The sequence below is a fragment of the Flavobacterium sp. LMO6 genome, from assembly GCF_009495795.1.
In the GTDB taxonomy this organism is placed as follows: Bacteria; Bacteroidota; Bacteroidia; order Flavobacteriales; family Flavobacteriaceae; genus Flavobacterium.
Genome location: NZ_WIBH01000003.1, coordinates 1 through 115,343 on the forward strand (window position 1 = coordinate 1; position 115,343 = coordinate 115,343).

A 115,343-nucleotide genomic window follows, 5' to 3' on the forward strand; every position below is an offset into this window, starting at 1 on the left:
TTCTACTCCTTAAATTATTGCAATTATTATTTAAAGGAACTTTTTCAGTGCCCTCGTTTTTCAAGGCCTATATTTTTAATTACATTGTTCACGATTACTATTTAAAATGGCTTGATACTCTTCTAATGTTAAAAATTGAGGTGAATAAGTAAATCCTAAATTTTCTATTGCAGAAACAAAACTTCTTAAATGATTTCTAGAACCACATTGTAGGTTTTCATAAGTTAAAATCAAAGATTCATTAGACGATTCATTAATATAATCTTCTAAATCAACAATATCTAAATCTTCTATGGTGGCTCCAATTTGTAATGCGCTTTCACTACTCACTTGTCCATCAATAATAAACTGATTATAAAAGTTTTGTAAATTTTGATTGGAAAATTCACCTTCTGGAAGAATTGTATATTCAATATTATTTTGTTCTAAAATAGTAATAATAGCATCCATATGACTTTGCTCACTATTTTTAATATTATTAAACTGGTTTAATCCCCACAAATTATTCATATAGATATACGTATCTCTTGCTAATTTTTCTTCTTCAAGCATAAATAGTAAACCTGCTTTTTCTTCTTCAGTAATAGATTGCAAATTGGTAGCATTATTAGTATGAGTATCATCATTATTACTACACGAACTGGTAAACAATGCAATTATCATTGCACTTGCTAAAATAAATCTTGTTTTCATAATCTTTTCAATTTTAAGTTATAGTTCAAATTTAAGCGCATCAAAATCAATCTGCAGCTACATTTGTTACAAAAAAAAGTGCCTTAAAAAAGACACTTTTAAATTTAATAACTCGTATCGTCAAGTTTGACTTTTCCGTAAAATGTTTTATAGAGAAAAAGAAAGTAACCTGCAAGTAAGGGTGTTCCTATTAAAACAATAGTAAGCATAATTCCTAAAGATTTTTGAGAAGATGCTGCATTATAAATTGTTACACTATAGCTGGAATCAATAGTAGAAGGAAGTAAAACTGGATACAACTGAAAAGCTACTAACATTAATAAAAATGCCATTGTTAAAGAAGAAAAGACTAATGCAGAAGCATATTTTTTCTTTGAAACCAAACGAGGAATATTAGCAACCGCTAAAAAAGACAAAATAGGAATAATAAAAAATAACGGATTGTTTTTAAAATTATCTGTAACACCCGGAATAAAAATCAAAGTATATAATGACGTAATAGAAAAACTTATGATAAAAAATATCATTCCTTTTTTTAATAAAAATGTTAATCTTGCGTGCAACCTACCTTCTGTTTTTAGCAATAAGAAAATAGCACCTTGCGTCATAAATATAGACAAAGTTGTAAACCCAGTCATTATAGCATAAGGACTTAAAAAGGACAAGAAAATTCCGCCTTTGTAACTAAAGTTTTCGCCGATTTCAAAACCTTGTAATACATTACCTAAAACCACTCCAAGTAAAAAAGCAATTAAAACGTTGGATACAAAGTAAATGATATCCCAAGTTTTTCGCCACCAAAGCATCTCTTCGGCACTTCTAAATTTTATGGCCGATGAACGCAAAACCAATAAAATTAAAAACAACATAAACGGAATATACATAGCAGAAAGCATGGTTGCATACATAACTGGAAAACCAGCAAATAATGCACCACCCCCTATTATTAACCAAACCTGATTTGCATCCCAAATAGGACCGATTGCGTTGATGGCAATTCTTCGGCTTAAATCTTTTTTAAAAAATAAATGCCACGCCCCTGCGCCATAATCAAAACCTTCTAAAATTGCATATCCTGAAAATAATAATCCTACTACTAAATACCAAAGTGTTGGATAATCGATACCTAAAAATGTTTCCATGTTTCTTAAATTAAATAATTTCTAATGCATTTTGAGCTTCATCATACGGACCGTGTTTTATTTTTTTATTTAATGAATATAAAAACAACAATAACAACAAGGTATACACTACTGTAAATAAGACTAATGAAAACACTATTTGATTAGCTGAAACTTCTTGAGAGAAACCTTCACTTGTTCGTAAATGCCCATAAACAATCCAGGGCTGTCTTCCCATTTCTGCAGCAAACCAACCTACTTGATTGGCTATTTGAGGTAAAATAACAGAGAAAGAAAATATCCACATGATCCATTTAGTTTCAAATAATTTACCTTTCCACCATAAGAAACTTGCATATAAAGTAAGTGCAATTAAAAACATTCCTATAGAAATCATGATATGATAAAATTGAAAAACAGCATTAACTTGTCTTGGTCTATCTTCTTCAGGAAAAGCATTCAAGCCAGTAATTGGAGCTTCAAAATCTTGGTGTACTAAAAAAGATAATCCTCCAGGCAAGCCTAAACCCGTTACTTTTTGATTTTCATTATCTACCCAACCCAAAAGATATAAATCAGCTGGAGCCGATTTTTCGTAGTGTCCTTCCATAGCGGCTAATTTTGCAGGTTGATTTTTTGCAACTCCATCTGCAGAACTATGACCAGAAAGCAATTGAGAAAAAGAAACTACTGTAGCAACCACTAAAGCAATTTTAAAAGCTCTTTTAGATAATTCAACATATCTACCTTTTCTGATATAATAAGCATGAACACTCAAAACTAAGAAAGCTCCAGCTAAAAATGCTCCTTGCCAAGTATGTATAATTCTATCCACACTTGAAGGATTAAAAACCATTGCCCAAAAATCAGTTACTTCTGCACGAGCACTTAAACCTTCGCCAACAATATGATAACCTGCTGGTGTTTGTTGCCAACTATTTGCAACTACAATCCAAACGGCAGAAAACATTGAACCAAAAAACACTCCAATTGTAGATATAAAATGCACTTTTGGAGAAACTCTATTCCATCCAAAAATTAAAATTCCTAAGAAAGTACTTTCTAATCCGAAAGCAAATAAACCTTCAGAGGCTAAAGCACTTCCGAAAATATCACCAACATAGCGCGAATAAACAGCCCAATTGGTTCCAAATTCAAATTCCATGATAATTCCGGTTGCAACTCCTATTCCAAAAGTTATAGCAAAAATCTTTAACCAAAAACGGGTTAAAACTTCATACTCTTTATTTCCGGTTTTTAGATACAAACCTTCCATAATTACCATAATTAAACCAATACCAATACTTAAAGGTGGATAGATATAATGAAAGGCAATGGTAAACGCAAACTGAATTCTAGCTAATATTTCGACATCCATAATGATATATATATTTTTCAGTAACAAAATTATTGTTTGAAATTCAATCTAAAAGTAACGCTTGTTACATAGTAATAATTTTAACACTTGTTAAATTGTATTCCATCAAAAAAAAACGCCCCGAAGAAATCGAGGCGTCTTTATAAATATGAGTGTAAAACTATTCAGCTTTTTTCTCAGTAGTTTTTTTAGATGAACAACATCCACCTGATTTAGCTTCTGAACCACAAGATTTTTTATCTGCAGTTGAACAAGATTTTTCAGTTTTTGCTTTCTCTTTTTTTGCTTTTTGCTTAGGCTCTTGAGCGTTAACGTTCATTGATAACATAAAAGCAGCTACTGCCATGATAGAAACTAATTTTTTCATTTTTTTATTTTTTAATTATTATTTAATTCATTTTTAAACTATTGTACTATTACAAATATATATAATTTTAGAAATAGTACTCTTAATTTTGTATTAATTTAACAGCTAATTCTTTCTTATTACTTTTTCAGTTACATAAAACTTATCATCAAATACAAAAGTAATAATCACAAATGTTGTATTTGCAGAAGAAATATCAAAATTCATACCGCTTTTTCCTGCACGAATTCCTTCAATATCTCCTTCTTCTACAATTTTACCATCTGTAGTAGAAATTATGTAATTTACTTTTGTTTCGTAAGGCATCGTAAAATCTACTCTAATTGTATCTGATGGTGTAGGATTAGGGGAAATTACAACCGAAAAAGGATTTTTACCATCGATTTGTTGTACGCTTAAAGGAGTATTTTTAATTAATTTAACCTCATAAACTGTTGGATCTGCAGAAGTTAATCCTGTTTGATTATCTGTAAATGCAGATGCAGAAGAACTCTGAATTCCGCCAAACAAATGTCCAATTACAAATTCATTCGCTGTAATGTTTGACAATTGAATTACTTCATTAGAATAATGAGCTAAATTTTCATTTGGAATAAATTCTGCTCCAGCTCCTTTTAAATTTGGCATTTCAACTGGTAATTGATATTCATATAAATCGCCAGTTGCAGTTCGAGTTGTTCTGCTTATTGTTTTTACAAACGGAACTGTATCATCTTGAATTAAATTTCCAGCTTGATAATAATACTGACTCATTCCTCCAAAAAATAAATTATGCATTTGGTTTAGAGTTGCATCATACAACCCCACTTTTCCACTATGATAATTACTTAAATATTGATTGAATGTAGTCTGTGGAAAATATCCTCCTGCTTTAATATCAACCGGATATAAAAAAGGCAAATCCACCGCAATTTGAAAAACCCCAGATGAAATGGTATAGCCAAGTTCGCCATCAGGAAAAACTTGAGGAACTAAATTATAATCGCGACGGTGTAAATGAACCGCATCTGTAATTTCTTGATAGTTAGCATAACTCAAACCAGCTCCCGAATTATCAATTGTAAATTTACGGATTGAATTAGAATAGGTTTGCGTAAACGTTGGATTGTTCATGGGATTATATCGTCCATCAAATCGATGTCCACCAACTAAATAAAAAGTAGTTCCAATTTTTGCTAATTGTCCGCCTGTAATTGCAAAAACATCGTTAGCTATTTGTTTAAAATAAGCGCCTATTGGAGTGCCAGCAATAATAGCATTAATCAAATTTGGCACATCAACTGAAGTCAAATTATTGAACGTTTTATGATCGGCTGCTGTTGTTGAATAAGCATATCCTCCAATAATAAACAAAGCATCGCCATCTTGATAAAAATTCATATTGGTCGATTGCAATTGTTCTTTAATTCCTGTAGGAAGCGAATTTACCGAAGCCGACCAAACTTGTTGTGTGGCAATATCAACCACATACATATCGGTATTGTTTTGTGCTCCAGGAAAAGCATTAAATGGTTGACGTGCATGAATTCCGTCTTTTCTCCCTCCAATAATTAACCACTTTCCATTATGTTGGGCAAAAGCATACGAATGTAATCCTGGCAATCCAGATACTGTTACAGGAGTTAAAACCACATCATAATCAAATGTAGTTTGTGCTATTGATGATTGTAAAAACATTAACAATAACACGATGAAATATTTTTTCATTGTATAAAATTATATGTTAAGCTCCTGAAAAAACAGGAACCATAAATAAACTTTTTAAATTTTTTAAATGAAAAACTTAGGCGGATGCCAGATAGAATGTTGGTATATAGAAATAAAGATTTTCTCGTAATTCGATTTTTCTTTTTCGAGTTTGAATTCAGAAAAAGTAATTTCAGGTTTAAAATCTAATTCGGCTACAAATTGAACCGGACTAAAATTTAGATTCATAATTATTTTACCCTTCTCACAACCTGAAGATTCAGTATTAGTATTATGACAAGTTTGTTCACAATTTTCACTCGCAAATATTTTCATTGCTCTAACTGAGGGCAATGTCACCAGAAGCAATAAGTAAAAACAAAGGATGTGAACTAAAAATTTCATTTAACAAATATATACAAACTTTAAAAACATTTGGTAACATTTGTTACACAAGAAATTAGGGTTTCTTCTTTTTGAAAAAGTCACCAATCATATTGAATAATAACCCACCTAAAACACCACCATACAAAGTACTATTTAAAGGTTTTGAAGTGATAGAACATGTTCCTGAAACACAACCAATATAATGATAATAAGCGTAGCCAGAAATTAATCCGAATACAACTCCAATAGCAGTAATAATGATTTCTTTTTTATTCATTTAGTTTTAAAAGAACAAAGTTACAATTCGTGTTAAAGTAAAACAGTAACAAAAGTTACTTAAAACTGAAAATAAATAAAAGGTTGTGCTCCCGCAGAAGCCGTAGCATAAACCACCCAATAAATCAATCCTAATAAAACAGCTTTTACAACTAATGGTAAAGTTGAAAATGTTTTTTGCATTACGGCTAAAGTTTTTACTGGGACAAAATGCCAAATCACGCCAATAGCAATTAATAAAAATACATTTTTATAACCTATAATAATGGTTTGCCATTGATTAAAATCGAAAGTTAACTTTCCAATATTTTCAATAACTTGAAAGGCAGTTGAAAAATCTTTAGCTCTAAAAAACAACCAACAAAACACAACAAAATGGAAAGTCAAGATAACTTGAATGGTTCGAACAAACATGTTTTTTGGCAATTTAATAAACTGACCAAAGAACTTTTCAACTACTAATGCTAATCCGTGTAAAACACCCCAAACCACAAATTTCCATGATGCTCCATGCCATAATCCGCCTAAAAACATGGTCATAAACAAATTGAAATACGTTCTTATTTTTCCTTTTCTGTTTCCACCTAACGAAATGTATAAATAATCGCGTAACCAACTCGAAAGTGAAATATGCCATCTTCGCCAAAATTCAGTAATAGAACCTGATTGATAGGGTGTTCTAAAGTTATCGGGTAACCAGAATCCCATCAATAAAGCCAATCCAATTGCAATGTCTGAATATCCTGAAAAGTCACAATAAATCTGAATTGCATAACCATAAGAAGCCATTAAATTTTCGAATGCGGTGTAACTATTTGGTGCATCAAAAACACGGTCTACGAAATTGGATGAAATATAATCTGAAATCACCGCTTTTTTTAACAAACCACCAATAATCAAAAATAAGGCGCGATTAAAATCCTCTTTTGTTAGTTTTAATTTCTCATAAATTTGCGGAATAAAATCGCTCGCTCTTACAATTGGTCCTGCTACTAATTGCGGAAAAAATGAAACGAAAAATAAGAAATCCATGAAACTTTTCGTTGGCTCTAATTCTTTTCGGTAAACATCGATGGTGTAACTTAACGTTTGGAAAGTATAGAATGAAATTCCGACGGGAAGAATAATATCTTCAAACTTCATATTTCCATCAAAAATCGAATTAAAATTATCGATAAAGAAATTGGTATACTTAAAATAAGCTAACATTCCAAGGTTAATCAACAAACTCAAAACCAAATAAAACTTACGATAGAATTGTTGAACTTCTACATAAATTAATCGTGAAAGCGAATAATCTACAACAGATGAAAATAGTAATATCCAAAAGTAAAAACCACTCGACTTATAATAGAAAAATAGTGAAAACAGCACCACATAAGTTATGCGAAAATAATGTGTTTTTCGTGATAAAATATAAATAGCATAAAAGATTAAAAACAAACCTAAAAACAATGCACTGTTAAACAACAAAGGCTGTTTTGGATTGTAAATAAACCAATTTTTTATCGTTTCTAAATCAACACTACCAATAGTGTTATGAAACCAATTTTGTAAACTAAAAAGTGCGCTCACTATTATTTTGATGATTTAAATAATTCATACGATTGCATAAAAGCATTAAAAAACAATTCTGCTTGTTTTTCATATCCTGCTTTAGAATAATGCACTTTATCTCTAGCCATATATCCTTTTGCCGCATTACGGTTTATGGATTTGTTACCACCAAAAACATCTAGAAGATTCCAAACGGCATAGTTATTAACATGTGCATTATCTTCTATAATTTCAGCATATTTTTCAATATATGTATTCTTATATTTTCGATGTAAAACAGAAGGTGGAGATGTCATTACCAATACACATGCTTGCGGATTATGCTCTTTAATCCCTTGAATCATTTGATCTAAATGTGTAAAATATTGCTCATCTGATTGTTTCTCAAAACTTTCATTAGTTCCTAAAGATATAATCACTAAATCAGGATTTAAAGCTGGCAATTGCTCATAAATTAAAGGAAATTTATTAAAATCAGATGCCTTAGCTCCATTTACTCCTATACTATGATACAGTATACCCGAATTTTCGTTTTCTAAAACCAATCCGTTTAAAGCAAAATTATTAATTTCTTGATTGGGAACAATCGCAATTTTATCTAAAGGAGTTTCCGAACTATAATCGTTTGAAAAAGTTGCTGGTTGCAAGTCTATAGGAATATATTCTGTTTTAGTAGTAGTTTTAGACTGGGTTCCTTTTGTTGGAATTGTTAAAATTTTTCCATCACGAATCATATCACTTTTTAAACCATTTGCTTTTTTTAATGCTTTTAGAGAGACACTATATTTGTTAGCAATTCCTCCTAAAACTTCTCCTGACTTTACTTTATGTGTAATTCTTTTTGGAACTTTTCTTTCTATTACAATACTTTTATTAGAAACCGAAACATCAAATAAATTGGTGTTTTTAGGTGTAATTACTTTTAGTTTTGTAAAATTAAATTGTGCATCTTTGACTACTAATTGAATAGCAAAATCATCAGCATTTGTTTCCATAGAAAACCCGCTTAACCCAACAGGCTTAGTTGTATCTGCATATAAATTTCTAAAACTTTGAAAATTTCCTGATGCTGAATAGCGAATGGGAGCACTATTATTAGTTTTTGCTACACTATAAGGAAACGTAAATCCAAAACCTGCATTTCCAAAAACAGATTGCATTTCTTTTCTAATTTTTGCAGTAAATAAATCTGCCTGAATATGCGAATCGCCAATATGAACAATATTAATCTTACCTGATTTACTTTTCTCTAATTGATATACTTTTTCATAGAATGCCAAAAGTGCATTTGAATTATGAAAATCATTTCCTGTAAAAACAACCTCAACAGAATCTACAATCGGAATATCTACATAAACCGAATCCATTGGCACTAATAAAGTGTCTTGAGAAAATCCTAAAAAAGAAAACCCAAGAAATAAGATCAATAATCTACTCTTCATATACCGAATCTTTATTGATGATTACACTATCTTTCTTAATAGGAGTCACCGGTTTTTTACGTTTTTTTCTCAATTCTTTATACATTTCATAGCCTTGATTCAACTGCGAAAAAACTAAATTTGCTGCCTTTTTTGCCCCTCTATGATTAAAATGCGTATAATCTTTATTTGCCCTTGCTGGTTCTTGTTCTACCCATTGAATCATAGAGCCATCACCTCCCATTAAGGTGTACATGTTTACAAAACTCGATTCTGATTTAATAGCATAACGTTTCTGTGCTGTGTTCAAAGGCACTACAGCAGAATCAGTTTTCATTTCTAAATCGTATTTAGTTGATTTATCAGCAGTTGAAACAATTAAGATAGCAACTCCCGGAAAACATTCTTTTAAATGCGCAACCACTTTTGCCATTCTTTTTTCGTACCAACCGTAGTTTAACGAACCGTAATTCAATACATTAGCTCCATATTGCAAAACGATTAAATCATAATCTAATTTGGCATGAAACGCACGCATTGTAGCTATATCAAAACTTCCAATAGGCAAACCAGAATTTCCTCTATTTGAGAAATTATCTACATGAACCCCTTTTCCGTCATCAAAATTGAATCCGTAAATTGGAATAGAATCTGCCTTTTTGAAATTTACTTTTAAAGTTTTAAGATTCGTATCTGAAAGCACTAATGTATTGACAATTGAATTAGGCGTTAATTTTTTAGAAATCGTATCTGTTCCTAAAATATATTTAATTTTTCCTTCTTTATTTTTTGAACTTCCGTAAAACAATGTAGGTTTAGGCAAATCCGAAGCAAATCGTGTTTTGTTTGCTTTATATTTTACCCAAGCTACATTAGAGGTATCATTCGCATAAAATACATGACCGTTTACTCCAAATGGATGTAATGGTCGTTTTACTTTTAAATAAGATTGAGTTTTCCAGTTTGCAGAAAACTCATGTACTAATGAGCTTCTTGAACTTGCAGACTCTGATGTAATATTCACAAAACCAACACCTTGTCCTCCAAATTTTTCTTGTAAATACGTTCTAAAATCTTTTACAATTAAATCGCCATCCGTCATTGAATCACCAAAATAAGCAATTCGAACGTTGCCTTCATTTTTAGTTTCTAATTGGAAAAGTTTTTCGAAAAAAGATAGTAAATACTGATTCCCTTTATAATTCTCAAAAGTTTCATCTGGAAATTTAACTCCGTTAGTAATTTTATAATCAATTCTAATTTTAGACAATGTATCTGCGGCAATTGTATCATTATCTTCGGCAATTGCTTCTAACAACAAACTATCGACAACAATATTTTTTGAAGCAATTGTAGTTTCTGAAAATAACTTTTTAGGTAAAAACGTTTTGAATGTCAAAAAAGACAATGCAGAAAAGATTATCACAAGTAAAGTTTGAAAAAAATATTTTGATGTGTTCATTTATTAAATTTCAATAATAAAATCTAAAATCGTAATCCAATATTTGGGAACGCAGATTGAAGAGTTTTTTAATAATTCTGAAAATTTTATCTCATTTAACCCAATTCATTTATAAAAGAGACGCTTAACAGCGTGACAAACTAAACGTAAAAAAACTCGCAACTCGTAACTTTAAACTCGCAACTCTTCTTACATTCTCTCAGGAACTTCTATTCCTAATAACTGAAAGGCATTTTTAATCGTATTACCAACTGATTTTGATAATTGAACTCGAAACACTTTTTTATCGTGATTTTCTTCTCCTAAAATTGAAACCTGTTGATAGAACGAATTGAATTCTTTTACCAAATCGTAGGTGTAATTCGCAATTAAAGCCGGACTATGATTCTCTGCTGCGTTTTGAATTACTTCAGGGAATAATTGAACTTGTTTGATTAATTCTTTCTCTTTTTCATGCATCTCGACATCGCTCGATGTAACAACATTTTCGAAGTCAAAATCGGCTTTTCTCAAAATCGATTGAATACGCGCATAAGTATATTGAATAAAAGGTCCTGTGTTTCCTGCAAAATCAACTGATTCTTCTGGATTGAACATCATTTGTTTTTTTGGATCTACCTTAAGCATATAATATTTTAATGCGCCCAAACCAATAGTTGTATACAATTTTGACTTTTCTGACTCAGAATAGCCTTCTAATTTTCCTAATTCTTCCGAAATAGTTTGTGCTGTCGTAGTCATTTCTGACATTAAATCATCAGCATCTACAACCGTTCCTTCACGTGATTTCATTTTTCCAGAAGGTAATTCCACCATTCCGTAAGATAAATGATACAAGCTATCTGCCCAATCAAATCCTAATTTTTTCAAGATTAAGAATAACACTTTAAAGTGGTAATCTTGCTCATTTCCTACCGTGTAAACCATTCCTCCAACATCTGGAAAATCTTTTACACGCTGAATAGCGGTTCCAATATCTTGCGTCATGTAAACCGCAGTTCCATCTGAACGAAGCACGATTTTTCTATCTAAACCATCCGCTGTTAAATCAATCCAAACGGAACCATCTGGATCTTTCTCGAAAATACCTTTTTCTAAACCAAACTGCACTACTTCTTTTCCAAGTAAATACGTGTTTGATTCATAATAATTAGGAATGTTGAAATTAACACCCAAATTTTTATACGTTTGCTCAAAACCATCATACACCCATTGGTTCATAGTTTTCCAAAGTTCAATAACTTCAGGTTTCCCATTTTCCCAATCTAAAAGCATTTGTTGTGCTTCCAAAATTGATGGTGCTAGTTTTTTTGCTTCGTCTTCGGTTTTACCTTGAGCAATTAATTCTGCAATTTCTTTTTTATATTGTTTGTCGAATTCTACATAGAAATTCCCAACCAATTTATCACCTTTTAATCCTGTTGATTCTGGTGTTTGTCCGTTTCCGAATTTCTGCCAAGCCAACATTGATTTACAGATGTGAATTCCTCTATCGTTGATGATTTGCGTTTTATATACTTTTTTACCCGAAGCTTTAATGATTTCAGCAACGGAGTAACCCAATAAGTTATTACGAATATGACCTAAATGCAAAGGTTTATTAGTATTTGGCGAAGAATATTCGACCATTACCGCTTTCTCTCCTTCTTTTGGAGCTACAAAACCAAAAGTTTCGTTGTTTTTAATCGAATTAAAAAATTCTATATAATAAGCATCCGAAATCACGATGTTTAAAAATCCTCCAACAACGTTAAATTTAGCGACTTCATGAATATTAGCAACTAAATAATTTCCTATTTGATTTCCTATTTCAACAGGATTCCCTTTTAACGCTTTTACTAAAGGAAAAACTACCATAGTAACATCACCTTCAAACTCTTTCCTAGTAGCTTGAAATTCAACTTTCTCAATAGAAATATTGAACAATTCAAGAACTGCTTTTTGGATATGTACTGTAAGTGTTTGATGTAATGTCATTTTTGCCTTTTTTTAGAACGTGCAAAGGTAATAAATAGTAATTAGTGATTCATAATTAGTGATTAGTTTTTTTGTGTAAAATCAATAAAAAAAGTACTCCTAAAATTTTTAAGAGTACTTTTTTTATTGATTTGACTTTATATTGCTAATTTACAATAGAAACTACCATCTAATAATTACGCTTCCCCAAGTAAATCCAGAACCAAAAGCAGCTAAAACTACTAAATCTCCTGATTTAATTTTTCCTTGTTCCCATGCTTCAGTTAAAGCAATTGGAATAGATGCTGCTGTTGTATTTCCGTATTTTTGAATATTGTTAAAAACTTGGTCGTCTGTTAAACGGAATTTCTGTTGAATAAATTGTGAAATTCTTAAGTTAGCCTGATGAGGCACCAACATATTAATATCTGAAACTTGTAAATTATTGGCTTGCAAACCTTCGTTAATGACTTCGCTAAATCGAACTACCGCATTTTTAAACACAAATTGTCCATTCATATAAGGATAATAGCTTTCGTCATTGGGGTCGTTATCAGCAATGATGTCGGTTACCCAACGTTTTCCCATTCCTGGAGCAATTAATGATAATTCTTCGGCATGTTGCCCTTCAGAATGAAGATGTGTTGACAAAATTCCTTTCGACAAATCTTCTTCTCTTGAAAGAACTGCCGCTCCTGCTCCATCTCCAAAAATTACAGAAACACCTCTACCACGAGTCGTCATGTCTAAACCAGTAGAATGCAATTCAGAACCAATAACTAAAATATTTTTATACATTCCGGTTTTAATATATTGATCTGCTACTGAAATAGCATACACAAAACCCGAACATTGATTACGAACATCTAATGCACCAACAGTTCTTAAACCTAAATCGCGTTGTACTAAAACACCTGGACCTGGAAAATAATAATCGGGACTCAAAGTCGCAAAAACAACAAAATCAATATCTTCCTTGGCCACACCCGATCGCTCAATAGCAATTTCGGCTGCTTTAACACCCATTGATGTAGTCGTATCTTCACCTCTTATAATATGACGACGTTCTTGAATTCCAGTTCTTTCCTGAATCCATTCATCGTTAGTATCCATTAGTTTAGATAAATCATCATTAGTAACAATGTTATCTGGTACATAATAGCCTAACCCTGATATTTTAGAATGGTACATAATTTTTTAATTATTTATTAGCTTACAAAAATACAAATTTTAAAGTGTATTGATCAATGGCATAAAAAAAGTCCAACATACTTTGTAAGTTGGACTTTTTAAAATTGTATTGATTATACGGTTTGATCATCAACTGTTGCGTCTGGCGCATTTTTTTTCACAGATTCGATTCCGTTGTCTCTTGATGCAACACTTTCATACATTTCACTTGTACCAATAATCTGACCATTTGTAGCTTTAAGATTGAAATAAGGCTTTCCATTTTTAGCTTCTAAACGATCGAAACGAGTATCAACTTGTGAGTTTTTTTTAACCGATTCTACACCATTTAAACAAGCTGCTTTAGTTGTATAACCCTCACTACCTAAAATTTCTTGACCGTTTCCTGCTTTTAAGCTAAATTGAAACTCTCCGTTTTTTCTAGTTGAAATTACAAATTTTCCCATGTTATAAAATTTAATATTATGAATTAATGAAATATAAACTTACAAAAAAAAATTAACAAATAAAAATTTGAGTAACATCAAGTGGAGCTTACAACAAAATTTCGCCATTTAATAAGGTAGAAAAAACAAAACATCTTTATTATTAGTTCATGGTAAAGCAGATAACAATCAAAAAAAAAATCAAACATTCAAATACTAGACCTTTGAATTGAAAGATTTGAAGGGCTATTTTATTTTCAAACAAACCACTTCCCCATTTTCAATCAAATTATCATTTTCAAAAAACAGAATTTGATTTCCAAATTTAGCTTCAATTAAATAATGACTTCCTCTAAAATAAGATTTTACAACTTCTACTTTAAAATTAGAATTTAAAGTTACTTTCAGTTGATTTGGATAAACAAATTTCAATTCTCCATTAATTTCAATTTCGTTTACATCTCCAAATAAAGAAGCTATATATCGATTTTTTGGATTATCATAAATAAACTTTGGAATTCCACTTTCTATGATTTCTCCATCTTTAATAATCGCAACCTCATCGGCAAAAGCTAAAACATCGGTGCTGTCATGAGTAGCAACAACACAAGTTATATTTTGTTCTTTTAAATAAGCAAACAACTTTCTTCTGAGACTGTTTTTTCTAAAATTATCGATATGACTAAAAGGTTCATCCAACAATAATACTTCTGGTTCTAGTGCTAATACTCTTGCTAAAGCTACACGTTGCATTTGACCACCACTTAAAAATTTAGCTTTTACATTAGCATATTCTTTCATTTCTACAATCTCTAACAATTCAGAAATACGTGCTTGTTTAGAATCTGGAAAAAAATTAGAAAGATACTTTCCTACGTTTTCAGCAACTGTAATAAATGGCATTAAATCGAAATCTTGCGCCAAATATTTCATAAAAGGCATTCCGGGAATCAAATAAAATTTAGGCCCTAAAACTTCGGTGTTATTCCAAAATATTTGCCCTTCATCTAGATCGTATAAACCATAAATTAATTTTAGTAACGTACTTTTTCCGCAACCACTTTCACCTATAATTGCAAGATTAATTCCTTTTTTTACTGAAAAGGAAATGTTTTGAAGCGTGTTTTCCTCTAAATAAGAAAATGAAATATTTGTTGCTACCAGCATAATTGCTTTTTTTTTACAAATATAAGATTAAATATTATGTCAATTTGTCACCAATTATACTTTGGTATTTCTTTTGAAGGTAGCAATACATCAAAATTGTTTAACTAAAATTTTAAAATATGGCATCAGGAAAAATTAACGTTTCTGTAGAAAACATCTTTCCACTAATTAAAAAATTCTTGTACAGCGATCACGAAATATTTCTTCGTGAATTAGTCTCTAATGCAACAGACGCTACTTTAAAATTAAAACATTTAACCAGTATTGGCGAAGCTAAAGTAGAATATGGCAATCCAATTATCGAAGTAAAAATCGATAAAGAAGGAAAAAAACTGCACATCATTGATCAAGGTTTAGGAATGACAGCTGATGAAGTTGAAAAATACATCAATCAAATTGCTTTTTCTGGAGCTGAAGAGTTTTTAGAAAAATATAAAGATTCTGCCAAAGATTCAGGTGTAATTGGTCATTTTGGATTAGGATTTTATTCTGCCTTCATGGTGGCTTCAAAAGTAGAAATTATTACCAAGTCATATAAAGACGAACCAGCAGCACATTGGACATGTGATGGAAGTCCAGAATTTTCATTAGTTCCTCATGACAAAACCGAAAGAGGTTCAGAAATCATCTTACATATTGCTGAAGATTCTTTGGAGTTTTTAGAAGAGTTTAAAATTCGTGAATTGTTAACGAAGTACAATAAATTCATGCCTATTCCAATTAAATTTGGAACCAAACAAGAAGCGCTTCCAAAACCAGAAGATGCGCCAGAAGATTACAAAACTGAATACAAAGAAGTTGACAACATCATCAACAATCCTAATCCGGCTTGGACTAAACAACCAGTGGATTTAAGTGATGAGGATTACAAAAAATTCTATCACGAATTGTATCCAATGCAGTTTGAAGAGCCTTTATTCAATATTCACTTAAATGTAGATTATCCGTTCAATTTAACAGGGATTTTATATTTCCCAAAAATGTCGGCCGATTTACAAATGCAAAAAGACAAAATTCAATTGTACCAAAATCAGGTATATGTAACTGATAATGTAGAAGGAATTGTTCCTGAATTTTTAGGCATGTTAAAAGGGGTTATTGATTCGCCAGATATTCCGTTAAACGTTTCTCGTTCGTATTTACAAGCGGATGGAAATGTGAAGAAAATTTCAAACTACATCACTAGAAAAGTAGCCGATAAATTAAAATCGTTATTCAACGAAAATCGTGCAGATTTTGAACAAAAATGGAACGACATTAAAATTGTTTTAGAATACGGAATGCTTTCAGAACCAAAATTCTATGAAAAAGCAGGCGATTTTGTATTGTATCCTACCACTAATGGAAAATATTTCACATTAGCCGAATTGAAAGAAGCAATAACTGCAAATCAAACAGATAAGAATGGAAAACTAGTAGTGTTATATGCTTCGAATAAAGACGCACAACACAGTTATATTGACATTGCAACCGCTAAAGGTTATGAAGTTTTATTATTAGATTCGCCAATTGTTTCGCATTTAATTCAAAAATTAGAAGCAGATAACGAAAACCTAACTTTTGCACGAGTTGATGCTGAACATATTGATAAATTAATACAGAAAGAAGAAACAACTATTTCTAAATTATCTGATGATGAGCAAACAAACCTAAAATCAGTTTTAGAAGCCATTGTACCAAAAGAAAACTATACCGTTCAACTAGAGCCTATGGATAGTAGTGCAGCTCCTTTTATGATTACACAACCCGAGTTCATGAGAAGAATGAAAGAAATGAGTGCAACTGGCGGTGGAGGAATGTTTGGAATGGGTAATTTCCCTGATATGTATAATTTGGTAGTAAATTCAAATTCTAGTTTAGCAACAACTATTTTACAAACCGAAGATAAATCGGCTCAAGAAGTATTAGTAAAACAAGCTTTAGACTTAGCCAAAATTTCACAAGGTTTACTTAAAGGTGAAGAATTAACTGCATTTGTAAAAAGAAGTTTTGAAACTTTGAAGTAATCGAATTGAAATTCTGTTACCTTTAAGAATCATTTATCAATCCTGACAGGTTTTTGAAACTTGTCAGGATTTTTTGTTAACTTTGACTATAAAGCCAATGCAAAATGAAAAAACTAACATTCGAAATCGAAATAAACGCTCAAGCCGATAAAGTTTGGAATGCCATGTGGGAAGGAGAAAATTATAAAAAATGGACTTCTGCCTTTTGCGAAGGTTCAACAACTAAATCGAATTGGAAACAAGGAGAACGAATTCATTTTCTTGATCCAAATGGAAATGGAATGTATAGTGAAATAACTATTCTAATTCCAAATGAGAAAATGTTTTTTACGCACATTGGAAATCTAAAAAACTTTACAGAACAACCTTTAGATGACGAATCTAAAACTTGGTCAGGCGCAATTGAAAACTATTCATTAAACGAAGAAAATGGTAAAACAAAAATTTCTGTAGTAATAGATGTTCTAGAAAAATATATCGAATATTACAATAAAACTTTTGGATTAGGCTTAGCGATTATTAGAGAAATTGCCGAAAACTAACAGACATAAAATAATTACAACAAAAAACAATGACGGTATCTTTAGAAACTCCCGCACTTTTATTCTCAGCAACTTCATTAATACTTTTAGCCTATACAAATCGATTTTTAACAATTGCACAAATTGTGAGAGGCCTTAAAAAAAATTATGATGACAATCACAATAAAAACATTTTACTTGAAATTAAAAACTTAAACTTACGATTGACTTTGATTCGTTACATGCAATTATTTGGGGTAATGTGTTTGTTTTTATCGGTTTTTGCAATGCTATTATTGTATGTAAATCAAGCTACTATAGGAATTTATTTATTTGGAGCAAGTTTACTTTCGTTATTAATTTCATTAGGAATCTCATTTTGGGAAATTAGTATTTCGGTAAATGCACTTCGAGTTCATTTAAAAGATTTATCTGAGGATATGGAATAATTCAATAATTAAAATTTAAACCTTTTTGATTCTAAATAGTCTAATCAATAAACTTAAAAAAACAGCTTATGAGAAAAATGAATTTTTATATTATCGGAACATTTTTGTTAACATTAATTTCTTGTAGTAAAGAAGATATTGTAGTAGATAGAGAATTGGTTAATGCTTATGCAGAAATTGAATTTAGCAGTGAAGTTGATTTTAATTCAGGAATTGAAGCTGCAAGTGACAATTCATCATTTGCAAGTAGAAATAATATTAATTCAAATACTTCTTTAGCCTCTTGTGCAACAGTAACGGTTGACAATGCAACAACAGGGGTTTTTCCTAAAACATTTACAATTGATTTTGGAAGTGGTTGTGTTTCAAATGGAATTTTAAGATCTGGAAGTATTACAGTTACAATTACAAATTACATCATGACCGCTGGAAGTGTTACAACTATTGTAAGAGGAAATAATTATTACATTAATGGCAGAAAAGTGGAAGGTACAATTGTATATGAAAACACTACAACTGATGTAAATAATCCTCAATGGAATAGAACGATTACCAACGGAAAAACAACTACTACTTCTGGAGATGTTTATACTCATTCTGGAACTCGAACTGTAAAACAAATTGCAGGTGTTACCACCTTAGCATTGTTAGATAATATTTACGAAATAACAACCGGAAATCATACTATTACAAAAAATAATAACGCTACATTAACTACAACTGTAGTTGAACCATTAATTAAAAAATATGCTTGCGCTCATGTTTCACAAGGACAGTTAGATTTACAAGGTAGTGTTTTAGACGGTATTTTAGATTATGGAGATAATACTTGTGATTATTTTGCAACCTATACCCATTCAAACGGAGTAGTTTATGACATTGTTCTAAATTAAACGATATAAAAAAAACAATATTAATGTTGTACTGATATTTGGAATATCAACATCATACACTCAATAAGATAAAGATTGACTAAGTTTTAGTTGTTATAAAAATCTCGTTTAAATAAATTTAAACGAGATTTTTTATGGCTAAAAACTAATTAACTATTGAGTTTTCTTCTTTTTTATCATTATTTAAGATATTACCATCTTCTTTCGCTAATTTATTTTTGGTCGGAATTTTATAATTTAATGTGATTCCTACTCGTCTTGAATCATTTTTACTTTCATAGACTAAGTTGGTTCCTAAGGCGTTAAAGCCTTGTTTATTGGTATTAAAAATATCATTACAATAAACAGAAACTGACAAATTATTATCTAAGAATTTCTTAGCAAAAGTAACATCAAATTGTTGACTGAAAGGCACTCTATTTTCATAATAGTAGTAATTTCCACCAGTTGATGAAGTGTTGTAATTTGCAGTAAATTTAATTTTACTTGGCAACACAATTTGCGACATTGCATTAAAAAACCACAAACCATTAGCATTAACATCCGGTAAAATGTGTTTTTGATGTCCCACATATAAATACAAGAAATTAATCTCATCTGGATTAAAGTCAAATTTCAACGTTTCTTTTAAACCTTTGGTAAACAACATATATGGAACTGGCAATCCAAAATTAAAATTATGAATGGTTATTTGAGGAATATTTTCTGAAATACTTGCTGCACCATCACCATCAGCTATTATCCTATTCATTACCTGATTATTCGCATCGCTACGAGAATAACTAATGAAAAAGTATTCAAAAGCGCTAATTTTTAACTCATAATTATCAAAAATGGTAGGCTCTAAATTAGGATTCCCAAAAAAGGAAACATTTGGATTTTGATAATTGGTATTGTTCGGATTTAATGCGGAAGTATTGGGTAAGCTAATCTTTTTATTATAATTAGCATTCACAAAAACTTGTGGAATGATATTGTATTGAATGCTTGCATTTGGGAAAAACCGAGTTTGATTAAATGGAATTAACTTGTCTGTATCAGTATTTCCTTCAATAGAGTACGACTCCAATCTTCCTCCTAAAATAAAATCAAACTTTTTATAAGAAGATTGAAATTCAGAATAAGCGGCTAATGTAGTTCGTTGATAATCTAAATTGACAACATCTAAACTTTGCGCTTCAAATTCTAATTTATCAGCTAAAACTCCCGTTGAAAATTTAGTCTTTTCTAAAAAGGAAAAATCTTGCGAATAATCGGTTTTAAATTGATAAAATAGTTGATCATAACCATTATCCAAAACAGAATTTCCAGAAATTCTATTATTCAAATCAAAAGCATTGGCTACAGAATTGACATTAAATCTAAAATCTAATTTCTTGGTTATATCATCAAATCGCTTTTGATAATTTAAAGCAACATCATTTCGGTTGAGTTTATTTTTACTGTGATCGCTGGTTGCAAATCCAAAACCACTTGCATCAATGAGCGCATCATTATTTGAAGTGGTGAAATCATAATTGACCAACAATCGGTCTTTTTTTAAATCAAATTTCAAACCTGTTTTAAAAAAATAAAAACGATTCTCTCTATCGGTTGTATTTTTAGATAACACTGTACTCTCGTTTTGAAAATTGGTACGTTGATACCCTTGATTAAAATTTTGACCTAACTGCACTTGCCAACCAAACCACTTATTTTTAGCATTAACCAATAAACTATTGTTGAATCGATGACGTGATTTATCATATTTTGTATAACTGTATCCGTTTGAATAGGTTGCAGAAAGATATTTTTTTGCGTTTTTTGAAGTAACAATATTTATAATGGCACCGCCCGAAGTAGCAGGAAATTCAGCTCCCGGCTGAGTGATAATCTCCACTTTTTCGATAGAATTAGCAGGAAGACTCTCTAAATAGGAAGTTAGCTCATTAGAGTAAATATTCAAGGGTCTAGCATCCATAAATACTTCTAATTGTTTTCCTTGATACATCATTCCGGCTACATCAGAAACTATTAATCCTGGTAATTTTTTTAATCCTTCCATGACAGAACCTGAATTCAAATGGCTTTGTTCAGAAAAATCAAATATCGTTCTATCTGCTTTTTGCTCTATACTTTTCTTTTTAGATTGCACCACAACTTCATTTAATTCAGTTGTTTTAGTAGTATCTTTTACTGTTTCTTGTTGAGCAAATACAGCTTGAATAGTCAAAAAAGAGAAGCAAATTAAAAAATTTTTCATTGGAATAGTTTATTTGCAATTAGTCCGCATTTTCTAAATTTGTTACAAAACAAACCCATTAATCTATTATCCATAGCAAAACAGGTTTTTCTGAATCTTGTAAACGAATGTCTAATTTTTCCATAAATTCATTAGAAACAGCAGGACAACCCCAACTCAATGGCGCATATCTTGGATACACTTCTTTATTTTTAACAGCATTCCAAGAATGCAAAACCACTACCCTTTTTTCAGCGCTTTTATTGGTTGATTCTAGCCCATGCAACCAGTACTTTACGTTGATTCCCCAAGAACTATAATCGCGATTACCTATTTTATATTTGCCTTTCATGGAGCAATGACTATTTACTCTACTATCGAATTTTACTTTTTCCCATTTAGCTGGATTTTCTTCAAATTGATCGCAGCTTCCGTGGGTTACTAAATTTTTATCAATATTTTTTTTTGCTTTAAAATCATAAATAAAGAATCGATTTTTACCTGAATGAACACTTAAATCAACCAAAAAATAATAGTCTTCATTAAATCCATTATTTTTACAATACGCAAACGATTCATTGTGAAATTTTGAATAATCTTTTAGAGGTTCCGTTGTGTTTTCTGTATTATTACAACATAAAAAACTTAGAAGCGTTAGTAGAAAAAAGTGTTTCATATATTTTATAAATTAACTTGTGATTAAACCTCTTTTTTTAGATTTTAATTAAACCTTCTGTATTAAAAAAAGTCTAAACTTTAAATCAAATACCATACCATCATGAATAAGTCAAATCTTTGGTCATTACGTTTAGGATTTTCTGGAAAACAAGCTCAAGAAATGGAAAGGTTTGGAATTGAAAAATTTCTAAAACAATCATTTACAGCCCCCTTTGAAAATCAAATACCCGAATGTCTGAGAGAAGATCCTAAAACGATAAGCGAACTAAAAGATTTTAGAGCTCGTATAAAAAACACAAGTACAGAAGAAGGAAAAAAAGAACTCAAAAAACAAATTCAGAATAGTATTGAATTACGAAAATGGTGGATTAATGAAATTCAAAAACAAGAATTTCCTTTGCGTGAAAAAATGGTGCTTTTTTGGCACAATCATTTTGTATCAACCTCACAAAAAGTAAAAGTTAATTGGTGGATATATCAACACAATCAAATCTTAAGAGAAAATGCATTTGGAAATTTTAAACAATTAACCAAAAAAATCATTCAAACCAACGCAATGGTTCGGTATTTAGATAATGTTGACAATAGAAAGGGAAATATCAATGAAAATTTAAGTCGCGAGTTATTAGAATTATTCACTTTAGGGATTGGTAACTATACCGAATTAGATATAAAAAATGGCGCAAAAGCATTAGCAGGTTTAGGCATTGGAGAAAACGAGGCTATGTACCGAAAACCTTTTGAAGACAAAGATACCATCACTTATTTGGGAAAAACTGGAAACTTCAAAGCAGATGATTTAGTAGATATCATTTTTGAACAACCTACTATTCCGTATTTAATTACCCGAAAAATTTTGCAATGGTTTATTTATGATGATCCAAAAGAAGAATTAGTAAAATATTACGGCGATTATTTTAAAACCGTTGATTTTGAGATAGAACCTTTACTTTTAAAAATAGTTACCGAAGAATACGCTAAAAACACTGCTGGAAGCAAAATAAAAAACCCATTAGAATATATTTTACAACTTGTAGAAGCATTACAAATCAAAGACATGGATGCTGCGATTATTATGTTTTTCATAAAACAACAAGGCATGGATTTATTCAACCAACCCAATGTTAAAGGTTGGGATGGAGGAAAATCTTGGTTAACTTCTCAACTCTATTTACAGCGCAATAATGTTGCTGATTTATTGTGTATGGGTAGAAATTTGAATCGGAAAATGTTTAAAAATATTCCAGATGAAGGAGAAGTTCCAAAAATTTATTTGGAAAATATTGATATCAAAATTAATTTTAATCCGAGAGAAAATAACAAGCAGATTATCAAAAAAATGAGTGACTCGTATTTATTTCAAGTGGACGAAAATTTACAAAAAGATATGGAAACCCTTTTAAAATATGATTTTGACGCTAGTGCCGAAAATGCTCAAAAAACAGTTATTCGATTATTCAATTTCATGACCAAATTACCAGAATTTCAAATAATCTAATCCATTTGCTATGAACAGACGTAACTTTTTATCACTCACAGGAACCTTTACTGGAGGAATGTTGATCCTACCCGAGTTTCTTCATGCATTTGGAAATCAATCGCAAATAATACAAGGCAATGCATCGGTTGTATTTATTCAATTAAATGGCGGAAATGATGGATTAAATACTTTTATTCCATATGAAAATGAATTGTATTACGATTTTCGTGAAAAAATTGCACTTTCAAAAAATGAAGTCATCGGAAAAAATAAAGGGATGGCTTTTCATCCTGCTTTAAAAGGTTTTAGTACGATACAACAAAACGGACATTTATCTGTTATTCAAAATGTAGGCTATCCTGAACCCAATCGTTCACATTTTCGATCACAAGAAATTTGGCAAACGGCTGCGGCTTCCAATCAATATCTTAACGAAGGCTGGTTAGGGCGGTACTTAGATTTACAGTGTAAAGAACACACACCTACAGCAGGAATTAATATAGATACTATTGATAATTTAGCATTAAAAGGAGTAGAACCAAATTTCATTACCGTTAAAGATCCTAATCGTTTCAAATCTAAATCTGAATTTGACAACAGTAAACTTTCCGATAATCCACAATTAGATTTTGTTAGAAAAATTGCAAATTCAGTTTCAGAAGGTGCCGACGAAATTCAAAATGCTTTAAATCAATCCAAAACTGAAATTAACTATCCAAAAACACAATTGGGTAAAAACTTAGAATGGATTGCCCGATTGATAAAAGGAAACTTGAATTCTAAAGTTTATTATTCTTCTCAAAGTGGGTATGATACCCATGATAACCAACTCGCAATTCATAACAATAAACTAACCGAATTAAACGATGCCATTTTTAGTTTTTATACCGAATTAAAGCGAGCCAATTTATTACAAAATGTAACCATAGTAGTGTTTTCAGAATTTGGAAGAAGAGTAAAAGATAACGGCAACGGAACAGACCACGGAACTGCTGCACCTATGTTTATAATTGGAGGCAATAACAAAGGAACCATCATTGGAAATAATCCAAATTTATCCGATTTAGATAACGGAGATTTAAAATTTGAAATTGATTTTAGAAGTGTTTATGCCTCGGTATTAGAACAAAAACTAGAATTTGATTATACAAAAATCGGCATCCAAAATACAATTTTAAGAGGACTCTTTTAATTTCTGAATTCTAATGTCTGAATTCTAATTTCTAATTCCCTATATTTGCGCCCCTTAAAAAATCAGGAGATGTCAAACAACAATATAATTAAAGGAGTTTTCCTTGTTGCATTAGGTGCTACAAGCTATGGAATGTTAGCTACTTTTGTAAAACTAGCATACAAAGAAGAATTTACTACTGCAGAGGTAACTTCTGCACAATTCATTTACGGAATTATTGGTGTTTTAATTATCAATTTAATTCAAAAAATAAAAAATAAAAACAAGGTAATAAAAGCAAGTTCTAAAAATATTTTGCATTTAATGTTGGCTGGAACTTCGTTAGGAATGACCAGTGTTTTTTACTATTTGGCAGTAAAATATATTCCGGTTTCTATTGGAATCGTTTTGTTAATGCAAACGGTATGGATGGGTGTTTTGCTAGAATGGATTTTAGATAAAAAAGCACCATCATTTCAAAAAATAATATCTGTTATCATTGTTTTAATTGGAACTGCTTTAGCTATAAACATATTTAAAATTGATTTCAACGATACATCAATCGATTGGGCTAGCGGAATATTTTGGGGCATATTAGCAGCAGCATCATTCACTACAACTATGCTAACGGCAAATAAAGTTGGACTCGGAATTTCGTCTGCACAAAGAAGTCTATATATGCTTTTGGGTGGTGCAATAATTGTTTTTGGATTTAGTTTATTTACGCAAATAACGCCTTTTAACTTTGAAATTTTTGCAAAATGGGGTATTGTTTTAGCTCTATTTGGCACTATAATTCCACCAATGTTATTAAACGCTGGATTTCCTCACACCGGAATTGGATTAGGAAGTATTGTTTCATCATTAGAGCTGCCCGTTTCAGTTATGATGGCCTTTTTCCTTTTAAATGAACAAGTTTTACTTATTCAATGGATTGGAATTGTATTAATAATTTTAGCCATAGTCATAATGAACATTCAAATTAAGAAATAGACAAATTGCAATTCATTCCTTTTTTTTTCTTAATTTAGTTGAATAACCATTACAAGAAATTGTAAATAAACTATTTAACTATGAGAAAATTATTAGCTGAATTTTTCGGAACTTTTTGGCTGGTATTTGGCGGATGTGGCGCTGCAGTTTTTGCAGCTGGCGTTCCAAATATCGGAATTGGATTAGTAGGTGTTTCACTCGCTTTTGGTTTAACCGTCTTAACAATGGCTTATGCTGTTGGACATATTTCTGGAGGTCATTTTAATCCTGCAGTAACACTAGGATTATGGGCAGGCGGACGCTTTTCAGAAAAAGAAATCTTACCTTATATTGTTTCACAAGTTTTAGGCGCAACTGCAGCGGCTGGTGTTTTATACATAATTTTAAATGGTGGTGGTGGAACTGATTTCGCCGTCGATTCTGCAGGTGCATTTGCATCAAATTTCTATGAATCTAACTCATTTGATTCAAAAACTTATTATAATGGAATTGGGTTTTCTATGGAAGCTGCTTTTTTAGCTGAATTTATATTAACGATGTTTTTTTTAATTATTATTTTAGGTGCAACCGACCGATTTGCAAACGGAAAATTTGCTGGAATTGCTATTGGCCTAGCTTTAACCTTAATTCACTTAATTAGTATTCCTATTACAAATACTTCTGTAAACCCTGCCCGCTCAACATCACAAGCTTTGTTTGTTGGAGGTGAAGCTTTGAGTCAGTTATGGTTATTTTGGGCAGCTCCAATTGCAGGTGCCATTGCTGCTGGATTCATATATAAAAAATTATTACAAGACAACAAATAAAATTAATTCTAAAATAAGTAAATTAGCGATGAATAAACATCGCTTTTTTTATGCTTGATCTATTTCCAAAAGAAAAAATAATTTTACCATTACCAGATGCTATTTTTGAATTTTATCCCAATTTCTTCTCATCAGAAGAAGCGGATGTATTATTTCAAAAACTGATACATGAAACGCCTTGGCAACTAGATGATATTACTATTTTTGGAAAAAAAATAGCACAACCACGATTAACCTGTTTGTTCGGAAACGAAGGAAAACCCTATTCGTATTCAGGATTAACCATGCAACCTCATGCTTGGAATTCAACTTTAATCTTTATAAAAGAAAAAATAGACCAAATTGCTGAACAAAATTTCACAACTGTGTTAGCCAATTTGTATCGAAACGAAAAAGACAGTAATGGTTGGCATGCCGATAATGAAAAAGAATTAGGTAGAAATCCAATTATTGCTTCCGTAAGTTTTGGGGAAGAACGTAAATTTCAAATCAAACACAACACCCTTTCTGATGTTAAAATGACTCTAAATTTAAATCACGGAAGTTTATTACTCATGAAAGAAGGCAGTCAAATTCACTACAAACACCAAATACCAAAAGCAAATCAGCCTAAAAAAGCGAGAATAAATCTAACATTTAGAACCATTTTGTAATAATTTTTCAAAAAAACACTTCAAAATAACTTCATTTTTAAAAATTTCAAAAAAAACAATTCCTTTATTTTTTGAATTTATTTTTTTACTAATATTGAATGATAAACTAATCAAAAAGTTAAAAATAGTAGTCATCTAATGAAATCGCATTAAAAACATTTTAGCAAACATGTACAATTCCTAAAAATGCGGTTCCGTTTGTTACCGATGAAAATATTGTTTAAACAAATGAAAAAGAAGAAAATTTCAGAATTCGACAACGAAACATTAAATAGAGTTGTTGCAATGGCACAAGAGGAAAAAAAACCTTTTGAAGTATTAAAAGTAGAATTTGGAGTATCTGAAAATGAGGTAACCGAATTAATGCGAAATCGATTATCTAAAGACAACTTTGAACTTTGGAAAAAGAAAGTTTCGGCTAGCAAGCCTAAACCTAAACCTATTAAGTACAATGAACTAGAAGATGATGATTTAGATAGTAAATACTATTTTAAAAATAAATTCGACTAAAAATTTAACTCTTGTCCAGCAAGAGTTTTTTATTTACAATAATTTGATACACAAAAACCAGCTAAAAAAAATATAAACGGTAGTTGTAACAAACATCTATTTTTTTCTACTTATAACTAATTCAATTTAAATATAATGAAAAAAATAATTCTATCCCTTGCTTTTGTGGGATTTTTATGGAGTTGTAGTCCAACTCAAACAGCAACTAAACAAAATGATGTTGCCGTAACAATTGACTTAGTTAATGTAAAAGATGATAAAGTAATGGTTACTGTTACACCTCCTACTTTTACAAACGAAACCGCTACATTTCATTTTCCAAAAACAGTACCTGGCACCTATTCTGAAGACGATTACGGTCGTTTTATTGAAAACGTAAAAGCGTATGATGCAAAAGGAAATGCTCTTAAAGTAGCTAAAACTGACGAGAACTCTTATAGCATTTCAGATGCTACAAAATTGGCAAAAATCACTTATTTAGTTAACGATACTTTTGATACAGAAGGTGGCGCTGGATTTGGTGAAAGCGAAGATGTGTTTTCACCAGCTGGAACAAACATAAACGCAGGAGTAAACTTCATGTTAAATACGCACGGATTCATTGGGTATTTTAAAGGAAAAGAAGAAACTCCGTACAAATTAACCGTTACTCACCCAGAAAGCCTATTAGGTGTTTCGGCAATGATAGATACAGATGCAAGTGCAACTTCTGATGTTTTTGTAATGTCAAAATATGCAAGTTTGGTAGAAATGCCAATCATGTATTCAAAACCTGATTTTACTTCTTTCATGGTGGATGATATGGAAATTATCATAAGTGTATATTCTCCAACAGGAAAATATACGGCTAAACAAATTACGCCAAACATGGAAAACATGATGAAGGCTCAAAAACGTTTCTTAGGACCAATTAACTCTACAAAAAAATACGCCATCTTATTATATTTGTCTGACATGGCAGCAAAAGATGCTAAAGGATTTGGGGCGTTAGAACACCCAACTTCAACTGTAGTAGTTATGCCTGAAATGATGGGATTAGAAATGCTACAAGAACAATTAAAAGATGTTGTTTCTCACGAATTCTTTCACATTGTAACGCCGCTTACCATTCATTCTAATGAAATTCAATATTTTGATTTCAACAATCCGCAAATGTCTGAACATTTATGGATGTATGAAGGAGTAACTGAATATTTCGCTAACTTATTCCAAGTAAATCAAGGTTTAATTGACGAAAAAGAATTCTTTGAAAGAATGGCAGGTAAAATTGCACAATCGCGTCAAATGAACGACAATATGAGTTTTACTAAAATGAGTAAAAACGTATTAAATGCACCCTATAAAGATCAATATTTAAATGTTTATCAAAAAGGAGCTTTAATAGCTATGTGCATGGATATTATAATTAGAGAAAACAGCAATGGGCAAAAAGGAATTTTAAACCTAATGCAAGAATTAGCTAAAGAATATGGTACAAAGAAAGCATTTAAAGACGAAGAGTTATTTGCTAAAATTACCGAATTAACATACCCAGCGGTAGGCGAATTCTTAACTCAGCATGTAGCAGGTGAAACGCCTATTCCATACGAACAATTTTTTGCTAAAATGGGAGTTACTGAAGCTTCTCTTGAAGTAGCTGGAAATCCATTCTTAAAAGGACAAAGCCAACCTTACATTACGGTAAATCCAACTACAAAAGAAATCATGATTTTACCAGAAATTGAATTAAATGTTTTCATGACAACACTTGGACTTAAAAACAATGATACACTTTTAGCTTTCAACGGTAAGGATTATAACTTAGACAACATCTACGATTTAATCATGGCCAGTATGAATTGGAAAGATGGTGAAGCTGTTACCGTAAAAATCAAAAGAGACGGTAAAGAACAAACTGTAAAAGGAAAAGTTGTAATGCCAAAAGAAAAACAAGAAGGATACCAAGCAACAGATGATGCTAAAAAAGCAGTTAGAGAAGCTTGGTTAAGAGGTTAAACTTAAGATTGAATAATATTGATTTTAGATTTTAGAAGTATTTAAAATTTGAAATTGAATTTTATAATTGATATTGCGCTTGAAAATCCTCAAAGTACATAGTATTTTGAGGATTTTTTTATTTACTTTGCGAACTCAAAATTATTCAAACAGATGAAAAAGATATTTTTACTCGCTATTGCCACTATTACATTTTTCGCTTGTAACAAAAACGAAGGCGATGCCAATGCAAACCTTCATATTACAGGAGACATAAAAGGGTTAAGCCAAGGAAAATTATATTTACAAAGAATTCAAGATTCAACCTTAGTAATATTAGACAGCATTTCAATTAATGGCGACTCCAAATTTGAAAGTCACTTACAACTAGAAAGCCCTGAAATGTTGTATTTATTTTTAGACAGAGGACAAACAAATTCCATTGACAATAGTCTGCCGTTTTTTGCTGAGCCGGGAACTATTAAAATTGAAACTACTTTAAAACATTTTTTTGCAGATGCCAAAATATCTGGGTCTAAAAATCATGATTTATGGGAAAAATTTGACAGCATTAACAGTAAATTTAGAGATCAAAATTTAGCTTTAATGGCCAAACGTTTAAAAAACGAATTAAAACCCAATTCAACCACCACAGACAGCATTGAGAAGGCGTATAAAAACCTATTGACAAGAAAGTATCGTTATACTGCTCATTTTGCTACCACACACGGAGATGCCGCAATAGCACCGTATTTAGCATTATCAGAAATCGCAAACATCAATATAACCTATTTAGATACCATTCAAAAAAGCATGACTCCTGAAGTTGCCAAATCAAAATACGGAAAAATGCTTACGAAATATTTTAACGAGAGAAAGTCAATGGAACCAAAACAATAATTGAATTAAATTACAAGATTGCGAATTGAATTAAAAAAGAGGAATAAAATTCTAAAGTTTTATCTTTTCTAATTCAATTACAGCAGTCATTAATGCATTTTTAACCACAACAAACAAAAGTTGTATTCTTTCTTTATCATTAGAATTTTCGCAAATACGCTCAAGCTCTCTAACCTCATCATAAATTGAATTGATGCCCATTCCTTCTATATTTGGCTTAATCTTGTGAATTAATCTACTAATTTCTATAAAATTATTTACAGCAATACAATTTTCAATTTCATTACAAACTTCTATGGTTTGTTCAACAAAAATATCTATCATTTTTTGAACAAAATCATTATCACCTCTACTTATTGCTATAATACTAGACAAATCATAACTTAATTTTTCAATTTCTTTTTCTTCAACAATACTATTTTGATGATGAATTACTTTATAAATTGTTTTGTATAAAACATCTTCATCAAATGGCTTGGTAATATAATCATTAATTCCAGCTAGCTTAAATTTCTCAATCTCCGTTTTAAAAGCATTTGCAGTTAAAGCTATTATTGGTATTGAATTTTTTAATTCATTTCTTATGATAGTTGTTGCTTCAATACCATCCATCACTGGCATTTGCACATCCATAAGTATAACATCAAAATGCTGTGTTTTTAAAACTTCTACCGCTTCTAAACCATTGATGGCTTCAATTACTTCACATTTAAAGTATTTTAATGAATTTTGAGCTACAATTCTGTTAAACTCATTATCTTCAACTAATAATACTTTAATGTTTTCTAAAGAAAAATCTGAAGTATTAGATTGTTCACTAGTATTGTTATTCATAAATCCTTTTTCTAAAGTCAATTTAATTTTTATAGTTGTTCCAACATTTTTTTCACTTTCTATACTAATTTCACCCTTCATTAATTCAACCAATTCTTTAGTAATAGTCATTCCTAAACCAGTTCCGCCAAATTTACGTGTAGTATTTTTTTCTTCTTGATAAAATTTAGTAAAAATAGTATTTAAATACGATTGATCCATACCAATACCCGTATCTATTATAGCTATTGATACTATTTGTTTATTTTCAAACTCTTGAATCAAATCGCATTGCACCGTAATTGAGCCAATATTTGTAAACTTTAGGGAATTTCCTACTAAGTTAAATAAAATTTGTTCAATTCTAAAGGCATCTCCTTTTAGAACTTTAGAAATAGTAGGGCTAAAAATTACTTGCATGGCTAATGCTTTTTCTTTAGCCTTTGCTTCTAAAATGCTGGTTACTTTTCTAATTGATTTTTCTAATTCGAAATCGATAGTTTCTAACTCCATTTCTCCTGCTTCTATTTTAGAAATATCTAAAACGTTATTAATAATTGAAAGTAGATGTGAAGAAGCTAATGAACTGTTTTCTATATATTGTTTTTGCTCGTCAGAAAGTGGTTGTTTTTTTAATTCTCTTAAAAATCCAATAATTGCATTTAAAGGCGTTCTTATTTCATGACTCATTGTTGCCAAAAATATTTCTTTTGCTTTTGATGCTTCTAATGCTTTTTCCTTTTCAATTTCTAATTCAATTTCTAATTGTTTCTGTTCTGTGATATCTAAGTAAATTCCAATAGTACCCGTTAACACTCCATTTTCATCATAGTTTGGTGCACCACTTATAGCCCACCATCTAGATTCGCCTTTTTTGTTTACAACCGGAATTTGATATATATCTGATTTCCCTTGACTTCTGAGTTCTTTTTTAGAATCGATAATTTTTTTATTTTCATCATTAACAAAAACACTCGTTGGGTTTTTCCCTATAAGTTCATCTCTATCAAAACCAGAAATTTTGCAAAAGCTTTGATTAGCAAACTGAATCAAATCGTTACTATCAACCTCAATTAATCCCAAGTTCATATTGGCAATAATATTTCGGTATTTTTTTTCCTGATATTTTAACTGATTTTCCGCTTTTTTACGTTCGGAAATATCTTGAATAAAAGAACAAAAAAACAATTCTCCATTTTGTTTAATTGGAATTATTGCAATCTCAACTAGTACTTCAGAACCATCTTTTTTTAGGGCCGGCAATTCTAGTAATTTATTTAAAACAGGTCCTTCACCACTTTCCATATATCGCTTTAATCCAACTGAATGACCTTCTTTATGTTGTTTAGGAATAATATTATCTTGTAATTTTTTGCCTAAGACCTCTTCTTTTTTCCAACCAAAAATTTGTTCCGCTTGTTTGTTCCAAAAATTAATATTACCTCTAGAATCAATACTAATAATTGCATTTAATGCCGATTCCATTATTAATCGATTTCGCTCTTCACTTTGTTCTAATAAATTTTGAGATTTTACTCTTTGAGTAATATCATTATATTTCCATAAATGACCTTTATATTCATTATTAATAACTAAAGGAATGTAATGTCTTTCCAAAAAAGCCCCATTCTTCATTTCAAGAATTTCGCCAGTAACCAAAACTTTTTTATGAATAATTTCAGCAACTCGCTCTGAAAATTTATCAGGTTCTACAAATAAATCTTTTGAAACCTCTATGCATTCTTCACAATTAATTCCAAATAAATTTTCCGGTGCATCAGAAATAGAAAACATATTACAAAATAATCGATTTGCAAATAGTATGGTATTATTTGCATCTTCAAAAACAATCCCAGATTGAATATTAGATAAAAGTGTTTTTTGTAATTCATTATTATATTTTAAATCAAGCTCAATTTTACTCCTTTCATCTACATTGGCTATCATTTGAGCGAAAAAGAAAAGCAAATCTTTTTCTTTATTGGCATAATTATAATGATTTTTAACCGAATCAAACCCTACAAATCCTATACATTCATTTTTACCCATGATAGGTAAAACAAGTAAACTTTTAATATGCTGATCGGATAAAATTTGTTTCAATTCTCCTTCAGGTAAATCTTCAACCACAGGAATGCTCATGGTTTCTCCTTTGGCATTAGAATCTACCCAATCTTTCATTACCTCAAATGGAATATTTTGTAAATTTTCTAACTGAGGCTCTATACCTTCATTACACCATTCAAATGTATTAGAACAAGTTTGGTTTTGGTAATCATATTCAAAAATATAAGCTCTATCTGCGGAAACAAAATGAGCTAATCGTTGTAATGTCTGACTTTTGGTTTCATTTATTTTTTCAGCAGGAATATTAATATAATTGGTAGCAATTTCCATTAATAATTGTTGCATTAATACTAATAAATTTATAGCATTTTCGTTCTTTATTTGTTTTTCAACTTGTTGATTTAAATATTTCGAAATAAAAAGTAAATCATCTGCATCATCATCATCATCATGAATGGCCGCATAATTTTCATCCATCAAATCTAAACTATCATAAAGGTTAGCAATAGATTGTTTTTTTAACTCATATTCAGACTTTAAACTTTTATTAATTGACTGATACTCTTTTTCACTTTCTTGAAAGGCATGATTGATTATTTCTTTATCCCTTTCAAAAGAAAAATAAGAATCGTTAACAGCATTAATAAAATTTTTTAGCAAAGGATTATCTAAACAATCATCTGTTAAAAATTTTTTAATTTGTTTTTGGAGTAGCTTGTGTTGTTCCATAATTAATCCAATTCATCCAAACAAGTAATCGTCATCGTTTGATTGTGCAACTCACAATTTGAAAAAGGTTTTAGTGGTGAAATTTCGCCGTAAGAGTAAAATCCAGCTAATGAAGTTTTACTACCAAATATTTCAGCCACTGCTTCAACTTCTTCTTCAATTCTATTGCTTAATATTATTTTTCTTCCCACGCAACTAATTAACAAAGCCAACTTTGGCTCCATTAACATCATGCCTATACAATTAGTTGCTGCATCACTTGCTGCATCAATTAACCGATCAAAATTAGCTTTCATGAATCTTACCTTACTACCTTCGGGAATATCACCCGCAAAAGTCATAGATTGCTTATTTTCATCAATTGAAAGAATAGTTCTTACGATTGCATCCTGTTTATCTGAAAGTTTTATTGCTAACGGGAATAATAATGCAGAGCCAGGAAGTTCATTTGCGTATTTTCCTAAATAGGTTTTATATAAGTCTAAAGCATTTTTATTATCTATTTCAAATAATTCGTTTCCACTCGCCTTAGTAACCTCACGTTCTAATCCAAAACTTTCCCATCCGCCAAGAGAACCATGAGCAAGTGTTAGTTTTTCTCCATAAAAACCAATAGCTACAATATTTCCAGATTGTGGTAAATTATTTAAACCTACGTAAGTCTTATTGAAATCTGTTCCATCTCCAGCCATACCGCCTGTAATTAATACACCAGCAGTATTTTTAGAGTTCAAACCTTTTACTAATTCACTACCATTTACCAAGCCTCCATCGGAAAGAACAAAAATTAATTTTAAATTTTCCTTTGGCAACTGATCAATTAGTTTTTGACCAGCTTCTAAACTAGAAGAAGTGGATTCTATATTTACAACAGCCGTTTTAATATAAGAAGTTGAAAAATTGAGTGCTAACAAAGAAATCGAATGATCAAACACCTCAACATCAAAAATTTCTCCTGCTGTAGAACAAAGACATAAAGTAGCATTTGGGAATTTAGATTGAATATCTGAATAGACTTTAGGGTCTGTTATTAATTTACCCGAACCAAAACCAAGTAGTAGTTGTACATTTTCATACTGTAGTTCGTCTTTATTAATTTCTTTAATAAATGTGTTGTTTTGATATAATAGTGAGGCAACTTTCATAGCAAGTAATTAATAATTAGAGTTCAAAATAAATTACAAATAGTCGATTTTTCAATGGCTAACTTTGAGCTGTTATAATTACATCTATATTCCTTTTTCAAAAAATAAAATTAACACAGCTATAATTCTTAAATAACTTCTCATCTAAAACAAAACAAAATGCTTTATGCTATTTTATTTAAAAATAGTAATAAAACTACTCCATAAAATAAAAAAAGTAATACTTTTCACAATCTTAAATTCATCTAAAGCAATGATTTACAATAAAAAAAGCAGTCTTTTATTCAAATTTAATGATAATTACTCAATAAAACTAATCATTTTATGAATAAAATAAGAGGAATAATAGTACAGGTTAACAAATTACCAAAATATCAGCAACCAAAAACGGACAAATTTCTTAAGAAAAGTTTGATAAAAGACTAATAAAAAGAGGGAGAAATAAAAAAACCACCACATTACTGTGATGGTTTTTAATTTGAGCCGGCGGAGGGACTCGAACCCACGACCTGCTGATTACAAATCAGCTGCTCTAGCCAGCTGAGCTACGCTGGCAACTCAAATTTCGAGTGCAAATATAAGGGTGAATTTTTAATTTCCAAATATTTTTTGCACTTTTTTTATTGATTTTTTTAATTTAATTCGTTTATTTTCGCAACAAATTGATTAGCAGCTGCTTCGTATTCTTTACGAATTTGTTTAAAATGCGCTTTTTTATTTTCAACGTCTTTTTGATTCGCTTTTGTCATTAAAGCATCGAAAGTTTCGTAGATTTCATCAATTAATTTATCAGATGCTTCAGTTGGTTTTCCTGTAGTAGACATTTCCCAAATGTAAACGATGTTTACAATATCACCTAAAACGTAGTTGATTTCTTTTTTCAAGTTTTTAACGCTTGCCATTTTGTATAAATTTAAAATTTGATGCAAAATTACATAATATATTTTGTTCTCAATACATTATATCGAAATTTCTAGCAAAGTGGCCTTCCCTTTTAAGGTTACATGCTCAATAATTGCTGGAATCAAAATAGTATCTCCCATATTATAACGCAATATTTCTCCATTTACCACCATTTCAAATTGCCCATTGGTACACATAAAAACCGTAAAAGCATCTTTTGTTTTTTTCCAAATAAAACGATCTTGCAAAGCAACAATTTTCGTTTTAAAATAAGGACAATCTACCACCAAAGTACTTTGATTGGCTTCTTCCTTATATTCGATTTTTGAATGAGTAGCGTTATAATTAATCGCATCTAATGCTAATTCGGTATGCAATTCTCTGCCTTGACCGTTAGCATCTACTCTATCCCAATCATAAATGCGATACGTAACATCACTTGTTTGTTGAATTTCTGCCACTACTACTCCTGCTCCAATGGCGTGAATGGTTCCGGTTTCCAAAAAGAAAACATCGCCTTTTTTTACTGGAGATTCATTCAATAAAGCGACTAGATTTTTATTTTCTAAATGTGAAATGTATTCTTCTCGATTAGAATCTTTTTTAAAGCCAACCACCAAACGTGCCGATTCATCTGCTTGCATTACATACCACATTTCGGTTTTCCCGAAAGAGTTATGACGTTCTTTTGCCAATGCATCATTAGGATGCAATTGAATGGACAAATCTTCCTTGGCATCAATGAATTTAAACAATAATGGAAATTGATTCCCAAAACGAGCGATTACATTTTTTCCTAAAATTTCTTCTGGATATAATTCGATAATATCATTAATATTCTTCCCTTTTAAAACACCTGTATTTACCACACTAATATCGCCTGAAACTGTAGAAATCTCCCAACTTTCGCCAGTAGTTTCAGAAACTATAGATTTATTTAGATAGGATTTCAATTTTGATCCGCCCCAAATACGGTCTTTAAAAATTGGTTCAAATGTTAAAGGATAAAATTTCATGTTCAAAATTATGAATTACAAAGATGCGAAAATTCTATCGAATTACTAAAACGGAATGTATATAGTTTACAAATTAATGCTTTTAAATTGACTTTTTAAGTGCTGCTAATGCTTTTGTAATGTGATTTTTAGCACTTAAATTGTCAAAAATATAAATGCATTTTCCCGATGCATTAAAAACATAGGTTACACGACCAGGAAGTAATCCGAAAAGCGCTGTAGGAACACCAAATAGTTGTCTTAATTTTCTTTCGTCATCAGACAATAAAATAAAAGGCAATTTATATTTCTTTTGAAAATTTTGATGAGAATTTGCAGAATCGCCACTCACACCAATAACTTCTGCACCCAAATCTTGAAAATCTTGATAGGCATCTCTAAAACTACATGCTTGTGTAGTACAGCCTGGTGTAAAATCTTTTGGATAAAAATAAATTACAACCGGTTTATTGTGAACTACATGACTGTCAAATGAACTTCCATCTTGTTGCGTTGCAGTAAAATGAGGTAAAGTATCTCCTATTTGAATTGCCATAATTAGTTGCCTTTATAAGTTACAAAATTTCTTGGCGTCTCGTATAAAGTAATTTCTAAATCTATTGTAGTCGCTATTAAAACTCGAAGTTTATTCCAAATAATATAGGCAATATGTTCGGCAGTCGGATTCAAATCTTTAAACTCAGGAACGTCTTCATTTAAATTTTTATGATCAAACGCTTCTTCAATATGCTCTATAATTAAATCAGATAAAATTTTAGTATCCATTACATAACCAGTCTCAGGATCAACCTCTCCAGTTACCGAAACTATTAATTCATAGTTATGCCCATGAAAATTTGGATTGTTACATTTTCCAAACACTTCCTGATTTTTTTCCATAGACCAATCCTTGCGATACAAACGATGCGCAGCATTAAAATGGGCTTTTCTCGAAACAGTTACTCTCATATTCTTGGTTTTAGGCAATAGGTAAAGGCTTGGGGGTTTATAATTTATGATCTTCTAGATAGTGATAAAACTCATCAAATATAATCTTAAACCAAACCGTATAGTCATTAGGATTTACAAACATATCTTCTTTAATATCTTCGATTTTCATCCATTTCCAACTCTCTACTTCTTCTGGATTAATTATCGGATAATCGTTATAATATCCTATCATTACATGATCTAATTCATGCTCCGTTAAACCATTATCAAATGGCGCTTTGTATATAAAATGAAACAACTCTTTTAACTCAGCTTTAAATCCCATTTCTTCAAACAAACGACGCTTTCCAGCATCAATATTTGTTTCTCCAGCTCTTTGATGGCTACAACAAGTGTTTGTCCATAAAAGTGGCGAATGATATTTTTGATGAGCTCTTTGCTGCAACATTACTTCATTTCTTTCGTTTAAAATAAAAACCGAAAATGCTCTGTGTAAAACGGCTTTTTCATGTGCTTCCATTTTATTCATAAGCCCAACAGGCTCATCTAACTCGTTAACCAATATTACTTGTTCTTCTATCATAATACTATAATGCTTGTCAAAAATACGAAAAAAGAAAGGAATGAAGACTAGTTTTTGAGTTTGTGAAAAGTTTAACTTGTGTTGAATAAATTAAAATTACTTTTTTCTAAACTTAAAATTGAAAGGTTTTTACGAAGTAAACATTTTTTTCACTACCTTTGCGGCATTGGTAATGATATAAATTTCTTCTCGCAATACTTTGAATAAAAGTACATTATAAATTTCTTGTTTATTCGCTTGTGTGTTTTTATCCTTTTACTTTAAAACAAATATTAATTTAAATTATTTAAAATTTAATGGCTAGACCGCAGGAAACCTTTAACAAAAAAGAACAAGAAAAACTTCGTGCTAAAAAACGAAAAGAGAAGCAAGAGAAAAAAGAAGCACGTAAATCAAACCCAAAATTATCTGGTGAAGATTTATATGTATATGTAGATGAGAACGGACACTTAACTAGCACACCTCCAGATCCTTCTAAAAAAATTATTGTTGATGTAGAAAGTATTGAAATAGGTACTTCTAGAAGAACAGAAGAAGAAGAAACACCAACAGAACGCAGAGGTACAATTGATTTTTTCAACGATTCCAAAGGTTTTGGCTTTATTAAAGCGGTAGAAACAGGAGAAAAATACTTCGTACACATCAGTGGATTATTAGATGATGTTAAAGAAGGTAATTTAGTAACCTATGATTTAGAAAAAGGCGCTAAAGGCATGAATGCTGTAAACGTAAAAAAAATATAATTCCCCTTTTTATCCCAAATTTCGAAATCACAGTGAAAGCTGTGGTTTTTTTTTATTTTAAACTCTTATATTTTGTAAATTAGACTTTTTAATTCCAAAAAAATCCCATGTATAAATATACTTTGCCTTTTCTTTTTCTGTTTTTAATTACACACGGTCAAGAAAGTAACAAAGACACAACAATTATTATAAAATCGTATTCAGAAAGATGGGAATTAGACAAAACAGAGAAAAAAGGAACTTTTCGATTAATTTCATACAAACCTATTTATTTAACTTTTGGAAGAATATCAAGTAATCCTAATAAACAACCTAAAAGCGAAAACCCTGATTATTCTGCCACTGAAAAATTACCTTATAATAATACCGAAGCCAAATTTCAGCTTAGTTTTAAAACTAAAGTTGCACAAGATTTATTTTGGGGAAAAGGTGATATTTGGTTAGCGTACACACAAAAGGCACATTGGCAAATTTATAATACCAAAATATCTAGAGCATTTAGAGAACTAAATTACGAACCCGAATTAATTTTTAAATATCCTATGCGATTTAATTTCATGGGAGGCCAATTCAAATCTATTGGTTTTACTTTAAATCACCAATCTAATGGCAAAAACCTTCCTTTGTCTAGAAGTTGGAACCGAATTATATTTCATACTGGGTTTGAAATTAATAACTGGATCATAACTGTAAACCCCTGGATACGATTAGCAGATGATGAAGATGAAAATCCAGATATAACGAAATACATTGGAAATGGGGAACTAAATATTGCTTACACATATAACAATCACCAATTTTATACGTTAATTACACATCCTTTTTCAACTTTTAAAGGAGGAAGCATTCAATTAAATTATATTTTTCCAATTAAAGGACATTTGCGTGGCCATATGCAATTATTTGAAGGATATGGGGAAACAATGATAGATTACAACCACAAACAAACCACACTTGGAATAGGAATTTCTTTTACAGATTGGTAATTATAAATCTTATAAACTCTCAGCAATTTTTAAAGCACATTTTTCACCATCTATTGCTGCTGAAATAATTCCTCCTGCAAAACCAGCTCCTTCACCACAAGGATACAATCCTTTAATTTGCGGATGTTCTAACGAATAATTATCTCTTGGAATTCTTACAGGTGATGACGTTCTGCTTTCTGGAGCATGTAAAATGGCTTCATTAGTCATGTAACCTTTCATGGCTTTTCCAAATTGCACAAAACCTTCTCGCATAATTTGCGATAAAAATCCAGGAAAAACTTGTCCCATTTCTACTGAAGTTGTGCCAGGAACATAAGATGTTTTTGGAATAGAAGACGAAATTTTATTTTGTGTAAAATCGACCATTCTTTGAGCTGGAACTTTTTGAGTTGAACCTGCCAAATGCCAGGCTTTTTGTTCTATTGATTTCTGAAATTCCATTCCGGCTAAAGGTCCGAATTTTTCAAACGGTTTAAAATCTTCTAATTTTAATTCCACCACAATACCTGAATTAGCCGTTGCTTGATCTCGTTTTGAAGGCGACCAACCATTGGTTACTACTTCGCCAGGAGCAGTAGCGCAAGGAGCAATCACGCCACCTGGACACATGCAAAACGAATACATCCCTCGACCATTGACTTGTTTTACAATAGAATAAGGAGCCGGAGGTAAATAATCACCTCTGAAATCAAACGAATATTGTATTTGATCTATTAACTCTTGCGGATGTTCTGCGCGAACGCCTAAAGCAAAAGGTTTCGCTTCGATAAGAATGTTTTTTTGGTGCAACAATTCGAAAATATCGCGTGCCGAATGCCCTGTTGCTAAAATCACTTTATTAGAAGAAATTACATCTCCATTTTGTGTCACAACACCTTGCATTTCATTGTTTTTTACAACAAAGTCAGTTACTCTAGTTTCAAATAAAACTTGACCACCACAAGCAATGATTTTTTCTCTAATATCTTGAATAATTTGAGGTAATTTATTGGTTCCAATGTGCGGATGCGCTTCTACCATAATATCTGGTGTAGCACCAAAACCAACTAAAAGTGCTAAAATTCTGTCTACATCACCACGTTTTTTTGAACGCGTGTATAATTTTCCATCAGAATAGGTTCCGGCACCACCTTCGCCAAAACAATAATTGGAATCTTCATTTACAATATGGTCTACATTGATTGCTTTTAAATCGCGTCGACGACCACGAACATCTTTTCCTCTTTCTAAAACAATAGGTTTTAAACCCAACTCTATTAATTGTAAAGCAGCAAATAATCCGGCAGGACCAGCTCCTATAACTAGTACTTCTTGTTTATTAGCAACATTAGGATAATCAGGCAATTCGATTTTTGAATCTATATAAGTTTCTCCAACCAAAAAAACATTGGCCTTAATGTTCATTTTAATGGCTTTCTGACGCGCATCTATAGAACGTTTTACAACCACTACTTTTTGAATTTCTTTTGGACTAACCTGAAATAACTTAGCAACGTGTTGGGCCAACAGACTTTCGTTTGCAGCTACTTCGGGTGAAACTTGAAATTGAAATTCGCGTGGCATAAATGGATTTTATAAATAAATTATTTTGCAAAAGTAAGCATTTGAAATTATTTTTTAGACTCAAATGCACGCAAAGCAAAAGAAGCTAACCAATGCTCACCTTCGTAATTTCCATCAACAATAGAAGGCAACGAAAAAGACAAATGTTCATTTGCTATTGGTTTCAAATGAGAAAACTCTTTTGGATAATGCTGAATCAAATCATATAAATTCCAGGCTCTACTAAAATTAAGCCCATCTAAATGTACTAAATGGCCGTCGGTTCTATCTGATACTTTTGCAACTTCCCATTTCCATTTTTTAGAAAACAGCTGAGGAGCAAACTTTTTTATCCAAATAAGAAATTCTTTTTGCGGAAGAACTCGTTGCATGATTGCCATTTCTTCCATACAAGGCGACAGAAAATCAGTACCACTTGGCTCCCAGTTAAAAGGACAATTTTCATCATTTAGAAACATTCTTTTGGCATTTTCTTTAATACTATTTTGCAAGGGTATATTACCTGAAAAAACAGCATAATCCCACGCATTTGTTAGTCCGAATGCAGTATTAGAATGCGTTCCAACACGAATAGGATATAATAATTTTGGTAAAAAATCAATATAACGAGAAATAATCAAATTAGTTAATGGAAGAAGATTGGAAGCTAACTCTTTTGCATAAAATTCATTAGACATTTCTAATTCATGTTGTAACTTTAACAACCAATTCCATCCGTATGTTCGTTCAAAAGATTTTTCGTGTGTTTTCTGAAAATAAGCTATCTCTTTAGAAATATTTTCACTTGAAAGATTGATTTTTAATTTTTCAATGATTTGATCTCTGTCTTTTAAATCTTTAAAATGATTTAGTAAATACACTAAACTCCAATGGCCATGAACCGAAGAATGCCAATCAAAACAACCATAAAAAGCCGGATGCAACTCTTTTGGAGAGAGTAATTCCGATTCATTTAGCAAAAGTTGGTTGAGTTTGTTTGGATATTCTTGTTGCAAACATTTCACAGGCAAACTCGCTAGATGATTGGCTTGGTCTAGGGTTAAATTTTGTGAGAAAGCAATACTACTAACGAGAAAAAAAAGGACACTTTTCATAACAAATAGTTTTTTCAAATTTAGTAAAAACTTATCTTTGAATAAAATTAGTAACAATAATGTCTAGAAAAATAAAGCTTATTTGGGATTTTAGAGGCGAAGCTTCCGCAAAAACAGCAGAACATCATGATATTCATTTAAAAGAATATTTAGAAAAGGAAAATAGTACTTTAGAAAAAACAGGCTTTGAAGCTATAAACGAGATGCATGCCATTGCTTTTATTGTGGTAGAAGAAAAAGACATGATTAGGTTTAGAGATGTCTTAAAACCACATAGAGGCGAGATATTCGAACCAAAAAATCAATAAAAAAATCCAAACTTTTTTTAATGGAGTTTGGATTTTTATATTTAGAATTTCTCAAATTATTACAATCTGTGTTCCTTATTTAAAAATGTATAATTAATTTGCTACTTCGCTAATAAACTTAATACGCATTAAACGAAGTTCTTCTATATCGTAGTCGCCATCAAATTCTTTTAAAGCATCTTTTATATTATCGGACTCAGAATCCATAAAATAATCATGAATTTCTTCTTGCTGGTCTTCATCTAAAATATCATCTATCCAATAACTAATATTTAATTTAGTTCCAGAATATACAATTTGTTCCATTTCTTTTAGCAAATCATCCATAGATAATCCTTTTGCCTTTGAAATATCATCTAATGCTAATTTTCTATCAACGTTTTGAATGATATACAATTTCAATCCAGAATTAGCTCCGGTAGATTTCACCACCAAATCATCAGGACGAATAATGTCGTTATCTTCTACATATCTATTGATTAAATCGATAAAAGGTTTTCCGTATTTTTTAGCCTTTCCTTCTCCTACTCCATGAACATTACTCAGTTCATCTATAGAAATTGGATATTTCAACGCCATATCTTCTAATGAAGGGTCTTGAAAAATAACAAAAGGAGGGACACCTAATTTTTTAGCTTCTTTTTTACGTAAATCACGCAACATGCTCATTAAAGCCTCGTCAGCAGTACCTGTAGATTTTGCTGCTGTAACTATAGCTTCATCTTCTTCTTCATTATACTCATGATCTTCAGACATCATAAATGACGTTGGTGACTTTATAAAAGCCTCACCTTTATCTGCCATTTTTAAAACACCATAAGTTTCAATATCTTTAGTTAATAATCCATCAACTAAAACCTGACGAATTAATGCCATCCAATATTTCTCATCAAAACTAGCACCACTTCCAAAATAAGGTTGCGTATCTATTTTTTGTGCTTTAATAATAGCATTAACTTTACCTACAAGCGCAAAAACAACTTCTTTAGATTTAAATAATTGTTTCGTATCTCGAACTACTTTTAATAATGTAACTACCTGATCTTGTGCTTCTATCTTTTTCTTTGGATTGCGAACATTATCATCCATATCGGCACCTTCACCGTTTTCTCCGTCAAATTCTTCACCAAAATAATGTAGCAAGAATTTACGACGCGACATAGAAGTTTCGGCATAAGCAACTACTTCTTGTAGCAAAGCAAAACCAATTTCTTGTTCGGCAACCGGTTTACCCGAAAGGAATTTTTCTAACTTTTCAATGTCTTTATATGAATAATACGCCAAACAATGACCTTCTCCTCCATCTCGACCAGCACGACCTGTTTCTTGATAATAACTTTCTAATGATTTTGGAATATCGTGATGAATTACAAAACGAACATCTGGTTTATCGATTCCCATACCAAAAGCAATAGTAGCTACCACCACTTCAACATCTTCCATTAAGAACATATCTTGATGTTTGGCACGAGTTTTAGCATCTAAACCCGCATGATACGGAACAGCACTAATACCATTTACTTGTAATACTTGGGCAATTTCTTCCACTTTTTTACGACTCAAACAGTAAATAACACCCGATTTCCCTTTGTGTTGTTTAATAAATCGAATGATATCCGATTCAATATTTTTTGTTTTTGTACGTACTTCGTAATATAAATTAGGACGATTGAACGATGCTTTAAACGTATTAGCATCGGGCATATCCAAGTTTTTTAAAATATCTTCCTGAACTTTTGGTGTTGCCGTTGCGGTTAAACCAATCATTGGCACATCACCTAACAAACGAACAATATTTCTTAAATTTCGATATTCTGGACGGAAATCATGTCCCCATTCCGAAATACAATGCGCTTCATCAATCGCAACAAAAGATATGGGCACACTGTTTAAAAATTCAATATATTCTTCCTTCGTTAAGGATTCTGGAGCTACATATAATAGCTTTGTAATACCTGAAGTAATATCTTTTTTTACATTTGCAATCTCTGTTTTATTCAGAGAAGAGTTTAAAACATGAGCAATTCCATGCTCAGAACTTAAACTTCTAATAGCATCTACTTGGTTTTTCATCAAAGCAATTAGCGGAGAAACTACAATAGCAGTTCCCTCTAACACCAATGCTGGCAATTGATAACAAAGCGACTTACCGCCACCAGTAGGCATAATTACAAAGGTATTGTTTCCTGTAATAATACTTTTAACTACTTGTTCTTGAAGCCCTTTGAATTGGCTAAAACCAAAATATTTCTTTAATTCTTTATGTAAATCAATTTCGTGTGGATTCATTCTCTATTAATATGATTTTACCTAAATTTGCAAACATAAAGATACGATTTTCTTTAATACATACAAATTTTTTAATATTTCTATTTTGAGCACAACTGAAACTATTTTAGCAACCGCAAAACGAACGCTTTTATCTGAAAGTAAAAGCATTGAAAACCTTGTAAATTACTTGGACGATGATTTTGCCAAAAGTGTAACCGAAATATACAACACTAAAGGAAGATTAGTAGTAACTGGAATAGGAAAAAGCGCTTTAATCGCTCAAAAGATTGTAGCTACTTTAAATTCTACCGGAACTCCTTCTATGTTTTTACATGCTGCTGAAGCTGTTCATGGCGATTTAGGAATGGTACAACCAGAAGATATTATTATTTGTATTTCAAAAAGTGGCAATAGTCCTGAAATAAAAGTATTAGCTCCCTTATTAAAACGATTTGGAAATACTTTAATAGGCATGACAGCCGATAAGAATTCGTTCTTAGGAAAAGAATCGCACTATATTTTACATGCTTATGTAGAAAGTGAAGCTTGTCCGAATAACTTAGCACCTACTAATAGCACAACCGCACAATTGGTTTTAGGAGATGCTTTAGCGGTTTGTTTAATGGAAATGCGCAACTTTAAAAGCGAAGATTTTGCGATTTATCATCCTGGAGGAGCTTTAGGAAAAAAACTATTGCTTCGAGTAAAAGACATGCTAGATACAACCCATAAACCAATGGTTCCGCCAGATGCTTCTATTAAAAGAGTAATTATGGAAATATCTGAAAAACGCTTAGGTGTAACTGCCGTTATCGAAAACAACCAGGTAATTGGAATTGTAACAGATGGAGACATTAGAAGAATGCTAAACAATAGAGATACTTTTGCTGATCTAACAGCGCAAGACATCATGACAAAAAACCCTAAAAACATTAATTCAACTATTCTAGTTTCAGAAGCATTAGATATTTTAGAAAACAATTCGATTACTCAGTTAGTAGTAGTTGACGATAATGAATATAAAGGAATTCTTCACTTACACGATATTTTAAAAGAAGGAATTGTATAATGGCAAATAAAAACATAAAAGAAATGTCGTTTTTAGACCATCTAGAAGAATTAAGATGGTTATTAGTAAGAAGCACAGCGGCTATTTTAATTTGCGCAACTATTGCTTTTTTCTTTAGTGACTTTATTTTTAACGAAATTATTTTCGGACCAAAAAGTCCCGACTTTGTTACTTATAAGTTTTTTTGTGAATTATCACAACAATTTGGTTTAGACAAAAGTTTATGTGTAACTGAAATTAACCTTCCAATTCAAAATAGAGAAATGGGCGGACAGTTTTCAATGCACATGTGGACTTCAATTACAGTTGGATTCATTTTTGCATTCCCTTTTATATTATGGGAAATTTGGAAATTTATTAGTCCGGCTTTGTACGAAAATGAAAAGAAATACGCTGCCTCATTTATCATTATTTCTTCATTCTTATTTTTTGTAGGCGTGTTATTTGGATATTATTTAATTGCTCCGCTGTCTGTACAATTTTTCGCTAGCTATATTGTGAGTCCAGAAATAAACAACTCCATAGATATTGATTCGTACATTAGTTTAATGAAAACATCGGCAATTGCAAGTGGTTTATTATTTGAATTACCAATTATTATTTTCTTTCTAACCAAAATAGGATTAGTAAATCCTGAATTTTTAAGAAAATATAGAAAATATACTTTAATAATTGTACTTATTTTATCGGCCATCATAACACCACCCGATGTAATTAGTCAGGTAATTGTTGCAATACCAATTATGATATTATATGAAGCCAGTATACTTATTAGTGTATTAGTTGTAAAAAATCAAGAAAAAGAAAAATTAAAAGCATAAATTATGTCAGATTTAGTAAAAGAATTTAACGATTATCGTTCTAAAATGAACGAAAAACTATTAGCAGACAACAATAAAGTAATCAAAAGAATTTTTAATGTTGATACTAACGCATACATGGAAGGCGCTTTAGACGTAAAAACTAAAGAATTATTAGGCTTAGTAGCATCTGCCGTTTTACGTTGCGACGATTGTATTAAATATCATTTAGAAACCGCGTACAAAAATGGCGTTACTAAAGAAGAAATGATGGAAAGCATGGGAATTGCCACTTTAGTAGGCGGAACCATTGTAATTCCTCACTTAAGAAGAGCTTACGAATTTTGGGAAGCGCTTGAAGAAAGTGTTCAATAAGCAGTATTTAGTCGGCAGAAAATAAATTATTGTTAATTCGTTTAACTGTTAAATTGTTTATTTGTTTATTTGTACCCTAATGTCTTTTAAACTCATAACCTTTTAAACTCATAACCACACTATGAAGCTTAGAGCAGAAAACTTAGTTAAAACCTATAAAAAAAGAAGTGTAGTAAAAGGAATTTCCGTTGAAGTAAATCAAGGGGAAATTGTTGGTTTATTAGGTCCAAATGGTGCCGGAAAAACCACTTCGTTCTACATGATTGTAGGTTTAGTGAAGCCAAATAGTGGTAATATTTATCTAGATGATATGGATATTACCAACTTTCCTATGTACAAACGTGCACAAAACGGAATTGGTTATTTAGCACAAGAAGCTTCTGTTTTTAGAAAATTAAGTATTGAAGATAATATTTTGAGTGTTTTGCAATTGACCACGCTTTCAAAAGCGGAACAAGAAGCTAAAATGGAAGAATTAATTGCTGAATTTGCATTGGAACATATTCGAACCAATCGTGGCGATTTACTTTCAGGAGGTGAACGTCGTAGAACTGAGATTGCGCGTGCTTTAGCAACCGACCCTAAATTCATTCTTTTAGACGAACCGTTTGCCGGAGTTGACCCAGTTGCAGTGGAAGATATTCAGCGAATTGTTGCTCAATTAAAAAATAAAAACATCGGAATTTTAATTACCGACCACAACGTACAAGAAACATTAGCCATTACCGATAAAACCTACTTAATGTTTGAAGGAGGAATTCTTAAAGCTGGAAAACCAGAAGAATTAGTAGCAGACGAAATGGTTAGACGTGTTTACCTTGGACAAAATTTCGAATTACGTAAAACTAAAATTGATTTTGATGCTCCGAAAACCACCATTATACATGGTAAAGGAGAATTAAATATAGAAAAAGAGTAGTTTTTTTTTATAGCACGAAGTTTAACACGAAGTTCCACTAAGATTTCTTTTTTTTTAATAGTATTCTTTGTCGTTCAAGATATGCTTGGCAGCATGACAAACTAAACGTAAAGCACAATATGAACTATGTCAAGCGAAACGTCCGATACTTCGGACTTAATCAACAGAAAGTAAAACTATTGTACTTATGTTGTAAAAAAATAGTGCTCTTTGTGCCTTCCTTGTGACTTTTGTGGTTAAATCATCGAATACACTTCAACAACAACTTATTTTTATCTCCGTTAAAAACATTAAGATCAACCATTCCTTCAATACCTTCAATTTGAGCCTTTTCTGTAAATTGCCAAAACAACCAATCGTTTTCTAGATGATTTCGCCAAAAATTATAATTGGCAATCCAAAGCGGATAATCTGAAAATTCTTTTTTCAAGAAATCGGTATAATAACTTTCTCCTGAATAAATTATCGGCTTCACTTTATAATGCTTTTCTACTTTTTTCAACCAACGTCGTAATCCTACTTTTAAACTATCTATCGATTGCGATTTTGGTAATTTTTCAATATCCAAAACTGGAGGTAAATCGCCTTTTTCTAATTTTACAATTTTTATAAAATTTTCAGCTTGAGCAATCGAATTTTCATTAGGACGATAATAATGATAAGCCCCACGAATTAATTGACGTTCTTTTGCTGCTTCCCAATTTCTGTTGAATTGTTTATCCTTTTTATTTTTTCCAGCAGTTGCTCTAATAAAAACGAATGATAATTCAAAAGCTTCATCTATATGATAGGTTTGTTCCCAATCGATTTTACTTTGATATTCAGAAACATCGAAACCTATTGCTTTATCATCATGTTTATGAAGTACTTCGTAAATTCTAATATCAGCAAGTTTTCTATCTTCTTTAGATAAAGTAGCTACATTTTTATCGGTTTTAAATCCCAAATAGTATAAGAATCCATCTCGGAATTTATAAACCCCAAACGCAATAAACAGGAATAAAACAAAAGAAATCAGGTAAAAAATCCATTTACTTTTCGGATTGGATTTTCGTACGGTTGGTTTTTTTATATACTTTTTTGAAGTCATTAAACCTTTGCTGCCCATTTATTACTAATTAAAGAAAGGAGCACATAACATAAAATAATTAATGGTATTGCTACAAATCCTAAAACAAAAAACGACAATAACGAACCTATTAAAAACAAAATTTGCATTTTATATTTTGCCCAAGTAAATTCTTTTATTTTAAGAGAAAATAATGGAATTTCGGCATTTAAAATAAAAGCACTTAAAATAACAACAAATAATAAAACATATGGATTATATAAAATAGTTGTTAACCATTCAAAATCATTAGTATATTGAATCATAGGTATGCTCATAATAACTAATGCATTTGCAGGAGTTGGCAACCCTATAAACGAATCGGTTTGGCGTGTATCGATATTAAATTTTGCTAAACGATAACAAGAAGCCAATGTAATTAAAAATCCTAAATAAGGCACAAAGCCCATGTAAAAATAATCTTCAGTTAAATAATAAATTGAAGTCGAATCTTCTTGAATGTTTTGAAATAAAACAAACATCATTAATCCTGGCACCACACCACAAGTTACCATATCTGCCAAAGAATCTAACTGAACACCTAATGGTCCTGAAACCTTGAATTTTCTGGCTAAAAATCCATCCCAAAAATCAAAGAAAATCCCCAAACAAACAAATAAAAAGGCTTCATCATAGTATCCTTTAAAAATAGCTATAATTGCTAATAATCCGGCTGCTAAGTTTAGCAAGGTAATTGCGTTTGGAATGTGTTTTTTAATTTGCATACAAATATTTTTTAAATGCCCTAAATAAGAGCCTCAAATAATTTACAGCAAATGTAATACAATAAGTTAATACTTTTAGAGTTTACTATTTGAGAAATTTATTTCATCTTTGTAAAAAAATTGGCATTGAAAAAGACCACTTTATATTTTCTGATTTGCTTTAGCTGTATGGCTTACGGACAAACTGTACGTAAATATTCAAATGAATTCATGAATATTGGGGTAGATGCAGCGGCTTTAGGTATGTCTAATGCTGTAGTTTCACACACAAGCGACGTAAATTCTGGATATTGGAATCCGGCGGGTTTATTAAATTTAGAAGACAAACAATTTTCTTTAATGCATGCCAATTATTTTGCCAATATTGCACAATATGATTATGCTGGATTTGCTATGCCAATTGATGACAGAAGTGCTGTTGGAATTTCAATTATTCGATTTGGAGTAGATGATATTTTAAACACTACACAGTTAATTGACAATGCGGGAAATATCGATTACAATAGAATTTCACTTTTTTCTACAGCTGATTATGCGCTTACTGCCTCATATGCCAGAAGTTTGCCTATTGAAGGGTTAAATTACGGCGTAAATGCTAAAGTTATTCGAAGAGTTATTGGAGATTTTGCAAATTCATGGGGTTTTGGCTTCGATTTAGGGATTCAGTATATAAGTGATGAAGAAGATTGGAAATTTGGGTTAATGATTCGAGATATTACGACTACATACAACACGTGGACAATTAATGAAGAAAAATTTCAAGAAATTGCTGATGCTATTCCCGGCGAAAATCAAGAATTACCTGAAACTTCAGAAATAACACTTCCAAAAGCACAATTAGGAATGTCTAAAAAGTGGATAATTCGATACGATTATAGTTTATTAGCCGCTACTAATTTAAACATGCAATTTGCCAGAACTAATGACATTATATCTACTAATGCAGTTAGTATTGATCCTGCTTTAGGATTTGAATTTGGTTATATTGATTTGGTATATTTACGAGGAGGTATTGGGAATTTTCAGCAAATTACTCAAATTGATGATTCTAAAAAACTGAGTTTTCAACCTAACATTGGTATTGGATTTAAATACAAAGGAATTCAAGTAGATTATGCATTAACCGATTTAGGTGATCAAAGTGCCGCACTATATTCAAACATATTTTCAATAAAAATAGATTGGGAATTGTTTAGATAATGGATGATAGATGATGGATGACGAAACTTGAAACCTGAAACAAAACTAAACATATACGTTTTTAAAGTGAAATTTGATTACGTTGAAAAAGTTCATAAATAAAACTTGAATAGCATAAAAAAAAATCGTAAATCTAATGTGAATTATGTCAAGTGAAACGCCTAAAAATATAGACAACGTAAATCTTATGTGCCTATGTGTTGAAAAATCAGTAAACACCAGCGTTTCGCCTAAGCGAATTAGTATCATCCGCGTGATAAAAACCTGAAACAACAAAAGAATGACTAAAAAAATACTTTTTACATTTCTATTATTTTTAACAACAATAGCTTTTTCCCAAAATATTTCACTTTCTGAAAAAGCAAAAGTTAGCATCCTTACTTGTGGTTTAGGACCAGAATCTTATGCCATGTATGGTCATACAGGAATAAGAATACAAGACCAACTTCAACATATTGACGTTGTATACAATTATGGCGCTTTTGATTTTAGCACTCCAAACTTTATTGGAAGATTCATAAAAGGTGATTTACAATACTTTGTAACTTATGGCAGTTTTATTGATTTTTATTACAATTATCAAGCAGAAAATCGCGAAATTATAGAACAAGAATTGAATCTTACTCCTTTTCAAATAAACAGTTTGTACCAACAGTTGAATTACGCTGTTTATAGTGACGAACGATTTTATACCTATAAATTTATTGACAGAAATTGTACCACAATGGTAGTGGATAAAATTAATAAAATAATTGGGCAGGAATTCATAAAATCAGACCAGACTAATTTATCTTATAGAGAAATCTTATATCCTTACATGAGTGATTTTTATATGAAATTAGGAATTCAACTTATTTTTGGAGCAAAAGTAGATGAACCAGCAACTCGCTTATTTTTACCTTACGAATTTAAAAATGCGCTATCAAAAACACAAGTAAACGGAAATAATTTAGAAAAAAATAATTCTAAAATCCTTCAAGTAAATCAGGCAAAAATCCCTTTTAATTGGCTGAACTCTATTTATTCCTTGTTACTAGTTGTAGTAATACTAGTACTTTTAAATAAAAAATGGATAAAAATTAGCTACTTTATCTTTGCTGGAGTATTAGGACTTTTCTTCTCTTTAGTGGGATTATATTCATTACACGAAGAAATCTTATGGAATTATAACATCTTATTATTCAATCCACTTTTACTAATTTTTGCGTGGTATTACAAAAAAGAAAACTTCGAAAAAACGTTGCTTTTAGGTAAAATTATATTGGCAATGTTGTTAGTGTATTTAGCTTACATGACTACTAAAATTCACTTACAAATTGTTTGGCCTTTTATGACACTTCATTTTTATTGGATTGGAAAAATTGTGTTACAAATTAAAAGATCAAAACAAAGTACTTCCTTTTAAACTCTTAAACTTTAAACCATCTAAACTATTTTTATTGTCCTCTAAAAAATAAAACAGTACTTACCGTTTTAATAACAATATTAATATCTAAAAACAAACTTCTGTGTTTAATGTAATACAAATCGTACTGTAATTTCATTAAACTATCCTCAAGACTAGCTCCGTATGAATAATTCACTTGAGCCCAACCCGTAAGTCCTGGCTTAATTACATGTCGAGATTGATACAAAGGAATAGTAGCCGAAATTTCATCTACAAATATTTGCCTCTCTGGTCGAGGTCCAATTATCGCCATATCACCTTTTAGAACATTAATAAACTGAGGTAATTCATCTAATCTCGTCTTGCGAAGAAACTTACCAAAAGGAGTAATTCTAACATCATTTACAGTTGCAAAAACAGCCCCATTTTGCTCGGCATTAGGAACCATAGTTCTCATTTTATAAATTGTAAAAGGAACCCCATTTTTTCCAATTCGTTCTTGCGTATAAAAGAAACTTCCTTTATTAAAAAATAAATTTACTAGCCATAAAACTGGAGAAACTAGAAAGAATAAAAACAAACCTACTAAAGAAAAAGAAATATCAAAAATTCTATTAAAATACACATACAACTTATTTTGATTGCTTCTACTAAACGGGAAAAATTTATATATTTCTTTATCTTCGAAATTAATAGGTAATCGATATGTACTGCTTTCGTATACTTGATTGTATTTTCTAATTACAATTCCTTTTTCAAGCAAACTTAATAACTTATTGTAAAGATCAATAGATGTTAATTTGTTTTTTGAACTAATAACAACAATTTCTGATACATAATTTTTATAAACAAATTCATCCAAATCTTCTTCTAAAACTCTTTTTACCTTTGCTTCAAAAGAAGATTCTCCAACAGACAAATAGCCAACAACATGATAATGAGGGTTAAACTTCGAAAGTTCTGCAACCAATGCATCTATATCTTTACTATTTCCAACAAAAAGGACTTTTTTCATGAAGCGATTAGACGCTAAGAAAACAATATAAATATATCGCCATAGTGATAATGAAAATAAAATTGAAAAGAAAAATAAAAGAATTTGTAAACGATTTGAAGGTAATACAGGAGTATAAAATGGCGTAAGCAAATAAAACAAAACCGTGACAGATGATGTTAAAATAATACTTTTTGAAATTTGAAAACGATTACTAGCGGTTTGTAAATTGTACATTTCAAAAATAGTCCCAAAAAAAAGCAAATAGATTGCTAATACAATTGTCCAATAAAAATTAGATTGTGAAACTCTAAAATAATCAAATTGAAAATAATGACCTATTAATGCCAATACAAATATTGTCAAAAATATGTCTATAAAACGCAACAATATTTTGCGTTCAGAAATTTCAAAATGTATTTTTTGTGATGCACTCATTTTTTTAAGATGTATTGCAAAGTAACAAATTTAAAATAGATTAGAAAATATAGATTTGATTTTTGTTAAAAAAGTAAAAAAAATCAACTAAATTGATTTTTTTAAAGCTTATTTTGTTGTTTTACAATAAATTATAAAATTCAATTCAATCCTTTAAGCCATTAACTACTGCAATATAGAAAACCATTTTTGTTTTACAATCTCCCAGTCCATTTGTTCAATTAGCCTTCTTCCATTCTGAGACATAATAAATGACTGTTCCTTATTTGAAATTAAATCTAATATTGCTGTAGTCATTTGTTCCACATCGCTATCATTTACTAAAATTGCATTTTCATTATTCGATACCAAATAAGGAATACCGCCTACGTTAGTACTAACTACAGGCAAACCTAAAGCCATTGCTTCCATCACACTAACTGGAGTATTATCAAAATGGGTTGTGTTGATAAAAATATCATTATCGGACGCTAATTTACACCAATCTTCTTTAGACAACTTACCTGTAAAATTAACCTTTACACCGAGTTGATCTGCAAAGGCTTTTGTTGTTATCAAACTACCATCTTTATCAGGACCAACCATTGTTAATGTAGCATTTGAATATGTTTTTTGTAGTTGACACAATACCTCTACAGCCATTTTAGGATTATAAATAGTTGCGAAAGCTCGAACCCAAAGAAGTCTCGGGCTTAATTCTTTTCTTGGTTTGAACTCGTAATTTTTAATTGCTATAGAATTTGGAATATGAATAACATTTAAATATCCATCTTTCTCAAAAGCTTGTTTTAAATATCCTGAAGGCGCAACGTTTTTATAGGCATTTGCAAAAACCATTCTACATAATTTAGGATTCTTTTTCAAGCGATTCGGTAAATCACCACCATGAAGAATAGGAATGTATCTAATATTAAAAAAACGGGCCAACTGGCTACAAACAAAAGCATACCAAAATGCCTTCGTACTATAGGTATCAATTAAAATATAAGAAACTTGATTTCTAAATTGAAAAACAGCCTTAATCATATCTAGCAATCGAATTGAGAATGATTTTTTATCTGAGGCATAAAAAACCGACAAACCTTCATTCTCGAAATGGAGTCCTAAAGTTTCAATAGTTGTTTTATTTAAACCATGCTTAGACAGTTTGTTCCCTAGGTACAGAATTTTCATCTACAAAACTTACTTTTAAAAGTGTTAAAGCATAAACAAAAGCTGGAGCAGCTAATCGCATTGCGGCATGATTAATGGTTAATAACCAGAAAACAAAGAAAGACAATAAAAATATATGTTCTCGATTATTAAAATACAAAATTAAAGGGGTAAATAACAAAATCAGGAAAGCTATTATACCAAAAACGCCATGTTCTGCTAACAACCTTGTAATTTCATTATGAGAAGCAGCAACTATACCCGTCATTTCTTCACGATATTCTTTATTTTTCCCAACTCCTATTCCCCATACAGGATTTTCCATAAACATTGTCAATTCAGTACCGGCAATTTCTTCTCTACCTCCTAACCTATCTTCTTTTTCTCTTCCGCGAGCATCTTTATTGGCGTATCGATTTTCAATCATACCACCCGTTTGTAAAACACTATACGTCCAAACAAATCCACCAATAATTAGTGCACTAATCGATAAAACAACAATCAAATTCTTTGCTTTTGTATTGGCAAACCAATATAATACAGTTATTAAAACAACCATCATTGCTATAGCTGTAAAAACACCGCCTCTTGAAAAAGTTACAATTCCTCTAAAAGAAGCAGCAATTAACAATACTAAATGAATCATTTGCGCCATTTTAGTTTTAGAAAACAAAACTAACAAAGCAAAAAAACAAAACATTCCTAATCCTAAAATTGTTGAAACCTGGTTAGGACCAAAACCGCCTGAAGTCTCAAAATTTGACTGTGTACCTGTAACCACATCTTTTATAGAAGGGGTATATAAAAACAAATAAGAAATTATTGAAACTAATGGTAATGCTAATGCTTTAATTATATATTCTATTTGGAGTAAAGTAACTTTTCTTTGATAACAATATAGTGCACTAAAAAAAAGACATACTTCACCTAAAATATTAAATAAAATAGCTTTTCTTACATCAACTTCATAACCTAAGACATTTGCGCCAATATAGACTCCAGGAAGTAATAGTAGGATAAAAAATAAGTAAAGAATAGAATTTTTAGAAACCCCTGAGAAAAACATTCCTAAAATTAAAAAATAAATTACTTCATATTTAGCAATTTCATGAGCAATATTTCCACCTGTCATTCGTAATAAAACTTCAGAACCTACAACATATGAAGCTACCAATAATACTTCATTGTTTTTATTTTTAGTATTAATAAGTAAAATTGTTCCAAACAAAGGAATCAATATTCCATAAATTTTAGATACAAAAGGAAAGACATAAATTGCAATAGCAAGAATTACATGAAGTAGTAAAACAAGTAAATATGTAGATCTATTTTTTTTCATCAATACATTTTAAATAAAGTTGTAAAACTGCTTCTTCACTGTAATTATTCATAATTTTATTATGAAGTCGATTTGCAAATGTAGTTTGTAATGTAGTATTGTTTAGTATATTTTTCAAAGCTACAACAAAATCAGGCACACAATTACTTTCTACTAAAATACCTTCCTCTTCATTTATAACCATTGGGATTTCTCCAACATTTGTTGCAACCACAGGTAATTTATAAAACCCATATTCTAAAATAGCAATTGGCAAACCTTCAGATAGAGAAGTTAAAATTCCGAAATTTGCTTGTTTTAAAATATTGGATATATCTTCTTTAGTTCCATAAACAAAAACAGTGTTTGTTAATTCTAAAGATATAATTTCTTCTTTAATTTTTTTCGAATAATCATCTTTAAAATCTTTTCCTATTAAATGGAATGTGTAGTTTGGATGAGAAACCTTTATTTCTTTAGCTACTTGTAACAAAAGAGTATGATTTTTTTGTGGTCTTAAATTAGCCAAACAAACAATTCTTTTACCTTCATCTCCTCTTAAACAAGTAGGATTAGGAACTACATCATTTGAAACACCTATAAAATTGGGTAGATAAATTACGTTACGACAATATAATTTGTCTTTTGCCCATATTTTTAATTTTTGATTAACAGCAATAACTTGGGATATAAACAAACTAGCTATTTTTAAAGCTAAAACAGGGCGTTGATTTAACATTTCACTTTTCCCATAATGATCGTGCCATATGATTTCTATTTGAGGATAAACTAATCTCAGGAAAATGGCAAAAAAAACAGAACTACTATGGGAATGAATATGAGTAATTTTATTATTTACAATAATTTTTCTTAGTAAAAAAAGTGCTTTAAAATCAAACAAACTCTTTCGATTTAAAAAACCATATACCACATCATTATCTAATTGATTTTTTAACTGACCTTCTGCTCTAGTAGTAACTAATGCAGCAAAACCTGTTTGTCTTTTTAAAGCATTAGCATAACTAACTGCCATTCTTTCTGCACCTCCGGCCTCTAAACTATCAATTAATTGGACAATTCTTATGTTGGTAGTTTTATTCAATTGTGGTTGTTTTTATTATTGCAGCAAAAATAAGTAAATTAAAAGTGGTGACTCAATTATTTATTTTAAATCGTATTGTTTATTAATTTCTGAATTTCTGAGTCAAAAGTATCTGTTGTATATTGTCTTGACCATTTTTGTGCTTCTGAAATCATATTTTTATACATGAATTCATTTTTTAATGTCTCTAAGAGTTGGTTGGTATCAAACTCTATATCTTCTTTTAGTACAATTCCTCTTTTTCCATTATCTAACATATAAGGCACACAAGAAACGGAAGTAGCTAAAGGTAGGCAACCCCAAAACATAGCTTCGGCTACTACTTTTGGCCAGCCTTCACTTTTGGAAGGCAATATTAAAAAGTGACTTTTTTGATAAGCTTTTAAAACGGTTTCCTTAGATTGATTTCCTTTGAGAGTAACCACTTTTTCTAATTGTGTATTATGGATATAAGCTTCAATTTCATTACGCATTTCACCTTCTCCAAACACATCAAGTGTTACATTTTTGCCTTTTTTAATTAACTGTTCTATTAATTGAATTGCATACAAAGGCTGCTTACCTTTTGATAAAGTTCCAACAAAAATAAACTGTAAAGGGGCGTTTAATTGAGTTATTGATTTATTTAAAAGTTCTGTATTATTTTCGTTCAGAGTTAAAATTTCTTTTTTGCTATAAGTAGCTGTGAAAAACGGTTTAATATTCTTTGTTTGATGTAACCATTCTCCATAAACTAAAACTTGCATATTTTTAGTTAAAAAAGTAGAACTTAAAATCCAACGTTGTAATTTATAAGTAAATGGTTGGTTTGCATTTGGATCCCAATTACCAGCATATTTAGCTGTTTTTTGCTTTTTAGGGAATAAAATTTGAACAATTGCACCAATTAATCCCATATTACCCGGACATCGCAAATGAATATGATCTGCATCTGCCATTGCTTTATAAGTTGTTGCAATTATTTTAGGCAATTTTAAAATAGCTTTTACAAAATTTTGCAAAGAGGTAATATCAAACTCTTCAACTTGTTTAAAATCAATTTTGCTATGTTTATATGAATTGTGAATAGGATTTGTGTCAAGGTTCACAATTGGTGCTACAATTACTACTTCATCTGCATATTTTATCCAAATATTCATTTCTCGAATATAGGGAGCATAACCAAAATAGTTGCTTTCTTTTTGTATATGCTGAACGTGTGTAATTATTGCAAATTTCATTTTAAAAGGTAAAATGTAAAGATACAATTATGTTTAAACATTACAAGAAAAGGAAAACAAGTTCAATTATTTTATGATACCTTGTAAGAATTCGTTTGTAATTGGCTTACTAGTATACAAAATAGAGGAATTAATTTTAGCTTTGTGAATGTACAAATCATCAACAGTAGTAGAAAGAATACATATTTTAGTATGTGCTTTAATGACATCTGAAAATGTGTTGAATTTTTCTATAAAACCAAACCCATCTAAAACTGGCATATAAATATCTAAAAAAATTAAATTTGGTAATTTTTCAGGAGAATTTTGAAACTCTTCTAAAAATTGAATAGCTGTTAATGATGAATTAAACTCCATAATATCTATCGATTCATCCAAATTATTAATAATTTTAGATGTTATATAACAATCGAACTCATTATCATCTACGATCATTATTTTTTCTATTTTCATATTCATTAAATACGTATTTAATTTATAATTTAAGGAATTTTACAAACTCTTCTTGTCTACGCTTAGCCACAGGAAGAGATATTCCGTTTGCAAACTCACAATACAATCCATCTTTCTTAGTAATCTTAAGAATTTGTTTAATATTTACCACATAGGAATGGTGTATTCTAAAAAATTGATTACTCATTAAAACAGAACTAAACTCTCCTAAATTTTTACTTGAGAGTACTTTTTGTTTGTTAATTAAAACGAATTCCGTGTACTTCCCATCTGCTTTGCAATATACAATTTCTTCTAATTTTAATAATTCTATTTTATCAGAAGAAGAAATAGCAATAAATCCATTTGCACTACTTTCTGTACCAAAGCTATTTATTTGATTCACTTTCTGATTTTGAAAACTAATTTCCATTTCAATCAATTTAATCACCTTATAAATCGAAACTATAAGTTCATTAAAATTGAGTGTCTTTTTTAAAAAATCAACTGCATTGTACTGAAAAGCTTCATAGGCTTTATTTTTATCATCTGAAACAAATATAAATTTAGGAATATTGAAAGCCAATTCTTTTACTAAATCAAACGAAGCTAAATTGTTATCTGTAGGATCTAAAAATATTAAATCGGGTTTATTAGCTTTTATTAATTCAATTCCATCAATAAAATTATCACAAAACCCGCAAATATCTATAATTACAGCATTTTCTTCTGCAAATTTGGAAAGTTGACTAATTACATCTAAATTATTATCTATGATTATGGCTTTTATTAATTTCATATTGGGAAAATAGTTTTTCTTATAACTTATATAAAGATAATTATTTTTTAATAATAAATTTCAATTATTGCTTAGGAATTACAATTTTAAAAGTTGTTCCTTCATTTAAAACAGAATGAACACTTATAGAACCTTCAATTTTTTCAATGATTTTCTTTACTGTTGCTAAACCTAAACCACTCCCAGGGAACTCAGATTTAGTGTGTAAGCGCTTAAAAGGTTTAAAAATTAATTCAAAATGTTCTTCTGAAATACCAATTCCATCATCTATTATTTCAAAAATATGCTGAAAATCGTCTTCAACATAATGAACTTGCAAATTAACCATTTGATTTGGCTTCTTATATTTTAAAGCATTTTCTATCAAATTATTAAAAATAACGCCTAGAGCTAATTTAGAAAAATGTATTGTGGGTAATTTGTTTAATTGCAATTGATTTTCTTCTGGATTTACATTGACATGATTGTAAATATCTGTAATAAATTCATTTAAATCTATATCTTCTTTTTCTCCTATCTTATCATCAGATTTTGCAAATTCTAACAAATCCACAATCAAATCATCCATAGATTTTACATTATCAAAAACAAATTTGAAGTATTTGATATCTTTTTCATCGTGAACGTCTTTATTTTTAGACTCAATTAACTGTAAAAAAGATTTTACTGCTCTTAACGGAGCTCTTAAATCATGTGCAGCGGTATAGGCAAACTCCTCCATTTGAGCAAGATAACTCTGAGTTAATTCTTTACTAATTATTAATTCATTATTTGTTAATCTTAGTTCTAATAAATAGCTTACTTGTTTTGCTAATTTTTTTAAAATGCTTTTTTGTTCATCTGAAATAGATTTTGGATGATGTTGACTAATAACACATAATGTGCCGAATGCAACTCCTTCTTTACTCTCTAGTGTTACTCCAAAATAAGAAACAATATTAGGATCATGTGTAACTAATGGATTATCTTTAAACCTATCATCGGTTCTTAAATCTAAAACTTGAAACAATTCTTCTCCTGATTGTATGGCATGATAACATACCGATTGTTCTATTGGAGTTTGATTAATTGAAATTCCGACTTTTGATTTAAAAAATTGTCGATTTTCGTCGACTAAACTCAATAATGCAATTGGCATTTCACATACAAAAGAGGCAATTTGAATTATGTCATCATACATTTGTTCTGGCAAAGTGTCCAGAATTTTATATTTTTCTAGTGTTTTAAGCCTTAATTGCTCTTCTATTTTTGAATTTATCTTTTTCATTTTCACTAAATTACAAAAAAATTAATTTCCAATAACAATAAATTCACTTCTTCTATTCATTTGATGTTCTTCTTCTGAACATTTTACACCATCGGAACAATGATTAACAAGCCTAGATTCTCCATATCCTTTACTCGAAATTCTACTAGAATCGATTCCGTTCTTAACCAACCAATTAGAGGTTTCTAATGCTCTTTTATTAGATAATTCTAAATTATAAGACTTAGATGCTCTACTATCGGTATGTGATTTAATTTCTAATTTAATGTCTGGATTCTTTTGCATTACATACAATAAAATTGCAATTTGTTTTTCGGCTTTATCATTTATTTCTGATTTATCTAAATCAAAATAAATATTTTGAATAGAGAAAAATTTGGCTAAATCTAACCCGTCTTGTAATTTAACTTCCTTAGGCAAAATAGTAGTTATTAAATCTGAATTAGATTTTAATTTATTTCTATAATAATCTTCTTTTGTTTCATACACTTCATGATCATATCTTACATACCAACCTTTATTTCTATAATTATTTTTAAAGAAAAATTCGCCAGTTGAATTTGTTGTAGTTTTATCAATAATTGTTTTAGCATCATCAAATAAAGTAACAACAACATTTTCTACAGGAAAACCAAACAAGGCATCTACTACTTTACCAACAAATAATTTTTCTGTTTCCTCCATTAATGATTTTTTTTCAAAAAACTTATAAATATCATCACTCCCTTTACCTCCTGGTCTGTTTGAAGAAAAATAACCAATATGACTTTGAGCATTAATAGAATAAGAAAAATCATCAAAAGCAGAATTTATTGGATTTCCAATATTGAATGGTTTCGAAAAAGTATCATCATTATTAATCTTAGAAACAAAAACATCTAATCCACCAAGACCTAAATGACCATTGGAAGCAAAATACAATTCATTATCAGAAGACAAAAAAGGAAAAGTTTCTCTAGCTTCTGTATTAATTTCTGCTCCAAGATTTTCTGGAACACCAAAAGTATTATTTGGCAAAACAGCTACACGAAATAAATCGGATTGTCCTAAAGTACCAGGCATGTTAGAAGAAAAATAGAGAAACTTCTCATCTGAACTTAAAGCCGGATGAGCACAATTATAATCATCACTATTAAAAGGCAATTCTTGAACATCTGTCCAATTTCCATTGTGTAACTTAGCACTATATATTTTTAATGAAACTTCATCTTTACTATTTTTTTTATTTTTCTTTCTATTAAAATTATTTCGTGTAAAATAAAGTGTTTGTCCGTCTTTAGTTATAACAGCTGTAGATTCGTTACTGCTAAAAAAAGAACTATTCAGAAAAAATTCGGGACTTGAAAACCGATTTAATTTTTCCAAAGTACTAACATAAAGACCAGAAAAAGGCTGATTAGTCCAACTATCAATTTTTACGCGATTATGCTCTCTAGTGCTAGTAAAAACAATACGCTCTTTATATTCAAAAACACCATAATCACTATAATTAGAATTAATATTTAAAGTAGAAATTTCATAACGTCCATTATCTGTTTTAATTTGTTTTAAATATTGAGTATTATCATCATATTCTTTAGCTCTTGAATCTGCTTCTTTTAATTTTGAAAACAACGCTAAATAATAGTTTGATTTTTCAATGTCTGGGACTGTTTTAAGTGTTTGAGCGTATCGATAATAATACTCATAATCAACAATTTCTGATGATTTTATTAGTTTTTGATACCATTTATTTGCTTCAATATAATTAGCATTAAAATAATAAGAATCGGCAATTTTTTTATAAATATCAGGTGAACCATAGCCGTTTTTATCTACTTCTATATATATAGAAACAGCATTCATATAACCTAATTTTTCATATGCTTCATTAGCTTCCTTTATTTTTTTTTCTTGTGAAAAACCAATAAAAAAAAGCATAACAACTATAGAGGTAATTATTTTTTTCATAGTCTAAAGTCTTAAAAGAATCTTGGAGAATAAATTTTTGCACCTGATTTAAAAAGTTCAAAACGCAAGAAAATTTCGTGAGAACCTGAATTATAATTAGCTAAATTAGTAGCTTCAGTATCATACGAATACCCTACAAAAACCGAATTAGAAAACTGAAAACCAACTAAAGCACTAATAGCACCATTAATTCTATAAGCAGACCCTAGAGTTAATTTTTCAAAAAATAAAAAATTAGCCGTTACATCGGATTGCAAGGTATTTCCAGACATTATTTTAGTAAGAAAGGCTGGTTTAAATTGAATAGAGTCGCTTAAGTTAAAAACATACCCACCCATAAAAAAGTAATCCATACTTGAATTTACTACAGAAGATCTAGTATTATCATCATAATATTTAGTTTCTAAAAAACTAGGAATAGAAACACCTAAATAAAATTGATCAGAATACCAATATAAACCAGCACCAATGTTTGGAGTAAAACGATTGTCGACATTGTTTTGTAAAACTGGATCTGTTGGATCATATATGCTTAATTTTGTATAATCAACATTCAACAAATTAGCAGTTGCTTTAATTCCAAATGACAACTTAGACAAGTTAGAAAAAGTAATACGATAAGCAAAATCAGCTGAAATATTTTGTTCAGTTGCAGGACCAATTTCGTCATTAATTACGGATATTCCCCACCCTACATTAGAATTACTAACAGGAGAATGAACCGAAGCACTAGCTGTAATTGGAGCACCATCTAAACCAACCCATTGCGCTCTGTATAGAGCCAAAAAACTTAAAACATCTCTTGTACCGGCATATGCTGGATTAATTACAATGGTATTATACATGTAATTTGTAAACTGAGGGTCTTGCTGAGAAAATAATTTCTCAGTACTTATTAGCAGTAATAAATGTATTACCACTAATGATTTAATTAACTTTCTCATTTCTATCTTGGGGTTTTAATGAGGAAAACTTATATTGATTGGGGTTAATTAAACTTACCACTCTGAAAGGAGAATTTCAACAAACTCCTTTCAAAGTAATAAGCTTCCCCAAAATATCAATACATGATTTTATAACTAGATACGATACTTACAGAATCATTATTTTAAACTTTTTTATATTATTAATAATAAATTACTTATATAAAATTAAGCAAAAATAACGGAATAACATACTATTTTTAGAGATAATTATACTTACTACCTGAAAGGAGTTTTAAAACTCCTTTCCAAGTAATAAGCTTCCCCAAAATATCAATACATGATTTTTTCTTACTAAACGTTTTATTTAAAAACTTATTCATAAACTTCCATTTAATAAATTTATAGGTTTCAATAAATAATATATTATGGTTTTATTATTACTTACTACTTGAAAGGAGTTTAAAAAACTCCTTTCTAAGTAATAAGCTTCCCCAAAATATCAATAAATGATTTTTTCTTACTGAAAACTATATTAAACAAACCTATTTATGAACGTATAATTATTACTGTTATGGATTTAAATAAATTAATGTATTTTGGCTGTATTACTACTTACTACTTGAAAGGAGTTTTTTAAACTCCTTTCCAAGTAATAAGCTTCCCCAAAATATCAATAAATGATTTTTTTTAATTAGATGCTACATATAAGTATCCTGTTTTTTGTACATTTTTTAAACTATCTAAATTATTATTTATGTAGTCATAAGAAATGATATAATAATAAGTACCTTCTGGAAGAGTTCCTCCTGAACTATTTAATGAACTTTCAGAAACTCCGTTAAACACGTTAGTTTTATTATCATAGTTATTAGTTTCATACACTTTAGAACCAAATCGATTAAATATTTCAACTTTACTATTTGGATAACACTCTATACCTTCTAAGTATAAGAAATCGTTTTTTCCGTCACCATTAGGAGTTAAGGCATTATAAACTTTAACACCACAAGACAAATAAATAACTTGATTTAAATAAGCTACATTCCCACAAGGATTAGTTGCTGTCCATGTTCTATAAATTATAGACATGCTTGGACAATCACCTTGTACCGTTTCTTCTTCAAAAGAAATGATCACTTCTCCTGTAGCGCTCTCCGCAAATACGTTTGCAACCTCAGGTATATTTTCACAATCTGTATAAATAACTTCTTCAATAGGTGTTGTAAAAACAGGTATTGTAGTATCAACTTCTGCAGTAACTTCTAAAGGAATTATAATTTGATTACTACAATTAGAAGTTAAATCAGTGCAAATAAAACTATAACTTCCTGCAACTAAATTTTCAATTAAAAACTCAGAAGAAGTACCATCATAAATATTACCAGTTTCCGTTTCTAAAATAGACCAACTACCTGGAAGATCTGTTACTTTAATGGTTCCAAAACCACCATTACAACTAGCTTCAGTTATAAGTGTAAAAACAGGAAGAGGAGCGTTGTATACATAAAAATGTTGTGTGAATTCTCTACCGCAAGCATCTATTGTTTTAGCTAAATATGTAGCTCCAGCTGTTAAATTACTAAATACAGAATTACTTTGATAATTATTTAACTGTTGCGTTCCTGTTTCATCGTATAAAGCATACAAATAAGGAGCAATACCACCTGTTGCAACCATGTTTACTGTAGTTTCACAAGCTATAATTGATTCAAATGTAAAAGGAGTAATTTCTACAGAAAAAGCATATTCATATAAGAAACCACCTTCTAAACGTTGTAAACCAACGTTTCCACCCAATTGAGATGGAGCTACTGGATTTCCATTTTTTACACCGCCATAACGGAAATAAATTTGTTCGTTATTAGGCACATTAAACGTTATTTTTCTATTTGAAGAATTATAATTAAAAGGAGGTGTTGAAGTTATTATTCCAGAATATAAAATTGTTCCATCTGCTTTATAAACTGCAGCATAAGTATTAACTACTCCTACTGGTAATCTCAACATAACTGGAACTAAATCTGTAATAGAACCACATCCTGATATTTCATGAGTAATAGAATCATTTCTTGTATGAGCAGTTGTATGGTTAAATGTACTCGTTTTTCCACAAGCATCTGTTACAGTAATATTATAAGTCCCTGGAGGAAATGATCTAGAGCTATCAAAAGCCAACACATTAGTAGCAAACGGATTACTAAAAGACATGGTAAGTGGATACGAAATGTTATTAGCTACTAGATTAGCTCCATTTCCTACTTGTGTTGTAAAAGAAGTAGGACCTGAATTAATTGTTAAATTTAACGGACCAACCGCAAAGCTAGAAACTGGTAATTCTTTCATTTTAATAATAGCAATGTCGTCAAAATAAGCAAAACCATCTATATAACCTGAATTGAATTCAGAGTCTACGATAGGCGCAAAAGTGACAGTATCTTGTCTGATATTTTTTTGTACAGTATAGCCGCAAGCATCTGTTAAAGTAATTGTGTAATCTATGTTATAACGTAATCCTAAATCTATCGAAATAGCATTACCCATAGAAACACTATTAAGATGTGATAAATTAAAACTTTGAGATTGAATTGGTAAATTATATATATTTAAAGCAACAGCTCCAGGTCTATTAGTTTCTTCTACACTTACTTGAACAGGATTAGTTACATTATTTCTAAAAAACTTAACATCATAACCATAATTACAATTATCATTTGGATCATTTAATATATAAATCCTTGGAGTATCAAAGATAATCTCTTGTAAATTTGGCAAGCTTAAAACACCACCAGGAATTGTACCACAATCATTAAAACCAGTATATGCTAAATCTCCTCCTGCAAAAAAAGAGGCAGGAACTTCAAATGAAATGGTTCTATTTGTTAGAGAATTAATTTCAGACTGAGGAATAGCATTAACTACATTTAAAGTTTGACCTAATATATTAGTAAAAGTATAATTAACATCTCCACTAGTTCTACCAGATATAGTTTTTATTTTAAACTTATAAAGACTTCCACAATCAACTGACTCAGAAACATTTAATCTATCTACATGAGTTATAGTAGTAGTTATTGTAGTTGCATTATCAAAACTACTTGGTATAACTATTGTTCTGTCTGAACTATTACCACCACATTCATCTATAATATCTACTACATAGGTTCCTGATGTTAGGCCTGTCATTATAAAGCTTGAAGAATTAATAGGGATTATAAAATTTCTAGCTCCTCCAGGACCACTTAAAATTCTTGCTTGATAATTTTGATTTGTGAAATCGTTTACACCAACTGTACTGTGTAAATTTGAAAGTCTGATTTCTCCGTCAGTACCATCAAAACATCTAGGAGATTTTAAAGTAAAAGTAAAATCATCAGCCGGTCTAATTGATCCATTTGTACATTGCGAAAAACTATTTTCAAAACTTAATATCAATAAAATGAATAGTAAATTTACTAACATTTTATTTGGTCGATTGTATGATAACTTTTTCATGACTAAATATTTTGGGAAACATTCATTTTAAACACATATCAAATTTCCGACAACATTTAGTCAAACCCTAAGCATAAGTAACAAGCGTAACTTTATTATTAATAAACGTATAAAAGCACAACCTCTACATTCAAAAGCCCTATAATACAACAAAATACATGCGTTTTAAAAAAAATCAATCTTATATATAAATGTTTTTTTGTGAAACTTTTTTTTGTAAATTTACAATACCCGAGTAGGCGATTTGAGCAACTAATAGATAATTTTAACTACTTATTATCTTAATCTTATGCTAGAAAAATATAATTTTAACGATGAAATAATACAGCATTTCATTATTGACCAAACGGAATTAGTTGCTAAAACAGGTAGTTGGGAATTAGACCTTTTAACTAATGATTTGTATTGGTCTAAAGGTGTTTTTAGAATTTTAGAACGAGAACCTGAAACTAAAAAATTAAACATCAGCATGGAATTAGAAATAATACATCCTGACGATTTAGAACTAGTAATTCAAAAAAAGAAAGAGGCTATTGAAAATGGCACAGATTACCAAATTAAAAAAAGATTCGTAACCAAAAACAATACTATAAAGCACATTATTTCGTCGGGAAAAGTAATTTTTGATGAAAATAAAAAACCTATTAAACTAATAGGTGTATTTCAAGACGTAACCGAATTTATTGAAATAAAAGAAAAAATTGAGCTTTTAAATAAAATCACAAATGATGTAATTTACGAATGGGATATCCTGAAAGATGAATTCAGCTGGGGAGAAGGCTTCAGAAAAATTTTTGGATATCATACAACCAGCACTTCTTTTAAATTAAAAAATTGGCTCGAACTAATACATCCTAAAGATATTGAGAACCAAAAAGAAGACTGGCAACATTTTATAAACACCCCTGAAGAAAAAGAATGGGTTAAAAAATTAAGATTTAAAAGACAAGACAATTCATATATTTATGTAGAAGAAACTGCAATTTTAATTCGAAATAAAGAAGGAATTCCGGTTAAAATGATTGGATTACTAAAAGATATTTCTGTTGAAAAAACACTTGAAATTCAAAAGAAATTACAAGATCAAGTTACTTTTTTATTTAAATCTGAAAAAAAAACAACTATCATTTTAAATGATTTATTACATCATTTAACACAAAACGATGATTTTTTAAGAACTGAAATTTGGTTAATAGATTCTAATAAAAAAAATATTGTATTAAAAAACTGGTCTGATAAAAACACAACAATTGAAAAGTTTTTCATTGGATCAAAAGACAAGGTTTCTTTTAAAAAAGGAATTGGATTACCTGGATTGGTGTGGAAAACTAAAAAAGACCATATTTATACAACAAAACAAATTAATGAAAACTATCCCAATAATTTCGACTGCTCTAAAATTGATTTAAATACAATATTTAGCATTCCTTTATTTAATAAAACTAATTTAATTGGCTCCTTAATCTTTTTCTGTAAAGAAGATTTAAACAATTATCCCTGTAAAATAAACGCATACCAAACATTAAGTAACCTTTTAGGTGCAGAAATTGAAAGAAAATTAGAAGAAGAAACACATCGTTTGATGTTTGAAAGCGCTCCTGACATATTAACAATTGTAAATTCGGATGGGTATTTTAAAAAAGTAAACCCCGCTTTTTGTTCGTTGTTAGGATTTACAGAAGAAGAATTAAAATCTAAGCCATTTACCTATTTTTTACATCCTGATGATTTAAAACTATCTGAAATAGAATACAACGAAATTATTTCTAATAAAAGAAAAGCTAATAATTTCGTCAATAGATATAGAACAAAAAGCGGAGAATACAAGTGGTTTTCGTGGAGTACGTCAGAAATATTTGGAGACGAAAACAATTCTTTTGCTTTTGGTAGAAATATTACAGAAATGAAAGAATTACAAAACCTATTTCTAGAAACGGCAAGATTAGCTGAAATAGGAAGTTGGGAATACGACATTTCAGTAAAAAAGAATTCAATTTATTTATCAAAAGTTGTAAAGGATATTTTAGAATTAGAAACAGATATTACAATAAGTTTAAATTTCTTGTTAGATTTTACTCATGAAGATGACAGAAAAAAAACAAAAAAAGCATTCCATAATCTGATACATTTTGGAGAAAATTTTGATATTGAATTCCAAATTATCACCCATAACAATAATAACAAATGGGTAAGATGTATTGGTAAAGTACAACATAATGACTTAAACAAAAAACAAAAAATTCTGGGTAGTATTCAAAATATTACAAAACAAAAAATTAACGAATTAAAATTAGCGAAAAAAAATACGCTCTTATCTTCTATTACCAATGTTACGTCTGAATTAATGCAATCAAACAATTGGCATGAATCGTTATATAATTCTTTTCAAATAACAGGAAATACAATAAATGTAGACAGAATTTACTTTTTTGAAATGGATATCAACCATAAAAAAGACGAAATAACATGTAGCCAAAAATTAGAATGGACAAAAAATAATATTGTTCCTCAAATTGATAACCCAGAATTACAAAATATCCCTGTAAACGAATTTTATGAATTTTACGAACGATTATCAGATGGAAAAATAATTTTTGGGGTAACTTCAAAACTCCCTTCTGGTTCTTTTAAAACGTTAATGGAAAACCAAAATATTAAATCATTTTTAATTTATCCGGTTTTTATAAATAATAATATGTCAGGTTTTATTGGTTTTGACGACTGTAATACAGAGAGAATTTGGTCTGAAAGTGAAATTTCCTTTTTATCAAACATTACATTTAATTTAACCGCTAGCTTACAAAGAAAAACCACTAATTTAGAATTAGAAAAATCTTTAAAAGAAAAAAACAACATATTAGAAAGTGTGGATGATGCTTTTATTTCATTAGATAAAAACTGGATAGTTAATTATTGGAATAAAAAAGCAGAAGAAATTTTTAGCTTAAATAGAGAAAAAATTATTGGAAAAAATTTATGGGAAGTTTTTCCTAATCTTACCGATAGCATCTATGAAGAAAACTATAAAAAAGCATTTGAAACTAAAAAGTCAATAAATTTTCAAAACTTTTTTGAAGATTTAAATATTTGGCTAGATGTAACAGCTTATCCATCAAAAAACGGATTATCTATTTACTATAAAGATATCACCCAAACAAAAAAATATGAATACGATTTAAAATCATCTAACGATCGTTTTGAAAAATCAACCGCTGCTACTAATGACGCCATTTGGGATTGGGATTTAAATAAAAATTCGCTTTACAGAGGAGAAGGTTTTTTAAAACTTTTTGGATACAAAGTGCCAAACCTCATCTATAATACTAATATTTTAGATTTAATAAAATCTAAAATGAAACCAAAAAAAGCAGACAAAATAATAAACACTTTTATAAAATCTATTAATTCACCTAAAAAGAAAAGTTGGAAAAAAGAATATTGGTATAAAAAAGCAAACGGGGAATATGCCTATATTATAAATAATGCTATAATAATTAGAGATGAAAAAGGAACAGCAATTAGAATAGTAGGAGCGCTTCAAGATATTACCTACAGAAAAGAACAAGAAAATAAATTACGCGATTTAAATAAAAAACTAGAAACACATACAAAATCATTAATAAAATCAAATCAGGAACTAGAACATTTTGCTTATGTTGCTTCTCATGATTTACAAGAGCCATTAAGAATGGTTACTAGCTTTTTAACCCAATTAGAAAAAAAATATACAGATAAATTAGATGACAAAGGAAAGCAATACATCGATTTTGCAGTGGATGGAGCTAAAAGAATGCGAAATATAATTTTAGACATTTTAGAATATTCTAAATTAGGCAAAATAGAAGAAATAAATGAAAGTATTGATATAAACCTTGTAATTGAAGATGTTTGTAAAATGAACATTCAAAAAATACAAGAAACAAATGCAATTATAAATTACACTAATTTACCAACAATAATATCTTCAAAATTTCCAATAACACAAATTTTTCATAATTTAGTCGGAAATGCTTTAAAGTATCAAAAAATAAATAATAAACCAATTATTAACATAACAGCAATAGATGATGGAAAAAATTGGAAGTTTAAAATATCAGACAATGGCATAGGAATTGAAAATGAATATTTAGAGAAAATTTTTATTATATTTCAACGCCTTCATACTAAACAAGAGTATGGTGGAAATGGAATGGGACTTGCAATTGTAAAAAAATTAATTGAAAATTTAAATGGTAAAATTTGGGTCGAATCAGAATTAGATAAAGGCACCACATTTTATATTATACTTCCAAAAAATGAAGATAATTAAAAATATTATAAAAGAATTAAAATATTGGCCTACTAAATTAGCTATAATATCTTTTTTAGTATTACTCACTATAAGTTCTTTTCTAACCTACAGAATTTATAAGATTGAATATAGCAAAGAACTTTTACAGGTAAAAGAAGAAACTTCTGATGTTAAAAATCAATTAGAAAGCATGATTAACAACAGTTTAAACGTTGTCAAAATAATTGCTTTTATTACTGAGAAAAACCTTGATGAAACAGATTTTGAGTCCATTTCAAAAAGCCTTTTAGAAAAAAATAAATATATTGACGCTACACAAATAGTAAAAGACCACACCATATACAAAACATTTCCTCTAAAAGGAAATGAATCAACTATCGGATACAATATAAATGCAGATAGTTTAAACAAAAAAATACTTTTTGAAGCTATAAAACAAGAGAAGGTTTTTTTTGAAGGTCCCATAAAATTAATCCAAGGTGGTGAAGGAATAATAGGCAGACAACCGATTTTTAAAAATAATAAATTTTGGGGTTTTGCTGCAGTCATTGTAAGAACAGACAATTTTTTAAAAACAATTAACTTAAATAATTCAGGAAGTAGTACGTTATTTGATTATCAAATAGTACAAAAAAATAACGATTTAAATGAGGCAAAGTTTTTTAAAAACAATACCGATTTTTCTACCGGTATTATAAATAAATCATATTTACCTTCAGGTAATTGGTATTTATATGTAAAATTAAAAGAACCCCAATATTTAAACAAAGCAATTGAATTTTTTATAAGCAGCATACTTCTAAGCTTAATAATTTCAATCTATTTGAGAAAATTATCTCAAGAGCCAATTAAATTAGAAGCATTAATCAAGAAAAAAACATCCGATTTAGAAAAAGCAAACAAACAATTACAAACCAGAGCTAAAGAACTCGGCGAGGCAAACAAAGAATTAGAACATTTTGCCTATATAATTTCTCATGATCTTCAAGAACCTTTGAGAATGATAACTAGTTTTTTAACTCAGATAGAAAAAAAATACAATGATGTCTTAGATGAAAAGGGAAAGAAATACATATTTTTTGCTGTTGATGGTGCGAAAAGAATGAAAAAAATCATATTAGATATTTTAGAATTTTCAAGAGCAGGAAAATATATAGATGAAAAAGAAAGTATTGACTTAAATGATATTATGAAAGAAATAAAAGGTTTCTATGAGAACGAATATCCTAATGGAAAATTCAATTATGAAAATTTACCAACAATAGTTTCTTACAGATCTCCTATATTTCAAATTTTTCATAACTTAGTTAGTAATGCCTTTAAATATTCAAAAGAAAATTTAAACCCCGAAATAAATATAAAAGTAGTAAACCAATCAAAAAAAGACATAACATTTGCAGTTCAAGACAATGGTATTGGTATTGAAAAGGAATATTTAGAAAAAATATTTGTATTATTTCAAAGATTGCAAAGTAATGAAGAAATTAAAGGAAGCGGAATTGGATTAGCAATTGTAAAAAAAATAGTAGAAAGTTTAAATGGAACCATTTGGGTCGAATCTGAAAAAGACTTTGGTAGCACATTTTATTTTAAAATTCCTAAATAAAAAACACCAGCATTAAAAAATTATCTTTTGATTTTTTTTTAAGGAAAACATTATGAAATGTAGGAAAAATTTGTACATTTACAATAGAATTATTAATTACAAGCCAAAACAACAACATTAACAACCATATTTTATGAAAAAAAATCAAATTTTATTAGTAGAAGATAATGAAGGTGATATCATTCTTACGTTAGAAGCTTTTGAAGAGTCTGATTTTAAAACGGAAATTCAAGTAGCACGTAATGGAAAAGAAGCTATTAATTATTTATTTGAAAATTGTACTAATTCGCAACTTCCAGATATAATTATTTTAGATATTAACTTACCTTTGCTAAATGGACATGAAGTTTTAAAAAAAATAAAAGAGAATGAAAAAACAAAACACATTCCAGTTATTATGTTAACAACATCATCAGCTATTAATGACATTAATTTAACTTACGCAAATCATGCGAATGGTTTTATTTCAAAACCATCTGATGTTAATGATTTTTTTCAAACAATTAATTCAATAGGAAATTTTTGGTTTAACACATGTAAATTACCTTTTTTTTAAGTAAAATGAATAAGGATAATAAAAATTACAATATATTAGTTATCGAAGATAATATAGGCGATTATTATCTTTTAGAAGAATATTTAAATGAGAATATCGAAAAACCTAATATTAAACATCTAGAACGTTTTAGTGAATTAAAACAAATATCAGATAATACAAAAGACTTTGATGTAATATTTCTAGACACATCTTTACCAGATAAAAGTGGAGAAGAACTTGTTACCGAAGTATTACAAATTACTAAAAATATACCTGTAATTGTTTTAACAGGATATTCAGATCAATCTTTTGCAACAAAAACAATTCAATTAGGAGCTTCAGATTTTATTTTAAAAGACCAATTAAGTAGTGAAAACATTCATAAAAGTATTTTGACTAACATTGAACGTTTCAAAAAAAAAGCATTGGTTAAAATTTAATTTTATAGTTTTAATCTTAAAACTATTTAGGCACAGAAAAGAACAAAGAAAACCATCCTACTATTCTTCCAATAGTTTCTGTAAAAGCTTCTTTCTTTTTTGAAGTAGTCACAATATTTGTAGCACGAATAGCACTTAATAACAGAGTTATAGCGTGCCACTTAAACTTTGCTTTTGATGTTGGGTTTTGATGTTTTACACGCCAAACATACCAACCATTACGCACAACCATTTTACCATATTCATATTGATTAGGACGACCGGCTGCATCATGATAATGTTCTAACTGAGCTGCCGTATTTAAATACAAATTACCTGTTTTAGAAACCCTCAAAGTAAAATCGGCATCTTCATATAAACCATAACCTTCAAAATAAGTAGAAAACTGAAACGTATCAAATACTTTTTTTCGAAACGAAGAAACGCCTCCCATTAATTGTTCTACTTCATATGTTTTACCCGTTGGAGGCAAAAAACCAACGCTACGCCCATGTGAAAATTCTGGTAAAAATCCGGGAAGTGAATCAGCATCTAAACCTATTTTTTTTCTCCAAACAAACCGAGCTCCATCACTACGTTTCCATTCATCATAATAAAACTCGTTAATTTTAGGATGGTAATCAGGACCCGCATACTGCCAAGACACTTCATTTGTAATATACCCTCCTACCCCTAAAGCAGCTGGAAAAACACTATATGTTTTAATAATTTCTTCAAAATAAGTAGTTGCTAAAATAGTATCATCATCTAAAAAACAAACCACATCACTACTTTCAGAAACACGAGAAATTCCATAATTCCGTTGTTTAGTTAAACCTCTATCTTCTGGTGAAACTTTAAAATAGAATAGATTTTTAAAATCATTTTCATTTATCATTTCTTTAGTTGCATCATCTGGAGAACCATCAACAATTAAAATTTCACTCGGATACAAAGATTGCTGCACAACGGATTGCAGCAGTTGTAACAAAGCAGTTGGTCGTTTATAGGTACAAATAATTAGACTAAAGTTCATTTTTTTTAGATAAGATATGCGCCCATTTTTGACTTACTTGCCATTGCTTTTTAAAAGTAGTATAGTAAGCAAATGGATTTTTAATGGATTGTGATTTATAATAGCTTAAAAATAATTTTAATTTATAGGTTCTATTTTGAGCAACTGTACAATTTTTCATGCGAAATAACATAACTGTAGGTGAAGGCTTGGGTGCAAAAGTTTCATTAGCCCATTCAACAACTGGTTTCGTTCTAAATCCTCCAATAGGAGCTTTTAAATGTACAATATTAGGATACTCAAAAAATAAAACATCATATCCGTTTTTACGAATTTGCATACCAAAATCAGCATCTTCTCCAAAACCAAATTCGTATCCTTTTCCAAAACGACAACCCGTAATTGCATCTTGATTTACAATACTTGAACCTGACCCAAAACTACCCCACTGAAAAGGATTTTTTTCATTAGTTAAATTAGTTAGTAAAGGAACGCAATTAAAAGAAGCCGCTAAACTATTTAGAGCCGTCATTTTTTGCAAAGCTTGTTCAATGAAATTAGAAACCAATCTAATATCATCATCTGCAAAAAAAATCCATTCATTAGTAACAGCATCTAAACCTATGTTTCTTGCATTACAAACACCTGTTTGATGTGTAAAATTATGAACTATTTCAAAAGGCCATTTTTCATTTTTTAAATAATCTAAACTTGAACTACAGCTTGTGTCTGGATTTTGCTCAATTATAATAACATTCTTTGGTAATACCGTTTGATTTTTTAAATCACATAAAACATCATATAAATACGTTTCTCTACCAATAGTTGGTATTAAAACATCTATTTTTAATTGCGTAACATCTAATAAAGTAGAAGTAGATAAATCATTAATTATAACTTTACTTTGAAGAACCCTGTGTTTATAAAACAAAGGAGAGATCATGCTAAAAAAAGCATATATTTTCTCATGAAATAAAAACGAATATAATAGCTGAAAAGTCCAACCTAATTTATAATGTTGTTTGGTAAATCGGACAAGTTTAGCAATTTCTATTGAAGAAGAATCCTTATTATCATTTTTGTATCCAAGCAACAAAGAAGGTACAGAATAACAAAAAACGCCTTCAACTTGAGATAATTTTGCAAATGATTTTAGAAAATAATCAAAATCAGAATTAACAGGAACTAATTCTAATGCCAACTTAAAAAGTTGAAGAGAAGCTACTCCTACTTCTGAACTCATTAACCATGTAGGATATGTATTTTTATAAGAAATTGAAATAGCGATAGATAAATCAACATATCCAATTACTCTATTAAAAAAATCATTTTCATTAGGATTAAAACTATATAAAGTAGTAGATGTAAGGGATAAATTATGAATTACAGTAAGATTTAGATAAGAAACATAATCTTCTTTACACCATAAAACGGATGCCTCTGGAACAACTTTAATTAATTCTGATATGCCGTGTAAAACACTTTGCCCTTTGAGATAATTAAAATCATATCCATCATACAGAATACGTGTAATTTTATAATGATTATGAAAAATTTGTACCATTTATTTAACGAATTTTCTATAAAAATCTAAACTCTTTTCTGCAATTATACGATTAGAAAAAGTAGCAGCTACTTTTAAAGCCGCATTTTTTCCAAACTCTGTATTTTGAGATTGATTCTCTAATAATTGTACAATAGCATTAGCATACTCTTGATGCGATTTTGGATGCACCAAAACACCATCTTTATTAGTAGCAATAACCTCAGGACCCCAACCAATATTGGAAGCAACTATAGCTTTTTGCATCGCCATGGCTTCTAACCAAGAAACAGGCAACGCTTCGGCAAATGTAGGAAAAACACAAACATTAGCAGTTGCAATATATTGGCGCATTTCATTATAAGGAACACCACCTAAATAGGCTACTTGTTGTAAAGCGGCTTGAGTAAATAAAGATTGCATCATTTTCCAAGTTGAAGATTGACCTGTTAGAACATCACTTGAATCTCTTCCAACCAAAACTAATTTTGTTTGTGGACGTTGTGCAATAACTTCATTAAAAATCAAAGGCAATTCCAGCAAACCTTTTTTACGTATTAAAGTTCCAAAATACAAAACTACATCTGTATCCTTATTAAAATCTGCATCTAATTGAAATTTTTTAGGATTAATTCCATTTGGAATAATAGTAAATGGAATTTTAAATCCAAACAATTCATTTGTTTTATCTGCAGTAAATTGACTCACTGAAATATGTCCGGAAGCATTTTTTAAGGCTCTTTTTTCATGAAATCTATTCATCCATTTTACAGGTCGATTATCCAAATGACAAAAATAAGTATCGCTGCCATTTAAGCGAATAACTAACGGGCAATTTTTTGGTTGAATAAACGATGATATTCCTGTCCAATCAGGCGCTTCAACAATATCGATTTCCTTGTTTTGATACAAATGATCAATGATTCTTTGTATTTTTTTTCGAGTAAAATACCAAGACAATCCTTTGATTTTTACATTTTTTATGAGTTGAATGGTAATTCCTGATTCTTCAAAAACAACTTCTTCTTTTTGTCCGTAAACCAAAATACGCACAGTATGACCCAAAGCAGTTAAGCTTTCGGCTAAATTCTTAATACTTGTACCAATACCTCCTGAATTTCCGGTTCTATCGTGCGGATATTCTGGCGTTAAAAATGCGATTTTCATTTCAATAGTTTCATTTCTTCACAAAAGGCTAAAGTACAAAAAGTTCTGCCTTTACTATTTACATGAATGTTATCATAAAACAAATCTTCAGGTAAAATTTCGGAATGATTAATAATTTTAAATTCATTAGTTGTAGGAAAAACAACTTTGGCTCGGTAAATAGGCGATTGATACACAATTAATTCAATCCCTTTTTGTTGGCAAAGCTTTTTTATTTTTAAAAAAGAAGGATTAACGAAATTTGTTTTTGAAGTAGCAAAACCTACTTTGCTTATATTATTTGTAATTTGTGGATACGTATAATTTCCTTTATCATCAAATCTATTTCTTTTATTGGGTTTTAAAAAGGCATAAAAAGAAGGATAAAATAACTCATTATTATAATAACTTACACCTAAAATTGGAAAGAATTTAGAGTAAGCAAGTACTTTTAGTCCTTTATCTTCTAACCGATTATAATAATTATAAACTAACGAATCCTGAACTTCAGTTAAAAATCGATAATCGTTATTATTCAATTCAACTTTTGGATTTTGGATATCTCCAGGAGTAACACATAAGACCAGTTTGTTCGTTTTTTTTCCTAAAGAAAGAAAATATTGTAACATAAGATAATGCGAACTTAAAGAGGTATCATCCATACTAATATTTAAGCCCGAAGTGTGCATTTTCTCATCAATTAATTTCGTATCTAGAGTAGTTAATCCTGTACTTGAACCTAAAACAACATAATCAAATTGAGTTGCTGCGACTCCATTCTTAACAAATTGATTCTTATATAATTGTGATTTACCTAAAACATATAATGATAAATAAGCAGTTACGTTTCCAATTAATAAAATTAAAAAAGTATAAAACGCTATTTTAGTAAGAAACTTTTTCATTAGAATTGAAAATAAATAAAGTCCATTTGATTTTTAAAACTTCCCATAAAAAAGAGAAGTAAAACTAGGAATAAAGCACCATAAGTTGACAACTTAGGCACTTCTCTTTTTTTAATTACCCACACCAACTCTTGAATAGATACTATTCCAATAGCTAAAGTACTTAAGGCAAAAATCATTAAATTAGCATTAGTGCTATAAAACAATGACAACCCTAAACTTTTCAATTCAAACAAATGAATTAAATATAAAAAGGCATCTGAAATAGAATCGGCTCTAAAAAAAACCCATCCAATACATACCATAAAAAAGGTAAAACTAATTTTAGCAAAATCAACCCACCCATAAGACATCGTAATTAAATGACTCCTATTTACTTTTAAAAGCAATAATGGTAAAAATAATAAGGCATGAAATAATCCCCAAGCTACGTATGTCCAATTTGCTCCATGCCAAAAGCCACTAACCAAAAAGATAATCAGAACGTTTCGAATTTGAAACCCTAAAGTACCTTTTGAGCCACCAAGAGGAATATAAATATAATCGCGAAACCACGTAGACAATGAAATGTGCCAACGACGCCAAAACTCGGCAATATCTCTTGAGAAATACGGAAACTTAAAATTCACCATTAAATCAAATCCAAAGAGTTTTGATATTCCAATGGCAATATCTGAATATCCTGAAAAATCGCCATAAATTTGAAAAGCAAAAAAGACCATTCCTACAAACAATTCGCCACTCGAAAATGCTTCGGGATTATCAAAAATTTTAGTAACAAAAAAAGCGCAATTATCAGCTACTACAACTTTCTTAAACATTCCCCAAATTATGAGCTTAATGCCTTCAACAGCATTATTATAATCAAAAACACGCTTTTTATAAAACTGAGGTAATAAATGGGAGGCTCTTTCAATTGGTCCGGCTACTAGTTGCGGAAAAAATGTAACAAAGGCAGCAAAATCAATAAAGTTTTTAGTGGGTTGCATTTCTTTTCTATATACATCAATCGTGTAACTTAAAGTTTGAAATGTATAAAAAGAAATTCCAACCGGAAGAATAATTTTTAAGATACTTACCTCCATCGTTATTCCTAGATTGGCCCAAGCTTCTACCCAACTTTCAACAAAAAAATTATAGTATTTAAAAAAGCCTAGCATACCTAAATTTCCTAGTAAACTTAAACCCAATAAATATTTTCGTTTTAAAGAAGAATCATTTTTTTGAAGTGCTAATGCTACGAAATAATCTAAAAAAGTACTGGCAATAATTAAAGACAAAAAACGCCAATCCCACCAACCGTAGAAAATATAACTAGCTACTAATAATAAGACATTTTGAGCTCTTAATTGGTTTTTAAAAACCAACCAATACAGCAGAAATACTACAGGTAGGAAGAGTAAAAATTCTAGGGAGTTGAATAGCATATTTATGAAATTAAGTTTAATCTTCTTTTACAAACTTATTATGGATATAATATTCAGATAAATCTTTTTCTATAACATTATTTTTTTGATTTACTACAGTACAATTAGAAGGAACATTTTCTGTTATAACTGTATTCGCACCAATAACACTATTATTCCCGATTTTTACATTTCCAAAAACACAAGCATTAGGTCCTAAAAAAACATTATCTTCTATAATTGGAGAACCTTGATTCTTTGAATTAGAAACTCCTAATGTAACTCCTTGAGAAATATTACAATTATTACCAATTATTGTATCTCCATGAATTACAATTCCGCCAAAATGACCAATATAAAATCCTGCTCCTATTTTTGTTCTATAGGAAATATCAAAACCATATTTAACTTTTAAGGAGCGTAACCACAAAAAGTAAAAGTAAAATAAAAGTTTATTTTTAGTTCGATATTTTTGGCATAAACGAAAAATTGTCATGTATTTTAAACCTGGATTTGGCAATAAAAAAAATACAGAAAAAAGCTTAAAAAGTGTTACCTTTTTAATACCATGCCTCTGAAAATCTGATGTAATTAAACTATCCATTCAAAACATTTTTTATTTCATTCCAAATTCTTTCCGATGCTTTATTTGCAGGTTGTTCTGTTATTTTTTCAAACCAATTAGTAGATTGATTTATCGTACTATTTTCAGCAAGTGCTTTTTCAACTATATTAGGAATAGCTTTTGAATCTGAAATCCACATTACAGCTTCTTTTGAAGGCATAGAACGAAAATGAACAAACTCATATATTTTTCTTACAGACCAATCCTTATCTTTTTTATTATTAACATCATAATTTATATATAAACAAGGTTTGTTAAAAATAGCAAAATCAAACACCATTGAAGATCCTAAATTTATTACTAATTCAGAGTGTCTAATAGTATTTACTAATACAGAATTATCGTTAGGTTTTGGAATAATAGTATTCCAACCATCACCTATTTTATCCCAATCTGGGTTTATGGAAACAATAATATCTTTAAACTCTTCCAATGTACTGTCATATCGTGAAGAAAAATCTACTGGACTTCTTCTAAAAATAATTCCAAGATTAGCCCCTTTCTGATTTAATTCTGTGACAGCTTTTGCAACATCATTCAAATACACTTCGTCATCAGGACAAGTAGTTATATCATCACCAGAATAACAAATATATTTTTTATTCGTATCTAAACCATACGTTTTAAAAAATAAATCTCGATCTAAAAAAATAGATGCATCAAAATGAGGTTCAAACTGTGGAGTGCCAGTAACTTTAATTTGATTTTCATGAATTTCAGGATGATAATGAAGTAATTCATGTTTCATATGCTGACTCCAAACATAATAAAAATCTGTTTGCACCACCATTGTAGCTTTTGGTAAATTATCCCATGAAAAAATAAAGGTAGCAGTAGGTATTCCTAAATCAGTTGCTGCTAATAAAGGAGCTATTGCAATTGATTGTCTTTGATTGGTACAAAAAATAAAATCAGGCATTTCTGATTCTAAAATTGCACGACATTTTTTATAAAAAGAAGTACTTCTTTCCCATTTATTAATTTGATTTCGCAATCCTATAATTCCATTTTGATTAGAATAATTAGAGTTTAAAAAAGAAACAACAGTATTTTTTAATTTATTTTTTAAACCAGAAGTATTTGGTTCAAAGCGATAGTTGTCATAAACAGTATCGTTTTCAATTTTACTGTTTTTTGTTAAAGAAGCTTGAATAATTCCATTTTTAAAAACATCTGTAAAAGGATGTAAAACAGGTTTTTCAAATTTAATTTCCGGATAATTTAATTCGGTTAGATCAAAAGGAGTATTATTCCAAAAAACAATATCATATTCTTGCTTTCCAATTTCATAGAAATTAGAATAGACAAAATTCCGAAGTCCAACACCGTCTGGTAATAAAACAAAAATTTTCTTTTTACTCATTATACTAATTCAACCAAATTAATCCATTGCCAAATATAAAAACTATTATCCTGATTTCCGTTATTATAATCCTTCCAAATTTGTTGCACTTTTTCTTGGTTTACAAAATCTAACTGACTAAACGCATTTATTTTATCTGAAATATATGAATTTAACTCATTTGCAATCCATTCCCGCTGTGGTGTTTGCAAAGGTCTTTTAGGTGCCAACGCCACTTGATCTGATAATAATTCTTGGCTAATTTGACGTAACATCCATTTAGAATTTCCTTGATTATATTTAACCGAATCTTTTTGAGCAAATGCTAACTCTACCAAACGATAGTCTAAAAATGGTTCTCTTAATTCTGTACCATGTAACATACTAATTCGATCATTAAAACGTAATGCTCGTGGAATTTTAGTATAAAATAAATCTCTATATTGCATATTTTGCAGTTCAGAAGTAAATGGCTTTGGATACAATTCTTTTTCTGCTAAACTAATAAAATCAGCATCTAAAACTTCAGGTCTAACAGGAGAAGTTAACACACCTTGAATAACACTACCCGATTGATTATAATAATAATCATAACCTGCCCAAGCTTCATCCATACCTTGACCATCTAGCACAACTTTAACTCCGTTTTTTTGCGCAGCTTCAAACAACAAACTATACGCTAAAGTAGGAAATCCGCCAAAAGGTTCATCTTGATTTTCGCTAATTTTAGAAATTAATTGAGGAATATCTGTAGCTTTTAATGCTATTTTATTTAGAGGATAAGGCTTGTTTTCTAATAATAATTCTACCCAAGGAAGTTCATCATAATTAACATCATTACAATAAAAAGTATAAGCTTCAATATTTTTAGTAGCTGGTAAATTCTCATGAATTAAAGCAATTAAAGTAGATGAATCCAATCCACCGCTTACATTCATCCCTAAAGGAACATCGGCTCTAAATCGAAGTTGAATAGCATCTTTTAATAATGCTGAATATTGTTTTTTTAGTTCGGGAATTTCTAAAACGGGTGTATTTTGAATTCTTGAAACAAAATCATACCATTTTTGAGGCTGAAAAGTAGCCAAATTTTCCAAACTAATTAGGGCAAAATGTCCTGCGGGTAATTGATGTATTGAACTCCAAAAAGTTTCATTTGGCAAACCATAAGTTCCATAAGACAAATAATTTGCCCATACTTTTTTATTAGGAAACTTTGATATACCAGAAGCCCACAACGTTTTAATTTCACTTGCAAAAGTAAATTGATGAGAATCTGCAAAATAATAAAATGGTTTAACTCCAAATCTATCTCTAGCTATAAACAAACTTTGAAGTTTTTTGTCCCAAATTGCTATTGAAAACATACCATTTAGATGGTGTAAAAAATCGGAGCCCCAATGAATATAGGCATTTAATAAAACTTCAGTATCTGATTGGGTTTGAAATTGAAAAAAAGGAGATAATTCCTTTTTTATTTCTAAATAATTATAGATTTCTCCATTAAAAACAACAACATACCTATCACAATAGCTATGCATAGGCTGATTAGCTTCTTTAGATAAATCTATAATACTTAAACGATTATGCCCTAAACTACATTGCAAATCGTGCCACTCTTGCGTAGCATCGGGCCCTCGATGTAGTTGCTTTTGCAACATAGCACCTAACTTTATTTTTCTATCTTCTAAAGCATTTGCTGAAGAAAAAATACCGGCAATCCCACACATTATAATTTATCTTTTACTATTGGCAATATAGCTACTGCTTTATCCCAATCTTTTAGCGTATCTATATTAACGTAAAAATCAGCATTATTTTCTATATAAGACAATTTAGCCCCATAAAAACTCCCATCTTTTATCACATTCGTTTTTGTGATATAAATAGAACCGTCACGAAAATAAGCTGGAGGCAAATCTTGTCTTCTTTTTATAATTTCAGGTTCGCCAGTAGCTAAATGAAGAAATCCATTATTATTCGGTTCAAAAACCCAATGCGGATTAAATTCATGAGGAACTGGCAAAACACTTACGAGTGCATCAGCAGCTTCATTTATAAATTTTTCAATAGCTTTATCAATAAACCCTTTTTTTCTAAAAGGTGAAGTAGGCTGCAACAAACAAATAGCATCATAATACTCCCCTTGACTTTCTAAATAAGTTACTACATGTTGCACTACTTCGATACTAGAAGCGGTGTCAGTGGCTAATGAAGATGGTCTTATAAATGGAACTTCTATTTGAAATTGTTTTGCAACCTCAGCTATGGTAAGATCATCTGTAGAAATGATCGTTTTATTTAAATATTTAGAATCATTTGCAGCATTTGAAGTATATGCAATTAAAGGTAAGCCACCGAGTAATTTAATATTTTTACCAGGCACACCTTTTGATCCTCCTCTTGCTGGTATGATACCTAAAATTCGCATTAATACATTATTGTTTTGTGAAATTGTAAAGGCAATTGCGCTAATAAATCTGCTATTTGTTTACCCGCATCACCACCACCATATACATCAGAAGTACTTCTTTTTGCAACAGATTGAACTTCAATTGCTTCTTTTATAGCTTGTATCTCATAGGTAACATCTACAACATTACTCCCTCTATCTCTTCTGTTTTGTCTAGAACCAATATTTACTACTGGCACTCCTAAATAAGCACATTCTCTAATTCCTACACTCGAATTACCAATTAAACAATCAGCATGATGAAGCAAATGTAAAAAATCTTTACCCTCCATATTTTTTAAGAAATGTACATTAGGGAGTTGATGCGTTTCTCTATAAGCCCTAATTCCATTTGATGTTCCATCGGCACCAGCATCAACATTAGGCCAAAACCATAAAGTAGGACGGTTTAATTGATAAACGGCTTCTAATGTTGCTTCAATATGTTTTCTAGAATCTTGATATTCATTAGTTACAGGGTGCTGCATCACCACTAAATAGCCATTGGAAAGGTCAGGACTAAAACCTACTCCTCCATATTTTTCATAAGGATTAAAAGGTAAAGTAGCACTCGCTTCAATTACTCCTTTAGCTAAATCTATTGAAGGACAACCCGTATTAAATACAAAATCTGGATTTTCACCCAATTTAATTACCCTTTCTTTTGCGTTTTCAGAAGCTACAAAATGATAATCAGCCAATTTGGTTATCGAATGTCTAACTTTTTCATCTATATTACCCGTAACCTCACCACCTTGAATATGAGCTAAAGGAATATTCATATAAGAAGCCGCTATAGCAGTTGCCATTGTTTCAAATCGATCAGCAACAGTTACAACCACATCAGGCATTAAATTATCAAATACAGTAGAAAGCTCTAAAATACCTATACCTGTAGTTTTTGCAGCAGCTGTTAAGTTTTCACCTTCTAAAACATTAAATACTTTAGCCGCAATTTCAAAACCATCTTTAACAATGTAATTAATAGCGGAACCATATCGATCTAACAAAGCAGAAGCTGCAACTATTAGCTGAAGTTCTAAATCTGGGTGTTGTTGTATAGCTGATAATACGGTTTTTACTCTACTGTAAGAAGGTCTTGCTGTAATTACAACTGCTATTTTTCTTTTACTCATTTTCCTATGCTTCTTCAAAGGGCTAAAATTAAGTAAAATTTATGGAAATCGTGAGGGTTTGAGAATTTTTATAAAATTGAAATTCTAGGTTAAGTTGAATTTGTCAAATCGATTGAATGCCTGTTCCGAATATTCGGAATCGAGATTACTCCAAATCCGCTTCATTCAAAAAATCCCATTGATTAAGATTTTTATTTAATTTTCTCCCAATAATTTCTTGAAATCTTGCAGCTTCTATACCATAACCTTTTGGTTTTTTTGCTTCTAAATCATCAAAAGTAAGAATATGCCCTTTTGGCAATTCTTTATTAACAGCTAAAGATTTTTCAAAAATAGATTTCAGTACTACAAAATCGCTATTATCGTTTTTATTGATTGGATATTCGTTTGCTAAATAAATAGCATTACAATCATCTACCAATTGTTTTACCTCGTTTAGCGTAAGAGAAGACTTCGCATCGGGACCAAACATACGACGATCAAAAACGACATGAAACTCTAAAATTTCAGCACCTAAAGCTATTGCTGCTATATTAGTAGCAATCTTAGCAGAATGATCTGAAAAGCCAACAGAAACATGATAACGTTCTTTTAATTCTTGAATTACATTAAAACCATACTGCTGGGGTTGGGTTGGATAAGAGGTAGTACATTGTAAAATAGAAAAAGCAACTTTCTTATCTTGTAAAAAAGCAACTGTAGTATCTAATTCAGAAAAACTACTCATGCCTGAAGACAAAATCAAAGGCTTTTTTGTTTGAGCAATTTTCTCTATCAATAATAAATTGGAAACTTCACCAGAACCAATTTTATAATACTTTACTCCTATTTCTTCTAGCCAATCGACAGCCAAATTACTAAAGGGCGAGCATATAAAATCTAAACCTACAGCATCGCAATGTTGTTTAATTTCTTTCCATTGTTCCAAAGTAAACTCCATTCGTTTCCAATAATCAAAGCGAGTAGCATCTTCAAACGAAAATTTTACACGAAATGGTTCATATTTGCTACTTTCAGCCTCAGCAATATGCATTTGAAATTTCACAGCATGTACACCAGTTGTAGCTAACGCATCAATGTAAGAATGTAAAATTCCTAAGCTGCCTTCATGAGCTTGTCCTATTTCGGCAATGTAATAAGGAGTGTTTTCTATTTTCACGTTTGTTCTGTTTTAAACCAATATTTCTTATAACAAAAATCATTAATTAAGATTACAAAAACTATTTTTTAAATAAGCATTTCCTAAATAAGATTTTAAATCGTCTCTATCCAGTTCTTTTAAATCATGACTCTTCCATTTTTGATAAAGCGTTTCAATATGTGAATATAACTTTAATTCATCATCTGCTTCTGACCAATAGGAATAATTAGCCCCTAATAATCGTTTTGTTTCACTATAATATGGACTTAAAAGTAAAATAGGTCTATTTGCACTAACACAATGCGGAAACTTACCTGGTAAAAATGGACTTATTTCGGATTTAGACTCTAAAATAATATTAACCGATACTTGTTCTTGCAATGCCATAATTTCTTTGAAAGGAAAATTTCGACACGCTGCTACTAAAGTTGGAATTTGCTTTTCTAATTCTAATAAATCTTTTTCATGAAACATAGCCGGTCCAACAAACAATAATTGGGAATCATTTTTTGCTTCGGGATAATCTATTAAAAACTTACGATAAGCATTAATTAGAGGTAATGGATTTCGTTGTTCTAATAAATTACCTGCATGAAGTAAGGTAAATTTAGTAGCGTCAAAAAAAGTGGGCAAAGCAACATTTTCTGTATTTAACTCACTTATTTGGTGAGGAATTATAATTCCTGTTTTTAAAAAATCTTTAAAATAACTTCCCATCCATTCTTTTAATAATTGGCTAGGAAAAGCACTATATCGTGCTTTTTGAGATACGGCTCTAAAAAACTTTTCTTTTTGAGCATACCCAGGCTGAATCCAATTAAAAGGTCTTGGGTAATAATGAAACGGAAATGGATCATGCACGTAAGCCATCCATTTATCATGAAGTTCTGACAATTTTAATAAAGCATAATGAGGTCGAAAACTGGCTCCTTTACTTAATGTTAGTACCAAATCGGGTTGAAAATCTTTTTGTTTTTTTACTTCAGAGGCAATGCTGTTAGTATCGTTGAAAAATGTAAAAGAAAATCCAAACCAACTTTCTAAATAAGGGTTCAAATTAATTTTAGTCCATCTTGTAAATAAACGCTCTGTTCTGCTTAATAAATAGAGAAAATTCCATTTTTTTTCTGGAATAGAAATGCAAGGAATCGAATCTAATTGAATTTCCTTTCTCGTATAATGATATACTTGCATATCAAAACCACAAGAAGCTAAATTCTGAATTAAAGCCACATTAGCTTTCGAACCACTACTATCATTTACATCAATAGATTCAACAACTACTAAAATTCTCATCTTCAAGTTATATTTGGGATATAAAATTACAAATTCGTTCCGAAGCTTTTCCATCTCCATAAGGATTATGCGCTTTACTTCTAATTTGATATTGATTTGCGTCTTGCAACAAATGCAAACAAGCAGAAACTATAGCTGATGTATTTGTACCAACCAATTCAACTGTTCCTGCTGCAACAGCTTCCGGACGTTCTGTTGTGTCTCGCATTACTAATACAGGTTTTCCTAAAGAAGGTGCTTCTTCTTGTACACCTCCAGAATCGGTTAAAATAAAATGAGCTTGTTGCATCAAAAATAAAAAAGCGGGATAATCTACTGGTGGTATCAAATGAACATTAGCAATATTACCTAATATACGATTAACCGGCTCTTGTACATTCGGATTTAAATGAACAGGATAAATAATCTGAACTTCTTCACTTGTTGTAGCAATTTCTTTTATGGCCAAACATAGATTTTCAAATCCTGATCCAAAATTTTCTCTGCGATGACCTGTAATTAATATTATTTTTTTAGAAGCATTCAACACCTCCTTTACCATTTCTAAATCAGCACAAGTATAACCCATTTCTAATTTAGAAACCCCTAACTGTAAAGCATCTATAACAGTATTACCTGTTACAACTATATTTTCTTTTAAAATTTTTTCTAGGATAAGATTTTCTGAGGCCCATGAAGTGGGTGCAAAATGATAATCGGCAATTCTACTCGTAATTTGCCTGTTAAGTTCTTCAGGAAAAGGAGATAGCTTGTTATACGTTCTTAAGCCAGCTTCTACATGTCCTACTTTTATACCTTTATGGAAAGCCGCTAACGCAACCATAGAAGAAGTGGTAGTATCTCCATGAACCAAAACCACATTAGGTTGAAATTCTTCTAAAACACCGTCCATAGCGGAAAGAATACGTGAACTTAATTGATTTAAACTTTGTCCTTTTTTCATTAAATCTAAATCAAAATCAGGTCGTATTTCAAAAAAATCCAATACCTGATCTAGCATTTCTCTATGTTGGGCTGTAACGCAAACTTTTACTTCAAAAGGAGTCTTTTGTAATTCATGATACAAGGGAGCCATTTTGATAGCTTCGGGGCGAGTGCCAAAACAAAGTAAGATTTTCATTTGTCTGATTTATTTATTTTTAAAGGTCAAATGTAATATTCATAAATATTACCTACTATTAAAAAAAACATGAATATTTCATGAAAGCATTTTTTTCTTAAGGCTGTAAAGATATAATCTTACCGGCAAAAACGTATAAAATAAATACCATTTTAATTTTCCAATAAAGGATAATTTAGACGTTTCTAATATAGCTGAAAATAATTTATACTCTTTATAATCCAAGGCAATTTGAATAAAATGACGAAGTATTTTACTTGTCAACAACTGTTTTTCTTCCATATTGGCAATGACTAATAAGATGGCATCATTATTAGATTTTTTCCGAATTGGATTATCTGAATAAAACTCAGCTGTATTAGAATTTGGATGTTTTCTATTGAAATACAGTACGTTTTCAATTATAATACCTTCAAATCCTTCTGAGAGAATTCGGGAATAACACTCCCACTCTTCTGCATAAAGTAATTCTTCTCTAAATCGAATAGTTGCAAAACATTTTTTGTGCCATAAAACCGTACATGATGCCAATCCTATTTGATGTGTAATTACATCATACAAAAAAGCAACATTTAACTTTTGTTGGATTTTAGGCTCCTTAAATGAGAATTCTGGAATATTTTTTTCAAATGCTTTTTTTTGATAATGACAAAAAGCCACTTGTTCATTTTCAATAACAGACAAACTAATCTTTAAATTATCTGGATGAATGATATCGTCATCATCAAAGAAAATAATACTATCGCCTTTTGCTAAATCCAAGCCATAATTTCTGCAACCGGGCAATCCTTTTAAATAAGTATTAGGACGCTTTAAAAATTGGAATCGGTTATCTTGTTCTAGTATGGGAGTAAGAACTTCTTTGGTATTATCAGTACCACCATCATCAATAATGATACACTCCCAATCCGTAAAGGTTTGTTGTTGAATAGAATGTAGCGTTTCTACAATAAAATGAGCTCTATTGTAGGTAGCCATTATGATGGTTACTTTTGGATTCATTTGAAAAATGATTTTATTACACGGATTGGTTTCAAAATAAATGTTCCCAATTGATAATCGATACTCTTAAAAATTTTATTTTTTTGTTTTTCTTCTTTTTCTATTTCATCGAACAAATTAGACACATAAGTATCAATATGTTGTGAAAAAACTACTCTGTTTTTGGTATAAATATACTTAAGTAATTCCGCTTTTACCTTATTAGCTCTTGTAGTTGTAGAATTAGCTCTAACTCTATAGTTTAAGTACGGTTTTGGAATAACTGCTGTAATTCCTCCATGAGCTAGCAATCGAATGTAAAACTCCCAATCTTCAAATCCTTTTCTCATTGTTTCGTCATAACAATTTACAGATAACGCATCAGGTTTTCGAAACATTGCACTTCCTGTGGCTCCATTTTTAATTACAAAAGTAGCAATATCACCACCTGAAGGAACAAATATATCTATTGTTTTGCTATCTGTAAATCTTCTTAAATGCGAAGTCACAATTTTAACCTCATCGGAATTTTGTAATATGGCAATAGCTTCTTCACAAAAAGAGGCTTCAAAATAATCATCACTATCTAAGACCAATATAAAATCACCATTTGCAGCTTTAATTCCTACGTTTCTGGCTGTACTTTGCCCTTGATTTTCTTGCGTGATTAACTTTGTTATCTTGAGTTGTAGTTTCTTTAAAACGGCTTTCGTTTCTGCATTTGAACCATCATCTACTATAATCACCTCAGTGTTTGGATACGTTTGGCCCAAGGCAGATTGCACTGATTGCTCAATATATTGAACATCATTATAACATGGAATTACAATAGAAACTAGCGGATTAGAATTCATTTATTTGTTTTTATAAAGTACTTCCCATTTGCTTTCAACAAAAGTTAAGGAATATGTTTCATTAATAAATTTTTGAGTATTTAAACTCATATCTTTTAAACGATTAGTATCATTATATAATTTTTCTATTCTAGACACTACTTCATCAACATTATATTCTTCACAAACAAATCCAGTTACACCTTCATGAATTGTATATTTAACACCGCCTGAATCAAAAGCAATTACAGGCAAACCACAACTTTGAGCCTCAAGAGTTGCTAGTCCTTGTGTTTCTCTTCTTCCATCTGGAAGTGCAACTGCAGTAAGTAAGTACAAATCATGATTCCAAAACAATTCTCTAATTTCGTTTTGATTTTTTTTCCCTAATAGAAACACCTGATTTTGTAATCCAAGAATTTCAATTTGCTCTTCTAACTTTTTTAATTCTTCACCTTCGCCAACAATAGTAAATTCAACAGGAACTCCTTTTTTAATTAATTTTTTAACAATGTCTATTCCGTAACGATGACCTTTTACAGGATCTAATCGACCAACTGTAATTAGTTTTAACTTTTCTTTTTCAAATACCCTATCTTCTATGGGTTTAAAAAAAGTAGTATCAACTCCAACTGGAACAATTGACAATTTTTCATCTGGACAATTAATTTTTAATAATTGATCAGCTAAATATGGAGTGTTAGCTGTTATTAGGTTTGCATAAGTAAACAAATTGTTATAATATCCGTTATTAGGTATAAAACCATTTATGGGAAAAAAAGCATCATGACCATGAAAAGTTACAATAAGTGATGGTTTATAGAATCCGGTGGATTTTAGTAAATCAAGTGGATTTTTATTAGTTCCATACTGAACATGAAAAATATTTTTTTTATCATTAAACTCTTGATAGAATACCCATTGAAAAAGTGAAGACAGACTAAATCCTTTTTGTGTTTTTAAAAAAGAAATAATACTTGTTAAAGAATTAATATTTGAAACTAATAAAACAAACCATTGAATTAATCTAATAAACTTATTTTTTGGAATTTTATAATTCTCTTCAACAATCTTATCAATAAGATTATGAGTTTCAAAAACATCTTTATATAAACCCAAATTTGATGTAATAAATTTATTTACAAGAATTTTTACATCATAGCCTAAATTTAAAGCACATGTAATTTGTGCTACAATAAATGTTTCTGAAGTTAGAGGAAAATCAGCTATTTTAAAAATTATTGTTTTTTTATTCATTATAAAAAATCTTAATAGCTTTTTTTACAAATAGCTGTATACGTAATCTAAACATTTTTAGTCGATGCCAAATATTTTGCTTAGTAAAAAACCAATTATATTCATCTAATATGTTTTTATCTTTTATGTTTTTTAATAAATATTCCTTAGCATTTTCAACATAACTTGTTGTTGCATATTTTTTTGAGTTGATTTTTATATAAGAATCAATTAAAACCCAACTTAAAATAGAATGCCTACATTTTTCTGATGACGAAAAAGTACTTGTATTATCAGTTAACAATCCATATCGATAATAAACCATACCTTCATTTGCATGCACTACTTTATTTGCATTTAATAAAACCCTTGTAAAAAATTCACCATCTTGATTAATCAATAACGACTCATTCCAATAACCACTTTTTAAGATTAAATTTTTATGAATCAAATATACATGAGGCGGAAAAAAAGTGTTAGAATTACCAAAATCGAAAATCAGTTCTAATCCAGAATCATAATTTTTATTGATTTCCTTTTCTTTAGGTTTTACATTAATTAAGGTATCTTTAAAATAATTCCATTTTGAAGTAACAACAACATTCTTAAAATCAGAAGTAAAAGAAATTGTTTTTATTTGAGAATCTAGCAAATCATCTGATATCAAATCATCTGAATCTAGCCACTTTACATATTCACCTTTACTAATTTCAAATCCAAAATTTCTACAAGCATTTGCTCCTTTTATTTTCGTTTCAGGCCGCTTATGATACTGAAATCTAGCATCACTTTTTACATAATCTGCTACTATAGATGCTGTATCATCAGTTGAACCATCATCTACAACAATACACTCCCAGTTGGTATAAGTCTGATCCAGTACACTTTTTAATGTCTCACTAATCAAATTAGCACGATTATAAGTAGGAATTATTATGGAAACTAGAGGATTAAACATAAAGCTTTGTTTTACTAAAATATTGAAATTAAGAAACAATAAGTGTTTCAAAATCAGACGCTAACTCATTTTCAAAAAGAGCTTTATTTTTTTGGATTTTTTCATTAGACCAATTCCACCATTGTAAATCTTGTAATTTAGTGATGGTTGACTCGTCAAAACGATATCCTATAACTTTTGCGGGTGTTCCTGCAACTATACTAAAAGGTGGGACATCTTTATTTACTACAGAATTTGCTGCTACTACTGCTCCATTATGGATAGTTACACCACCTAATATTACACAGTGAGAACCAATCCAAACATCATTTTCAATTACCACATCTCCTTTAGATACTTTTTCATTTTCCCATTTTTCTTTGAAAAAATTTTGACCTATAAAATAAGAAGTAGCTTTTTTATGATTGTGATTATACGTTTGTATGGAAACATTTCTAGCAATAGAACAAAAATTACCAATAGACACATTCCCTTTGACCGCCATTATATCTAAATTTGGTCCCCATAGTGAAGTAAACTTACCCAAACTAATGTTTCCCTCTAAATGACAATGGTTTAATTTACAATTTTCGTTGGCACTAAAATCTCCTATTATTTTAACAGTATCTATAAATGAATTAGGACCAATAAGACACTTTTCTTTTAAATCGGATTGAATAACTTTAGTATTTTCTTCAATAGTTACCTGTCCTCCAATAAAAGAACCAATAATACATACATTAGATTTCAAAACAGCATTTTTACCTATAGTATTACTAGCACTTATAGCTCTTTTTAGATAATTGATTAATTTATGTTTTAAAACCAGCATATTATGAAAACAAATTAGATGTAATTGGTGTATCAAATATAGTATTATTTTCAGGTTCTTCAAGCGCTGCAAGGTAGTTTTTAAATTTCAGTTCAAAATTTTCTAACAGATAGTGTATATAAACCGCTTGTTGTTTTGCCAGCAATTCTGGGAATGATGTGAGGCCAATTTCATTAATAAGCACTGTTTTTAAACCAAAATAAACAGCTTCAAGAGCTGTTCCTGAAGAATGAGTAACATGCAATTTGGCATTTGCTAACAATTGAGGCAATGGATCTTGAGTTGCCTCTTTAATATTGACTTTATCTATCAGATTTTCTTTTTTTAATAACGAAATAATAGCTTCCATTTCATGAAATTGTCTAGGATGCAAACGAATGAACCAAACTTCTTTACCAGAACGAATACATTCTAACAGTTGAGGCGTAAACAATTGATCTAAAGTAATAGGATTGGGTTGTAAACTATATAAAATAAAATCTTTATGCGGATACGATTTACTATTCTTTATCCAATAATCTAACCAAGGATTACCAATTATCTTTAGCTTATAATTGGTATTTTTATGCATCCATTTATTTAAAGCAATGGTGCTATTTTCATCCCAATTCCAAAAAACTCTTGGAAGCACATCATAGCCATTTTCTGGAATATTTGACCAGCTTCCATAACACAAGTGTATATCGGTATGAGGGCCGTGTTGCATTTCAACTGTTACAATTTTTGCCTGATTAGCAGCAACCAATAAGGCATAATTAAATTCGGAATAATAACATAAGAAATGAATTTGTTTTGGCTGTATTTTTTTTAATAGGGTTTTGAAAAAGGTGATTTTTGGTAAAAAAAGATGGATTGCCCAATATTCTAAATTTGATACATCGTTATTCCCAATAAAATCTTTGGTTATTTCATTTTGAGTCAAAAAACTCTTGAATTCAACAAATCCATTCCACTTAAAAATGGCTTTATTATTTTTTGATGGATTCAAATATTGGTAACCTTTATAAAAAGGCTCATAAAAATATATAGCCTCTGAATGGTATTGATTATTAATTATTTGACTTCCATATTCCAAATACAAAGCTTGGTCTTGAATGCCGTGTTGCTCAATAAGCACATCAAAAAAACGATTGAAACGCGAATTGTTATGAGTAACTCGATGAAGATCACCACCTAAAAAAACATAATCCTTTTTTGGTAAGTTTTTTTTCCAAAGTAAATAATGTATAATTTCATTAAGTTTTTGTAATTTTCGTTTAAAACGATAAAGTAAATTACGAATAAGTGATTTTTTTTGAGGCGATATATTTGTCTTATTTTGTGGAGCTTTACCTTCAAATTCCACTTTATTAATAAGATAAAAAAAGAGTTTTATTCTAATTATAGGCCATAAATGTATACCATTAACCTGCCATTCATTAACAGAAAAATCTTGCTCTATTTGAACAATAAAATCTTTTATATCAACTCTATTTTGCATTATTTTTTAGCTAGAATAGATTCAATATAATCTATTCCTAAAATAGTTTCTACAAATTCACGAAAAGCACCTTCACCTCCATTTTTTGAAGTTACAAAATCTACTCTTTTTTTAATGTAATCGCTTGCATTGTTAGGCGCAGCACTAATACCCGCTACATCTAAAAGAGAGAGATCTCCTATATCGTCACCAATGTAAGCTACATCATCTAAAGTAATTTGTAATTGCTCGCAAATAGATTTTGCTACAGAAAGTTTATCCTGAATGCCTTGATATAAAATAGTTATATTTAATTTATCGGCTCTTCTTTTAACAATTTCTGTATCTTCTCCTGTAATAATTCCTACAGGAATATTAGCACTATTACAAAAAAGAACTCCGGCGCTATCAGATGTATTAAATTTTTTCCATTCGTTTCCTGTTTGGTCATAATACATGCCACCATCAGTCCAAACGCCATCAATATCCGTTAAAACTAGTTTTGGTATTTTCATTTATACTATTTTTGAATTATTTGGATAACTTTTATCAACAAAAACGTTTGCTCCTACTACAGAATTTGATCCAATAAAAACATCTCCAACAATTATAGCTCCAGGATATATAATAACATTATCTCCTATTTTAGCCCTTCCTCCATTTTTTTCTCCTAATGTAACTGAATGGTGTAATAAAACATTATCACCTAATTCTGTTCTAGAACCAACAACAGTTCCTATTCCGTGATTAATTTTTAAAGCTTTTCCAATTTGAGCAGTGTAATATATTTCAATTCCTGTTAAGAAAAATCCAAGAGAAGAAAACTCTAAAGCATTTATTTCATCTCCTTTTAAAAATAAATTTCTAGAAACTCTATAAAAAAATGTTGCTAGTAATCCAGGAAAATATTTAATTTTATTAAAATCAAATTCATCACTATAGTATCTTTGATAATCATAAATAAAAAACTGTATCACATTATCCCATTCTTCAATGGTTAATGCATTACAATTTGGTGAGAAAATTGACTTCTCAGCCATAAAACGAATATTGACTTTTATTTCATTTATCATTACATCAAAAAATCTGTATAAATAACTTCATTCTCTGAAATAGTTTCTTTAACTATTTTTCCAATAACTTGATGACGTTCAGCCCATTTAAATCCATCTCCAGGCGATAACATATGTATGTCATCTTCAGTAATAATTGAACCTTTAGCTAATGTTCTTTTGGTAGCAATAGAACGCTCCAATTTTTCTTTAGCAACAGCAGTTTCTGGCACTATAAAAATATCTTCAACTCCCATGGATTGATCTAAAATTCTAATATCTCTTACCATTCGATAAACACCATCAGGACCTAAAGAACCTGCTTGGTCTGTTCCTTTCATACGTCTATCGAGTGTTATGTGTTTTTCTATGATTTTTGCTCCCATTGCAACTGCGGCAACAGGTGTTGAAATACCAATAGTATGATCAGAATATCCAATGACAAAATCCTTATAATTTTTCACTAAGTAAGGAATCGTATTTAAATTTACATTCTTAGGCTCAGTTGGATACTGTGAAACACAATGCAAAATAGAAAGATTTGAATGGTATTGAGTAATAACCGCTATAGCATCATCTAATTCTTTTTTACCTGCCATACCTGTTGAAACAATAATTGGAATTTTAGTTTCGGCTAAAGCTGCTAATAAAGGTAAATTTGTTAAATCTCTACTCGCGACTTTTAACTTATCAGGTGTAAAATAGCGTAAAATAGACAAACACCCAGTAGCACATAAAGTTTCAACAAAGTCTAACCCTTTTTCTTTGGCGTATGAATAAACTTCAAAATGTTCTTCATCGTTTAATTCTAATATTTCTCTATGTTCTCCATAGGTTTTTCCGAAAGAATGAGGAGAATCGTATAACCGTTCCATTTGCGACTTAGACAATTCTTGTTTCAAATCGCGCTTGGTTAATTTAACCGCATCCATTCCTTTTAAAACGTTACCAAATACTTCATCTTTGAATTCTCTTGAAGCTAAATCAATAATTACTTTGGCAAGTTCGACAGAACCATTGTGGTTTTGCCCTATTTCTCCAATAATATAGGTCATTGTATGGAAATTTTTTTTCTGATTATATATTCCTTATTATTAAAAGCATCTAAATAATCTTTCAATTTGATACTATTTCCTTGCGGTAATTTAATTTCTTTAGTGTCATCTACTTTTTCAATAGTATCTAAATTTATTAAAATATCTTTTAAAGTAAACTCTTGAAATTTTTTATTTTCAATTTTATCAAGAACTAATTTACATCTATCATAATCTTCTTGTAAATCAACTGATAAATTTACTAAATGATTATTATTACTAATATCTAAATCGATACTACCCATTCTTATATTTTCATCTTTAAGCACATACCATGTTAAATATTCTGAAAATTCAGTTGTTTCAAGATTTAAATATAATTTCCACAAATAGCTTGTTGAAAAAAGCTCCGCACCAACACCAAAAGGCACATTATTAACCTTAACGTAATCTAGATTGTTTTCTGTTAATAAATCAACCATTTGCTCCATTAAGTAAGGATCTGTAAATGGATTATCGCCAGTTACTCTAAAAATTGCACTTGCCTCTTCATTATATGCCAATGTTAACATTCTATCTATTACAGAAACAGCATCACCTTTAAAAGCAGGGAAACCATTTTTAACAAAAAGATCATACAACGGCTCATCTTCTGTTAAATTTGAAGTTGCTAAAATTGTTCTAAACTTATTTGATTTTGATATTCTGTTATATAAATCAACAATAAGCTCGTTTTCATAAAAAGGCATCAAAACTTTTTGTTTTAATCTCTGAGATTTTAATCTAGCGATTAAAGCTACTACAACATTGTCTTTTTTAAATGACTTTATTGCATTTTCAATATAGTATTCTCCCTGATTTGCCCTTTTTAAAGTATTCTCGTTTGGTAATACTTTTTTATACATTATATTTCTATACTTATGTTCATTTTTCATAGGATGCTTTATTCCGTTTCCTAATGACAAAGTATAATGTTTAATTGCATTTACCATAATGGCAAACTCATGAGGATATAAAGAAACCTGATAATCAAAATTTCTATTATTCCTAGAAGTTGTTATATGCTTTTCTATATAGGCACAACCCTTAGCTAAAATCATTAAAGGTATATTAACAGTATCCAAAGAATGGTCTGCAAAACCAGTTGATAAACCAAACCTTTTATTAAAAGTATCTAAAACATTAAGATTAAAATCTTCAATTTCTGTTGGATAATTACTATACCCAGTAAATAATGCTTCAATTTTATGTTTACCTAATATATTAATGGCAAACTCAACTTCAAACATAGTAGCGCACTGTGTCTCAAGTATAACTTTTACATCAATTTTATCTGCAATTAATTGCAATAAAGGTTTGTTTGTAATATCTGTAGCGTGTAACTTAAGCAACCTAAAACCATAGTTATAACACATTTCTAAAGAAGCCTCTTCTAATACACACGGTATAACCTCAATTTCATTTACTTTACAAAAATCGAATAAGGTTAACCATTGCAATTCTGTAAATTCGGTATCTTTATAAAGTTGGTTTTTTTCGTAATCTGTAACGCAAAATTGATTTACATTCATTACTTGAACTGTAAAATAATCTGCACCGGCTTTTTTTGATTCTAATGCCAGATTAATTAGTTCATCAAAACTTCCATTATGATTAAATGCACTTTCTGCTATAATTTTCATATTAAATCAATTTAATTGATGCTTCCTGAATAAATCCTTTTGGTCTATTCAAAATTCCTGATTTCCAATAATCCCCTCTTATTACTGAAACAACACAAGCATCTGATAGATAATCGATAACTTCATGTGGTGTATTAAAAGCAAGCTTTTCACTAATCATATAAGTTAATGAATAATTTCCTTCTCTAAATTGAAGTTTTGGAATATGTAGTTCTATTTTACCTTTCTCCGCAATTTCAGAAAATTGAGTACCTAATTCATCTGTTGCAATAGTAGTAACCAATTCATCATTATCGTTTTTGAATTGAACAACAACAGTTAATTGTTTTGGATCAATATATTTTGATTTAGTATAATCAAAACAAATACAATATTCTTCTCCTGAATGTAATTCTGCTACTCTGATGCCTTCTTTATTTTCAACATAAATAGCATTAACCAAAAGCTTTTTATTTCCTTTTCTATCTTCCCTTTCCATTACGGGTTTTAAAGCGGTTTTATAGGCATCATCTAAATAATAGTTTATGGCATCTTCGCTATTTCCGTTAAAAACTACCCTTCCATGCTCTAAAACAATCCCTTTCGTACACAAGCTCTTCACTGCCGCCATATTATGACTCACAAACAATACCGTTCTTCCTTCCCCTTTACTTACGTCGTTCATCTTACCCAAGCATTTCTTTTGGAACTCGACATCGCCTACTGCCAATACTTCGTCTACGATTAAAATCTCCGATTCTAAATGAGCAGCTACGGCAAATGCCAAACGCACGTACATTCCTGAAGAATATCGCTTCACTGGCGTATCTATGTAACGCTCAACACCAGAAAAAGCAATGATTTCATCTAACTTTCGGGTGATTTCATGCTTGCGCATGCCCAAAATAGCTCCATTTAAATAAATATTTTCTCTCCCTGTCATCTCAGGATGAAAACCCGTACCTACTTCTAACAAAGAAGCAATTCTTCCTTTAGTATAGATTTTACCCGTTGTAGGTTGTGTCACCTGACTTAATATTTTTAATAAAGTAGATTTACCAGCACCATTACGACCAATAATCCCTACAGAGTCACCTTGATTAATTTCAAAATTGATGTCGCGTAAACTCCAAACATAATCGCTTTCGCCTTTACTAGCTCTGTCATTCGCTTCCCCAATTTTTAAAAAAGGATCTTCCTTCCCACGCAGATTATACCACCAACGCTTCATATCATCTTTCACGGTTCCCGTTCCCACGAGTCCAAGACGATATTGTTTGGAAATATTTTCTGCTTTTATTACTACTTTACTCATTATTTATTCAACATTCGTTAATCAAAATTCAACACAAAAAAACCTGAAACCTGAAACTCGTTTAAGTAAAACGACTCTGTGTAGCTCTATTCAACATTACCCACTTCAAAAAACCTCCGTGAATCTCTGTGCAAAAAAATCAACATTCAACATTCGTTAATCATCACTCAATATTAAAATTACCCCGCTACACCCCTAAAGTCCCCTCAAGGGGACAATTCATTCTAAGATTTTTTTACTTTAACTCATTTCAATTAGAAAATCCGTATCCACCAGCTAAATCAGAATCATCTGCGTTCCAAAAAATTCAACATTCGAAAACCTGAAACTTGAAACCCACTAAACCGTATCCATAAACGTCTTCTGTGTCTTATTAAACACCAAAACTCCAATTGCTAAAATAAATACTGAAAATAGCGATGGATAAACTAAATCTGAAATTGTAAACTCTCCCACTCCTAAATACGCAAATCGCATGTAATTAAACAATCCTACCAACGGATTTAAATTTACTACCCAGGAATAATTAACTGGAACCGAAGAACTAGGATATATTACAGGAGTAGCATACATAAACAATTGTACACCAAATCCAATCAACTGATTCAAATCTTTATATTTTGTGGTCATCGAAGACAATATCAAACCAATTCCCATGGAAATCAAAGCCATTAATACAATTATGATTGGAGTTAAAAATATCCAACTATTAGGCTGAATTTTATTTTGAATATAAAAATAACTTACAAAACCAATAAATAACAGAAACTGAACCCCAAACTTCATTAAATTGGAGATTACTATGGTAAGAGGCATAATCAATCTAGGAAAATAAACTTTTCCAAAAATACCTGCATTTGCATTAAATACACCCGAAACACTTGTTAAACATGTGGAAAAATAATTCCACAATGTAATCCCTGCCATGTAAAAAACCAACTTAGGAGCTCCATCTGTTGAAAGTTGAGCTACGTTTCCAAAAATGATAGTAAACGTAAAAGTAGTTAATAAAGGCTGAATAAAAAACCACAAAGGACCTAATATAGTCTGTTTGTATACTGTAACAAAATCCCTTCGCACAAACAGGACTAATAAATCCCTATAGTGCCAAAGTTCTTTCAGATTAATATCCAAAAGAGAATGTTTAGATTCAATAACCGAATCCCAATGCTCAATTGTTGTGTTTTTTTTATTCATTAATTCCTATTAATAGTTAAGTCTATTTTAAACAAAACCTAGCGCTCAAAATTAAACTTTTTTAACAGAAGCACAAATCTTTATTTAACAAACTCTGTTTTGTGAATTTAAAAATCAAAAATAAAGTTTAAATCTTAATCTAAATTAAAATGAAATAACTGAAACTTCGGTCCAAAACTTCACACTCTGTGACTGTGCAAAAAAACTTTGTGAACATTTTGCATCCATTATGTATTTTAAGGCAAACTCCTCTAAAAAACAGAAACACCCCCTTAAATCTTAGTGAAAATTGCAATATCTCAACTACACTCATTGTAAAAACTTCGTGAAAATTATACCTTTCCTTGTGTCCTTAGTGGTTAAACATTTAAAAACAAAGTAAAACGTCTTATTTCATAAAAACTAAAAATAAAATGTATAAAATATTTATTAAATCCCATTAAGCGACGTAAAACGAATAAAAAAACTAATTAATTTTACACAAAAATTTATTCTTCATGGCAAAAGTAATCGCACCTTTCGAGATTGTAGGAACAATTGACAACTTAAATTTTTACAAAGCTTCAGAACAAAATCTAGTTAGAGAAAAAGGAAATTCTGGAATTTCAAAAGAACAATTCGCTAACAATCCCATTTTTAACCCAATCAGAGAACACGGAACAGAATTTGGAAGCTGTGTTATCAAATCAAGAATTTTTAGATTATTAGCAAAACAATTCTATGACAAAGCTAAAGAAGTATCATTCGCAGGAAGAGTAAACCAATTACTTTTCGAAATTTTAGAAGAAGATACAACAAACAAAAGAGGAGAAAGAAAACTTGAAATCGGAATCCAAACTCCAGAACTAGATGAAATACTCGTGAATTTTGAAGGCAACAGATTGAGACCCTTACAAAAAATACTTAAGAAAAAAATCAATTTCGATTGGACAAAAAACAACATTGAACGTACAACTATTGAGATAGAAAAAGACATTATATAGCCAGAACCAGAAGCAAATCAAATACATTTTCAATTGGCAATTGCCAATTGGAACTATGAAGAAGATAAATTTGAAAACAAATACAGTAATGAAATTATAATTGAAAAAACAAATGAAAAAATAGACATAACATTCATATTAGACAAACTACAAACAAAAAATTTGTGGATAGCTTACCTCTTTATTGGATTTTCAAATAAAGAGAGAAGAAAAACTAAACTACTTCATAAAAAATGGAATACAGCCACCATTATTGGAATTAAAAATTTTCAATAATGAACTCTTTGAGGTAATTAATTTTAATCATAAACTGCATAAACTCTATTTATTAAACAAATTAAGCATCAGATATGTTTTATTACAACAATAATATCGTAATTTTGAAGCGTATTGCTAACTAATAAATTAAGGTATGTTTTGGATTTCTAAGAAGAAAGTTTTCTGGAAAGACTTGTGGGAAAATGGTTTTATTGATATTCACAACCATCTCTTGTGGGGAATTGATGACGGTTCTAAATCGTTAGAAGAAACAAGAATACTTTGCAACGCGATGCAAGAATTAGGCATTACAGAAGCTATTGCTACTCCTCACACCTATCCTGGGCAATGGAACAACACCACTTCTGATATAAAATTAGCGTATTCCAATTACATCCAAAACAATAATGACAAATTTATAAAAGGCGTTTCGAGCGAATACCTTGCAGAAAGTTATTTAGAAAATTGGGCAGAAGAAAACAACCTACTTTCCTTGCCAGGAAAATTCTTGTTAATAGAATTTTCAATGTTATTTGCTCCAACAGAGCGAGTAATGGAAACGCTTTTTCAACTAAAATTAAAAGGATTTAAATTAATTTTAGCACATCCTGAACGTTATTTATATTGGAAAAATAACATTTCAGCTTTTGAACGCTTAAAAACTTTTGATTTATATTTCCAAATGAACAGTCTATCCCTTCTTGGTTATTATGGACCGGAAGTAAAAAAACTAAGCCATGAGTTACTCGATTTAGAAATGTATAATTTTTTAGGCACTGACACCCATAGAATAGATCACTTAAAGTACACTAAGGATACACCATTACACATTAAGCCTAAAAACAAGACACAAATTGAAGAACTAATAAAGGCAAATCAACAATTTTATACAATTACTTTTTAATAATTTTTCGTATCAATTGCTTGAATTTTTGAAATCGAGTGGCTAGAACTGCATTAGCGCCATATCCATATCCATATCCATAATTATAATGATACGAATAGGCATATCCTTTACCATATCCTTCATTTTGTCCAATATTATTAAAAACAATAGAGGTATTACCTATTTTATTTTGCTTTTTTAAATTATTGATGTAAGGTAAAATTTGTTTATCAGTATAGTTGGCTTTGATTAAATAAAGAATAGCATCTGCATACTTAGTAATTATGGTGGTATCTGCCACTAACAAAGTAGGTGCCGTATCTACAATAACATAATCATAAACTCGCTTCAATTCTTCCAATACTTCCTCTAGTTTTCCATTCGATAAAATTTGAGTAGGATTGGGCGGTATATCACCCGAATAGATAATATCGATGGCGATATCATTTATAACTTCATGAGTAACACAATCGGTAAATTTAACTTCATTACTAATTAAAATATTAACCAAACCATGTTGCCCTTTTTTCGTTCGTAACGCCTTATGCAATTGGGGATTTCTCAAATCAGTCCCCACAAGTACAACTTTTTTTCCAAGTGAAGCGAGGGTTAAAGCTAAATTTGAAGCCACAAATGTCTTTCCCTCTCCTTTAATTGTAGAAGCCACAAAAATCATTGGACTTTTCTTGCTATTGATTGGAATAACAAAATTTAAATTAGCAACTAAAATTCGAAATGCCTCAGATAAAATAGAACGATCATTTTTATGAATAATTTTACCTCTATCTTCAATAAATGGAATTTCTGATAAAATAGGAATACCATCAAGCCCAACTTCAATAGTTTCCTTTCGATGGATTTTAGTATCAAACAAATAATAAATAAAAATCAAAGCAAAGGGAATTAACAATCCTAACGAGATTCCTAATAAATAAGCAACACCTCGTTTAGGAGATAAGGGAGTAGTATTAGCGATGGCCTCATCAACAATTTTTATAGATGGATTAGTAATCGCTAAATTGATACTAGCTTCTTCTCTTTTTTGCAATAATAACAAATACAAGGTTTCTTTAATTTTTTGCTGGCGTTCTATAGCACGAATGGTCTTTTCTTGATACGGTATTGCAGCATATTGATTCTCTTGCAAAGTATTAATTTTATCAATATTCTGAATCTTAGAGGCTAGTACTTTTTGATACGCTTGTAGAGAAAACTGAATAGAAATTTTTAAATTATTTTGAACGTTAATAAACTTTGCTACACTAGGATGGTTAGCCCCCCCATTAGTAATTACTCTTTGTGCTTCTAGAACAACCTCATTATATTGTTTTACCAACTCATTTACTCGCATTTCCTCTAACCCTATATTAGTAGGCAATAATTCATTATTCTTTACTTCTTTTAAAGCAGCAATGATAATATCACTCAAAACCGATTGAGTTTTTGCTAATTCATACTCAGAAAGTGAAGCTGTTTTAGTAGCCAATAAAGTCCCAGCATCACCTTCAAGAAAAGAAAGCTTTTCATTTCTTTTATAATTGGCCTTATTCAACTCAATACTATCCAACTCTCTGAATAAAAATTCAAATCGTGTATTGACAAAATCAATAGTTTTCTTAAAGATACGTTGTCGATCTTCTCGTCCGTCTCGATCAAAAACATCTGTCAAGGTATTTAAAATGGCATTATTTTTTTCAATTAACGGACCTTTTGTAGAGATCTCCAACAACTCACTTTCTTCACCTACTAAACTTACTTCAATTTTGCTTTTTAAACGAGATACTGCGTCATTTAAAGAAACTTTATGAACCTTGATGGTTTTAGATTTTTTATTTAGAACAATAGGCTTTAGAACTTGCATCGCAATTCCATCTATGTCATAAATGGTATTATATTCTCTTTTTTTGTTATCCTGGTTCCAATAATAGCCTAAATTATTGTAAGTAATTTGCCAAGATCCTTTAAATTTATTTATTTTCTCACCATCACCTAACCAAAGTATGGTTGGAATATTCTTCCCATATTCCTCAGCAATTCTAATATTTCCTTCCAAAAAATACTGATTGTAGAGCTGTAATTCATGAACAACCTTTTCCAGCAAACGATTCGATTTAATGATTTCCTTTTCATTCTCGATATTAATCTTACTGCGCATAAAAAAATTCACCCCACCCGTAGGCATTTTAAAATCGGAATTAGAATCATCTAGCAATTTAATAATGGTTTTAGACTGATACACATTATTTTGATACCTTAAATAGATATTTACACCAACTGAGGCAACAATAACACCTAATACAAACAAATACCAAAAGGGAAGATATTTAAAAATCTCACTTTTTAAATCAAACTGTTCTTGCTTATTTTCGTTAACTGATATGGGATCCATTTAAGAGAGATTAAAGGCGTTGTATTAGTATAAATGAGGACAAAAGAACTGAAATAGTGCCTAATAAAGTACCTGCATTCCCAATAATTCCTGCTGATTTAACTTTTGCCGTATTAGGAGCAACTATTATGACATCATTCGGCTTTATAAAATAATAAGGAGAACTCATCCAATTTTTCTTGGTTAAATCAATTTCCCCTATTAGTTGTTGATTATTTTCCAATCGTATAATTTTAATTCTTTTTCGTACCCCATTGATATTCAAATCACCTGCCAAACCTAAAGCTTGCAAAATAGTGAGGTTGTTCTCATAAAAAGTATAGGTTCCTGGAATACGTACTTCGCCTAAAATAGTCACTTTAGCATTTACGATACGACACACAACAATTGGATTTTTCAACAATTGCTTCGATTTTAAGGCCTCTTGGATTTTGGCTTCAACTTGGGTATAATTCAAACCTGTTACTTCAATCTCCCCCAACACAGGAATGTTAATTTTCCCTTCATTGGACACCAAATAACCCTGTAAAAGTAATTGAGTTCCTTGTGGACTTTGTTGCATTGAAGCTAAATTATATGGCATAGCCAATTCCATATCTTCAACAGTTATTTTTACACTTAAAATATCATTAGGTTGTACAACAACATCCGACCATTGAAAATTAGTATTTTCATTGGCTTTTAAATCATTTAAATAAAGTATGTCTTTTTTAGCTACACATGAAGAAAGCAACACCAGAATTCCCATTAATTGAAGTACAACTCCTCTTTTCATAAATTTTATTTTATTTACAAATATAGCGTAATTTAATAGAATCAAAAATATTTTTAAAGGAGAAGCAAAGGAATTGCAAGAGTGCTATATTTTAGGAATCATCTAATTAGATTTTTATTAAGCACGGTTTCATTTTAACATACGTTATATTGAGAAAGTCACAAAGAGTCCGATGTTTCGAACCAAAGGTTCGAATGTTGCACTTTTCATAGTTCATACAATCTTTTATGAACTTTTTATTTTCTATAACTCACTTCAAAAAACTTATATGACTTATATGTTTAATTTTTAGAATTGTTCTAGCATTGCACTATTCTTAATGCACACAAAACTAAACGCAGAGTTTGTCATACTGCTAAGCATTTATTTTATAATTGATTAATTCATTTTATGAATAAAGGCTTTAATTGAAGAAGTTATGGCGTTCTACTTTTTTTTGAGTTTCAGGACTTAATTTGTTATTGCAATTGAATTTATTATTGAAATTGTTATTGATTTTGATTTTGTTATTGATTTTGTAATTGAAATTGAACTTGTTATTGAAATTGATTTTGTTATTGAAATTGATTTTGTTATTGAAATTGAACTTGTTATTGAAATTGATTTTGTTATTGAAATTGAACTTGTTATTGCAATTGAATTTAAGCTTACACTTTATAATTATCCATATACCGATCCACATCAAAAGGCAAAGGAAACAAAGTATAAAAAATAATTGTAACATCCATTAAAACCGAACGATGACTCAAATACCACCTATTAATACGCACTTTATCAGGCCAAATAATTTCATCGTTATAACGTTGCGAATCAACTTGACGTTCTAATAACAATTCTTCATTTCTATATTTCAATGAAGCTAAGCCTGTAATTCCAGGTTTTACTTCCAAAATAATAGCATCAGCTCCTTCCAACCGATCAGCATACCCAGGAACATCAGGCCTTGGACCAACCAAAACCATATCACCTTTTAACAAGTTATAAAGCTGCGGCAATTCATCCAACTTCGTTTTTCTCAAAATTGTCCCAAAAAAAGTAGGCTTAGACCCGTCTTTTGTAAAGGTTCTAAATTTATATAGGGTAAAAGGAATCCCTTTGTAACCTATTCTTATTTGTTTAAATAGCATTATCCGTTTTTCCTAGTTCAAAATTTCCTATTCTAAAACATAAATTCTTCAATACAAACCTTGTACCCTTTGCGCCTTACTTGAGTTCATATACGTTAAAAATTCAAAAAAAAGTGCAACGCCTCTTCACCTCTCTCTCAACAAAACCAACCCATATATCTCTGTGCATCTCTGCGCAACTCCATGCATCTCCATGCATCTCCGTGTAACAAAAAAGCGCAACGCCTCTACCTCAACACCATCCCCCTTGATAAAACTCCGTGCATCTCTATATTACTCCGTGTACCTCTGTGCAACAAAAAAGTGCAACGCCAAAAAAAATTGCAACGCAACCCTTGTGCGCCTAGTGCCTTCCCCGTGTCCTTAGTAGTTAAACATTCAAAAAAGTGCAACGCCTCTCTACCTCAACACCATCCCCTTCATAAAACTCCATGCATCTCTATATTACTCCGTGTACCTCTGTGCAAAAAAAAGTGCAACGCCAAGAAAAAGTACAACGCAACCTTTGTGCGCCTAGTGCCTTCCTTGTATCCTTAGTGGTTAAACATTCAAAAAAGTGCAACGCCTCATCCTCTCTACCTCAACACCATCCCCTTAATAAAACTCCGTGTATCTCTATATTACTCCGAGTAACTCTGTGCAACAAAAAAGTGCAACACCAAGAAAAAATGCAACACTCTCCCTTGAGCGCCTAGTGCATTCCTTTTGCCCTTAGTGGTTAAACAAATCCATTTCCAAAAAAAACTCCAACAACCTCTGCAATTCTTTCTCTATCAGAATCCGTTAAATTAGAACCCGAAGGCAAACACAATCCATTTTCAAACAAACCTTCAGCTACATTGGTACCATAATAAGGATATTTCTCAAAAATAGGCTGTAAATGCATAGGCTTCCATAAAGGTCTAGACTCAATATTACTAGCCTCAAAAGCAAGCCGCAAAGCCTCTCTTTGTTCATACGAAGCTAAAACAATCGCACTTAACCAATGGTTAGAAAAATAATCATTAGAAGGCTCTTTCAAAACAGAAACAGCAGTATTCGTTTTAAAAAGTTCTTGATAAAAAGAATGCATTGCTCTTCGTTGCGCTACACGTAAATCAATAACTTCCATTTGACCACGCCCTATTCCGGCACAAATATTACTCATTCGATAGTTGTATCCAATTTCTGAATGTTGGTAATGAGGCGCTTGATCTCTGGATTGTGTCGCAAAAAACACAGCTCTGTCTTTATAAACTTGAGTAGCACAAACTAAAGCACCACCACCTGAGGTGGTAATTATCTTATTCCCATTAAAAGACAATACACCAAACGTACCAAACGTACCGCACTTTTGTCCTTTGTAAGTACTTCCAAGTGCTTCGGCACTATCTTCAATAAGAGGTATTTCATATTTTGTTGAAATCGCAACAATCGCCTCTACATTAAAAGGCATACCATACAAATGCACGCCAATAATAGCTTTTGGTTTTTTTCCTTTAGAAATTCTATCTAAAATAGCCTGCTCTAAGGCAATAGGACACAAATTCCATGTTTCTTTTTCACTATCTATAAAAACTGGAATGGCACCTAAATATAAAATAGGATTAGCAGAGGCGGAGAAAGTCATCGTTTGACAAATCACCTCATCACCCGCATTTACACCAGCCAAAATTAGAGCCAAATGCAAAGAAGCTGTTCCAGAACTTAAAGCAGCAACAAATCTATTCGCGCCTACATAATTTTCTAAATCATTTTCCAAACCTGTTACATTAGGTCCCAAAGGGGCTACCCAATTCGCATCAAAAGCCTCCTGAACATACTTTTGCTCGTTACCCCCCATGTGCGGAGAAGATAACCATATTTTAGATGGATTCATTTCGTTAATTTATATACACAAATATAGTGTTTTTAGTGAATTTCCAAGAGGGTTGCATAGTGTTTTTCAACAAATCAACTAGCGAAGTTTTAATTTAAAATAAGTAATGCTATTTTACAAAGAAAACACATTACTATTGATTTTAGTAAAATCAAAATAAGCCTAAAACTAGAACTTACGTTTTTACAATAGATTGAATTCGAAAACCACGAGAAACACCATCAAAAAACTCCTTACATCTCAACACAAAACTCACAACACAAAACAAACCTATTCCCTTCTCCCTTTCCACTTTTCACTTCTCAATTCCCTCTTCCCTCTTCCCTCTTCCCTCTTCCCTCTTCCCTCTTCCCTCTTCCCTCTTCTCACTTCTCACTTTTCACTTTTCACTTCCCCACCCCTACCATCTTTCCAATATTTAAGACACTCCCTCAAGTATCCATTCATCAAATTTAATGAAGACAGCGAAGGAAAAGCAAGTCCATTGTATTCGTGCGGACCTTGTTTTACTTTGAAGCTAGAAGGAGCAGAAATGGCTTTTATTCCAGCTTTTTGGTAGAGCATTACTGCTCTGGGAAGGTGCAGGGCATCGGAAACAACGATTACGTTTTTATGATTACCAAATTTCTTAACAAAAGCAGCTACCTCCTCAGAAGTGTTGGAAGGGGTAGTCAACATTTCAATATTTTGACTCGGTATTCCCAATTCAATAGCGGTCCTTCTGGCAACAGACGCTTGAGTCTCTAACCCTAAACTAGAATAGGCGGAAGTAACAATTTTATAATGAGGGAGCGACTTAGAAATACGAATAGCTTCAACCAATCGAGTAAGAGTTGCCGTACTTAATTGTCCTGTTGCTGGAAGTCTGGGATCTAAACTATAGCCAGCTCCTAATACATGTAAGTAATACGTTTTGGTAGTATCTAAAAGTTTTGGATTACAAACAATTACTTTTGCCTCGTATGCCGCAACTAATTTTGCTGGAACAAATTGTGTGCTAACTACCAAGAAAATAGTTACCCAAAGAAGCAAAGCAATTCTTATTTTTTTAAAACCAACACGATAAGCGACTCCCAATAAAAAAAACACCCCTAGCAATAAAATATTACTAAGGGTTATCATATCATATAGTTTGGAAAACATGACTAAAATTTAAGATATTAATACGACACTGTTGAATATAGGTATAAAAATCACTCTGAGATTCTTCATCTAAACGTCAATTCGAGTGTTTTTTTTTACGGAGTTATACGAAGCAAAAAATGTATCGAGAATCGTTTTAACACAAAAGCAATACTACCAACTTCACAAAAAACAATCCCAATCAAGGTCTTTTTTAGAAAAAGGCGCACCATGCCCCGCTAAAACTATATCGGTATCCACTAAACGCTGTCTAATCTTATCGATACTGAGCTTTGCAGCAACTTTATTCCCACTTTTAAGTTTTGTAACCACTTTAACTTGTGGTATCAATGCATCTCCGGTAAAACAAAAATGTTGAAATTTAAAAGACAAACAACCTTCGTTATGACCAGGAGTAGCTATCACCGTTAAAAATTGGTTTTGAAACAAATCCAAGGTCTCATTTTCATAGAGAACAACCACATTATCACCCGAATAGGCAACAGGAGTTCCGTGATAAAAAGACAAATTAAGCTTACTATCCGCTAAAGCTTCTTGAGTATAGGGAGAGCAGTAAATACTACAATTGGGAAACTTTTCTAGGACATAATGAATATCGGCTATATGATCATAATGCGCGTGAGTTAAAAATACTGCCTTTAAGTATTGATCTTGTTGTAAAGAAGCAATAGCGTCTTTTGCATTACCTAAATCAACCAAATAGCACGCTTGTTCTTGTTCAACAGAAATAAGGTACGTATTGGAATGATAGGGTTCTAAAATAAATTGTTGAATTCTTATAGCCACTTACTGTGCATTAATTACCATCATTTTCTCTTTAAAACGATGAAAAACAGTAGTATTATCCGTTACATTTTTATCCACTATCATACCAGCAGCCACCGTATTTTTGTTTCCCAAAGTTATGCCTGGCAAAACGACCCCATTAGTCCCAATAAAATTTTCCTCTCCTAAAACAGCAAACCCCCCGGTAACTACTTGTGGAGAAAGAAAATTATAAGCTTCAATGGTAGTATCATGACCAATGGTGCAACGCGAATTGATCAAATTAAAATCCCCAATTACCGCTTTAGGGCCAATTGAAACGTTATGAGAAATCACACAACCTACTCCAATTTTTGCCGAGGGTGAAACCAAAGCTGTAGGATGAATAATGGATATAAATTGGGCTTTTTTTTGCAACAACTCCTCAATAATGGTTCGTCTATATTTCATATTCGCAATGCCCATTATATAACCAACATCATTTCTAACTTGATGCGCTTGTATGGTTCCTAAATAAGGAAAACGGTATTGGTATTGATGGTAATTTGCTTCACTATCATCTATTAATCCAACAATTTCCCAATTTTGGGAGCTAGTTGTTACCGATGTATGATTCATGTAGATCAAATAGTCTATCAATTCTGCAGCATGTCCTCCTGCACCAATAATAATTATTTTATTCATATTATCTTGCGGTATAACCTCCATCAACCACTAAATTAGTACCTGTAACCCAACGCGATGCTGGACTTAATAAATAAACACAAGCGTTGGCCACATCTTCTGACTTCCCTAATCCTAGTGGATGATAACTTTTTATTTTAGTATAAGCTTCTTCATTTTGACTGTAAACCGCATTGGCACTCATAGGAGTTTCTACTACGCCGGGTAAAACACAATTGACGCGAATATTTTTATTGGCCAATTCCAAAGCTAAAGATTTAGCACCTGCCACTAAAGCACCTTTTGTTAAACTATAGGTTGTTTTTCCTAATTCACCTACAACTCCCATGACTGATGCAATAAATACGATACTCATTCCTTCAGGATTCACATATTTTGATTTGGTCAATAGTTTTGTAATATGAATAGCTGCATACACATTGGTTTCAAAAAAAGGATGCAACTTTTCTGGAGTAATATTACGAAGGGGCAAAGTAGTAGAAATCCCTGCAGCATGCACTATACCATCCACTTGTTTTTTGGTTTCTAAAACTTTTTCAAGTTTCTCGGCAGTTGAAGTATAATCTGTAATATCGGTTGCTAAAACAACGTAATTATCATTCGATAGCATAGAAGCGGTTTCTTGTAATCGTTCTTCAGAGCGACCTATTAAAATCACAAAGGCTCCCATTTGATTTAAGGTTAAAGCACATTGACGGCCTATTCCAGAGGAAGCTCCTGTAACAACTATTGTTTTATGCGAAAGCGAAAAAGGATTTTTAATCATTATAATTCTACTAAATTACTAATACAACAATCCTCAACATTGATTTGTGCCGTTGCCCATGACATCCCCACTCCAAAACCACACAACATGAGTTTTTTTGAACCCGCTAATTTATTTTGCAATTGACTCGCAATAGTTAGTGGGATAGAAACCGAAGAAGTATTCCCAAACTGGGCAATACAAGAAGGCACTTTTTCTAAATCTAATTTTAATTTTTTGGCCAAATAGGCATTCATATAATCATTGGCTTGATGGAAGATAGTAAAATCTATGGTTTCATTGGTATTGCCTGATTTTTCTAAAACCGATTTAAAGTTTTTTGGAATTTCACTCAATACAAAATTAAACACATCCGCACCATTCATATAGCCCTGTTCGTCGGTTCTGATGTTGCCATATTCGTCTACTACTTTTTCGGTAAGTGTTTCCACCGAGCTTGGATTTCTGTAGCCTCCTGCGTCCATTTTAATTAAATCGGATAAGGACCCATCTGAATTCAAAGAGAAAAAGCTTTCTCCAAATTTATCGTTTCTTTCTATCAAAGCAGCGACACCCCCATCTCCAAAAAGAAATGCGGTTTTTCTGTCTTTTGGCGAATAGACTCTAGAACGGGTTTCTCCATCTAATAGTAACGCTTTTCTAAAGCCACCAGATTGCATCAACCCATACACAACCGATAGTCCATAAATGAATGCCGAACAACCTAAACTAATATCAAAAGCAGCGGTGTGTTTACCTAATCCCAAACGATGTTGCAAAATAATTGAAGTAGCTGGCATCTTATAATCAGGGGTTTGCGATACAAAAATTAATAAATCAATTTCTTCTTTATTAATAGCCATGTCCTGAATTAATTGTTCTGCTGCTGCAAAACACAAATCGGAAGCACACATGCCTTCCGGTGCAAACCGACGCTCTTTGATACCCACTTTGTCTACGATCTCTTTTACATCTTCTTTATCAAAATACAGGGTATAATTGTAATTGTCAATCGTATTTTTAGGAACTGCTGCAGCTAGACC

101 protein-coding genes and 1 tRNA gene (1 of these 102 running past the window's edge) are annotated in these 115,343 nt (G+C 30.4%); 28 read left to right on the top strand and 74 right to left on the bottom strand.

Annotated elements, in window-relative coordinates:
* Positions 1 to 75: 75 nt before the first annotated feature.
* The 14 genes from GFJ99_RS03830 to GFJ99_RS03895 form a co-directional block, all read right to left on the bottom strand.
* Entirely contained in the window at positions 76 to 693 is a 618-nt protein-coding gene (locus GFJ99_RS03830; protein WP_008254186.1) for a DUF2202 domain-containing protein, read from the bottom strand.
* Positions 694 to 797: 104 nt separating this feature from the next.
* Positions 798 to 1,835 (bottom strand): cytochrome d ubiquinol oxidase subunit II, encoded by a 1,038-nt coding sequence (gene cydB / locus GFJ99_RS03835; RefSeq protein WP_153207607.1) that lies wholly within the window; start codon positions 1,833 to 1,835, stop codon positions 798 to 800.
* A gap of 10 nt (positions 1,836 to 1,845) precedes the next feature.
* Positions 1,846 to 3,192, bottom strand: a complete 1,347-nt coding sequence (locus GFJ99_RS03840) for a cytochrome ubiquinol oxidase subunit I (protein ID WP_153207608.1) — start codon at positions 3,190 to 3,192, stop codon at positions 1,846 to 1,848.
* A 160-nt stretch (positions 3,193 to 3,352) separates the two neighbouring features.
* A complete protein-coding gene (locus tag GFJ99_RS03845; RefSeq protein WP_153207609.1) occupies positions 3,353 to 3,559 on the bottom strand; it encodes a hypothetical protein in 207 nt (68 codons plus the stop codon).
* 105 nt (positions 3,560 to 3,664) lie between these two features.
* Positions 3,665 to 5,266: a hypothetical protein gene (locus tag GFJ99_RS03850; RefSeq protein ID WP_153207610.1), complete on the bottom strand. Its 1,602-nt coding sequence runs from the start codon at positions 5,264 to 5,266 to the stop codon at positions 3,665 to 3,667.
* 63 nt (positions 5,267 to 5,329) lie between these two features.
* Complete coding sequence (locus GFJ99_RS03855) at positions 5,330 to 5,581, bottom strand: hypothetical protein (RefSeq protein ID WP_153207611.1); 252 nt, start codon at positions 5,579 to 5,581, stop codon at positions 5,330 to 5,332.
* Between the two features lie 124 nt (positions 5,582 to 5,705).
* Positions 5,706 to 5,909, bottom strand: a complete 204-nt coding sequence (locus GFJ99_RS03860; protein ID WP_008254201.1) for a DUF6132 family protein — start codon at positions 5,907 to 5,909, stop codon at positions 5,706 to 5,708.
* A 59-nt stretch (positions 5,910 to 5,968) separates the two neighbouring features.
* The gene (locus GFJ99_RS03865) at positions 5,969 to 7,483 is read right to left on the bottom strand and encodes an MBOAT family O-acyltransferase (RefSeq protein ID WP_162523920.1); all 1,515 of its coding nucleotides are present in this window, start codon (positions 7,481 to 7,483) and stop codon (positions 5,969 to 5,971) included.
* A 2-nt stretch (positions 7,484 to 7,485) separates the two neighbouring features.
* Positions 7,486 to 8,907 (bottom strand): GDSL-type esterase/lipase family protein, encoded by a 1,422-nt coding sequence (locus GFJ99_RS03870; RefSeq protein WP_153207612.1) that lies wholly within the window; start codon positions 8,905 to 8,907, stop codon positions 7,486 to 7,488.
* On the bottom strand, positions 8,897 to 10,348 hold the full coding sequence (locus tag GFJ99_RS03875; protein WP_153207613.1) for a hypothetical protein: 1,452 nt from the start codon (positions 10,346 to 10,348) through the stop codon (positions 8,897 to 8,899). The genes GFJ99_RS03870 and GFJ99_RS03875 overlap by 11 nt, the downstream gene beginning before the upstream one ends.
* Positions 10,349 to 10,537: 189 nt before the next feature.
* Positions 10,538 to 12,325, bottom strand: a complete 1,788-nt coding sequence (gene argS / locus GFJ99_RS03880) for an arginine--tRNA ligase (protein ID WP_153207614.1) — start codon at positions 12,323 to 12,325, stop codon at positions 10,538 to 10,540.
* A gap of 162 nt (positions 12,326 to 12,487) precedes the next feature.
* The gene (locus GFJ99_RS03885; protein ID WP_008254217.1) at positions 12,488 to 13,495 is read right to left on the bottom strand and encodes a 3-oxoacyl-ACP synthase III family protein; all 1,008 of its coding nucleotides are present in this window, start codon (positions 13,493 to 13,495) and stop codon (positions 12,488 to 12,490) included.
* Between the two features lie 113 nt (positions 13,496 to 13,608).
* Positions 13,609 to 13,941, bottom strand: coding sequence for a YegP family protein (locus GFJ99_RS03890; RefSeq protein WP_008254219.1), 333 nt, complete (start codon positions 13,939 to 13,941; stop codon positions 13,609 to 13,611).
* A 225-nt stretch (positions 13,942 to 14,166) separates the two neighbouring features.
* The gene (locus GFJ99_RS03895; protein WP_153207615.1) at positions 14,167 to 15,087 is read right to left on the bottom strand and encodes an ABC transporter ATP-binding protein; all 921 of its coding nucleotides are present in this window, start codon (positions 15,085 to 15,087) and stop codon (positions 14,167 to 14,169) included.
* 119 nt (positions 15,088 to 15,206) lie between these two features.
* Here GFJ99_RS03895 and htpG point away from each other — a divergent pair, with 119 nt between their 5' ends.
* The 4 genes from htpG (at position 15,207) to GFJ99_RS03915 (ending at position 18,956) form a co-directional block, all read left to right on the top strand.
* The gene (gene htpG / locus GFJ99_RS03900) at positions 15,207 to 17,093 is read left to right on the top strand and encodes a molecular chaperone HtpG (RefSeq protein ID WP_153207616.1); all 1,887 of its coding nucleotides are present in this window, start codon (positions 15,207 to 15,209) and stop codon (positions 17,091 to 17,093) included.
* A gap of 104 nt (positions 17,094 to 17,197) precedes the next feature.
* Entirely contained in the window at positions 17,198 to 17,635 is a 438-nt protein-coding gene (locus GFJ99_RS03905; protein WP_153207617.1) for an SRPBCC domain-containing protein, read from the top strand.
* Between the two features lie 29 nt (positions 17,636 to 17,664).
* Entirely contained in the window at positions 17,665 to 18,063 is a 399-nt protein-coding gene (locus GFJ99_RS03910; RefSeq protein WP_153207618.1) for a DUF2721 domain-containing protein, read from the top strand.
* A gap of 68 nt (positions 18,064 to 18,131) precedes the next feature.
* Positions 18,132 to 18,956, top strand: coding sequence for a hypothetical protein (locus GFJ99_RS03915; protein WP_153207619.1), 825 nt, complete (start codon positions 18,132 to 18,134; stop codon positions 18,954 to 18,956).
* Between the two features lie 145 nt (positions 18,957 to 19,101).
* Here GFJ99_RS03915 and GFJ99_RS03920 read toward each other — a convergent pair whose 3' ends face one another.
* Both GFJ99_RS03920 and GFJ99_RS03925 read right to left on the bottom strand, forming a co-directional pair.
* Positions 19,102 to 21,198 carry a TonB-dependent receptor domain-containing protein gene (locus GFJ99_RS03920; RefSeq protein ID WP_153207620.1) on the bottom strand — a complete coding sequence of 699 codons (2,097 nt, stop codon included), beginning with the start codon at positions 21,196 to 21,198 and terminating at the stop codon, positions 19,102 to 19,104.
* A 58-nt stretch (positions 21,199 to 21,256) separates the two neighbouring features.
* Positions 21,257 to 21,853, bottom strand: a complete 597-nt coding sequence (locus tag GFJ99_RS03925) for a murein L,D-transpeptidase catalytic domain-containing protein (protein WP_153207621.1) — start codon at positions 21,851 to 21,853, stop codon at positions 21,257 to 21,259.
* Between the two features lie 102 nt (positions 21,854 to 21,955).
* Between GFJ99_RS03925 and GFJ99_RS03930 the strand changes: the two genes are divergently transcribed.
* The 8 genes from GFJ99_RS03930 to GFJ99_RS03965 all read left to right on the top strand — a co-directional run bounded on the left by GFJ99_RS03930 (position 21,956) and on the right by GFJ99_RS03965 (position 30,342).
* Positions 21,956 to 23,353: a DUF1800 domain-containing protein gene (locus GFJ99_RS03930; protein WP_153207622.1), complete on the top strand. Its 1,398-nt coding sequence runs from the start codon at positions 21,956 to 21,958 to the stop codon at positions 23,351 to 23,353.
* A 10-nt stretch (positions 23,354 to 23,363) separates the two neighbouring features.
* A complete protein-coding gene (locus GFJ99_RS03935) occupies positions 23,364 to 24,527 on the top strand; it encodes a DUF1501 domain-containing protein (protein ID WP_153207623.1) in 1,164 nt (387 codons plus the stop codon).
* Positions 24,528 to 24,596: 69 nt separating this feature from the next.
* Complete coding sequence (locus GFJ99_RS03940) at positions 24,597 to 25,499, top strand: EamA family transporter (RefSeq protein ID WP_153207624.1); 903 nt, start codon at positions 24,597 to 24,599, stop codon at positions 25,497 to 25,499.
* Between the two features lie 80 nt (positions 25,500 to 25,579).
* Positions 25,580 to 26,305 (top strand): aquaporin Z, encoded by a 726-nt coding sequence (gene aqpZ, locus GFJ99_RS03945; RefSeq protein ID WP_153207625.1) that lies wholly within the window; start codon positions 25,580 to 25,582, stop codon positions 26,303 to 26,305.
* A gap of 50 nt (positions 26,306 to 26,355) precedes the next feature.
* Positions 26,356 to 26,958 (top strand): alpha-ketoglutarate-dependent dioxygenase AlkB, encoded by a 603-nt coding sequence (locus GFJ99_RS03950; RefSeq protein WP_153207626.1) that lies wholly within the window; start codon positions 26,356 to 26,358, stop codon positions 26,956 to 26,958.
* 228 nt (positions 26,959 to 27,186) lie between these two features.
* On the top strand, positions 27,187 to 27,468 hold the full coding sequence (locus tag GFJ99_RS03955; protein WP_040470196.1) for a TIGR03643 family protein: 282 nt from the start codon (positions 27,187 to 27,189) through the stop codon (positions 27,466 to 27,468).
* Between the two features lie 135 nt (positions 27,469 to 27,603).
* Positions 27,604 to 29,463 (top strand): peptidase M61, encoded by a 1,860-nt coding sequence (locus GFJ99_RS03960; RefSeq protein WP_153207627.1) that lies wholly within the window; start codon positions 27,604 to 27,606, stop codon positions 29,461 to 29,463.
* Between the two features lie 153 nt (positions 29,464 to 29,616).
* The gene (locus GFJ99_RS03965; protein WP_153207628.1) at positions 29,617 to 30,342 is read left to right on the top strand and encodes a DUF4369 domain-containing protein; all 726 of its coding nucleotides are present in this window, start codon (positions 29,617 to 29,619) and stop codon (positions 30,340 to 30,342) included.
* Between the two features lie 51 nt (positions 30,343 to 30,393).
* Here the strand turns inward: GFJ99_RS03965 and GFJ99_RS03970 are convergent, their stop codons facing one another.
* From GFJ99_RS03970 to idi, 8 genes are all read right to left on the bottom strand, one after another.
* On the bottom strand, positions 30,394 to 33,951 hold the full coding sequence (locus GFJ99_RS03970; protein ID WP_153207629.1) for a PAS domain S-box protein: 3,558 nt from the start codon (positions 33,949 to 33,951) through the stop codon (positions 30,394 to 30,396).
* A gap of 2 nt (positions 33,952 to 33,953) precedes the next feature.
* Positions 33,954 to 35,096, bottom strand: coding sequence for an FIST signal transduction protein (locus tag GFJ99_RS03975; protein ID WP_153207630.1), 1,143 nt, complete (start codon positions 35,094 to 35,096; stop codon positions 33,954 to 33,956).
* Positions 35,097 to 35,577: 481 nt separating this feature from the next.
* A tRNA-Thr gene (locus GFJ99_RS03980) sits at positions 35,578 to 35,651 on the bottom strand.
* Between the two features lie 77 nt (positions 35,652 to 35,728).
* The gene (locus GFJ99_RS03985; protein ID WP_153207631.1) at positions 35,729 to 35,998 is read right to left on the bottom strand and encodes a hypothetical protein; all 270 of its coding nucleotides are present in this window, start codon (positions 35,996 to 35,998) and stop codon (positions 35,729 to 35,731) included.
* A gap of 57 nt (positions 35,999 to 36,055) precedes the next feature.
* On the bottom strand, positions 36,056 to 37,015 hold the full coding sequence (locus GFJ99_RS03990) for a type I phosphomannose isomerase catalytic subunit (RefSeq protein ID WP_153207632.1): 960 nt from the start codon (positions 37,013 to 37,015) through the stop codon (positions 36,056 to 36,058).
* A gap of 82 nt (positions 37,016 to 37,097) precedes the next feature.
* Complete coding sequence (locus tag GFJ99_RS03995; protein ID WP_153207633.1) at positions 37,098 to 37,550, bottom strand: peroxiredoxin; 453 nt, start codon at positions 37,548 to 37,550, stop codon at positions 37,098 to 37,100.
* 2 nt (positions 37,551 to 37,552) lie between these two features.
* Positions 37,553 to 37,963, bottom strand: a complete 411-nt coding sequence (locus tag GFJ99_RS04000) for a 6-carboxytetrahydropterin synthase (protein WP_153207634.1) — start codon at positions 37,961 to 37,963, stop codon at positions 37,553 to 37,555.
* A 37-nt stretch (positions 37,964 to 38,000) separates the two neighbouring features.
* Positions 38,001 to 38,528: an isopentenyl-diphosphate Delta-isomerase gene (gene idi / locus GFJ99_RS04005; protein WP_153207635.1), complete on the bottom strand. Its 528-nt coding sequence runs from the start codon at positions 38,526 to 38,528 to the stop codon at positions 38,001 to 38,003.
* A gap of 296 nt (positions 38,529 to 38,824) precedes the next feature.
* Here idi and GFJ99_RS04010 point away from each other — a divergent pair, with 296 nt between their 5' ends.
* Positions 38,825 to 39,271, top strand: coding sequence for a cold-shock protein (locus tag GFJ99_RS04010; RefSeq protein ID WP_008254253.1), 447 nt, complete (start codon positions 38,825 to 38,827; stop codon positions 39,269 to 39,271).
* 107 nt (positions 39,272 to 39,378) lie between these two features.
* On the top strand, positions 39,379 to 40,257 hold the full coding sequence (locus tag GFJ99_RS04015) for a phospholipase A (protein WP_153207636.1): 879 nt from the start codon (positions 39,379 to 39,381) through the stop codon (positions 40,255 to 40,257).
* A 9-nt stretch (positions 40,258 to 40,266) separates the two neighbouring features.
* Here GFJ99_RS04015 and GFJ99_RS04020 read toward each other — a convergent pair whose 3' ends face one another.
* Both GFJ99_RS04020 and GFJ99_RS04025 read right to left on the bottom strand, forming a co-directional pair.
* Positions 40,267 to 41,823 (bottom strand): NAD(P)/FAD-dependent oxidoreductase, encoded by a 1,557-nt coding sequence (locus GFJ99_RS04020; RefSeq protein ID WP_153207637.1) that lies wholly within the window; start codon positions 41,821 to 41,823, stop codon positions 40,267 to 40,269.
* 47 nt (positions 41,824 to 41,870) lie between these two features.
* Entirely contained in the window at positions 41,871 to 42,917 is a 1,047-nt protein-coding gene (locus tag GFJ99_RS04025) for a DUF2891 domain-containing protein (RefSeq protein WP_153207638.1), read from the bottom strand.
* A gap of 59 nt (positions 42,918 to 42,976) precedes the next feature.
* Between GFJ99_RS04025 and GFJ99_RS04030 the strand changes: the two genes are divergently transcribed.
* Positions 42,977 to 43,225, top strand: coding sequence for a hypothetical protein (locus GFJ99_RS04030; protein ID WP_153207639.1), 249 nt, complete (start codon positions 42,977 to 42,979; stop codon positions 43,223 to 43,225).
* 93 nt (positions 43,226 to 43,318) lie between these two features.
* Here the strand turns inward: GFJ99_RS04030 and recQ are convergent, their stop codons facing one another.
* The gene (gene recQ / locus GFJ99_RS04035; RefSeq protein ID WP_153207640.1) at positions 43,319 to 45,514 is read right to left on the bottom strand and encodes a DNA helicase RecQ; all 2,196 of its coding nucleotides are present in this window, start codon (positions 45,512 to 45,514) and stop codon (positions 43,319 to 43,321) included.
* A gap of 85 nt (positions 45,515 to 45,599) precedes the next feature.
* Here recQ and GFJ99_RS04040 point away from each other — a divergent pair, with 85 nt between their 5' ends.
* The 4 genes from GFJ99_RS04040 to lptB all read left to right on the top strand — a co-directional run bounded on the left by GFJ99_RS04040 (position 45,600) and on the right by lptB (position 48,659).
* Positions 45,600 to 46,565: an SIS domain-containing protein gene (locus GFJ99_RS04040; RefSeq protein ID WP_153207641.1), complete on the top strand. Its 966-nt coding sequence runs from the start codon at positions 45,600 to 45,602 to the stop codon at positions 46,563 to 46,565.
* Positions 46,565 to 47,386, top strand: coding sequence for a twin-arginine translocase subunit TatC (tatC, locus tag GFJ99_RS04045; RefSeq protein WP_153207642.1), 822 nt, complete (start codon positions 46,565 to 46,567; stop codon positions 47,384 to 47,386). Before GFJ99_RS04040 ends, tatC begins: the two co-directional genes overlap by 1 nt.
* A 3-nt stretch (positions 47,387 to 47,389) precedes the next feature.
* Complete coding sequence (locus GFJ99_RS04050) at positions 47,390 to 47,740, top strand: carboxymuconolactone decarboxylase family protein (protein WP_153207643.1); 351 nt, start codon at positions 47,390 to 47,392, stop codon at positions 47,738 to 47,740.
* 121 nt (positions 47,741 to 47,861) lie between these two features.
* Positions 47,862 to 48,659, top strand: coding sequence for an LPS export ABC transporter ATP-binding protein (gene lptB, locus GFJ99_RS04055; RefSeq protein ID WP_153207644.1), 798 nt, complete (start codon positions 47,862 to 47,864; stop codon positions 48,657 to 48,659).
* A 241-nt stretch (positions 48,660 to 48,900) separates the two neighbouring features.
* On the opposite strand, the gene GFJ99_RS04060 is transcribed toward lptB, so the two are convergent.
* The gene (locus tag GFJ99_RS04060) at positions 48,901 to 49,767 is read right to left on the bottom strand and encodes a glycoside hydrolase family 25 protein (protein ID WP_238990069.1); all 867 of its coding nucleotides are present in this window, start codon (positions 49,765 to 49,767) and stop codon (positions 48,901 to 48,903) included.
* Positions 49,749 to 50,492 (bottom strand): phosphatidylcholine/phosphatidylserine synthase, encoded by a 744-nt coding sequence (locus GFJ99_RS04065; protein ID WP_008254282.1) that lies wholly within the window; start codon positions 50,490 to 50,492, stop codon positions 49,749 to 49,751. Before GFJ99_RS04065 ends, GFJ99_RS04060 begins: the two co-directional genes overlap by 19 nt.
* Positions 50,493 to 50,660: 168 nt before the next feature.
* Here GFJ99_RS04065 and GFJ99_RS04070 point away from each other — a divergent pair, with 168 nt between their 5' ends.
* Complete coding sequence (locus tag GFJ99_RS04070; RefSeq protein WP_008254284.1) at positions 50,661 to 51,692, top strand: PorV/PorQ family protein; 1,032 nt, start codon at positions 50,661 to 50,663, stop codon at positions 51,690 to 51,692.
* A 280-nt stretch (positions 51,693 to 51,972) separates the two neighbouring features.
* Positions 51,973 to 53,097, top strand: a complete 1,125-nt coding sequence (locus GFJ99_RS04075) for a DUF4105 domain-containing protein (RefSeq protein WP_153207645.1) — start codon at positions 51,973 to 51,975, stop codon at positions 53,095 to 53,097.
* 31 nt (positions 53,098 to 53,128) lie between these two features.
* On the opposite strand, the gene GFJ99_RS04080 is transcribed toward GFJ99_RS04075, so the two are convergent.
* The 11 genes from GFJ99_RS04080 to GFJ99_RS04130 form a co-directional block, all read right to left on the bottom strand.
* A complete protein-coding gene (locus GFJ99_RS04080) occupies positions 53,129 to 54,511 on the bottom strand; it encodes an exopolysaccharide biosynthesis polyprenyl glycosylphosphotransferase (protein ID WP_153207646.1) in 1,383 nt (460 codons plus the stop codon).
* A gap of 165 nt (positions 54,512 to 54,676) precedes the next feature.
* Positions 54,677 to 55,684, bottom strand: a complete 1,008-nt coding sequence (locus tag GFJ99_RS04085) for a glycosyltransferase family 4 protein (protein ID WP_153207647.1) — start codon at positions 55,682 to 55,684, stop codon at positions 54,677 to 54,679.
* Positions 55,650 to 57,002, bottom strand: a complete 1,353-nt coding sequence (locus tag GFJ99_RS04090) for an O-antigen ligase (protein ID WP_153207648.1) — start codon at positions 57,000 to 57,002, stop codon at positions 55,650 to 55,652. The genes GFJ99_RS04085 and GFJ99_RS04090 overlap by 35 nt, the downstream gene beginning before the upstream one ends.
* Positions 56,989 to 58,083, bottom strand: coding sequence for a glycosyltransferase (locus GFJ99_RS04095; RefSeq protein WP_238990070.1), 1,095 nt, complete (start codon positions 58,081 to 58,083; stop codon positions 56,989 to 56,991). Before GFJ99_RS04095 ends, GFJ99_RS04090 begins: the two co-directional genes overlap by 14 nt.
* Positions 58,084 to 58,148: 65 nt before the next feature.
* Positions 58,149 to 59,303 (bottom strand): glycosyltransferase, encoded by a 1,155-nt coding sequence (locus tag GFJ99_RS04100; protein WP_153207649.1) that lies wholly within the window; start codon positions 59,301 to 59,303, stop codon positions 58,149 to 58,151.
* A 66-nt stretch (positions 59,304 to 59,369) separates the two neighbouring features.
* A complete protein-coding gene (locus tag GFJ99_RS04105; RefSeq protein ID WP_162523921.1) occupies positions 59,370 to 59,756 on the bottom strand; it encodes a response regulator in 387 nt (128 codons plus the stop codon).
* Between the two features lie 22 nt (positions 59,757 to 59,778).
* A complete protein-coding gene (locus tag GFJ99_RS04110) occupies positions 59,779 to 60,534 on the bottom strand; it encodes a LytTR family DNA-binding domain-containing protein (RefSeq protein WP_153207650.1) in 756 nt (251 codons plus the stop codon).
* Between the two features lie 64 nt (positions 60,535 to 60,598).
* A complete protein-coding gene (locus GFJ99_RS04115; RefSeq protein ID WP_153207651.1) occupies positions 60,599 to 61,801 on the bottom strand; it encodes an ATP-binding protein in 1,203 nt (400 codons plus the stop codon).
* 21 nt (positions 61,802 to 61,822) lie between these two features.
* On the bottom strand, positions 61,823 to 63,751 hold the full coding sequence (locus tag GFJ99_RS04120) for an OmpA family protein (protein WP_153207652.1): 1,929 nt from the start codon (positions 63,749 to 63,751) through the stop codon (positions 61,823 to 61,825).
* An 11-nt stretch (positions 63,752 to 63,762) separates the two neighbouring features.
* Positions 63,763 to 64,701: a type IX secretion system membrane protein PorP/SprF gene (locus tag GFJ99_RS04125; protein WP_370454293.1), complete on the bottom strand. Its 939-nt coding sequence runs from the start codon at positions 64,699 to 64,701 to the stop codon at positions 63,763 to 63,765.
* 663 nt (positions 64,702 to 65,364) lie between these two features.
* Entirely contained in the window at positions 65,365 to 68,169 is a 2,805-nt protein-coding gene (locus tag GFJ99_RS04130) for a gliding motility-associated C-terminal domain-containing protein (RefSeq protein WP_153207654.1), read from the bottom strand.
* A 289-nt stretch (positions 68,170 to 68,458) separates the two neighbouring features.
* Between GFJ99_RS04130 and GFJ99_RS04135 the strand changes: the two genes are divergently transcribed.
* The 4 genes from GFJ99_RS04135 (at position 68,459) to GFJ99_RS04150 (ending at position 75,044) form a co-directional block, all read left to right on the top strand.
* Positions 68,459 to 72,478 (top strand): PAS domain-containing protein, encoded by a 4,020-nt coding sequence (locus GFJ99_RS04135; protein ID WP_153207655.1) that lies wholly within the window; start codon positions 68,459 to 68,461, stop codon positions 72,476 to 72,478.
* Positions 72,465 to 74,066 (top strand): ATP-binding protein, encoded by a 1,602-nt coding sequence (locus GFJ99_RS04140; RefSeq protein WP_153207656.1) that lies wholly within the window; start codon positions 72,465 to 72,467, stop codon positions 74,064 to 74,066. The genes GFJ99_RS04135 and GFJ99_RS04140 overlap by 14 nt, the downstream gene beginning before the upstream one ends.
* Positions 74,067 to 74,199: 133 nt before the next feature.
* Positions 74,200 to 74,622 (top strand): response regulator, encoded by a 423-nt coding sequence (locus tag GFJ99_RS04145; protein ID WP_153207657.1) that lies wholly within the window; start codon positions 74,200 to 74,202, stop codon positions 74,620 to 74,622.
* Between the two features lie 5 nt (positions 74,623 to 74,627).
* Complete coding sequence (locus tag GFJ99_RS04150; RefSeq protein WP_153207658.1) at positions 74,628 to 75,044, top strand: response regulator; 417 nt, start codon at positions 74,628 to 74,630, stop codon at positions 75,042 to 75,044.
* 22 nt (positions 75,045 to 75,066) lie between these two features.
* On the opposite strand, the gene GFJ99_RS04155 is transcribed toward GFJ99_RS04150, so the two are convergent.
* From GFJ99_RS04155 to GFJ99_RS04275, 25 genes are all read right to left on the bottom strand, one after another.
* The gene (locus tag GFJ99_RS04155; protein WP_153207659.1) at positions 75,067 to 76,059 is read right to left on the bottom strand and encodes a glycosyltransferase family 2 protein; all 993 of its coding nucleotides are present in this window, start codon (positions 76,057 to 76,059) and stop codon (positions 75,067 to 75,069) included.
* The gene (locus GFJ99_RS04160; protein ID WP_153207660.1) at positions 76,049 to 77,602 is read right to left on the bottom strand and encodes a glycosyltransferase family 2 protein; all 1,554 of its coding nucleotides are present in this window, start codon (positions 77,600 to 77,602) and stop codon (positions 76,049 to 76,051) included. The genes GFJ99_RS04155 and GFJ99_RS04160 overlap by 11 nt, the downstream gene beginning before the upstream one ends.
* Positions 77,603 to 78,748 (bottom strand): glycosyltransferase family 4 protein, encoded by a 1,146-nt coding sequence (locus GFJ99_RS04165; RefSeq protein WP_153207661.1) that lies wholly within the window; start codon positions 78,746 to 78,748, stop codon positions 77,603 to 77,605.
* Complete coding sequence (locus tag GFJ99_RS04170; protein ID WP_153207662.1) at positions 78,745 to 79,632, bottom strand: hypothetical protein; 888 nt, start codon at positions 79,630 to 79,632, stop codon at positions 78,745 to 78,747. The genes GFJ99_RS04165 and GFJ99_RS04170 overlap by 4 nt, the downstream gene beginning before the upstream one ends.
* On the bottom strand, positions 79,632 to 81,059 hold the full coding sequence (locus GFJ99_RS04175; RefSeq protein ID WP_203228770.1) for an MBOAT family protein: 1,428 nt from the start codon (positions 81,057 to 81,059) through the stop codon (positions 79,632 to 79,634). The genes GFJ99_RS04170 and GFJ99_RS04175 overlap by 1 nt, the downstream gene beginning before the upstream one ends.
* 16 nt (positions 81,060 to 81,075) lie before the next feature.
* On the bottom strand, positions 81,076 to 81,468 hold the full coding sequence (locus GFJ99_RS04180; RefSeq protein WP_162524025.1) for a serine O-acetyltransferase: 393 nt from the start codon (positions 81,466 to 81,468) through the stop codon (positions 81,076 to 81,078).
* Positions 81,469 to 81,634: 166 nt separating this feature from the next.
* Positions 81,635 to 83,026, bottom strand: coding sequence for a UDP-glycosyltransferase (locus GFJ99_RS04185; protein ID WP_153207664.1), 1,392 nt, complete (start codon positions 83,024 to 83,026; stop codon positions 81,635 to 81,637).
* A complete protein-coding gene (gene asnB, locus GFJ99_RS04190) occupies positions 83,026 to 84,735 on the bottom strand; it encodes an asparagine synthase (glutamine-hydrolyzing) (protein WP_153207665.1) in 1,710 nt (569 codons plus the stop codon). The genes GFJ99_RS04185 and asnB overlap by 1 nt, the downstream gene beginning before the upstream one ends.
* Entirely contained in the window at positions 84,735 to 85,436 is a 702-nt protein-coding gene (locus GFJ99_RS04195) for a cytidylyltransferase domain-containing protein (RefSeq protein WP_153207666.1), read from the bottom strand. The genes asnB and GFJ99_RS04195 overlap by 1 nt, the downstream gene beginning before the upstream one ends.
* Positions 85,436 to 86,593 carry a UDP-N-acetylglucosamine 2-epimerase gene (neuC, locus tag GFJ99_RS04200; protein ID WP_153207667.1) on the bottom strand — a complete coding sequence of 386 codons (1,158 nt, stop codon included), beginning with the start codon at positions 86,591 to 86,593 and terminating at the stop codon, positions 85,436 to 85,438. Before neuC ends, GFJ99_RS04195 begins: the two co-directional genes overlap by 1 nt.
* Positions 86,594 to 86,738: 145 nt before the next feature.
* Positions 86,739 to 87,752 (bottom strand): N-acetylneuraminate synthase family protein, encoded by a 1,014-nt coding sequence (locus GFJ99_RS04205; RefSeq protein WP_370454291.1) that lies wholly within the window; start codon positions 87,750 to 87,752, stop codon positions 86,739 to 86,741.
* Positions 87,753 to 87,794: 42 nt separating this feature from the next.
* Positions 87,795 to 89,030, bottom strand: coding sequence for a UDP-glycosyltransferase (locus tag GFJ99_RS04210; RefSeq protein WP_238990071.1), 1,236 nt, complete (start codon positions 89,028 to 89,030; stop codon positions 87,795 to 87,797).
* Positions 89,031 to 89,037: 7 nt separating this feature from the next.
* Entirely contained in the window at positions 89,038 to 90,150 is a 1,113-nt protein-coding gene (wecB, locus tag GFJ99_RS04215; RefSeq protein WP_153207669.1) for a non-hydrolyzing UDP-N-acetylglucosamine 2-epimerase, read from the bottom strand.
* Between the two features lie 78 nt (positions 90,151 to 90,228).
* Entirely contained in the window at positions 90,229 to 91,152 is a 924-nt protein-coding gene (locus GFJ99_RS04220) for a glycosyltransferase family 2 protein (RefSeq protein ID WP_153207670.1), read from the bottom strand.
* Positions 91,149 to 91,985, bottom strand: a complete 837-nt coding sequence (locus GFJ99_RS04225) for a glycosyltransferase (protein ID WP_153207671.1) — start codon at positions 91,983 to 91,985, stop codon at positions 91,149 to 91,151. Before GFJ99_RS04225 ends, GFJ99_RS04220 begins: the two co-directional genes overlap by 4 nt.
* Complete coding sequence (locus tag GFJ99_RS04230; protein WP_153207672.1) at positions 91,986 to 93,221, bottom strand: glycosyltransferase family 4 protein; 1,236 nt, start codon at positions 93,219 to 93,221, stop codon at positions 91,986 to 91,988.
* On the bottom strand, positions 93,214 to 94,158 hold the full coding sequence (locus GFJ99_RS04235) for a glycosyltransferase family 2 protein (RefSeq protein WP_153207673.1): 945 nt from the start codon (positions 94,156 to 94,158) through the stop codon (positions 93,214 to 93,216). Before GFJ99_RS04235 ends, GFJ99_RS04230 begins: the two co-directional genes overlap by 8 nt.
* 28 nt (positions 94,159 to 94,186) lie before the next feature.
* Positions 94,187 to 94,969: a CatB-related O-acetyltransferase gene (locus GFJ99_RS13730; protein WP_153207674.1), complete on the bottom strand. Its 783-nt coding sequence runs from the start codon at positions 94,967 to 94,969 to the stop codon at positions 94,187 to 94,189.
* Position 94,970: 1 nt separating this feature from the next.
* Positions 94,971 to 96,449 (bottom strand): hypothetical protein, encoded by a 1,479-nt coding sequence (locus GFJ99_RS04245; RefSeq protein WP_153207675.1) that lies wholly within the window; start codon positions 96,447 to 96,449, stop codon positions 94,971 to 94,973.
* Complete coding sequence (locus GFJ99_RS04250; RefSeq protein ID WP_153207676.1) at positions 96,449 to 96,943, bottom strand: HAD family hydrolase; 495 nt, start codon at positions 96,941 to 96,943, stop codon at positions 96,449 to 96,451. Before GFJ99_RS04250 ends, GFJ99_RS04245 begins: the two co-directional genes overlap by 1 nt.
* Positions 96,944 to 97,501, bottom strand: coding sequence for a serine O-acetyltransferase (locus tag GFJ99_RS04255; RefSeq protein WP_153207677.1), 558 nt, complete (start codon positions 97,499 to 97,501; stop codon positions 96,944 to 96,946).
* A complete protein-coding gene (locus GFJ99_RS04260) occupies positions 97,501 to 98,535 on the bottom strand; it encodes an N-acetylneuraminate synthase family protein (protein WP_153207678.1) in 1,035 nt (344 codons plus the stop codon). Before GFJ99_RS04260 ends, GFJ99_RS04255 begins: the two co-directional genes overlap by 1 nt.
* Complete coding sequence (locus GFJ99_RS04265) at positions 98,532 to 100,196, bottom strand: N-acetylneuraminate synthase family protein (protein ID WP_153207679.1); 1,665 nt, start codon at positions 100,194 to 100,196, stop codon at positions 98,532 to 98,534. The genes GFJ99_RS04260 and GFJ99_RS04265 overlap by 4 nt, the downstream gene beginning before the upstream one ends.
* A gap of 1 nt (position 100,197) precedes the next feature.
* Positions 100,198 to 101,490, bottom strand: a complete 1,293-nt coding sequence (locus GFJ99_RS04270) for an ABC transporter ATP-binding protein (protein ID WP_153207680.1) — start codon at positions 101,488 to 101,490, stop codon at positions 100,198 to 100,200.
* Positions 101,491 to 101,829: 339 nt separating this feature from the next.
* A complete protein-coding gene (locus GFJ99_RS04275) occupies positions 101,830 to 102,687 on the bottom strand; it encodes an ABC transporter permease (RefSeq protein WP_153207681.1) in 858 nt (285 codons plus the stop codon).
* A 497-nt stretch (positions 102,688 to 103,184) separates the two neighbouring features.
* On the opposite strand from GFJ99_RS04275, the gene GFJ99_RS04280 reads away from it, so the two are divergent.
* The 3 genes from GFJ99_RS04280 to GFJ99_RS04290 all read left to right on the top strand — a co-directional run bounded on the left by GFJ99_RS04280 (position 103,185) and on the right by GFJ99_RS04290 (position 104,832).
* Positions 103,185 to 103,670, top strand: coding sequence for a hypothetical protein (locus tag GFJ99_RS04280; protein WP_153207682.1), 486 nt, complete (start codon positions 103,185 to 103,187; stop codon positions 103,668 to 103,670).
* Positions 103,671 to 103,703: 33 nt separating this feature from the next.
* Positions 103,704 to 103,946, top strand: coding sequence for a hypothetical protein (locus GFJ99_RS04285; RefSeq protein ID WP_153207683.1), 243 nt, complete (start codon positions 103,704 to 103,706; stop codon positions 103,944 to 103,946).
* A 136-nt stretch (positions 103,947 to 104,082) separates the two neighbouring features.
* Positions 104,083 to 104,832, top strand: a complete 750-nt coding sequence (locus tag GFJ99_RS04290; protein WP_153207684.1) for a tyrosine-protein phosphatase — start codon at positions 104,083 to 104,085, stop codon at positions 104,830 to 104,832.
* On the opposite strand, the gene GFJ99_RS04295 is transcribed toward GFJ99_RS04290, so the two are convergent.
* The 9 genes from GFJ99_RS04295 to GFJ99_RS04335 form a co-directional block, all read right to left on the bottom strand.
* Complete coding sequence (locus GFJ99_RS04295) at positions 104,822 to 107,203, bottom strand: polysaccharide biosynthesis tyrosine autokinase (protein WP_153207685.1); 2,382 nt, start codon at positions 107,201 to 107,203, stop codon at positions 104,822 to 104,824. The genes GFJ99_RS04290 and GFJ99_RS04295 overlap by 11 nt on opposite strands.
* A 10-nt stretch (positions 107,204 to 107,213) precedes the next feature.
* Positions 107,214 to 107,978: a polysaccharide biosynthesis/export family protein gene (locus GFJ99_RS04300; RefSeq protein WP_153207686.1), complete on the bottom strand. Its 765-nt coding sequence runs from the start codon at positions 107,976 to 107,978 to the stop codon at positions 107,214 to 107,216.
* Between the two features lie 647 nt (positions 107,979 to 108,625).
* Positions 108,626 to 109,105, bottom strand: a complete 480-nt coding sequence (locus GFJ99_RS04305) for a sugar transferase (protein ID WP_153207687.1) — start codon at positions 109,103 to 109,105, stop codon at positions 108,626 to 108,628.
* Positions 109,106 to 109,823: 718 nt separating this feature from the next.
* Entirely contained in the window at positions 109,824 to 110,963 is a 1,140-nt protein-coding gene (locus GFJ99_RS04310; RefSeq protein ID WP_153207688.1) for a DegT/DnrJ/EryC1/StrS aminotransferase family protein, read from the bottom strand.
* 372 nt (positions 110,964 to 111,335) lie between these two features.
* Positions 111,336 to 112,085, bottom strand: coding sequence for a YdcF family protein (locus tag GFJ99_RS04315; RefSeq protein WP_162523922.1), 750 nt, complete (start codon positions 112,083 to 112,085; stop codon positions 111,336 to 111,338).
* Positions 112,086 to 112,268: 183 nt separating this feature from the next.
* Positions 112,269 to 112,892 carry an MBL fold metallo-hydrolase gene (locus GFJ99_RS04320; protein ID WP_153207690.1) on the bottom strand — a complete coding sequence of 208 codons (624 nt, stop codon included), beginning with the start codon at positions 112,890 to 112,892 and terminating at the stop codon, positions 112,269 to 112,271.
* Positions 112,893 to 113,579 carry an acetyltransferase gene (locus tag GFJ99_RS04325; RefSeq protein WP_203228771.1) on the bottom strand — a complete coding sequence of 229 codons (687 nt, stop codon included), beginning with the start codon at positions 113,577 to 113,579 and terminating at the stop codon, positions 112,893 to 112,895.
* The gene (locus GFJ99_RS04330) at positions 113,557 to 114,321 is read right to left on the bottom strand and encodes an SDR family NAD(P)-dependent oxidoreductase (protein ID WP_153207692.1); all 765 of its coding nucleotides are present in this window, start codon (positions 114,319 to 114,321) and stop codon (positions 113,557 to 113,559) included. The genes GFJ99_RS04325 and GFJ99_RS04330 overlap by 23 nt, the downstream gene beginning before the upstream one ends.
* Positions 114,321 to 115,343, bottom strand: partial view of a 3-oxoacyl-ACP synthase III family protein gene (locus GFJ99_RS04335; protein WP_153207693.1) — the 3' portion only. It continues 36 nt past the right edge of the window; the window shows 1,023 of its 1,059 coding nt (coding positions 37-1,059); its start codon lies off the right edge, out of view; it ends in the stop codon at positions 114,321 to 114,323. Before GFJ99_RS04335 ends, GFJ99_RS04330 begins: the two co-directional genes overlap by 1 nt.

Bases quoted from the DNA above. Each gene is read 5' to 3' on its own strand.
- argS (WP_153207614.1), bottom strand. From the start codon at position 12,325: ATGACATTACATCAAACACTTACAGTACATATCCAAAAAGCAGTTCTT.
- aqpZ (WP_153207625.1), top strand. From the start codon at position 25,580: ATGAGAAAATTATTAGCTGAATTTTTCGGAACTTTTTGGCTGGTATTT.
- GFJ99_RS03860 (WP_008254201.1), bottom strand. From the start codon at position 5,909: ATGAATAAAAAAGAAATCATTATTACTGCTATTGGAGTTGTATTCGGA.
- GFJ99_RS03930 (WP_153207622.1), top strand. From the start codon at position 21,956: ATGAATAAGTCAAATCTTTGGTCATTACGTTTAGGATTTTCTGGAAAA.
- GFJ99_RS03830 (WP_008254186.1), bottom strand. From the start codon at position 693: ATGAAAACAAGATTTATTTTAGCAAGTGCAATGATAATTGCATTGTTT.
- GFJ99_RS13730 (WP_153207674.1), bottom strand. From the start codon at position 94,969: ATGCTGGTTTTAAAACATAAATTAATCAATTATCTAAAAAGAGCTATA.
- GFJ99_RS04305 (WP_153207687.1), bottom strand. From the start codon at position 109,105: ATGCTATTTAAACAAATAAGAATAGGTTACAAAGGGATTCCTTTTACC.
- GFJ99_RS04000 (WP_153207634.1), bottom strand. From the start codon at position 37,963: ATGAGAGTAACTGTTTCGAGAAAAGCCCATTTTAATGCTGCGCATCGT.
- GFJ99_RS04090 (WP_153207648.1), bottom strand. From the start codon at position 57,002: ATGAAAAAAAATAGATCTACATATTTACTTGTTTTACTACTTCATGTA.
- GFJ99_RS04110 (WP_153207650.1), bottom strand. From the start codon at position 60,534: ATGAAATTAATAAAAGCCATAATCATAGATAATAATTTAGATGTAATT.
- GFJ99_RS04300 (WP_153207686.1), bottom strand. From the start codon at position 107,978: ATGAAAAGAGGAGTTGTACTTCAATTAATGGGAATTCTGGTGTTGCTT.
- GFJ99_RS03965 (WP_153207628.1), top strand. From the start codon at position 29,617: ATGAAAAAGATATTTTTACTCGCTATTGCCACTATTACATTTTTCGCT.
- GFJ99_RS03885 (WP_008254217.1), bottom strand. From the start codon at position 13,495: ATGTACCATTCTAAAATATCAGGGTTAGGCTATTATGTACCAGATAAC.
- GFJ99_RS04135 (WP_153207655.1), top strand. From the start codon at position 68,459: ATGCTAGAAAAATATAATTTTAACGATGAAATAATACAGCATTTCATT.
- GFJ99_RS04015 (WP_153207636.1), top strand. From the start codon at position 39,379: ATGTATAAATATACTTTGCCTTTTCTTTTTCTGTTTTTAATTACACAC.
- GFJ99_RS04220 (WP_153207670.1), bottom strand. From the start codon at position 91,152: ATGAATCCAAAAGTAACCATCATAATGGCTACCTACAATAGAGCTCAT.
- asnB (WP_153207665.1), bottom strand. From the start codon at position 84,735: ATGTGTGGGATTGCCGGTATTTTTTCTTCAGCAAATGCTTTAGAAGAT.
- GFJ99_RS03870 (WP_153207612.1), bottom strand. From the start codon at position 8,907: ATGAAGAGTAGATTATTGATCTTATTTCTTGGGTTTTCTTTTTTAGGA.
- GFJ99_RS04150 (WP_153207658.1), top strand. From the start codon at position 74,628: ATGAATAAGGATAATAAAAATTACAATATATTAGTTATCGAAGATAAT.
- GFJ99_RS04235 (WP_153207673.1), bottom strand. From the start codon at position 94,158: ATGTTTAATCCTCTAGTTTCCATAATAATTCCTACTTATAATCGTGCT.
- wecB (WP_153207669.1), bottom strand. From the start codon at position 90,150: ATGAAAATCTTACTTTGTTTTGGCACTCGCCCCGAAGCTATCAAAATG.
- GFJ99_RS04325 (WP_203228771.1), bottom strand. From the start codon at position 113,579: ATGGAGGTTATACCGCAAGATAATATGAATAAAATAATTATTATTGGT.
- recQ (WP_153207640.1), bottom strand. From the start codon at position 45,514: ATGAATCCACACGAAATTGATTTACATAAAGAATTAAAGAAATATTTT.
- GFJ99_RS03895 (WP_153207615.1), bottom strand. From the start codon at position 15,087: ATGCTGGTAGCAACAAATATTTCATTTTCTTATTTAGAGGAAAACACG.
- GFJ99_RS03910 (WP_153207618.1), top strand. From the start codon at position 17,665: ATGACGGTATCTTTAGAAACTCCCGCACTTTTATTCTCAGCAACTTCA.
- GFJ99_RS04175 (WP_203228770.1), bottom strand. From the start codon at position 81,059: ATGCTATTCAACTCCCTAGAATTTTTACTCTTCCTACCTGTAGTATTT.
- GFJ99_RS03855 (WP_153207611.1), bottom strand. From the start codon at position 5,581: ATGAAAATATTTGCGAGTGAAAATTGTGAACAAACTTGTCATAATACT.
- GFJ99_RS03925 (WP_153207621.1), bottom strand. From the start codon at position 21,853: ATGAAACACTTTTTTCTACTAACGCTTCTAAGTTTTTTATGTTGTAAT.
- lptB (WP_153207644.1), top strand. From the start codon at position 47,862: ATGAAGCTTAGAGCAGAAAACTTAGTTAAAACCTATAAAAAAAGAAGT.
- GFJ99_RS04275 (WP_153207681.1), bottom strand. From the start codon at position 102,687: ATGAATAAAAAAAACACAACAATTGAGCATTGGGATTCGGTTATTGAA.
- GFJ99_RS04120 (WP_153207652.1), bottom strand. From the start codon at position 63,751: ATGAAAAAAATAATTACCTCTATAGTTGTTATGCTTTTTTTTATTGGT.
- GFJ99_RS04160 (WP_153207660.1), bottom strand. From the start codon at position 77,602: ATGGTACAAATTTTTCATAATCATTATAAAATTACACGTATTCTGTAT.
- GFJ99_RS04130 (WP_153207654.1), bottom strand. From the start codon at position 68,169: ATGAAAAAGTTATCATACAATCGACCAAATAAAATGTTAGTAAATTTA.
- GFJ99_RS04025 (WP_153207638.1), bottom strand. From the start codon at position 42,917: ATGAAAAGTGTCCTTTTTTTTCTCGTTAGTAGTATTGCTTTCTCACAA.
- GFJ99_RS04330 (WP_153207692.1), bottom strand. From the start codon at position 114,321: ATGATTAAAAATCCTTTTTCGCTTTCGCATAAAACAATAGTTGTTACA.
- GFJ99_RS04060 (WP_238990069.1), bottom strand. From the start codon at position 49,767: ATGGGCAGCAAAGGTTTAATGACTTCAAAAAAGTATATAAAAAAACCA.
- GFJ99_RS03920 (WP_153207620.1), bottom strand. From the start codon at position 21,198: ATGAAAAATTTTTTAATTTGCTTCTCTTTTTTGACTATTCAAGCTGTA.
- GFJ99_RS04290 (WP_153207684.1), top strand. From the start codon at position 104,083: ATGTTTTGGATTTCTAAGAAGAAAGTTTTCTGGAAAGACTTGTGGGAA.
- GFJ99_RS04030 (WP_153207639.1), top strand. From the start codon at position 42,977: ATGTCTAGAAAAATAAAGCTTATTTGGGATTTTAGAGGCGAAGCTTCC.
- GFJ99_RS04270 (WP_153207680.1), bottom strand. From the start codon at position 101,490: ATGAGTAAAGTAGTAATAAAAGCAGAAAATATTTCCAAACAATATCGT.
- GFJ99_RS04050 (WP_153207643.1), top strand. From the start codon at position 47,390: ATGTCAGATTTAGTAAAAGAATTTAACGATTATCGTTCTAAAATGAAC.
- GFJ99_RS04155 (WP_153207659.1), bottom strand. From the start codon at position 76,059: ATGAACTTTAGTCTAATTATTTGTACCTATAAACGACCAACTGCTTTG.
- GFJ99_RS03960 (WP_153207627.1), top strand. From the start codon at position 27,604: ATGAAAAAAATAATTCTATCCCTTGCTTTTGTGGGATTTTTATGGAGT.
- GFJ99_RS04170 (WP_153207662.1), bottom strand. From the start codon at position 79,632: ATGAAAAAGTTTCTTACTAAAATAGCGTTTTATACTTTTTTAATTTTA.
- GFJ99_RS04210 (WP_238990071.1), bottom strand. From the start codon at position 89,030: ATGAGAATTTTAGTAGTTGTTGAATCTATTGATGTAAATGATAGTAGT.
- GFJ99_RS03845 (WP_153207609.1), bottom strand. From the start codon at position 3,559: ATGAAAAAATTAGTTTCTATCATGGCAGTAGCTGCTTTTATGTTATCA.
- GFJ99_RS03905 (WP_153207617.1), top strand. From the start codon at position 17,198: ATGAAAAAACTAACATTCGAAATCGAAATAAACGCTCAAGCCGATAAA.
- GFJ99_RS04260 (WP_153207678.1), bottom strand. From the start codon at position 98,535: ATGACCTATATTATTGGAGAAATAGGGCAAAACCACAATGGTTCTGTC.
- GFJ99_RS04195 (WP_153207666.1), bottom strand. From the start codon at position 85,436: ATGCGAATTTTAGGTATCATACCAGCAAGAGGAGGATCAAAAGGTGTG.
- htpG (WP_153207616.1), top strand. From the start codon at position 15,207: ATGGCATCAGGAAAAATTAACGTTTCTGTAGAAAACATCTTTCCACTA.
- GFJ99_RS04080 (WP_153207646.1), bottom strand. From the start codon at position 54,511: ATGAGTGCATCACAAAAAATACATTTTGAAATTTCTGAACGCAAAATA.
- GFJ99_RS03940 (WP_153207624.1), top strand. From the start codon at position 24,597: ATGTCAAACAACAATATAATTAAAGGAGTTTTCCTTGTTGCATTAGGT.
- GFJ99_RS04280 (WP_153207682.1), top strand. From the start codon at position 103,185: ATGGCAAAAGTAATCGCACCTTTCGAGATTGTAGGAACAATTGACAAC.
- GFJ99_RS04185 (WP_153207664.1), bottom strand. From the start codon at position 83,026: ATGAGTAAAAAGAAAATTTTTGTTTTATTACCAGACGGTGTTGGACTT.
- GFJ99_RS04250 (WP_153207676.1), bottom strand. From the start codon at position 96,943: ATGAAAATACCAAAACTAGTTTTAACGGATATTGATGGCGTTTGGACT.
- GFJ99_RS04165 (WP_153207661.1), bottom strand. From the start codon at position 78,748: ATGAAAATCGCATTTTTAACGCCAGAATATCCGCACGATAGAACCGGA.
- idi (WP_153207635.1), bottom strand. From the start codon at position 38,528: ATGATAGAAGAACAAGTAATATTGGTTAACGAGTTAGATGAGCCTGTT.
- cydB (WP_153207607.1), bottom strand. From the start codon at position 1,835: ATGGAAACATTTTTAGGTATCGATTATCCAACACTTTGGTATTTAGTA.
- GFJ99_RS04140 (WP_153207656.1), top strand. From the start codon at position 72,465: ATGAAGATAATTAAAAATATTATAAAAGAATTAAAATATTGGCCTACT.
- GFJ99_RS03990 (WP_153207632.1), bottom strand. From the start codon at position 37,015: ATGAAATTTTATCCTTTAACATTTGAACCAATTTTTAAAGACCGTATT.
- GFJ99_RS04245 (WP_153207675.1), bottom strand. From the start codon at position 96,449: ATGCAAAATAGAGTTGATATAAAAGATTTTATTGTTCAAATAGAGCAA.
- GFJ99_RS04255 (WP_153207677.1), bottom strand. From the start codon at position 97,501: ATGATAAATGAAATAAAAGTCAATATTCGTTTTATGGCTGAGAAGTCA.
- GFJ99_RS04265 (WP_153207679.1), bottom strand. From the start codon at position 100,196: ATGAAAATTATAGCAGAAAGTGCATTTAATCATAATGGAAGTTTTGAT.
- GFJ99_RS04310 (WP_153207688.1), bottom strand. From the start codon at position 110,963: ATGAATCCATCTAAAATATGGTTATCTTCTCCGCACATGGGGGGTAAC.
- GFJ99_RS03955 (WP_040470196.1), top strand. From the start codon at position 27,187: ATGAAAAAGAAGAAAATTTCAGAATTCGACAACGAAACATTAAATAGA.
- GFJ99_RS03890 (WP_008254219.1), bottom strand. From the start codon at position 13,941: ATGGGAAAATTTGTAATTTCAACTAGAAAAAACGGAGAGTTTCAATTT.
- GFJ99_RS03995 (WP_153207633.1), bottom strand. From the start codon at position 37,550: ATGGCAATTCAAATAGGAGATACTTTACCTCATTTTACTGCAACGCAA.
- GFJ99_RS04070 (WP_008254284.1), top strand. From the start codon at position 50,661: ATGGCTTACGGACAAACTGTACGTAAATATTCAAATGAATTCATGAAT.
- GFJ99_RS03875 (WP_153207613.1), bottom strand. From the start codon at position 10,348: ATGAACACATCAAAATATTTTTTTCAAACTTTACTTGTGATAATCTTT.
- GFJ99_RS03985 (WP_153207631.1), bottom strand. From the start codon at position 35,998: ATGGCAAGCGTTAAAAACTTGAAAAAAGAAATCAACTACGTTTTAGGT.
- GFJ99_RS03915 (WP_153207619.1), top strand. From the start codon at position 18,132: ATGAGAAAAATGAATTTTTATATTATCGGAACATTTTTGTTAACATTA.
- GFJ99_RS04065 (WP_008254282.1), bottom strand. From the start codon at position 50,492: ATGCAAATTAAAAAACACATTCCAAACGCAATTACCTTGCTAAACTTA.
- GFJ99_RS04075 (WP_153207645.1), top strand. From the start codon at position 51,973: ATGACTAAAAAAATACTTTTTACATTTCTATTATTTTTAACAACAATA.
- neuC (WP_153207667.1), bottom strand. From the start codon at position 86,593: ATGAGTAAAAGAAAAATAGCAGTTGTAATTACAGCAAGACCTTCTTAC.
- GFJ99_RS04225 (WP_153207671.1), bottom strand. From the start codon at position 91,985: ATGAATTCTAATCCGCTAGTTTCTATTGTAATTCCATGTTATAATGAT.
- GFJ99_RS03850 (WP_153207610.1), bottom strand. From the start codon at position 5,266: ATGAAAAAATATTTCATCGTGTTATTGTTAATGTTTTTACAATCATCA.
- GFJ99_RS04020 (WP_153207637.1), bottom strand. From the start codon at position 41,823: ATGCCACGCGAATTTCAATTTCAAGTTTCACCCGAAGTAGCTGCAAAC.
- GFJ99_RS04295 (WP_153207685.1), bottom strand. From the start codon at position 107,203: ATGGATCCCATATCAGTTAACGAAAATAAGCAAGAACAGTTTGATTTA.
- GFJ99_RS04230 (WP_153207672.1), bottom strand. From the start codon at position 93,221: ATGAATAAAAAAACAATAATTTTTAAAATAGCTGATTTTCCTCTAACT.
- GFJ99_RS03950 (WP_153207626.1), top strand. From the start codon at position 26,356: ATGCTTGATCTATTTCCAAAAGAAAAAATAATTTTACCATTACCAGAT.
- GFJ99_RS03970 (WP_153207629.1), bottom strand. From the start codon at position 33,951: ATGGAACAACACAAGCTACTCCAAAAACAAATTAAAAAATTTTTAACA.
- GFJ99_RS04010 (WP_008254253.1), top strand. From the start codon at position 38,825: ATGGCTAGACCGCAGGAAACCTTTAACAAAAAAGAACAAGAAAAACTT.
- GFJ99_RS04115 (WP_153207651.1), bottom strand. From the start codon at position 61,801: ATGAAAAAGATAAATTCAAAAATAGAAGAGCAATTAAGGCTTAAAACA.
- tatC (WP_153207642.1), top strand. From the start codon at position 46,565: ATGGCAAATAAAAACATAAAAGAAATGTCGTTTTTAGACCATCTAGAA.
- GFJ99_RS03840 (WP_153207608.1), bottom strand. From the start codon at position 3,192: ATGGATGTCGAAATATTAGCTAGAATTCAGTTTGCGTTTACCATTGCC.
- GFJ99_RS03975 (WP_153207630.1), bottom strand. From the start codon at position 35,096: ATGAAAGTTGCCTCACTATTATATCAAAACAACACATTTATTAAAGAA.
- GFJ99_RS04145 (WP_153207657.1), top strand. From the start codon at position 74,200: ATGAAAAAAAATCAAATTTTATTAGTAGAAGATAATGAAGGTGATATC.
- GFJ99_RS03935 (WP_153207623.1), top strand. From the start codon at position 23,364: ATGAACAGACGTAACTTTTTATCACTCACAGGAACCTTTACTGGAGGA.
- GFJ99_RS04100 (WP_153207649.1), bottom strand. From the start codon at position 59,303: ATGAAATTTGCAATAATTACACACGTTCAGCATATACAAAAAGAAAGC.
- GFJ99_RS04085 (WP_153207647.1), bottom strand. From the start codon at position 55,684: ATGAAAATTCTGTACCTAGGGAACAAACTGTCTAAGCATGGTTTAAAT.
- GFJ99_RS04315 (WP_162523922.1), bottom strand. From the start codon at position 112,085: ATGATAACCCTTAGTAATATTTTATTGCTAGGGGTGTTTTTTTTATTG.
- GFJ99_RS04105 (WP_162523921.1), bottom strand. From the start codon at position 59,756: ATGAAAATAGAAAAAATAATGATCGTAGATGATAATGAGTTCGATTGT.